Consider the following 115,343-nt stretch of genomic DNA (forward strand, 5'->3'; position numbering starts at 1 on the left):
CTCACGCTGATTGCAACTGTAGTTTTGGTGAAACTATGGCAGCGCATAAAAACGAGAGTTTTTTGAGTTTTTTTTAAATTGTTTCTGGTGAAAAGGGCGTTTTGTAAAAGCGCCCTTTTTTTGGGTCAAATAAAATCTTTAATTTCAGATGTGTATTCACTGGTGTTAATGTGTCCCCTTTATTGCTAAGTTTGAGTTTTATAGAACCTTGTTCTTCCACGATTCTAAAACACAAATATCTTTAATAAAATGGAATAGCTGGTTTTGGGTTAGAAGTTCTTGAAGCTCATTCTCACATTTAATTAAAAAAATCTTAATATTCAGCGTTATTAAGCTACGCTCTGCGGTTATTCAGCGATTATTTTTCAGATACTTTTAGTGTTCTCTTAGTTTTAAAGGGCGTATTATCGTAATTCTAACACTAAGTGTGAATTATTTGTAATGCATTTAAGCATAAACTACAAAAGTCCTATGTATTCTATTTATTTGAAGAAGTTGATTGCCACTGTTGCTGTGCTTGTTTCGGTGGCTCAACTTTGCGCTCAAGATAAAATTCCGGCGAATGCCGATTATAAAAATTCAAAAATTCCTGTAGAACAACGTGTTATTGACTTAATTGGTCGTATGACCGTTGAAGAAAAAGTGGGTCAGTTGACAACGCTTTTAGGTTGGAAGATGTACATTAAAACCGGAAACAAAGTACAAGCAAGTGATGCGTTAAAAGATGCAATTACTACACAGAAAATAGGCGCTCTTTGGGGTGTTTTACGCGCCGATCCTTGGACGCAAAAAACCTTATCTAATGGTCTTAACCCGTCTTTAGCTGCACAAGCAACCAATGCGATTCAGAAAGTAGCCGTTGAAGAAAGCAGATTAGGAATCCCATTATTTTTAGCGGAAGAAGCGATGCACGGTCATATGGCAATAGGTACGACAGAGTTTCCTGCGGCTATCGCTCAGGCAAGTACGTTTAACCCTTCAATGAACGAAAAAATGGGTGTTGCCGTTGCTCAGGAATTGCGAGCTCAGGGTGCGCATATAGGGTATGGTCCTATTCTAGATCTTGCTCGCGAACCCAGATGGTCACGCGTAGAAGAGACCTTTGGTGAAGATCCGTATTTGATTTCAGAAATGGGATTGGGTTTAATAAAAGGTTTTCAGGGAAATGGAATAACTAATCCTGAGAATGTCATTTCAACTTTAAAACATTTTGCTGCTTACGGAGTTTCCGAAGGAGGGCATAATGGTGGAGCGGTTCACATTGGCGAGCGCGAGTTGATGCAAGATTATATGTATCCGTTTAAAAAAGCGATTGATGCCGGTGTGCTTTCAGTAATGACGGCTTACAGCTCGGTTGATGGGATTCCGAGTAGTTCGCATAAAGCTTTATTAACAGGGTTGTTACGCGAGCAATGGGGGTTTAAAGGTTTTGTGGTTTCAGACTTGGGAAGTATAGAAGGTATTAAAAACGATCATCATGCAGCAGCTACTTTAGAAGATGCAGCGGCTTTGGCAATGAACGCCGGCGTAGATGCAGATCTGGGCGGTAATGGTTTTGATGACGCACTTTTGAATGCCTTTCATGCAGGTGATGTTACAGAAGCGCGTTTAGACGAAGCGGTAGCATATGTACTTCGGTTGAAGTTTGAAATGGGTCTTTTTGAAAATCCGTATGTAGACGAAAAGAAGCCGGCTAAAGTGGTTAGAAATGCAGCGCATATCGCACTTGCGAAAGAAATGGCTTTAGAAGGCATTACGCTTTTAAAGAATGAAGGCGACTTGCTTCCGCTTTCAAAAGAACTCAAGAAAATTGCGGTTATAGGGCCTAATGCAGATATGATGTACAATCAGTTAGGCGATTATACAGCTCCTCAGGATCCGGAATTTATCATAACACCATTAGAAGGAATTAAAGCTAAAATGCCTGATGCCGAAATTACTTACGTAAAAGGAACGGCAATTCGTGATACGACGCAAACCGATATTGCAGCAGCTGTTTCCGCAGCAAAAAATGCAGAAGTAGCGATTGTGGTTTTGGGTGGATCAAGCGCACGGGATTTTAAAACCGAATATTTAGAGACGGGAGCCGCGACGATATCCTCAAAAGAAGATGAGATTTTAAGCGATATGGAAAGTGGCGAGGGTTACGACCGTGCTACTTTGGACTTAATGGGCAAACAACTCGAACTTTTACAGGCTGTAGAAGCCACGGGAACTCCTACAATATTAGTGTTGATCACCGGTAGACCCCTTTTGATTAATTGGCCTGCCAAACATATTCCTGCAATTTTAGATACGTGGTATCCCGGTTCTCAGGGAGGTGATGCGTTGGCAGATGTGTTGTTTGGCGATTATAATCCGGCGGGACGTTTGCCGGTTTCTATCCCTAAATCTGTGGGGCAAACACCGGTTTATTACAACCATTGGTGGCCCAATCGCAGAGATTATGTAGAAGAGACATCTGCTCCTTTATATGCGTTTGGTCACGGGTTAAGCTATACCGCATTTGACTATTCAGATTTGAAAATTTCGCAAAGTGGAACTGATGCTGACAAGTTTGTTGAAGTTTCGGTAACTGTAAAAAATACAGGAGCTCAAGCCGGAGACGAAGTGGTGCAATTGTATTTACGCGATTTGGTAAGCAGCGTGGTGACGCCGGTAAAACAATTGCGTGGTTTTGAGCGTATACATTTAGCCAAAGGCGAAAGCAAAACCTTAACGTTTACACTTACGCCAGAAGAACTTGCCCTTTATGATACAGAAATGAAGTGCGTGGCAGAAGCAGGAGCATTTGAAGTGCAATTGGGTGCTTCTTCACAAGATATAAGACTTACAGATAGCTTTAAATTAGCTGAAGATATATTACTCACAACTCAAACAAAATAAGTTATGCGATTCCTTTCATACTCTAAGTTTTTTTATGTTTTGGCTATGCTGCTGGGCTCCCTAGCCTGCAGTACTAGCCTTTTTGCGCAAGGGGGTAATTTGCATGAGCAATCAAAGATTTATCAGGAGCCTACAGATAAACACGTACAAGAAAAGCTTGCAGTTTGGGGTGATAAAAAATTCGGGATGTTGATTCATTGGGGTGTTTATGCAGTTCCCGGAATCATTGAATCATGGCAAATTTGCTCTGAACCTTGGTTAGAGCGGCCGGAGGGAATGTCTTATAACGACTATAAAGAATGGTACTGGAATTTAAGTACTGTATTCAATCCGGTGAATTTTGATCCGGATCAATGGGCAGACGCAGCTGAATCTGCCGGAATGAAGTATGTCGTTTTTACGACGAAGCATCACGACGGTTTCAATATGTTTGATACGCAACAAACCGATTATAAAATCACCAACGGACCTTTCAAGAACCATCCAAAAGCCAATGTCACCAAGTATATATTTGAGGCATTTAGAAAGAAAGATTTTATGATCGGCGCTTATTATTCTAAACCAGACTGGCATTCGCAAGATTTCTGGTGGGATAAATATGCTACCCCAGACCGTAATGTGAATTACGACATTAGAAAATATCCTGAGAAATGGAAGAATTTTCAGGATTTTACCTTCAATCAGATTAGTGAGTTGATGCACGATTATGGGGATATAGACATTCTTTGGTTAGACGGTGGCTGGGTACGTCCTCGCGAAACCGTAACCGATGAAGTACGTGCTTGGGGAGCTCCAATTCCAGAATTCAGTCAGGAGATTGATATGCCACGTATCGCAGAAATGGCACGGGAAGCGCAGCCGGGAATCATCTTTGCAGATCGTACCGTTCACGGACCTTATGAGAACTACCAGACGCCAGAGCGCTCAATACCTGAGACTAAATTAGATCATCCTTGGGAAACCAATATGACTCTAGGGAATAACTGGGGTTATGTTCCTAATGATAATTTCAAAACTTCGGCTAAAGTGATTCACAGTTTAGTAGAAGTAGTTGCTAAAGGCGGGAATATGCTTTTAGGTGTTGGACCACAACCTGATGGTTTGATGCCTCCTGATGCCTTGCCTATTCTTGCTGAAATTGGAAACTGGTTAGACCTTAATTCTGAAGCGATCTACGGTACACGCGCTATAGATAATTACCACAGCGAAGCAACTTATTTTACGGCTAATGATAAAAAAACATTTGCCATAACCTTGTTGGAAGAAGGAGTTGCTACTCCAAAAAGCATTTCTTGGGAAGGAAATTTACCTAAAAAAGGAAGCACACTTAAAGAAGTGAGCAGTGGTAAATCTTTAAAATACAGCATCCGTGGAAATACAGTAACCGTGAGTATTCCTGTTGCTGTGCGTAAGGAAGTAAAAGCAGCTTTGGTATTTTCTTATAAATCAGAATAATAGCAGTTATGAATAAATTCTATACAAGCCTTTTTATAATTTTTGCATTGGTAATCACGGGTTGTGATTCTTCAAATAGTGGCGCTCCGGAGCCTTTTGGTCCCGTTCCTTCAGAAGATCAACTCGCGTGGTATGATATGGAAATGAATGCATTTATTCATTTTACGATAAACACCTTTACCGACAAAGAATGGGGTTATGGTGACGAGTCGCCAGCGCTTTTTAATCCGTCAGAATTGGATACTGATCAATGGATGTCTGTTTTAGAAGAGGCTGGTTTTAGTGGAGCGATTCTTACAGCGAAGCATCACGACGGCTTTGCTTTATGGCCTTCTGAATATACTGAGCACGATATAGCGTCGAGCCCTTATAAAGATGGAAAAGGAGACTTGGTAAAAGAAGTTTCAGAGTCTGCAAAAGCACACGGTTTAGAATTTGGGGTGTATTTATCGCCTTGGGATCGCAATCGCGCTGATTATGGCGAGGAATCCTATATCACCTATTACCGCAATCAGTTAAAAGAATTATTCACGGGTTATGGACCTGTTTTTGAAATGTGGTTTGATGGTGCAAATGGAGGTGACGGATATTATGGGGGTGCCAATGAAGAACGAAAAATTGACCGTCAGAACTATTACGACTGGCCAACGACCTTAAAGATAGTAGACTCTATGCAACCTCCGGTTTTATTTTTTAGCGATGCCGGTCCAGATTTACGCTGGGTAGGAAACGAGCGTGGAATAGGAGGTGAGACGCACTGGAATACGATTTCTACAGATACCATGTATGCCGGTCAGGCGGGGATCGAAGAGGTGTTGCAAACCGGTTCTCCTGACGGGGAAAACTGGGTTCCTGCAGAAGTGAATACTTCAATCAGACCGGGATGGTTTTATCACGCTTCAGAAGATTCGCTGGTGCGTACTCCGGAAAATTTATTTGAATTGTACCTGACTTCTGTAGGTCGTGGTTCTACATTGTTATTGAATATTCCTCCAGATCGTCGCGGGTTATTTCACGAGAATGATGTTGCCGCGCTTCTTGGGTTCAGAAAAATATTAGATAGTGTTTTTGCTGAAAACTTAGCAGAGAATGCTACTGCAGTAGCGAATACTTTACGTGATGAAAATCTGGTTTATGCAGCCGATAAAGTTCTAGATGGAGATGCAGAAACCTACTGGGCGACTAACGACGGGGTAACAACCGGAAGCATTGCGTTAACTTGGGATGCGCCACAGACCTTGAATTATATTTCACTTCAGGAGTATATAAAACTTGGTCAGCGTGTTGCTGCTTTTACGGTTTCGATTTGGGAAGAAGGTAAATGGAGGGAAGTGCAAAATCAGACAACAATAGGTCACAAACGCATTTTAAAACTAAATGGCGTTGAAACTTCAAAATTAAAAATCAACATCACCGAAGCTTTGGCTTGTCCGCTGATTTCAACTGTAGCCGTTTACTAGATAAAAACTTATGCATACCATACGCACAAAATATTTAGTAGTTCTTATTCTTTTTTTCAGTCTGGGTTTTGCTCGTGCGCAAGATTCGCTATTTGAGATTAAGGATGGTTCTTTTTTGTTTAAAGGAAAACCTACGCCCATCTATTCGGGTGAGATGCATTATGAGCGTATTCCTAAGGCATATTGGCGACACCGCATACAGATGATGAAAGCGATGGGACTCAACACCATTGCGACATACGTTTTTTGGAACTACCACAACACGGCTCCCGGGGTTTGGGATTTTAAAACCGGAAATAAAAATATCAGTGAGTTTATCAAGATTGCGCAGGAAGAAGATATGTTTGTCATCTTACGCCCCGGTCCTTATGCCTGTGGGGAATGGGAATTTGGTGGATATCCTTGGTTTCTTCAGAATGTTGAAGGATTGAAAGTACGTGAAAATAATGAAGCCTTTTTAGAGGCTTGTCGCGAGTATATCAATCGTTTGGCAGAAGAAGTGGTTCCGCTGCAGATAAATAATGGTGGAAACATTATTATGACGCAGGTCGAAAATGAGTTTGGTTCTTATGTTTCGCAACGCGAAGATATTGCTGCGGAAGAGCATCAAGCTTATAAAAATAAGATTTTTAAGATGCTAAAAGAAGCCGGATTTCAGGCTCCTTTTTTCACATCAGATGGTACCTGGCTTTTTGAAGGCGGAAGCCTTGAAGGTGTTTTACCAACGGCGAATGGTGAAGGTAATGTAGCCAATCTTAAAAAGGCAGTTGATAAATATCACAATAATGAAGGGCCGTATATGGTTGCTGAATTTTATCCCGGTTGGTTAGATCACTGGGCAGAACCTTTTGTGAAAATCAGTGCTTCAGCTATCGCAAAGCAGACTGAAGTGTATTTGAAAAACGGTATCAACTTCAACTTGTATATGGCGCATGGCGGAACCAATTTTGGTTTCACTTCCGGGGCAAATTATAACGAGGAGCATGACATTCAGCCAGACATCACGAGCTATGATTATGACGCGCCTATTTCTGAAGCAGGCTGGGCAACGCCCAAGTTTGATTCCATTCGTGCGCTGATGCAAAAATATGCACCTTATGAGATTTCAGCGGTGCCAGAACAAATGCCTGTGATTGCCATTCCTGAGATCAGCTTGTCTAAAACTACAGATGCGCTGGCATATATCAAAAAGCAAAAGCCTGTGATCAGCGACCGTCCGTTGACTTTTGAAGAATTAGAACAAGGTCACGGATATGTGTTGTATAAAAAACGCTTTACGCAACCTATTAACGGAATGCTTAAAGTTCCCGGATTGCGGGACTTTGCAACGGTTTATGTAAATGGTAAAAAAGTAGGCGAACTCAATCGTGTATTCAATACCTATGAAATTCCTATTAAGATTCCATTTAATGGAAATCTGGAGATTTTAGTAGAAAATATGGGTCGCATCAATTACGGTTCAGAAATCGTAAATAACCTCAAGGGAATTATTGAGCCGGTAACCCTTAACGATTATGAGATCACCGGCGGTTGGGAGATGTACAAAGCTCCTTTCGCTGAAGTTCCAAATGATCTTGAAGTTGAAGAAGTAAAGACGGGAAGACCTGTTTTATATTCCGGTAATTTTAAGTTGTCTAAAACAGGAGATACATTTCTTGATGTAAGTAGTCTAGGAAAAGGAATTGTCTTTATAAACGGCCATAATTTGGGTCGGTATTGGCAAGTGGGTCCACAACAGACTTTATATGTGCCGGGTTGCTGGTTAAAAGAAAACAACAGCATAACCGTTTTTGAGCAACTTCACGAGACCACGGTAAGCCAACTTTCAGGTCAGATAAAACCTATTTTGGAGACTTTGAACTTATAATAATTCTTCCGCCGTAAGCCTAAGAGCAGTTTTTTTAAACAGAAAGCAGCAACACAAAATAGCAGTGCAAGAATTGAGTGAGTCTTAGCAAAAGACTAAAAAATAAGAAAATACTTCCCCTATATGTCACAAAAATATATCAAAGAAGCATGTGTAGAAACACTAGAACAAGCCGTTATTGCTGAAAAAAAAGGTGCAGACCGTTTGGAGTTATGTGCGTATCTGGCATTTGACGGCTTAACACCGGCACCAGATTTAATCAAAGCGGTGTTGAATGCGGTGAGCATTCCGGTTAGGGTAATGATCAGACCGCGTAATGGTAATTTTTGCTATAATGAGGACGAGTTAGAACATATGGAAAATTGCATCAAGCACTGTAAAAAAGTTGGTGTAGAAGGTGTGGTTTTTGGTGTTTTAGAAGAATCAGGTAAGTTGAATATAGAAGCTCTTGAACAGTTGGTAAAAGTCGCTAAACCGCTAAAAGTAGTCATTCATAAAGCTATTGACGAAACTCCCAACTTGATCGATTCAATAAAAAAATTATTGAAATTAGAAAGTATTGATACGGTTTTGACTTCAGGAGGGAAATCAAATGCTTTTGATGGTAAAGAAAATTTATTACAAATGATGAGGACTGCGGGAGCTAAGCTAGAGATTATGCCTGCTGGGAAAATAACCCAATTTAACCTCACAGAGTTGGATCATATTTTAGGAGCAAAAGCTTATCATGGGCGGTTGATTGTGGGTGAGTTAAAATAAAACTGATGACAAAATTACTATTGCGTTTAGTTCTTGTGCTAAGTGTTTTTTCTTGTCAGAACACTACTTTGCCTAAACTTAAAATTCTTGAAAATGAATTTATTTATGCGGAAGCTTCATTTCCGCAGTGTCACGCCTCAACACTTGTAGAAGCAGGCGATGGTAATATTGTTGCGGCTTGGTTTGGTGGAGAGTATGAGCGGCATCCAGAGGTGAGTATTTACCAAAGTACAAAAACAGATAATGGCTGGTCTGCTCCCAAAAAAGTAGCAGATGGTAAAACCGAAAATGATGCGATAAGTAATCCTACCTGGAATCCTGTTTTATTTAAAAATAAGGTTAATGACTTGCTGCTGTATTACAAAGAAGGTTCTTCTCCTTCAACCTGGTGGGGAATGTGAAAAATGTCTGCAGATGACGGTGAGACCTGGTCTTTGCCAAAACGATTTCCTGATAGTATTTTGGGGCCTATTAAAAATAAACCCATTCAATTAGCATCTGGCATGATTGTAAGTCCGTCTAGTGTAGAGTCTGAAGATGGAGCGATCTGGAAATCACACATAGAACTTTCTAACGATGGTGGATATACTTGGGAGCGTGTTGCAATTCCTTCAGCAGATACGGTTAAAGTGATTCAGCCTACTTTGATTCAGCTTCCTGACGGAAATCTAAAAGCTCTTTTGCGTAGTGATCAAAATTACGTTTTAGAGAGTATAAGCAAGGACGAAGGCAAAACCTGGTCTGAAGTTAAAAATGGAAGGATGCTCAACCCAAATAGTGGGATTGATGCAGTTACTTTAGCTGACGGAACCTTTCTTTTGGTATACAACCCTACTGAAGCCGGATCCGATTGGTCAGATGGCCGTAATAAGCTTAATTTGGCTTACAGTACAGATGGGGAGAACTGGAAAGATGTTTTAAAGCTTGAGGACGAAGCTGAAGGCGAATTCAGTTATCCCGCGATCATACAAGATTCTAAAGGTTTTGTGCACATCAGCTACACGCATAACCGTACAAAAATCAAGTATTTAAAAGTTGATTTGAGAAATTAGACTAAGGTCAATTTAATACCCATTTCACGGATGCGTTCTGCATCAGAAGCAGAGAGCTCTTTATCTGTAATGATTTCACTAATTTCATCTAACTCACAGATTTTAGCAAGACTGCGTTTACCAAATTTTGAAGAGTCGGCTAAAAGAATGGTTTTCTGAGCGGCTTCCATCATTTTTCTATTGAGAATCGCTTCTTCAATATTGGTGGTCGTGCAGCCAAAGTCGAGATCAATCCCGTCAACACCCATAAAAAATTGATGCGAGGAGATGTGGTTTAAAATATGTTCTGCATAATGACCCGTAACAGAGCCGGAGCGATGACGTACATTTCCGCCCAATTGAATAATGTCTATATCCTTATGTTTCATCAATTCTATAGCTACCAGTAACGAAGAAGTGATTACGTTTAGTTTTCCTTTCGGTTTTATAGCCCGACCTAATTGTTGTACAGTGGTTCCGCTTGCGATTATTATAGAGTCATTTTCCTGAACCCGATCAGCAGCAGCTTCGGCAATTAATGATTTTTCAGTAGCAGAAATGGTCGCTTTTTCAACCACATCCCGTTCATTCATATACGGATTTTCTAAAGAAGCGCCACCGTGTGTTCTGAATAGTAAGCCTTTGTCTTCTAATAGTTTAAGGTCTTTTCTGATGGTTACAGCAGATACATCTAGGCGCTCACAAAGAGTTGCTACCTTGATATGTTTTTCTTCTTTTAATTGTTCTAGAATCTGCTGATGTCTTTCCATAGTGACTGTTTAATTTGTTGTGTTGGGAGGTACAAATATAAGATCTAGAAAATCAAATGAAAACACACTTTCATTTAGTTTCACTTTTGATCGAAATGTAATTTAAACGAAATTTTAACTTTCGAACGCAATCGTTTTATTTCAATGTTTATATATTTGTGTCTAATAAGTAATATTTGAAAACCAAATGAAGCAGAATATTTTCAGTCGAGAACATATTATCAGTGAACTTCCACAGGTTAAAAAGTGGGATGTGATCGTGATAGGTGGTGGAGCTACAGGACTTGGTGTTGCGTTAGATAGCGCAACCAGAGGTTATAAAACATTACTACTGGAGCAGGTAGATTATGCTAAAGGTACTTCTAGTCGAAGTACAAAACTAGTGCACGGTGGTGTACGTTATTTAGCTCAAGGTGATATAGACTTAGTTAAAGAAGCACTTCATGAGCGTGGATTATTAGCACGAAACGCGCCGCATTTGGTAAAGAATCAAAACTTTGTTATACCCAATTATCGTTGGTGGGAGGGTATTTATTATACTATAGGTTTAAAAGCCTATGATTTTCTTGCAGGTAAACTGAGTTTAGGGAAATCAAAACACATCAATAAAACTAAAACGGTAGCGCGTCTTTCAACTTTACGTCAAAAAGGACTTTACGGTGGTGTGGTTTATAAAGATGGTCAGTTTGATGATTCAAGATTAGCAACAAACATCGCACAGACTTGTATTGAAAACGGAGCGACACTGCTTAATCATTTTAAAGTGACTGATTTAATACAAGATAATCAGAAACAAATTATAGGTGTAGAAGCGAAAGATATCGAAACTGATGTAAACTATACGTTTTCTAGCGATTTGGTAATTAATGCTACCGGAGTATTTACAGATGAAATTTTGCGTATGGAAAATGCGCAAGCTAAAAAATCAATTGTTCCCAGTCAGGGTGTGCATTTGGTTTTTGACAAAAGCTTTCTGCCAGGTGACGATGCGATTATGATTCCTAAGACAGATGATGGTCGCGTTTTATTTGCTGTGCCTTGGCACGATAAAGTTTTGGTGGGTACCACAGATACGAATCTTGATGATCACAGTCTTGAGCCTCAGGCTCAGGAACAGGAAATAGAATTTATTCTGAAAACCTTCAATAATTACATCAATAAGAAAGTTACACGAGCTGATGTACGAAGCATTTTTGCAGGCTTACGCCCACTTGCTGCGCCTAAGGATTCTTCAGAAAAAACAAAAGAAATATCTCGAAGTCATAAAGTTATAGTTTCAGAAACCGGTTTGATTACCATTACTGGTGGTAAATGGACGACGTACAGACGTATGGCTCAGGATACCATAAATAAAGCTATTTCGCTTAAAAAGCTTCCGAATAAAAAATGCCAGACAGAGCATTTAGAGATTCACGGAGCGATGCCTACTGAGAACAGAGAAAATCATATGTACATCTATGGAACGGATCAAAAAGGCATCGCAAGTCTTATTGAAGAGGATGCTTCTTTAGGTGAGAAATTACACCCAAGACTTCCGTTTTTAAAAGCCGAAGTTATCTGGGCGGTACGTTATGAAATGGCGCGTACGGTAGAAGATGTTTTGGCAAGACGGGTAAGAGCACTCTTTTTAGATGCAGCTGCAGCTCGTGATATGACAGCAGAAGTAGCTAGGCTCATTGCAAGTGAACTCAATCGTGATGAGGTCTGGAAGCTTAATCAAATAGAAGAATTTACAAAGTTGGCAGACCACTATAGCATAGAGGGCAATAGGGTGACCAATTAATAATTAATACAAATTTCATCGCTCCTCAATAATTTTGTTGAGGAGCTTAACCATAAAATTTTATACAAATGGACCAGTTTATATTATCTCTGGATCAGGGAACAACAAGTTCTCGCGCAATCGTTTTCGACAAAAAAGGTGGTATAGTATCTATAGCACAGAAAGAATTTAAGCAATATTTTCCCAAGCCGGGTTGGGTTGAACATGATCCGCAGGAAATATGGTCTACACAAGCAGGAGTAGCTGCAGAAGCTACTGTTTCTAAAGGTTTAAATGGAAAAAATATCGCCGGGATCGGGATTACAAATCAGCGAGAAACTGTTGTGGTTTGGGATAAAAATACGGGTGAGCCTGTTTACAATGCGATCGTTTGGCAAGATAAGCGTACTGCCGATTATTGTGATGAATTGAAAGAAAACGGTCAGGCTGAAATGATTCAACAGAAAACAGGTCTCGTTATAGATTCTTATTTCTCAGGGACTAAAGTTAAATGGATCTTAGATAATGTTGAAGGGGCTCGTGAAAAGGCTGAAGCAGGCGATCTTATTTTAGGAACGATTGATACGTGGTTAATCTGGAAATTTACAAAAGGCGAATTGCACGTAACCGATGTGACTAATGCCTGTAGAACGCTGTTGTATAACATCAATACGATGGATTGGGATCCGGAGCTTTTAGAGCTTTTTGGAATACCGGAAAGTATGTTGCCAGAGGTAAAAGACTCCAGTGAAGTTTACGGGCATACAAAAACCACAGTTTTTGCTTCTAAAATTCCTATTGCAGGTATCGCAGGAGATCAGATGGCAGCGCTTTTTGGACAAATGTGTACCAAAAAAGGTATGGTTAAAAATACCTACGGTACGGGTTGTTTTATGTTGATGAACATAGGAGATAAACCGATTATTTCTAAAAATAACTTGCTGACCACAGTAGCTTGGAGGATAAATGGTAAAACCGAATATGCTTTAGAAGGAAGTATTTTTATTGGTGGCGCAGTAGTACAATGGTTGCGTGACGGATTGGGTATTATCAATAAATCTGAAGATGTAGAGCCGCTTGCAGAATCTGTAGAATCTACAGATGGTGTATACTTTATACCAGCATTTGCCGGTCTGGGCGCTCCTTATTGGAATCAAAAAGCAAAAGGAACCATTTTTGGTGTAACCCGTGGAACCACAGATGCACATATTGCTAGAGCTTCTATCGAAGCCATCGCGTACCAGACTATGGATATTTTAAAATCTATGGAGGCAGATTCTGGAATTGAAATCAAAGAATTGCGTGTAGATGGTGGCGCTTCAGTAAACGAAACGTTGATGCAGTTTCAGGCAGATGTATTGAATTCAATTACAGTTAGACCAAAAATCACCGAAACAACTGCTTTAGGTGCGGCTTACCTTGCGGGTCTTGCTGTAGGTTTTTGGGAAAGTAAAGAAGAAATTCAGGAAATGTGGCAAGAAGATAAACGTTTTGAACCAGAGAAACCAAGGGCAGATGTAGAAGCAGGTATCAAAGGATGGTATCGTGCAGTAAAAGCATTAGAACATTGGACAAAACTTTAAGACCTGAATCATGACTCCATTTATAGCAGAATTATTAGGAACAGCATTATTAATCCTTTTAGGAGGAGGTATCGTTGCAAATGATCTTTTAAGTAAAACTAAGGGTAATGGTGGAGGTTGGATGACCATCACTACAGCCTGGGGGCTTGCAGTATTTGTAGGTGTTGTAGTTGCAGGTCCTTATAGTGGTGCACACCTTAATCCTGCTGTTACGATAGGTTTAGCAGTAAGTGGTTTATTCCCTTGGGCAGATGTGCCTACGTATTTAGCAGCAGAATTTTTAGGAGCGATGATAGGTTCCTCTTTAGTGTATTTGATGTATAAAGATCATTTTGACGCTACAGAAGACGGCGGACTTAAGCGGGCGGTATTTTGTACAGACCCTGCTATCCCTAATAATTTTAGAAATATTGTAAGTGAAATTTTAGGCACATTTGTTTTAGTTATTTGTGTTTTTTACTTCGCTGATGCAGAGATTTCTGACGGGAGCGGGACAAAAGTTGGTCTGGGTTCAATAGGTGCAATTCCGGTTGCATTTGTAGTTTGGGGAATAGGTCTTTCTCTGGGAGGAACTACAGGATATGCAATTAATCCTGCACGGGATTTAGGTCCGCGTATTGTTCATGCATTATTGCCTATAAAAGGTAAGATTGACAGCGGTTGGGGGTACGCCTGGATACCTGTACTTGGTCCTATTCTAGGAGCCATTATTGCTGCATCTCTTTACCTAGTCTTAAACTAATTTATAGCTAAAACACTTTTATGAAATTATTCAAATCTGCCTTGATGCTGATGTGCATATTTGCACTTCAGCAACTACAGGCACAGGAAGACTTACGTTTATCAGATCTTGAAATAGTAGATTCAACATCTTCAAAATACCAGCCTTTTGACTTCAATTTAAAGGTAAAAACCATGCACTTGTGGAAGGGTTTGCGAGTAACCGATGCACCGGTAGTAGATGTTGATCTCAACTATACTTCAAGAAATGGGAAATTTAAAGCCGGTCTTTGGGGTGGTGCTGGAGTAACAGGGTATTACACTGAGTTTGACTACTATGCTTCTTATACTACAAACGGGTTTTCATTGGCAGTTTGGGATATCAATAACTCAAGTGATTACCCAGATGCAAAGATTTTTGATTACGATCGAAGCACAACATCACATTTTATTGATGTGACCTTGGGATATCAATTTAAGCCTATTCCGCTTAAATTATCGTGGAGTACTATCGTGCAGGGTAGAGATACCTATGTAACCAGCTCTGGTAAATTGCGGAATGCTTTTTCTAATTATGTAGAAGCGAGCTACGGTTTGATTCAGAAAAAAGACTGGTCGGTGAACGCATTTGTGGGAGGTGCTTTTTCTTTTGAAAATGAAGCGCACTTTTATGGTGAGCATCCTAATGTGACCAATCTGGGGCTTATTTATGCTAAAGAAGTAACGGTACTTAAAAAGTTTACTTTGCCCTTTACAGCAACTGCAATGTGGAATCCGGAGCAGGAATATGGCGCAATTGAAGTAGCAGTTACGCTGTTTTAAATTACGAGTTTATAAATTTTCTAATGTCTTTATTAGAGCCGTAAAGTACTAAGATGTCGCCTTGCTCAAGTAAAAGCTTGGGTGTGGCGACACTTTGTACATCTATTATTGTTTTCTTTTTACCCATGTTAGTTTCTACGTGAGCATTTTTTAAGGTTGTTAAAACCAATAGGTTATAACGCTCTCTAAACTGAACTTCTTCTACGGTTTTATTTTCATAGTGAGCAGGAAGCTTTACCTCAACAATACTGAAGTAATCATTCAGTTCAAATGAATCGACAACGCCACGCATACAAAGGCGTTTTGCCCAGCGCTCTGCACTCTCTTGCTCAGGATGCACAATCTCGTCAACTCCAATAGCATTTAAGACATTTTCGTGTAGCGTATTTACTGCTCGGCTGATGAGTTTTTTAACTTCTAAGTTTTTAAAAAGTGCCGTTACCATTACATTGGTTCCTTGATTTTCACCAATGGCAACAATTACAATATCGGTGTCTTTCAGTGGGAGTCCGCTAACGGTAGATTCATCAGTGGCATCGAGACAAATGGTGTGTGTTATTTTTTCTTTTAAAGCATCTACACGTGGCATTTTGATATCAATCCCAATCACTTCATTTCCCTGAGCGGTTAGTTTTTCGGCGAGTGATGCGCCAAAACTTCCTAAGCCTATAATGATATATTTCATCTTCTAAATTCTTTTAATTGATCAAAATTTCTTCTGTAGGGTATCGGTATGCTTTGTGTTTAATTTTTCTAAAAAAAGCAATCATAATAGTAAGCATACTTACCCTTCCTATAAACATCACCAGAATTAAAACTCCTTTACTTGCTGCAGAAAGACTTGAAGTGATCCCTAAACTGAGTCCTACAGTACTGTATGCCGAAAAACATTCAAAGGCGATACTGAGTAAGGTTTTATCGGGGTCAAAAGAAGCGATTGCAATAACAGCAAAGCCAATAACAACCAGCGATAAAGAGATAATTGCAAAAGCGCGTCTCACCGAAATATCGGCGATTTCTCTGCGGTAAACTTCTATGCGTTCTTTTCCTTTCGCAAGACTTAAAAAATTTAGAGTAGCAATAGCAAAAGTGCTGGTTTTAATACCTCCACCAGTAGATGCCGGTGAAGCACCAACCCACATTAGCAAGAAGATTAGCATTATGGTTGAAAAATGCAGTTGGTTCATATCAAGTGTATTGAAACCTGCCGTTCTTGGAGTTGTTGCGCCAAAGAAAGCGGTCACAAATTTACCAAACCCACTATGCTCTTCTAGCGTATTGTGGTATTCATTTGCATAAAAAACAAACGTACCTATAAGCGTCAATGCACTTGTAGTGATCAAGGTTATTCTACTGCTTAAACTTAAAATCCAAGGCTTATAAACAATACTTCGATCCGGGTGTTTTAATGGATTTATGATTTTGTATTTTAAATACTTAATGATATTGATAACTATAGGAAACCCTAATCCACCAAATACAAAAAGACCTATTAGCGTAAGCTGAAGCATATAATTATATCTAAAGCTGATATCGTAAATTCCGTTTGAGAGTGTTGAGAATCCGGCGTTACAGAATGCAGAAATAGCATGGAATACGGCAAAAAATACACGATCTGTAAATTCGGGAATATCTTTTATTTTTAAACTGAAAAAGATAATCAGTGCACCAATAGCTTCTATAGAAAAGGTGATAACCAAGATGCGTTTTAGGGTTGAAAATACTTCGCCTATTTTCTGCGAATTATTCATATCACTTAGCACAACCTGATTTTCAAAAGAAGAAACGCCTTTAAAAAAATAGCTGAAATAACTTGCGAACGTAAGAATTCCCAATCCGCCTAACTGTATTAAAAATACAATGATGTTTTGACCTAAAGGCGTAAAATAGCTTCCGGTGTCAACCACTATTAACCCGGTCACACATACGGCACTTGTAGAGGTAAACAATGCGTCTAGAAATGAAATGCCATCGTAAGTTGCTTTGGGTAACATCAATAAGAAGGCGCCAAACAGCACAATGCCTACAAAGCTGGCAATAAAAAGTTGAGCGGGATTTAAATGGCTTTTTCTGTAGTTAAGACGTCGCTCAGCAAATTCACGTATAAAGGTGAGGATGATTGCTGCTTTTAACCAGTTGTCATTGTATAAGAAGCCTAATTTGTCGTGTGCTTCGTGACTAAAAAAATGAATCCCTATGATGTAGAGGATGAGTAAAATACTAGCAGCATCAAAGAAAATAACCTGAGTGCTTAACTTTTTAGACTGAATAAAATACCTGATTAGCGTAGTAGCAATACCTATAAATAGAACGATGAGGTAATATGCATTTAAAAACAATTGAATTTCTTCAGACTGCTCATAGCCAAAATCTAAAATGAATGCAAAAACCCCAATTAAGCTCATAACGAAAGCAGAACGAAATAATGTATTTAACGTCATTATTTTGGAAAATGATTCTTTCAAATTCAGCATATTGAAATTGCAGCGCAAAGTTACGCCAACTTAGGCAGAGGCTAGATTTAAAGTCTTAAACTTTAGATAAACTTTGAGTAAGGTGTTGAATGCTTAAATCTTGTAACTTAAAAGTTTTGAGGCGCTTCTTAAAGCCTTAGTTTTGCAGAAAATTTAGAACCTTATGGAAGCACAAGCAGCAGCACGTTTAGAATTATCTGAGCAAGAAATGCGAGAATATGGTTATCAGGTGGTAGATGCTATTGTTGCGCATCACCTCAATCAACATAAAGAGAAGCCGGTAGCTCAGGCAAGTAGGGAGGAGATGGATTCTTTGTTGAGAGAGGATGTACCTGAAGATGCAACATCTGTAGATGATGTTTTTAATACGGTAATGGAAAAAGTGATGCCTTACACTAACATCATGAGTCATCCTAAATTTTACTCTTTTGTGCCCGGACCTAGCAATTATGTAAGTGCAATGGCTGATGCGTTGGCTACCGGTTTTAATGTGTTCTCTGGTGGATGGGCAGCTTCTCCGGCAGCAGCAGAATTAGAGATTGTGACTATAAACTGGTTACTCAATCTTTATGGTTTTCCTAAAAAGCGTGGTGGAGGTATTTTTACCAGTGGTGGATCTATGGCTAATCTTACAGCGCTAATTACAGCCCGAAATATAAAATGCGGTGATGATTTTTCTAAAGCGGTGATTTACTTATCAGATCAGGCACATTCTTCAAACATCAAGGCGATACGCGTGATGGGTTTTAGAAAGGAACAGATACGTTTGATTCCAACAGATATGGAATTCAAGTTTGCTATAAATAAACTAAAGAATGCAATCAACAAGGACCGGTTAGAAGGGTGGAAGCCATTTTGTTTATTGGCTTCGGCAGGAACAACAAATACCGGTACCGTTGATCAACTTACAGAGTTGTCAGAGATTGCTAAAAAAGAAGATTTATGGTTTCATATTGATGGAGCATATGGTGGTGCAGCAATCCTTTCTAAAAATGGAAAACAACTTTTAAAAGGGGTTGAAAAAGCAGATTCACTTACCGTTGACCCGCATAAATGGTTTTATCAGCCGTATGAAATGGGGTGCTTATTAGTGCGCAATCACAAGTGGTTGAGTGGTACGTTTACTGAAGTTCCTGAGTATCTTAAAGATGTAGAAGGTAATAAGTCTGAAATCAACTTCTACGATCACGGGATACAGCTTACGCGCCGTTTTAGAGCGCTTAAATTTTATATGAGTGTAAAAACCTTTGGTCTCAATGCTTTCCGTCAGGCTGTGCAATACAACTTTGATCTGTGTGAAAAGGTAGAAAGCATTCTGCGTAAAAGCGCTAAGTGGGAAGTGGTGTCACCAGCAACCCTTGCGGTGATTAATTTCAGATACCATCCTATAAATCAGAATCTATCTGAGAAAGAGCTTGATGAACTGAATTCTAAGATATCTGAACGTGTTGTGAATTCGCGAGAAGCAATGCTGGTGACTACGGTTTTAAACGGACAAATTGTTTTACGTATGTGTCTGATAAACCCAAGAACTACTCTTGCGGATGTTGAAGAAACAATTGCATTGTGTGAGAAAATGGCAGAATAATTATTCCGCCATTTTTTCTGATATTTTTTCTTTTGAAATCTTTGCGTTAGCGCCTTTTTTGCCTGCTACCAGCGAGCCTAAAGCACAAGCGAAAGCCAATGATTTTTCAGCGTTGTTTTCAACCATAACTAGTTGATAAATCAAACCGGCAAGAAAAGAGTCTCCTGCACCTACGGTATCTACAACCTCTATTTTATAGCCGGAGTGTTTGTGAATTTTACCGTCTTGATATAAGATAGCTCCCTCACTACCACAAGTTACGCAGATGAGAGAAGTATTTGTATGCTTGCTAATCGCTTCAATTTGCTCAGAAATATTTTGACTTTTGATGTCAAGATGTTGAGCGATTTCTTCCAGCTCTTCATCATTCATTTTGATCATATCAGCCTGCTTCATAAACTGAATAAGATGCTCCATTTTATAATGTGGTGCACGCAGGTTTACATCAAAAATTGCATATTTAGCTTTAGCAAGTAGCTCTTTTAAGGTATTGCGAGAAGTCTCGCTGCGAGCTGCCAAAGAACCGAATATAAAAAGATCAGTTTGTGATACAGCTTTTTTATTGCTTTCTGTAGATGCAATTGCATCCCATGCTACAGGCTCTTTTATGGTGTATGAAGCACTACCACTTGAATCTAAATTCACTAAAACCTGACCGGTTTCTAGGGAATTATCTTCTTGTATCAGGCTTTGATCAAGATCAAACTTTTCAATAGCAGTTCGTGTTTCTTCAGCAAGAGGATCTGATCCTAACCGGCTAATCATTTTCACGGTAAGCCCTAGACTTTTTAGTCTCAGGCATAAATTGAGCGGTGCGCCACCCAGTGCTTTTCCATCAGGGAAAACATCCCATAAAATTTCACCATAAGAAATGGCACTTAACATATCTTTCATTATCCTAAGATTTTTTCTTCTAATTCTTCGAGAGAAATACCTTTGGTTTCCGGCATCATAAACTTGGTAAATAGCAATTGTAAAAACATCATAAATGCAAAGAATGCAAAAATAGGCCAGGGGTTGTCTTTGAAAACCCCGTCTTCACCATCTAAAAATACAGGGGTTAAAAGTGTGATTAAAGCCGCAAAGATCCAATGTGTTCCGGTACCCCAAGATTGCCCGTATGCACGTACTTTATTAGGGAAGACTTCAGAAATAAATACCCAGATAACTGCTCCTTGTCCTATTGCATGAGATGCAATAAAAATTAAAATGAATGTGAGTAATACTGCTGGACTTGAACCATTATAAAAGCACCAGGCAACGGTGACTAAACTGATGATGTAGCCAAAAGAACCGATATACATTAAGGTACGTCTGCCTAAGCGGTCTATTAGACTTACGCCGACAAAGGTGAAAATAAGATTCACAACACCTATAGAAATAGAATTTAAGAGCGAATCTTCTGTTGCCAAACCAGCTTTTACCAGAATCTCTGGTGCGTAATACAGTATAAAGTTTATACCAGAGACCTGATTGAAAAATGCAATTAAAAAGGCTAGAATTAGTGGCTTTTTAAAACGCTTTGTAAAGAGTTTGATGTCGTCAGATGTTTTAGCAAGTTCTGTTTTTATAGCGTCTATTTTTTGCTGAGTTTCAGTTTCATCATAAACCTGATTTAAAACCCCAAAAGCAGCTTTCTCATCTTTTTTCTTATGCAGTAACCAGCGGGGACTTTCGGGAACGGTGAGTACCAATAAAGTGTAAAGTAGCGCAGGAATCGCCTCTACACCCATCATCCAACGCCAGTCGTTTTCACCTTGAAAACCTTCTAAAAGATAGTTTGAGAAAAAAGCAATGAGAATACCCAGAACGAGATTGAATTGATATAAGGCAACTAATTTACCTCGATTTGAAGCGGTTGTGATTTCTGAAATATAAGTAGGTGCTGCAACCGAAGATGCACCAACTCCCACACCACCAATAAATCTAAAGAATGAAAACAGATAAGGGTCTGGGGATAAAGCAGAACCTAAAGCTGATGCGAAATATAAAATACCTATCCAAAACAAGGTTTTTTTACGACCAAATTTATCACAAGGAATACCGCCGGTTAAAGAACCTAATACGGTTCCCCACAAAGCCATAGACATAATGAATAAGCCGTGAAACCAAGGGGAGAGGTTCCATAATTCTTTTACAGGCAGGTTAGCTCCTGAAATAACAACGGTGTCAAAACCAAACAGAAAGCCCGCAAGCGCTACTGTTATTGACCATTTTTGAACTGCTTTCATAAACGTGAATTAATTCGTGTTAGTTTTCTTTCCAAATGGAAGGAATAGGGGTTATTTTAATAGTTTTGGGTTTGTCTTTTGTCTCAATACTGAATTCTGTATAAGGTTTGCTAGAAAAAAACTGTGCGGTCATGGTATTAGCACCACCATCTCCAAAAAACTCGACAGATGAGGCATCAATGTAGATTGAAAAATCTGCGGAATCTCCCTTTTTAAAATTAGCTTGAGCTTTCATAATCGGTAAAGCAAATGCGTCAGAAAAATTGGTATAACCACTCTTGCTTCGGTCTAAGCTATATTCTTTCTTAACTGAATTATAGGTGATTAAAAGTTGTTCACCATTAGTATTGCTTAGTTTTATGTTGAAATCGCTAAGCGGTTTTGGGAGGTCAAACGCTACTTTAGATTGATTCAGTTCAGAGTGAGAAAACGCATAGTTTCCATTTTTTTTATTTATTTCAGGAGTTTCTGTTTTGAGACCTTCAGTTAATGTTTCGATAGGTGGATTAGTCAAGAAATATTCTTCGTTATTATACAACTCTAACTTCCGAGGAAGCGTCATCGCACTACGCCATTTTTCGGTAGGAGTAACTTGACCGTAATCCCAATTGCTCATCCAACCTATAAAAATACGCTCCTCACCCGGGAGGTTGTTGTAAGTGATACCGGCATAATTATCTCTTCCCAGATCAATCCATTTTTCTTCGGTTTGCGAAGTGGTAAAGGTTTCTCCGTCAAATTCACCTATAAAATATTGAGTTCCAGAACCACCGTTAGGAGCACCCGGATTGATACTGATGAGCAAAACCCATTTAGTCTCACCGGTTTCCTCAATCGTTAGCGGGAAAAGATCAGGACATTCCCAAACACCACCGTGTGCGCCAGTGTTTTGACCAAAATCACTGAGGTAGTTCCATTCTTTTAAATTATCTGAATTGTAAATCATAGCACGATCTCCGCCCACAAGAAGTAAAACCCACTTTTGAGAAGCTTCGTGCCAGAAAACTTTAGGATCTCTAAAATCTACAAGGTTATCGCTGTTAGGTACAACAGGATTGTTAGCGTACTTAGTAAATGTCTGACCGTTATCTAGACTGTATGCTATGCCTTGATACTGGTAATTGGTTGTTTTTTGTTCTGCTCTTACAGGATCGTGATAGGTGAACATCGCAACCAAAGCTGGGTTTTCAGAAGTGCCAAAACCAGAAGTGTTGTTATGATCAATAACTGCACTTCCTGAAAATATATAACCTAAACTATCAGGAGCTAAAGCAACAGGCTCGTTGTTCCACTTTTTAAGATCTTTACTGGTAGCGTGTCCCCAGTGCATAGGTCCCCAGACTGTAGAATCAGGGTAAAACTGATAGAATAAATGATAAGTGCCGTCGCTATAAACCAGCCCGTTAGGATCATTCATCCAGTGAGCTTCCGGAGAAAAATGATATTGTGGGCGAAAATTTTCGTAATATGCTTTAACTACCGTATCTTTAGGGGTAGTATTTGTGGTATTTTCTTTTTTGCATGCAGTCATAATCAAAAAGGCTAGTAAAATTGAAGATAAGTATTTCATACTAAATGACTTTAATTAGAAAATAGTTTTTATTTCGGCGGAAATTTAAAACAATTTAACTGAACTTAATCGATTTAGTCTTGTAAATTTGCCACAACAATATTTTTTGAATAGTCTATAAGAATAGACTTTATATTATTAATTCTTTTTCCCAAATTATGAAAAGAAAGCTGACCCTAAAATCAATCGCAAAAGAACTGGGAGTATCAATCTCTACAGTTTCAAAAGCTTTGCGAGACAGCCCAGAAATTAGTGAAGAAACGCGTGAGAAAATAAAGGCTTATGCCAAGCTTTATAATTATAAGCCAAACAACATAGCCCTGAGTTTAAAGAATCGTAAGACCAATACTATAGGTGTTATCATTCCACAAATTGTTCACCATTTCTTTACAACTGTGATACAGGGAATTGAGCATGAGGCACGAGAGAAAAATTATAATGTGATTATCTGTTTGTCAAATAATGATTTTGACAAAGAGGTTCTCAATATGGAATTGCTTGCAAATGGGAGTACAGATGGTTTTATACTTTCGGTATCAAAAGAGACGATGCTTAAAGAAGACTATCACCATTTAAATGAAGTTATAGAACAAGGTATGCCGGTTGTGATGTTTGACCGTGTGGTAGAGGGCATAAAATGTGACCGTGTTCTTATTGACGATAAAGAAGGAGCTAAAAAAGGGGTTACCCACATGATACGCTCGGGTTGTCGTAAAATAGGAATTATTACCAGTGAAGATTATGTAAGTGTAGGACGTTTAAGAACGGAAGGTTACTTGGATGCTTTGGACGATTTTGGTATTGAGCCGGATGATAAGCGTATTCTTAAGCTAGACAATATTGATGATCTTTCTGATAAATCTAAAAAGCGTATTGAAGCGTTTATTATTAAAAATGACCTCGACGGAGTTTTTACAGTAAACGAACTTTTTGCTGTTCACGCTTCACGTGTAATTAGCGGTTTAGGTAAGAAAATTCCAGAAGATATTTCATTAGTATGTTTTACTGACGGTCAATTATCTGAGCATGCCGTACCTAGTCTTACTGCGGTAAGTCAGCACGGTGAAGAAATGGGGCGTAAAGCTGCAGCGATGCTTATAGATAAGTTAGAGCGTCCTGAAGATGAAGAAGAAGAGTACAGTACAGCTTATATAGACACCAGTCTGGTAGAACGTGAGTCTACAAAAGAAGTTATCAAACGCTAATTATGAGCAAGAAGGGATTTATTTTTGATTTAGATGGAGTAATTGTAGATACAGCAGGATTTCATTATCTCGCATGGCGAAATTTAGCAAACGAACTGGGTTTTGAGTTTACTGAAGAACAAAATGAACGTTTTAAAGGGGTAAGCCGCGTTCGTTCTTTGGATATTTTACTCGAAATAGGAGGCGTTAAAGCTACAGAAGAGCAAAAGGAAGGCTGGTTGGTTTCTAAAAATAAAGAGTATCTAAGTTATATTGCTAAGATGACTAAAGATGATATTCTACCCGGAGTACTTAAAGTGCTTACCTATCTTAAAGAAAAAAACATTCCTATGGCGTTGGGATCTGCAAGTAAAAATGCACAGCCTATTTTAAAACGCGTGGGACTTTTTGATCTATTTGACTGCATTGTAGATGGCAATCATGTCCAGAAAGCAAAGCCAGACCCTGAAGTTTTTACCATAGGTGCAGACGAGCTAGAAATAGAATATACAGATGCTATCGTTTTTGAAGATTCTATCGCCGGTATTCAGGCAGCAAATAGCGTTGATATGGTAAGTGTAGGGATTGGTAGTGCCAAGGTTTTACATGAAGCCGATCATAATTTTAATGATTTTACAGAAATTGATATTGCATTTTTAGACCAACTAATCAACGCATAACCATGAATCAAGATTATATAGTACCTGCTCCTTGGGCAGTTATAGAGGAAGGATTTGAGAAAGAACGCGTAAAATCTTCAGAAAGCCTCTTTAGTATAGGTAATGGGGCAATGGGACAACGTGCCAATTTTGAAGAAGAATACAGCGGGAAAACGTTTCAAGGAAGTTATATAGGAGGTGTCTATTATCCTGATAAAACGCGTGTAGGTTGGTGGAAAAATGGTTATCCGGAATATTTTGCAAAAGTACTTAATGCACCGAGTTGGATAGGGATTAAAGTAAAAGTTGATGGGGAATCGCTGGATTTAAACACAGCAAAAAGTGTTTCTAAATTTCGTCGTGAACTCAATATGAAAGAAGGCTGGCTTGGTAGAAGCTTTGAGGCTGAACTCCAAAACGGAACCAAACTTAAAGTGAAATCTAAACGCTTTTTGAGTTTGGAACACGATGAACTGGGAGCTATCAATTATGAAGTTACTCCGCTAAACAAAGATGTGAGTATCAGTTATGAGCCGTATTTAGATAGCGGTATCACCAATGAGGATACAAACTGGGATGATAAATTCTGGAATACCCTCGAAGTAGAAGAAGACGGAAATAAAGCTTTTATTTCTGCCCATACGATGAAAACTTTTTTTTATGTATGTACTGCGATGTCTAACACCTTCACGGTAGATGGAAAAGAAATATCTCTTACATTAAAAACCAGTAAAACAGATACGTATATCGGTCACGTTTATGAGACCGATATACGCGAGGGAGAAACTTTTGCTGTTCAAAAATATGCAGGATACATCACTTCTTTCAATCACGATAAAGATGATTTAAAGAAGGCAGCGACTTCAGTTTTAGAAATTGCGTTAGAAGCAGGTTTTGATAGCTTATTATCCAAACAAAAAGAAGATTGGGCGACAATCTGGTCAATGGCAGATATTGTTATTGAAGGAGATGTAAAAGCCCAGCAGGGAATACGTTTCAATATCTTTCAATTGAATCAAACCTATTTAGGTAAAGACGCTCGTTTAAATATAGGTCCTAAAGGATTTACCGGGGAGAAATATGGCGGATCAACTTATTGGGACACCGAAGCGTATTGTTTGCCATTCTATATGGCTACTAAAGATCAGGAAGTTGCTCGAAATTTACTGACCTATCGCTACAATCACTTAGAAAAAGCGATTGAGAATGCTGAGAAATTAGGTTTTAAAAATGGTGCAGCATTGTATCCTATGGTTACTATGAACGGCGAGGAATGTCACAATGAGTGGGAAATCACTTTTGAAGAAATACATCGTAATGGTGCAATGATTTTCGCCATTAGAGATTATCTCAACTATACAGGTGATTACAGTTACATTCCTGAAAAAGGTTTAGAGGTAATGATCGCCGTAGCTCGTTTCTGGAAACAACGCGCAACCTGGTCTGCTAAAAAAGAACGGTTTGTGATTCTTGGGGTGACCGGGCCTAATGAGTATGAAAATAACGTAAATAATAATTTTTATACCAACTATCTGGCGAAATGGTGCTTGAGCTATGCGGTAGAACATACCAAAAAGGTTGCTAAAGAATTTGGTTCAGATTACAAACGCATTGCAGAAATAACCGGTGTTTCTAATGAAGAATTAAATTCTTGGACAGATGTTTCAGACAAGATATATTTACCTTTTTCTGAAGAAGAAGATGTGTATTTACAGCAAGATGGTTTTTTAGATAAAGAGTTGATCACTGTTGCAGATTTGGATAAAGCAGAGCGTCCTATCAATCAAAAATGGAGTTGGGATAGAATTTTACGCTCCCCCTATATAAAACAAGCAGATACACTTCAGGGATTTTATGTTTTTGAAGATCATTTCACAGAAGAAGAGCTGAAAAAGCATTTCGATTTTTACGAACCATTTACCGTTCACGAGTCTTCTTTGAGTCCGTGTGTGCACGCAATTCAGGCTGCAAAACTGGGACAGATGGATCAAGCTTATGAGTTTTATTTGAGAACATCCCGTTTAGATCTTGATGATTATAATAAAGAGGTACACGAAGGCTTGCATATCACAAGTATGGCAGGTACGTGGATGAGTGTTGTTGAAGGTTTTGGTGGAATGCGAATTAAAGATGACACGTTATCGTTCGCTCCAAAAATGCCAAAAGCATGGGAAGGATTTTCTTTTAAACTGAATTTTAGAAACCAGATTCTAAAAGTAGCAGTACGTAAAGATAAATATACCTTTAGCCTTGACACCGGTGATGATCTGGATATTTTGGTTGATGGTAAACAAATACGAGTAACTTCTGATGCAGCAGTTGAGGTTTAAATTAGAAATTAGTTGAAAAATTAAGCCTTTTCTCAGTTTGTGAGTAAAGGCTTTTTTGTTTTATAGAACTTACTGTGGAATTAAAACAACTTAAAAATCGCTAGGATCTAATACCTTAGAGCAAAGTTTATATGCAGTATGAGAAGCTTACTTACAGAATTGCAATTAAAGAATTTTCCTGATAATGTGACGATTGATTTAAATTTAAAATTGAAGAATTGAATGAGTTTTTCGGGTCTGACAAAGAATTGCTAAAGCAAATTAGAAAATTGCAGTATGCAGTTTTAGCACTATTAGAAAAAGAAACCGGAGCCGTAACCAAAATTTACTATCGAAGAAAATGGGTAGTAATTGAGATCTCAGCTTTTGGAGCAGCATTGGGTAATATGGCTTATTTAGGGATTGGGATGTCTTTTGAATTGCAATTGGAGTAGGTATAGGAACTAAAAAAGATAAGGAAGCAGCTGCGCAAGATAAGGTTCTTGATATTGAGATTTAATTGTATATTTCAATAAATACCCAAATTAAAATTGACGTTTATGGATGATATTCTTACCTATTCAATATCTGTATTTACAGGCTTTTTTGCGATAATGAATCCGTTATCAAACATTCCTATTTTTATATCACTAACCGAAGGCGCGACCCGAGAAGAAAAGCAAAACGTGAATAAGCGAGCCGTTTTGGTTGCGTTTATAATCATTACGATTTTTGTGCTTTTGGGGAAGTTTATTTTCGGACTTTTTGGGATAACAATTCCGGCATTTAAAATCACCGGTGGAATCTTGATTTTCTATGTAGGTTTTGAAATGCTTCAGTCTAAAAAGTCAAATGTAAAGCATTTAAAAGAGCCTAATTTTGATGAGAATATAGCTGTTTCTCCACTAGCAATCCCCATTCTAGCCGGTCCCGGCACAATCGTTACTGCAACTAATTTCGTGTCAAATCCTTCTTATGTAAATATAGGTTTGGTGATATTGATTTTTGGTTTGATGTGTTTACTAACCTATATCGCCTTTAGTCTAAGTGATTTCATCGCCCGTAAAATAGGAGGGAATGTGATTTCAGTTATTGGTAAAATAATGGGATTGATCATAGCCATTATAGGTACAACAATGGTGATACAAGGCATAAAACTAAGCTTTGATTTTTTAGCTTAAAGCTTTTGATTATAAAGGATCATCTTGCTTTAGCGGTAAATAGATATCAGCTTTCCAGTCTAACTCATTGCCACCCATATTGGGGTTGTTGTAAAAAATTTCAATCGGTTGGTTCTCGACGTCGATATTATTCTTTTTGGCATACTCTAACAAAGCATACCAGGCACGATCTGAAGTGATGTAGTTTCCGTTATAAACAGCGTGAATAGCTTCTTTTTCAAAGAGGCGTTTGTATTTGATGTCTTTGGTAATAGGTAGGTTTTCAGAACGTTTTATAGGGAAACAAAAATTATACGCGATACTATCCGTTTTGATATTCCAGTCTGTTACTTCAATAATAGGAGAGCCATTAAGCTCTACATTATTGCTTGATAAGACTTCGTTAATATAGCTGTAATTGCGCATCATCCCCATCGCTTTTTCTACTTGTAATCCTTTTAAAGAAACAAATGCGCAATAAATTGCAGGCGTTTTTTCTATGCCGGTAACTTCGATTTTAATTTGGTCTAAATGCTCGCGTAAAATCTCAAAAAAAGTATCAACGTTGGCAATGCTTCTTGTTTTAAAAAGCGAATTGCTAAACGGAATGGTCAACCTATTAATAAAACTATTGTTGAGATCTTTAACGCCAACGCTTACTTGAGTGATTGAGTCATTAATCATCTTGGCGCTGTAATTATAATTTACAACAGAGTCCCCAAAGTGTCTTTGTTGAACAACTTCAGCTATACCTTTCTGAATGATTTCACTATCCGGCAAATCGTAATTCCATGAGATTACTGATTGCATCACCGTGCCCGGAGTTGTTTTTACTTTAAAATTAATTATGTAATCACTTGGCTTAATGAACAAATACCAGCCTACAGCTACAACTAATATTGCGCCGATAGCAAGACGTGCTTTTTTCATAATTGCAATTAATTAGAAGCTTGAGCGGTGTTGGTTTTCATTTTAAGATTTTGAACCACAAACTGGCCTAATTGGCGGCCTTGCTTGAGCCCTTCGTCAATAGCAGCACGATAATGAATACCACCATAAAGTCTGCTTAAAGCAGCTTCTTCAGAAGCTTTTCTAAAGGAATCAAAGCTACGCACCGGAAGTCCGTAATCGGTTTCAGTATCATCGTCAAACTGAAAATTATCTCCATAGATTTCCGTAAGAACTTCTGCCGCTGCACCAGAAACCACAGAGTGACCACTGCTGTATTCAGGAAACGGCGGAGTTTGCAATACTGGAGCCCAACCATCATCTATGTACTGATTGATGAGCGTTTCAGGACGTATAAGGTTACTTCTGTATTTTTCGTCCCAACAGCTTATAAATCCATCAAAGAGTGCAATAGAAGTCTTGGTGTATGCGTAAACGGTCTCCATCAAGTCTGCGTTGGCTTTTTTTGTAACAATTTTCACAATACCTATCCAGTGACCACCCGGAGTGATCTTTTTAGTAGCAAACATTAAATGTCCTTTATGAGTAGAAACATATGGGTTACAATCCCAAAACTTAGCAATACCCATTTTTTCTGAAGTATCTCCTTCTTCTGTCATCTCGTTACGTACATCGTAAACTTCCATCAATTGCTTGTAAAATTCTGAGCCTTCTTCCATAGAAAATTCTGGAGGAGGAATGGGTTTAAATTGAGATGCAGAGTCAATTACAAAGGTTCGAATTTTCATCCAGTGCGGCTCTATACCGTCCATATAAGCAGGTGGAGTAGGTTGCCATCTTGATGGATTATCAGGATTTACTGAGAATTTTGGCATGGTACGCGTTTGCTTATACATATCACCATCCATCCAGCTTTTAATGTGGTCAGCAACTTTTAAACCGTAGTCCTTAGATGCTGCTAATTCAGTAGGATTTAGCTCTTCCCATTTCATATATAAGCTGTCACGCATTTCTGTTATACGGTCTTCAGAAAAAATAAGACTTTTTGCAATTTCCATTTGTGCAATTAATGCCGCAACATTATAGTTAACTGCTGCACCGGCATCAGGTTTAGGCGCTTCTTTTAAGTCGGTTAATTGACCAGCAAGTGTAACATAGTCAGGATTGTTCTGAGCTAGAATCTCATAAGCTGCAATATTTGAATATGAATAAATACGACTGGCAACCGGCGGTGAGAAAATATCGTGAATAATCACTTCGGTCACTTTATCTACCGCGTTGTTATAATCATCCGGACTTACTGTAAGCGGTGTTTCTTCTTTAGTACAAGAAGTAAATACCAGAGCAATTATAAAAAGGAAGCTTAATTTTTTAAACATAGTCTTGAACTTATTTAAAGAAATGAATTTATGAAAACGATTTCTTATTTTATTACTTTTCACAAGTAAGCCTTGTAAAAGTTGTGTTTAATTTTTCAATTTATAAAGTTGAATAGCAGCGTTATTAGGTGTTGCCAATAAATACTTTTGACCTTTTAACGAAAGAATATTTAAATGACGTATTGATTTTTGTGTAAAATCTAAACCGATTTGATCTCCGGGAATAAACGTATCTGCATTTTTAATTAAAACTCCGCCAAAGCTGTCTAGTCTTCCGTGAAATGGCTGAACACCAAAATAGTTTCCTGCTGCAAGAATCTCATCTTTTCCGTCATTGTCAAAATCAAATTTACAAAAACTTAACACGGGAGCAACCTGAAAATCATAGCCTAAAGGTATAAAAGTGAACCGCCCGTTTTCATTGCGTAAATAGCCCGTTTCTAAGGTGTTTACTTCAAGTTTTTTACTTGTTTTTACTTGCTTTTCCGTAAGAATTTGCTCAATAGTTTGGCCGGCAAAATCTTTATAGCTGTGGTATTTCTTTTTTAAACTAACTACTTGCGAAGCCAGTGCATCAAGCCCCATTAAAGGATAATATTTTCCGTCTTTTGCTGTGGTGACAATGGTTTCGGTTTGTCCATTTTTGTCAAAATCATTATAATACATCAGCATAGGAGCGTCTTCAGAAGCTTTAAACTTGCTGTTTTCGCCCCAGTTTCCTACGATATAATCTGTATCTCCATCTCCATCTATATCAAACGGAATAATGCTTTGCCACAGTCCGTTTAATTCTTCTGTACCAACATCTATTTTTGTAAGTCTTCCATTTTTATTTTTAAGAAAAGTAGGCGCCATCCATTCACCAACTACAATGAGATCTTTTACGCCATCGCCATTGAAGTCGTCCCAAACAGCAGCGGTTACCATGCCAAGATCTTTAAATTCTTGTGCTACGCGGAAAGAACCTTTGTTATTTTCCAAAAGGTAAGAAACCGGTGTTTTACCAAAACTTCCCGTGATAGTTTGAGTGCCTGCAAAGACATCCAAGTCGCCGTCGTTATCATAATCATATGTTGCTAATACCGAAGTATTGTCAAAAAGCTCAGGCATAGTTGACTTCTCAAAACCTTCTGTTTTATTTAAATATAAGCCATCCACTAACGGCTTTGCTCTGTTGAAAAAGTCGCCTCCCGCAGTACCAGTCATTAGGTCGTTTTTTCCATCTTGATTAAAATCTGCTATAAGTGCCGTTACTTCTTCATTGATAGAATCATTGAGAATAGCCGGATAACTAACACGCTGATAGGTAGCCTCTTTTTTTAGGTAAACTTGTGAAGTGATGTATTTAGAACCACCAAAGAACAGGTCTTCTTTGCCGTCACCATCTAAATCACCTTGAGCAACTGCCGGTCCGCGATCACCTATCTGATACGGAATCAATTTCTCCCGGTCAAAGTCTGAATACGCATCTTCTTTATGAACAAAATCAAGGCCTAAGCTATCTGTAACTGCTGTAAAAAGGAGCTCTTTTTTTGGTTTGAGATTAGCATAATTAAAGAGTTGAGTGCCTTCTTGATTAACTTTCAAAGTTTGATTGGCTTTAATGTTAGTCAACTTTTGGCTGGTATTATCTGGCCAGATGATACGAATAGAATCAACAATTTTTTCTTGTCCCAAACCAAAATGAATCAGTGGTTCTGAAGAAGCTTGAAACCCTCTCACGGGATACAATTCTTTAAACTGTTTTATTCCATTTGTATAGGTGTAGACTTTGGCGCCAATAGCAAAGTTATTTTTGCTTTTTGAACTTAGTTTCAGTTTGAGATAGTTTGCTTTTTGATTAATCTGGTTGATGTAAAAGGTAGGAGCAGCATTGATGTTATTGGTCAGTAAATCCAGATCCCCATCATTATCTAAATCAGCATAAGCTGTTGCTCCGGAAACGATTGTGTCATTTGTAATCCATTTACCGGATTGATCTTTAAAGATAAGATTAGAGCTGCCTTCATACACATAATTGTGAGTTGCTCCGCTAGGCATCATATCCAAAGCTTTCTGATCAATGAAGTGTGTATTATTTATTTTACTCTGAATTTGATCACTAGAGACAAATTTGATATAATCCAGATCATTTGGTCGTTTGGGGATCCCATTTGAGATGAATAAATCTTGTTCCATATCTTGATTGTAATCGCCAAAAAGTGCACTCCAACTCCAGTCTGTAGCCGCAACACCACTCAATAATGCCGTCTCTTGATAGTCGCCACCTTCGCGATTAATAAAAAGCATATTGCGGGTGAACTGATAGTGATACCCATAGCGATTGGTTCGCAGACGCTGCGTTTGTATGTTGTCATCACCTTCAGAAGATTTTAAAACTTCTTCATCCTGCGGAAGCATATCTAACGAGATCAAATCTGGCCAGCCGTCATGGTTTAAGTCAGCTACATCGCTACCCATAGAGAATCTGCTGGTGTGGCCAAAATGCTCTTTTAAAGCTTCGGTAAATGTACCATCGCCGTTATTGATGTAATAATAATCATCTTCATGAAAATCATTACCAATGTAGATGTCAGGATAACCATCTAGATTAAAGTCTGATACTGCAATCCCTAATCCATAACTGTTCATTCCGCCATAAATACCCGCTTCTTCGCTCACGTCTGTAAAATGATCTCCATCATTACGCATCAAACGATCACCGGTTTGTGCATTGCGCTTGTACCTTAAATCTGCTTTGCCAAACGAAGTCTGAGTATGTACCGCGTGGTTGAGAATATAAATGTCTAAATCGCCGTCTAAGTCATAATCTAGAAAGGCTGCGGAAGAAGAAAAGGTGTCCAAATCAAGACCATATTCTGCAGCACGTTCTGTAAATGTGCCATCACCATTATTTATAAAAAGTTCGTTGTTACCATCTAAACCATTAAGTCCTACAACAGCACAAACATAAATATCAAGTAGTCCATCGCCATTAATATCTGCCATTACCGCACCAGTATTCCAGTCGCTGTTTCCGGCAACTCCGGCAGTTTCAGTAATGTTTTCAAACTGAAGACCTCCCTTGTTGAGGTAGAGTTGATTTTTAACCTGATTTCCTGAAAAATAAATATCGGGCAATCCGTCGTTATTGATATCGCCAATTGCAAGACCACCTCCGTTATAAAAATAGAGATAATCTAAGATATTCATATCTTCAGTCGCAGTAAGCGTGTTTTGAAAGCTTACTCCGGTTTTTTCAATATCAGGATTGGTGAATAATTCGGACTCTTTCGAACACGAAAAAATCACAAAACCTAATAATATGAGTACAACAGCTTTATTCATTAAGCGCAAATATCTTAGGTTTTTCATTGTTTACAGAAGCGATAAGATAAACCTTTCCGTTTTTATCGGTAAAGGTCGATAAGTGTTTTACTTCACCTTTTATGAAGAATCCACTCTTTTCATAATCCTGCCACTTGTAATTCGCATCACCTTCGTTAAGTAATACGCTACCAAAACTCGCATCCAGTTGAGAATACTGTGGCTTAAATTCAAAATTGTTACCTGCCATGATCAAGTCAGCAAGACCATCTTTATTGATATCTGCCGAAACAATATCACATACACACGAGAGTTGTATCTGGTAGGGAAGTGGTTTTAGACTGAAATTACCATTACCATCATTAATCGCCAGCATAGACTGAGGATATTTCACTGTTTTCTTAATCGCATTTTTCAAGCTTTCTTCAGAAAAGATCTCATCAATATATCTGCTTGCATAATCTGAAGCTTTTAAGTTTTGCTTTTTAAGCGAACTCATCTGCGCTGTGATTTCTTTCTTCTGATGCAACGGATAATCTTTTCCGTTTTTATGCATGGTTGTGATTTGCTCAATAGTCCCGTTATTGTCAAAATCATTGATGTACATCGACATTGGGTTTTCTACCGTTGGTAAATAGTGCAGGTTTTCTCCTTCGTTTCCTAAAACCAAATCTATATCTCCATCATTATCTATGTCAACTGCGGTTATTGTATTCCACCAGCCGGTCTTGTCGCTCAGATTATTTTCTTTTAGAGAAAGTCTTTTACCTGAATTTCTATAAACCAATGGCGCTCCCCATTCTGAAACGGTAATCAGGTCTTTTTTGTCATCACCATCTACATCAAGCCAGATCGCATCGGTAACCATTCCGGCATCTTTAGTATCGTAAGCCAAGCGTTCGGTGGCATCAACAAAAACTCCATTTCCGGTGTTTTCTAAAAATAAGTGTTGCGGGTCAATTCCATAAACACCTACAACGCTGCGCGAACCAATAAAAACGTCTATATCGCCATCGCCATCAAAATCATAAGGGGCAACAACGCTCATATTTTGAAATGCAGAAGGAAGCTCATTGGGTGATCTGCTGAAGTTTCCTTTACCGTCATTGAGATACAATCGTGGTTTGAGCAGTTCTTTTTTACCAACTTCATTACCGCCCGAAGAAACCAGTAAATCCAGATCTCCGTCGCCATCAGCATCAAAAAATGCAGCAGCTGTATCTTCAAAATTAGAATCTTCATCAAAAAGTGCCTGGCTTTTTTTATTCAGTTTTCCATCTCCTTGATGTAGATAAAGTGTTCCTGAGCTTCCGCTGGGACCTCCAACAAAAATATCTTCGTTACCGTCATTATTTACATCGCCTACAGCAATCGCCGGGCCTTCTTGAGAAAGTTTTTTAGCAATTAAACCTTCGTAATCAAAGTCGTTATAGTTATTCTCTTTATTAGGTTTTAGCTTATCGTTATTGAGTTCAGTAAGTAATTGTGGGCCTGTTTTTCGCTTTCGCGGAATAAACACTTCTGTAGCCTCTGCCTGATCAAGATTTAAAGTTTGATTTGTAGCTACTTCTTTTAATATTTGCGTTTTGTCATCAGGCCAAAGCACGCGTAACGAATCTATGGTTTGCGTTTCTCCTAGGCCAATGGTCATCTCATAATCCATTGAGGATTGAAAACCACGCACCGGATATAATTCCTGCAGGATTTCTTCACCATCAAAATATAATCTTACCGAAGCACCTACCGCAAAAGGATTTTGCTCACCTCCTTTAAATTTTAGTTTTATATAACGATTGTCATTCTGCTGCCTACTTTCGTTGCGGTAGATGAACACCGGCATATTTACATTGTTTACAACCAAGTCTAAATCTCCATCATTGTCCAAATCTGCATATGCAGAACCATTAGACATACTAGGCGTATCAAGCCCCCACAGTTTGCCGACATCTTCAAATTTGAGATTCTTTTTATTGCGATACACCGCATTAGGCAAAGGTTTTTTAGGCATTTTATCTATTATAGAATCTATTGCCTGACGCTTGCCGGTTAAAGCCATATTTTGAATAATTTCATTGGCGAAAAAGTCTACAAAGTCTAGGTCTGTTAAATCGTGATTGATACCATTTGTGACATAAATGTCGCGGTAACCGTCATTATCTAAATCAACTAACAAGCCGGCCCAGCTCCAGTCTGTTGCATCTATACCACTGTAATATGCCGTTTCGATAAATGAGCCATTACCGTTATTAACCTGAAGTGTATTTTGAATAAATTGCTGATAAAAATCCTTACTCTGTTTAAGCTTGTATACGTTGTAATTATCAAACTCCATTACCGATTTTACACGCTCTTCGGGTTCGGGGAGCATATCGGTGATAAAAATATCCTGCAGACCGTCGTTGTTGATGTCTGAAATATCAACTCCCATTGCTGAAAGAGAAAGGTGAGACGTCCAGTTTTTTATCTCTTCTTTAAAGGTGCCGTCTTTTTGATTGATATAGAGATAGTCTCGTTCGTAGAAGTCGTTTGAGATATAAATATCAGGCCATAAGTCATTATTGATATCGGTGATCATAACGCCCAGTCCAAAACCTATAAGACTGCCGTAAATACCTGCTTCTTCACTAACGTTTGTAAAGGTGTCACCATCGTTGCGCATCAGTAAATCGCCGACTCCTTTAAAAATGTCCGGAACATTTTCCCAGTTTTCGGCACGGGTATCCCGTTGCTCAGCATAGCCAAGACCACTTACGGGGACGTTGCTATTGTTTAATATATACACATCAAGATCTCCATCTTTGTCATAATCAAAGAAACTGGCCTGAGTTGAAAAGCCAGATTTAGCAAGATTGAATTCCTGAGCTTTCTCGGTGAAGGTCAAATCCCCGTTGTTGATGTAGAGGTCATTGTCGTGATTGTCTCCTTTCATATTGCCGGCATTACTTACGTAGATATCCAGCAAACCGTCTGCATTTACATCAGCCATTACTACTCCTGTAGACCAAGGCTTATCGCCGCCCACCCCGGCTTTTTCGGTAATGTCTTCAAACTTAAAATCGCCTTTATTGAGGTACAGTTTGTTTTGCCCCATATTTGCAGTCATATAAATATCTGCAAGCCCATCATTATTAATATCTCCTATTGCAACCCCTCCGCCATTATAGAAATTGCGGTATTTGAAGATGTTGAAATCCTTTTCGTTTTGAATTTGATTTACAAAGTCGATACCGGTCTGCTCTGCGTTGAGCAGGCTAAATAAAGCAGGTTTATCGGGGGTTGATTTTTCTTCATTTTTTTTATCCTCTTTGGAGGAGCAAGAAGCCAGTACAAGGCCACTTAGTAAAATGATGTTTTTGAAAGAAAAACGCATAGATGAATATGTTTTTATAAAAATACGTGCTTTGATGAACACTTAAGCATTTGCAAAAAAAAAAGTTATTCCGTGACAGTCTAAATTTTTTTAATAAATGAGAGACATTTAGTTTGCAAATCAGGGGTTTTATGAAATTCAAAAAGAGACTGTCTTGACTTGCAGACAGCCTCTTTTATCTTTATAACTACAATTAATTGTTAATAACCGGGGTTTTGCACCAGGTTAGGATTAGATAATAATGCAGTTTCAGGAATTGGAAACAAGTTCTTATCAGGATCTCCTGTAACTTCTTTTAGTCCCCATGGAGCGGTATACTGATCAAAACGTATCAGGTCGTTTCTTCTCCATATTTCAATAAAAAGTTCGCGTCCACGTTCTGCAAGTAATTCAGTTTCTGTAACAGACTGAAGTGCGGGCGTGTTCTCACGATTTCCTCTCAATTCATTCACCAGAGCTGTAGGATCTCCTCCCATACGCATCATAGCTTCGGCTTTCATTAAATGCGCATCAGAATATCTGAAGAAAATGGTGTGTCTTCTAAACGATTCAATAAGTGGTGAAGAGTCATCATCCGGGATAGGATCAAAGGGATGATATTTGATTAAACGCATACCGGTAGCTTCTGTATTACCAACGAGGTTAGGGATTTCTTTAGTAAATACCAGATCCTGACCTTGTCTGTTTTTTAATCTGGAGCCGTCTGCATCATACTGCTGACCTATTAAAAAGCCGTAGCCAATACCCAGATTTTGATCGTTAGCATTGGTGTTATCAAATACAATACCTCTGCGTTCTTCCTGACCATCACCTTCAAAGTTACTGTTAGGAGCACCTTCAAACGAGTCGTAAAACTCTGCAAGGGTAGAAAAACCATTCCAGCCACCACCTGTATTATCAGGAGCATTTTGATTATAATGCAGAGAGTTCCAGATTTTAGCTGCAACCTCACTTCTCAAATAGAAAATGGTTTCTGTATCGTCTGTAGGTTCAAAAATCTGAAAGTAACCGTTACTTTCAATCTCAAATCCTTTAGCATGAATAGCGTCTACTAAATCTATTACACGCTGCATATCTGCGTTGTCAAAAGCATCTTGTCCTTTGTAAACTTTAGCATTAAGATACATTTTTGCAAGCAAGAAATTTGCAGCTTCCTGAGAAGCTCTTACAGTCATGGTAACATCAGGTCCTGTTGTAGGAAGGTCTGGCATAGCTTCCATCAAGTCAGTTTCGATAAAATCGAAAGCTTCTGCACGCGTTAAAACTCTTGGATCAACATCCGGACCTTCATCCAGCTCTCTGAAGGGAACCGAACCAAAAAGATCCATTACAAAAAACATATTGTAGGCTCTCAAGAATTTAGCCTGAGCAGTTATTTCAGCAGAGCCATTACTTTCCATGATTTCAGTCGCTCTGTAAATGTTCTGGTTAAGGGTATTCCAGCTGTTTTTGATAAAATTATGAGCTGAATTCCATGTGTGGTTATGCAATTGTCTCCACAGACCATTATCTCCCCAGTCTGTACCTCTGGTGGGTACTACAAGCTCATCTGTTGTTACTTCAGATAAGGCATACATATTTTCCTGAGTTTGAAAATCCCCACCTACTTTGTTGAACAAATCATTAAGTGAAGACTCTGGATCAGCCAAAGGTGTAAAGGTAAATTCTCCCGTATCCTCGCTTATAATCGAGTCTGTTTCCTCTATTTCTAAATCGGTACACGAGACCATTGCGACTGCAAAAAGAGTCGTCAAGGCAAGCGGTTTGATAAAAGGTATAATTTTCATTTTCATTTTTTTAAAAAGTTAAATTCACTCCTAAACTGTAAATACGAGGTCTAGGGAACGAGGTGTAATCAATTCCTGCGATGGGCAAACCATTCAGTAAATCACCACCACCGGGAATAACACTTACTTCTGGATCAAGCCCACTATAACCTGTGATTACAAATAAGTTTTGACCGGTTAAGCTAAAGCGCATGCTTTTGAAGAATCCGATTGCATCCATAGGTACTGTATAGGCTATTGAAGCGGTTTGAAGACGTACAAAATCACCTTTTTCTAAAAAACGATCAGATACTGATGCTTCAGCAAATCTACTTTCTACACCTGCAAGGTCGACAACATCTGCGATTACATTATTCCCAGTACCGATTGCACCTCCGGTAAAGAAGGCGTTAGCTGTGTTGTTGTAAATGTAGTTACCAAACTGGCCATTAAAGTAAAGGGAAGCACTCCAGTTTTTATAATTTGCAGAGGTTGATAAACCACCGGTCACATCAGGAAGTGCACTTTTATCTAAGAATTTTTGGTTATCGATTCCTCCTTCAAAAGTAGGATTACCGCTGTCGTCAAAGCCGGTGAATTCTCTCAAATAAAAGGAGTATAGGGGTTGACCGTTAGAAAGTCTTTGAGCGAAAGCGTTAGTAAGACCTGCACCTCGAATGGTACCGGCAGCAATCTGACCTTCAAAATCCTGTATCTCATTAGAGTTGTAAGCGGCGTTGATGCCTACCGTCCAGTTAAAGTCCTGTCCTTGTATAACATCATAATTCAAAGCAACCTCGAAACCGGTGTTAAGCACAACAGCGTCTAAATTTTGAAAAAAGAAAGGCTGCGGAGAGGGCTGAGCTGCTTCTACATTTAATAATAAGTCTTGAGTTTCTTTGCGGTACACATCAAAACTACCACTAAAACGATCGTTATTAAATCCAAAATCAATACCGGCAGCATACTGTGTGGTTTCTTCCCATTTTAAATCTGGGTTTGGGAAAGCCACGGTAGTAACCCCTGGAATATTAATCGCACCGTCATCGTTGATTCCGCCACCTGAATAGCGTTGTCTTCTCACAAATTGACCATAACTTAAACCATCCTGGTTACCAGTCACACCATAACTCAAACGAAGTTTTAAGGTAGAAAAAGTGTCTCCGGCAAAATCCTCGTTATTAATCTTCCAGGCAAAGGCCGCAGATGGAAAGATACCGTATTTGTTATTGGACCCAAATTTTGAAGATCCGTCAGCACGTACAGTGGCAGTAAATAAATATTTATCTGCAATGGTGTAATTAATACGTGTGAAGTAAGATTGAAGTTCGTCTGTGTTGTTAAAGGTATCGGCAAATAAAGAACGAATGGGGATTGATGCCTCTCCAAGATTTTCTGAAGAAGGAGTAGGCAGCAATCTGTTTACAAACAGATCAGTACCGTTAGAATAGCCATATTGCTGGTATCCGCCAGATATCATAGATTCTAACATAGCTGCAGATCGATTAAGATCGTCAGACATTTGATCTAAATTTGTGCTGGAGAAACCAAAGCCTTCCACGTTTCTTCCTGATACTTGAAATTCCTGATACGAGAAACCTACCAGTGCATCTAAGGTTGAATTTTCAAAAGCCTTATTGTAGTTTAAAGTGAATTCAAAAAGGCGGTTGTCATTCTCAATGTCGTTTAAGGCTCCTCTACCATTACCGCCTGCACCGCGTGCCACGTTAAACGAATCGGAACTCAGGCTTCCATTACGTGAAGACTCTGCTTTGTCGTAACCTACTGTTGCTTTTGCTGCTAAACTTTCAAAAATATCATATTCAGCAGAAAAATTTAATAAGAAACGATCGGTTTCCGCTATGCTCTGAAAGTTTTGGAGCAGATTTAGTGGGTTGATGCGATCTCCAGGATTAAACGTAGGATCCTGCGGCCAGGTTGGGTTTGCTGAGTAAGAAGCTCCTAAAAGGTCACCTGTAGAACCGGCACTACCACTAAGTGGCGGCGCTTCGTCATTTACACGGGATAACGTACTTTGTAAGGTAAGCTGTAACTTGTCATCAAACAAGCGTTGTGAAGCATTTAAACGTCCTACCATACGTTCTTGAGATGATTTATTAACCACACCTTCCTGATTTCCATAGTTAAGCGTCGCCCTTACGTTTCCACTGCCATAATTTTGAGAATACGCAATATTTGTATTTGTCGAAATAGTATTTCTGGTAACCAGAGATTGCCAGTCTGTATTTGCTCCTAAATCTGTAGCTGTACCTCCAAAGGCAGACACGGCGCTTAAAAATTGCTGACGGTTTAATAAGTCGTATTCATTTGCGGGAGTGGCAACACTTACTTCAGAAGAAACTTCAAAAGTTCCGCCACTTGCTCCACCACGACCACTTTTAGTTGTAATGATAACTACACCGTTTGCGCCCCGGGATCCATAAATGGCTGTAGAAGAGGCATCTTTTAAAATACTGATACTCTCGATATCATTTGGGTTAAGAAAACTCAAAGGGTTTCTGGCCGCACTGGTGCCTACGCCTATGTTAGATCCTTCTGCCGAGGTATCTCCTGAAGGAAGCGGAACACCATCAACCACAAATAAGGGGTTGTTATTAGATCTTACAGAAGAAGTACCTCTAATTCGTATGGCAACTCCAGATCCCGGCTCCCCACTACCTGAGGCTATCTGAACCCCAGCTGTTTTACCTTGAATTAACTGTTCTGGGGAAGAAATGACCCCTTTTTGAAAATCTTCAGAAGTTACAGAGGCAACAGAACCTGTGGCGTCTTTAACTGTAGTAGAACCGTACCCGATTACAACAACTTCTTCAAGTGCTGCAGCATCTTCCTCTAAAGTTACATTTATTGTAGATCTGCCATCAACGGCCACTTCTTTAGGAGCAAAGCCTACGTAGCTAAAAACAAGAGTGCTTCCTGTAGCTACATCGTTTAAGGTATAGTTTCCGTCAAAATCAGTAGTAGTACCATTTGTAGTCCCCTTTACGAGAACGTTTGCGCCCGGAAGCGGACCATTAGGTTCAGATACTGTTCCGGATACTGTTTGTGCTTGCGTCATACCTGCCAGTAAGAGCGAAGCGAAAAACAACATACTTCTAAGTATTACATGCTTCATAAGTTTGAATTTTAATTGAATTATTGGTTTTTCCAAAAGTGTTTCTTGGTATTCAAATTTATATAAATAATTGAATAAACACGAGTAACTATAACGTTTAAGTAACGAAATCGATGTAGTTTTGAAAACTGTAAAAAATACGCTTATCCTCAATTTTTTACCAAATGATTAATAATATTTGAAAATATAGTGAAAAAATTATGAAATATCCACAATGCCTTATTTTTTTACGTAAACAATTCAGTAATGTCTTTAATTTAATTTTTTTGCTTTTTCTGGTTCGAAAAGCCAAAAACCACTGTCAAATAGTACTTTTTTACCTGCATAAAACAATACTTTTTTATACTAAAACGTCAAATCTGTAATTTTTTTGATTAAAAGTATTTTAAACGCTTATTTATCAATATGCTAAATCGATTAATTGATTTTTATTTTTTGATAGTATAGATTTAGAAATAAACCTTGATGGTATCTTTGCGTTATGATTTATGATTCAATAATTATAGGTGGTGGTGCTGCTGGCTTTTTTACAGCAATTAATCTAGCTAAAAATAAACCTGAATCCTCAATTCTTATCTTAGAAAGAGGAGGTCAAGTTCTTGATAAGGTGCGTGTTTCGGGTGGTGGTCGTTGTAATGTTACGCATTCTGTGTTTGAGTCTAGACCGCTTACCGAATTTTATCCAAGAGGAAAACGAGAATTGTTAGGTCCTTTTCATACGTTTATGACTGGTGATACAATGGCGTGGTTTGAAGAATTAGGCGTTCCTCTAAAAATAGAAGAAGACGGAAGAGTTTTTCCGCAAAGTGATAGCTCACAAAGTATTATAGCTTGTTTTGTTGCCCAAGCTTTAAAGTATAATATAGAGGTGAAAACTAAAACTCCGTTAACTTCCTTCAAAAAGGTGGATGATGATTTCTTTGAAATAGAATCTAAAGATTCAACTTATTTATCAAAAACACTTGTTGTTGCGACAGGTAGTAATCCCAAGATGTTGAAATTATTAGAGGAAGTCCAAATAACTGTAACACCTACGGTCCCTTCTTTGTTTACCTTCAATATAAAAGATGTGCGTATAGCAAACCTAGCAGGTTTAGCTACTCAAGCTCGAGTAAAGCTTTTGGATTTGAATAAAAAACCATTGCTCGTAAATGATAGGAACATTGATCAGAACGGAACAGAAGGATCGGTGTTAATAACGCATTGGGGTATGAGCGGACCTGGAATTCTAAAATTATCTGCTTGGGGTGCTCATGTTTTAAAGGCTTCTAATTATGATTTTTATGTAGAGATTTCTTGGTTGCCAGATTATAATACAGAACAATTACAAGAAGCTTTAAGGGACTCGAAATTTAACCTTGCCAAGCAAACCGTAGCGAAGTGGGCTCCTTTTGATTTACCTAAACGCCTTTGGCAAAATTTGGTTAAAGCTTCAGGGGTTTCTGATGTTTTAAAATGGGCAGATATTAATAAAATGATGCTTAATAATCTGGAACAACAATTGCTAGCTTGTCGTTTTCGCGTAAGCGGAAAAAGTACTTTTAAAGAAGAATTTGTAACCGCAGGAGGTGTAGATCTTACCGAAATAGATTTTAAAACCTATCAAAGTAAGAAGATTAAAGGTCTGTATCTGGTAGGAGAGGTACTTAATATAGATGCGCTAACTGGAGGATTTAACTTTCAGAATGCCTGGACGGGTGGGTATATCGCAGCACAAGCTTTAGCCGAAAGCCTTTAATTGAGACGCCAGATTTCAAAATTGAGCGCTGTGGCATAAGCAACCCATATTATATAAGGTATAAATAGATAAGCCGCATTGGGATTCACTACTTTAAACCATTTAAAAGTGAAAAGTAATAGAATAAGCAAAGCCGAAATAATGAGCAATGCCGGTAATATCAATTGAAGTCCGAAAAAAATTATAGACCAACTGGCATTTAAAATGAGTTGAAATCCAAAATGGTACAAAGCTGTTTTTACCCATTTGTGATAAAAACCTTTGTTCCAAACCATACCTGCAGCTACTCCCATAAGTATATAGAGAAGTGTCCAAACGGGTCCAAACAACCAGTTAGGAGGAGTGAAAAATGGTTTTTCTAGATTAGGGTACCAGACATTTACGCTGCTTTGAGTAGCTATAGCACCTAGAAAACCCACGATTAAGCAAATCGTTACAGGTATTAAAATCCGCAAAGCCTTTTGTGTAATCATTAGAACTGTACTTGGGACTAATTTAGAAAATTAATTTGAGTTCTTAATTCATTAAAAATATGAGTTTAGACTTTCATAAGTTTATAGAGACAGTATATTTGCAGTATGACAACTACCAAATTTCACCCTGAGGTTTATACTCAGGCACTCACAAGTAAGTCAGTGAGTTATGCTTCTCCAAGTAATATTGCTCTAATTAAATATTGGGGCAAGCACGGTGTACAAATTCCTAAAAATCCTTCTATTAGTTTTACGCTAGATACGTGTAAGACCACAACTAAATTAAGCTATATAAAGCGTGAAGAAATCAACGATGAATATGAGCTTAAAGTAATTTTAGACGGAAAGCATAAACCTGGTTTTGAACCTAAGATTCATCAGTTTTTTGGGCGTATTGAATCCTATTTAACTTTTGTAAAAGATTATGCGTTTACCATTGAAACATCAAATAGTTTTCCGCACAGTTCTGGTATTGCTTCTTCTGCCAGTGGTTTAAGTGCTCTTGCATTATGCCTTATGGAAATGGAGCGCGAGATGCAACCGGAAATGACCTTTAAACATTTCAATCAAAAGGCTTCTTTTATTGCGCGTTTGGGTTCAGGAAGTGGTTGCAGGTCTTTAGAAGGTCCTTTAGTCGTTTGGGGAGAACACGCAGAAATAAAAGGAAGTAGCGATATGTATGGTGTTCAATATCCTTATGAGGTACATCCCGTATTTGACAACTATCAAGATGCTATTCTTTTAGTAGATAAGGGTGAAAAGCCGGTTAGTAGTACCGTGGGGCATAACCTGATGCATAATCACGCCTATGCCGCCAGTCGTTTTGAACAGGCAGTGGTAAATCTATCTAGCCTAATTTCTATTTTAGAGACCGGGGATTTAGATGCTTTTGTGAGATTGGTAGAAAGTGAGGCGCTTACACTTCACGCAATGATGTTAACCAGTAATCCGTATTTTATATTGATGAAGCCAAACACGCTTCAGATCATAGATGAGATTTGGGAATACAGAAGAGAAACCGGTATTCCTGTGTGTTTTACGCTAGATGCGGGTGCTAATGTGCATGTTTTATTTCCGGATAAAGATAAAGAGCAGGTTCACGAATTTATTAAGAATGATTTAAGTAAATATTGTCAAGATAATAGGTATATTTTTGACAGTGTGGGAAGTGGTGCGATTAAGTTGTAACTTTACAGCGGCCTAATAACAAGTAGATTTATGAAAGGACCTTTATTTTATTCAAAAATTCTTCTTTTTGGTGAGTATGGAATCATCAAGGATTCAAAGGGTTTATCTATACCTTATAATTTTTATAAGGGTGCTTTGAAAGTAGATGAGAATCCAGACGAAACCGCTATTAAATCTAACGAAAGTTTAGGTCGTTTTGCTGAGTATCTTCAGCAATTGCAAGAAGATCAACCCGAATTAGTACAGTTTGATATTGAAACATTGAAAGCCGATATTTCTAAAGGGATGTATTTTGACAGCACTATTCCTCAAGGATATGGAGTAGGAAGTAGTGGAGCGCTTGTAGCTTCGATCTACGATAAATATGCTAGTGATAAGATTACGATTTTAGAAAATCTTACTCGCGAAAAATTATTGACGCTTAAGCAGGTTTTTGCGCAGATGGAGTCTTTTTTCCACGGAAAATCTTCTGGTTTAGATCCTTTAAACAGTTACTTGAGCCTTCCTATATTGATCAACAGCAAAGACGATATAGAGCCTGCTGGAATTCCTTCTCAAACTGTTGACGGTAAAGGAGCGGTTTTTCTTTTAGATAGTGGTATTGTAGGTGAAACAGCGCCGATGATCAATATTTTTATGGAAAGTATGAAGCAGGAAGGTTTCCGTAAAATGTTAAAAAATCAATTTGTAAAGCATACTGATGCGTGTATAGATGACTTTCTAAAAGGTGATGTTAAATCGCTTTTTGGTAATGTTAAGCAACTTTCTAAAACGGTACTTCGTAACTTTAAACCCATGATTCCTGCAAGTTTTCATGACTTATGGAAGCAAGGTATAGATACTAACGACTACTATTTAAAGCTTTGTGGTTCTGGCGGTGGTGGTTATATTCTAGGTTTCACCGAAGATATAGACAAAGCCCGTAAATCGCTTGACGGTCATAAGTTAGAAGTAGTCTACAATTTCTAAGAATCATCTTCTAAATACTCGTTTATGTTTCGCATAAGCCGAAGAAACAAACTATTGCTTCTCAAATTTTTGAGCTTGTTTTCGGTGGTGCGTGGGTATAATATTCTCATTATTATTTTAGCACAATACCTAGCTTCGATATTTATTTTATCGCCAGATAATCTGAGTATGCGAGAGGTAGTATTAGACCTTAATCTCTTTTTAATTGTATTGTCTACTTCATTCGTTATAGCTGGAGGCTATATCATAAATAGCTTTTACGATACTGCAAAAGATCTGATCAACAGGCCTAATAAGACCAAGCTAGACCATATGGTGAGTCAGAAAAAAATACTCACATTGTATTTTGTGCTCAACTTTATATCTATCATCGTTGCAAGCTATGTCTCTTTCTTTGCAGTGTTGTTTTTCTCGGCCTATATCTTTGGAATTTGGTTTTATTCTCATAAGCTTAAAAAAGTACTTTTTTTAGGAAATCTTACATCAGCATCTCTTGCGCTAACTCCCTTTTTTGCGGTATTTATCTATTATCGAAATTTTGAGAAGGTAATTTTTGTGCACGCCTTATTTTTAGGTTTGATTATAATTATGCGCGAACTCATCAAAGATTTAGAAAATATTAGAGGAGATATTGCCTTAGGCTATAATACGTTTCCTGTTATTTACGGCGAGCGTTTTACAAAGGCTTTAATCACATTATTTGTGGGTATTACCGTAATTCCTGCATTTTTGCTGATCAATAAATTTGACGTAGGATTGATGAATTATTATTTTTATTTGAGTACGATTCTGCTTTTGGTTTTTTTATTCTGGCTATGGAAATCTAACGAGAAGTTGCATTACTTGCTTTTGCACAATATTTTAAAATTGATTATTGTGTTGGGTGTCTTCAGTATTTTACTGATTGACACAGATGTTGTGATCAACCGTATTCTATAAAAAAAGTCATCTGGAAGGATGACTTTTTAAGGCTAATTCAAATAATATATTTACTACTTATGCTTTTTTTATGGTATAGGTAAGATTGAAAAATCGATTCCTTAAAACTTTAAGATTAGTCTTTTTGTAATTTAACCTTGACTTGATGTAATTCTCAACAGCTTTATTTTCTGTATCTACATTAAGTACAACAAGATTTCCTTGAGTAGTAACCATAAAATGAATATCACTCTCTAGAATATCCTGTTCTAATTCAATATTAGGACTTCCCAAAAGCGCTACAACCTGAGCGCGTAATTCAACGCTCTTAGATGCTGGTTTGGGGTCGGTGTTTGCAAAAAGGTTTGTTGCGCTGAGTGCAAGAGCTAAGACTAAAACGTGTAACTTTTTCATGTTTTTTTGTTTGTGATTGATATTTTAAAAGTAGTTGAGTAGGTTGCCTTATACAGCATAAATCATATTATGCTAATTTGATGAAATGCCTCCTTTTTCTTTAAAACTTAACGTACTTGACAATTTCTAAACAAATCCATTTTTAATAATTAATAGCTAGAAAACTGTGTGATATCAGAATGTTTTAGGGTGATTTAATACTAACTAATTTGAGATTTATTCTAAGTGTTTCATTTTCAATAACTATTCTGATTATTAATATAAACTAAAGATTAAGGAATGCGATTTTTAAGTATTCAGTATAGGTACTCTGAAGCTTGATTTAGCGTGTTAAATTCGTTTTTTAAATATGTATCTTTGCGCAAAATTAAATTATGAGCAGACATCAAGAAGGCAAGAGAGACGGGAAAGCGTCTGGTCGAGGTACTAATAATATGCGTAGTAAAAGTAACGCAAGAGGAAACTCACCAATAAAGAAAAATACAACCGGTAGCAGTCGCACAGCGACTACCAGTTCTAATAAAGGTGGTATTCGTTTAAATAAATACATTTCTAATAGTGGTATCTGCTCTCGTAGGGAAGCAGATATGTATATCGCCACCGGGCAGGTTACGGTTAATGGTGAGATTATTAATGAGATGGGTTATAAAGTTAATTTAGATGATGATGTGCGTTTTGACGGGCGTCGCATCAATCCTGAGTCTAAAGCTTATGTGCTGCTTAATAAGCCAAAAGGTTTTTCTGTGACTACCAGTAATTCTAAAGGAATGACGGTTATGGATCTTGTTGCAAGTGCTACAAAATCTCGCATTCAGCCGGTAGGAAGGTTAGGTCGTAATGCAACAGGACTTATCTTATTTACAAATGATGAGAAGGTTATGCAGAAATTGACCAATTCAAAATCCGGGTTGCAACGTCTTTTTCATATAGAGCTGGATAAAAACCTTAAAGGAGAGGATCTAGAAAAAATAAAGAAAGGTCTCACTGTAGATGGTAAGAAATATGATGTTGAAGATCTGAAGTATGTAGATGGCGCTCCTAAAAAGGAAGTAGGACTTCGCATAAGAAATATAGGAAGCAGTCTTATACGTACCGTTTTTGAGCATTTAGATTATCAAGTTGTACGTGTAGATTGTGTTACACTTGCCGGTTTGACTAAAAAAGACCTTCCAAGAGGTAAGTACAAACACTTGAGTGAACAGGAGATAAACAATCTTATGATGCTTTAAGGCTATGTTCTGTATTTTATTTTTAGATTTAAAGTGCTGTAAAATTGAAGGTTAGTAATTTTTTACATTACCTTAAGAGTTGATTGCATTGTATATCAAATTCTTTTTTTACATTTCCTACTTTAAATATTTTAATGAATACAAAGTATATAGATCTTATAGATCAATCTTTCTACTTTCCTCAGGAGGAATTCAAACTCGAGGACAATCAATTAAAGTTTCATGATATAGACTTGATGGCTCTTGTAGAGCAGTACGGTGCTCCATTGAAATTCAGTTATTTGCCAAAAATTTCTGAAAATATCAATAGAGCTAAAGGCTGGTTTGCAGATGCTATTGAGAAGCATAATTATAAGGGTTCTTATAATTATTGTTATTGTACAAAAAGTTCGCACTTTAAACATGTACTTGACGAGGCTCTTAAAAATGATATTCATATTGAGACATCTTCTGCTTTTGATATCGATATTGTAAATAAGCTGAAAGAAAACGGCAAGATAACAGATGATACGTTTGTGATTTGCAATGGCTTTAAACGGGACCAATACATACAGAATATCACGAGTCTTATTAATGAAGGACAGAAAAACTGTATTCCTATCATTGATAATTATGAAGAAATCAACCTGCTTACCGAAGGTATTAAAGGTGATTTTAAAATCGGTATTCGTATTGCTTCAGAAGAAGAGCCTAAGTTTGAATTCTATACTTCGCGATTAGGAATTGGGTATAAGAATATTGTTCCGTTTTATGAAGATCAGATTAAAAATAACGATCAGCTAGAGCTTAAGATGCTTCATTTTTTCATCAATACCGGTATTCGCGACAACGCGTATTACTGGAATGAGATGAACAAATGTCTTAAGGTTTACATCAGATTGAAAAAGATTTGCCCTTCATTAGACAGTCTAAATATTGGCGGAGGTTTTCCTATTAAAAATTCATTGGCTTTTGATTACGACTATGCTTATATGGTAGATGAAATCATCAACCAGATCAAGACTACTTGTGAAGAAGCTGAAGTTGCCGTACCTAATATCTTTACTGAATTCGGAAGTTTTACAGTAGGAGAGAGTGGCGGCGCAGTCTATGAAGTATTGTATCAAAAACAGCAAAATGATCGTGAAAAGTGGAATATGATAAATTCATCATTTATAACTACTTTGCCAGATACTTGGGCGATTAGTAAGCGCTTTATTATGCTGCCTGTAAACCGGTGGGATGAAGAATATGAGCGTGTTTTATTAGGCGGCCTTACGTGTGACAGTGATGATTACTACAACAGTGAGCAACACAGTAATGCGATTTATTTACCCAGATATAAAAAAGATAAACCATTATACATCGGGTTTTTTAATACCGGTGCTTATCAGGAAACCATAGGAGGCTATGGTGGTCTGCAACACTGTTTAATCCCTCAACCTAAACATATTCTGATAGATAGGGATGAAAATGGTAACTTAACAACCCGTATATTTAATGAACAACAAAAAGCAGAACAATTGCTTAAGATTTTAGGTTATGAGTACAACTAAAAATTATGCCGGCATCCCTGATGAGTTTGCCAAACTGGAGACTTCAAAAATTGTACTAATCCCGGTGCCTTATGATGGTACCAGTACTTGGGGTAAAGGTGCAGATAAAGGCCCGCAAGCTTTTTTAGATGCTTCAGAAAATATGGAGACTTATGATATTGAAACTGATACCGAAGTGTATCAGCAAGGTATTTATCTCGCTCCTGCAATAACAGAAGCTAGTTCGCCAGAAGCAATGGTAGAAGAAGTGCATAAAACAACTAAAGACTTTATCAAACGAAATAAGTTTGTGACGTTGTTTGGTGGAGAACATTCGGTTTCTATAGGTGCGATACGTGCTTTTAATGAGCTGTATGATAACCTAACAGTTTTACAAATAGATGCACATACAGACTTGCGTCAGGAGTATATGGGTAGTAAATGCAATCACGCATGTGCGATGTATGAAGCAAGCCAGACAACCAACCTTATTCAGGTAGGAATACGCAGTATGGATGCTCTTGAGAAAACCGTAATGGATGAGGATAAAACTTTTTTTGCTCACGAAATGGTACAAGATGAGTATTGGGCAGATAATGTCATAGATTTATGTACAGATCACGTTTTTGTCACATTTGATCTTGACGGATTAGACCCTTCTATTATGCCCTCTACCGGAACTCCTGAGCCGGGCGGCTTATTTTGGTATGAAACAATGGATTTCTTGAAGCGTCTTTTTGCTGAAAAGAATGTGGTAGGTTTTGATATTATGGAACTTTGCCCTAGCGAGCACGATAAATCTTCAGACTTCTTAGCTGCTAAACTTTACTATAAAATGTTGAGTTACAAATTTGAAGGAGAAGATATTGAAGATAATTATGATAATACTTACGTAGCTAAAACCTCTAAAGGTGGCGTAAATAAATTTGATCTAAATGACGATGAAGACTAAGGGAGCAATCTCTCAATTTATAGAAAAATATTATTTGCACTTTAATGCTGCTTCAGTAGTTGATGCTGCAAAAGCCTATGAAGAGCAACTCAATAATGGTGCAAAAATGCTCGTTTCTCTTGCCGGTGCTATGAGTACTGCAGAGTTGGGTAAAATTTTCGCAGAAATGATCCGCCAAGATAAGGTTCAGATTATCTCTTGTACAGGTGCAAACCTTGAGGAAGATATTATGAATCTGGTAGCACATTCGCATTACAAGCGTGTACCTAACTACCGCGATCTAACTCCGCAAGAAGAATGGGATCTTTTAGAAAAAGGTCTCAATCGTGTTACTGATACGTGTATTCCTGAAGAGGAAGCTTTTCGTAGGTTGCAACAACATATTTATAAAATCTGGAAAGATGCAGATGATGCCGGTGAGCGTTACTTACCGCACGAGTTTATGTATAAGATGTTGTTGAGTGGCGTTCTTGAAGAATACTACGAGATAGATCTTAAAGATTCTTGGATGTATGCCGCTGCAGAAAAAAACTTGCCTATTATCTGTCCGGGATGGGAAGATAGTACGATGGGTAACATCTTTGCTTCTTATGTGTTGAAAGGAGCGCTTAAAGCTTCAACAATGAAGTCTGGTATTGAGTATATGACATTTCTTGCAGATTGGTATACCAACAATTCTAAAAACGGAATTGGATTCTTCCAGATAGGTGGTGGTATTGCCGGAGATTTCCCTATTTGTGTGGTGCCTATGCTGTATCAAGATATGGAACGGGAAGACACACCATTTTGGAGTTATTTCTGTCAGATCTCAGATTCTACAACCAGTTACGGTTCATATTCAGGAGCTGTGCCTAATGAGAAAATCACTTGGGGTAAACTCGACATCAATACACCAAAATTTATAATAGAAAGTGATGCAACTATCGTTGCTCCACTTGTATTTGCATATTTATTAGATATGTAAAACAAATTTTAGTCAATTAAAAAGCCTCCGGAATTCTAAATTCGGGAGGCTTTTTTTATGAATCTATTTTCAGGTTAAAAAATAGGTGTTTTATTCTTTTATAGTCTTTGGTGGTGCACTTTCAGTTTTCCATTCTATTAATGGAGAAGGATAATAATTTACATTATTTTTTTCTAAAAACGGAACCTGATTGCCTAGGCGAACTTTATAATTTTCCCAATCTCTGTTTTCAGGTTGTGACCAGTTCAATTCGGCAAAACCAATAGCTCTCGGGAATGCTAGATATTCAAGTTCGCTAATGTTGCTAACGGTCTCAGACCAAAGCGGCGCTTCAATACCTAAAATATTTTCTTGTGGAATATTCTCATACGATTCCGGTTTCCAGATATAGGCTGTGTCTATCGGTACATATCCGGCCCAACTCAGTCCATATTCAGATTCAAGATCGTATTTCATATCCAGATACGCTTTATTTGCGGGAGACATGATAATCTTCAGGTTTTTGGCTACGGCCATTTTTGCATTGTCTGTACTTGACCAAAACTGAGCGATAGAAGTAGTGTCAATATCTGCCGTTACCACTTCATCCCAACCAATCATGATCTTGTTATAGCGCTGAACAATTTTTTCAGCTTTATTTACAAAATAGATATAATCTTCCTTTTTGGTTACGTGACTTTCATCACCACCTATGTGAAAATAAGGTCCGGGTGTTAATGCCGAAATCTCTCGTACCACATCATCTATAAACGTATAAACAGTATCCTTGCGTGTATCAAATGTGCTAAAACCTACGTGCGTACCTCTATATATTTCTGGAGTTTTACCGTTTCCATTTAAAAAAGGATAAGCTACTGAAGCGGCATTGGTATGACCGGGCATATCGACCTCAGGAATTATGGTTATGTGATTTTGAGCAGCGTATTCAACAATGGTTTTGTAATCTTCTTGGGTGTAAAAGCCACCGGGTTCGTCACCTACTTCTGTGGCTCCGCCTATTTCGGTAAGTTTAGGCCACGACTTTATCTCAATGCGCCAACCTTGATCATCTGTAAGGTGTAAATGCAGCATGTTGTACTTATAGTAAGCCAGAAGATCAATGTATTTTTTAACTTCTTCCACAGTGAAGAAATGACGTGCTACATCTAGCATGGCACCGCGATAAGCAAATAATGGCGTGTCATTTATAGTTCCTGAAGCTATAGGCCACACAGGGTAATCAATTATAGAATCGTTAGCCTTTAATGGGATAAGTTGGCGTAAGGTTTGTATTCCTCTAAAGGCTCCTGCAGAGCTTCCTGCACTCAAAACAATAGAATCTTTATTAATTTTTAAGAAATAAGATTCTTGATTGATTTTAGAAAGACTATCTGATTGGTGAATGTAGATAACGCTTTCTTGATTGGGGTATTCTGTATTCACAGGAATATCAAGTTCTACTAAGTCTTTTATTTTAGCAGCTAAAAACAAGCCGACATCATTAAATCCTAACGAATCAGGAGCGGTGTGAATAGCTGTATATTGATCTAAAGGGAAAGCGCTGTATGTAGCTTTTGTAGTTGAAGGTTTTGGGATGAGGTCAGCCTGAGTTAAATCGGTTTTAGGAAGATTTAATATTCGAGGATCTTTTTCTGGTTTACAGGAAAAAAAGAGCATTGCAATACAGCTGAATGCTAAAGCTGAAGATCTAAAATAGTGCATCAATAATTTTTTTAATAGAGTAGGTTTTTTACTGCTATACTTGGCTTTCTAACGAAAAGCTTCCTGCAAATTACGTCATCAAAAATTATAAAAAGAAAAAGCGCTCTGTAAATTAATGCACGTGTCAGAAGTTGTGTGATTAACAAAAACGGGAAAACTTTAGATTTGCTTTAGAAGTATTGCTTATTTTCGCAAACTTATTTATTAGTATGTCTTACAAGTTAACGGTAGTCGTTCCTGTTTATAATGAAGAAGATAACTTGCTTCGTGTGGAGCAGGTTTTTCAGGATTATTTTAAAATAGCTGCGGTACCTACTCAGGTACTTTTTGTAAATGATGGTTCTAAAGATAAAAGTCAAGAACTTATAGAAACCATTTGCGCACGTAGTGAAGGATTTCAGTTTATTTCTTTTGCAAAAAACTACGGACTGAGCGCAGCGATAAAAGCAGGTTTTGATTATACTACTACTCCGTTAGTAGGCTATATAGACAGCGATCTGCAAACCACTCCGGAAGATTTTAATATTCTTATAAAATATGCTGAAGACTATGATTTGGTAACGGGTCACCGTGCTGATCGCAAAGATTCTTTTGTGAAGAATATGTCTAGTACGATTGCCAATACTATTAGGCGAGCTTTTACTCACGATGGGATGGACGATACGGGCTGTCCGCTAAAGGTTATCAAAACAGATTATGCGAAGCGCATTCCTATGTTTAGAGGTTTGCATCGTTTTTTACCTGCTATGATTATGTTACAAAATGGGAAAACCATACAGGTGCCTATCAGACATTTTCCACGTATAGCAGGTACCGCAAAATTCGGTTTATGGAATCGTTTACTGGGGCCTTTGATGGACTGTTTTGCATACCTCTGGATGAAGAAAAAGTATATTAATTATGAGGTAGCCAAAAAATCGAATGGATAGTCCTATCTGGATATATTGTATTGGGTTTTTAGCACAGCTTATGTTTTCGGGCCGGCTTATTATTCAGTGGTTTCTTAGCGAAAAACAAAAGCGTGTTTTAACACCTTCTACCTTCTGGTGGTTGAGTCTGGGTGCTTCTTTCTTATTGTTTGTTTACGGTTATTTGCGAGAAGACTTTGCCATTATGTTGGGACAAACATTGACGTATTTTATATACATCCGTAATTTGCAACTTCAAGGGCAGTGGGTGAAGTCACCTAAAACTTTGCGCTGGTTCTTACTTATTTTTCCGGCTCTGTTAGTTATCTATTCCTATAATAACGGTAACTACGATTTGGATAAGTTATTCAGAAACGAAAGTATTCCACTCTGGCTTTTGATATTAGGTAGCATTGCTCAGCTGATATTTACACTTCGTTTTATTTATCAATGGGTATATTCTGAACGTAAGAAAAAATCAAGTTTACCGTTAGGTTTTTGGCTTCTGAGTCTTGTGGGTGGATTACTTATTCTTACCTACGCGATACTCAGAAAAGATCCGGTTCTTTTTGTGGGGCATTTAATGGGAGTTTTTATCTATTTTAGAAATATGCGACTCTCTATAGGTATTGATAAAGAATGAAAATTTCAGAAAAATATTATCCTTTAATTCTCGTAGCAGCTTGTCTGTTTTTGTTCTTTCCGCATCTCGATGTGTTGTATGCTAATATTATGGAAGCGCGTAACTTCAACACCGCTCGGGAAATGCTGGAGCATAACAACTGGGTGTTGACCACAATGAATGGCGAAGCTCGTTATGAGAAACCACCGCTTCCCACATGGCTTGTAGCTTTTTCAGCTGGAATTTTTGGGATTACAAAACTTTGGGCATTACGTTTGCCTTCAGCCCTTATAAGCACGGTTTTGATCTTGTTTAGTTTTTCGCTTTCGCGGAAGCGTATGCAGCTCAGTGCAAAGCAAAGTTTATATGGAAGTTTCATTTTAGCTACTTCATTTTACATTCTTTTTGCAGGCAGAAACGGAACCTGGGATATTTTTGCGCACGCTTTTATGCTAGGCGGAATTTACTTCCTATTTCAGTTTTTTACCACTGAATCAAAAATTTATCAAAATGCTGCACTTGCTGGTTTGTTTATCGGCTTATCTTTTATGAGTAAAGGACCGGTAAGTCATTTTGCCTTATTACTTCCTTTTCTAATCGCTTATGTAGCGGTTTTTAAGCTGAAAACATCCAGAAGTCGCACAGTTCCGTTTATACTTTTAGTGTCGATTACATTGGTCTTGAGCTCGTGGTGGGCACTAGCAATTTATTTTGGAGACAGTGAGACAGCAACCGCAATTGCTGATAAAGAAACGACGGCTTGGGCAAATAGAAATATGCGAGCGTTTTACTATTACTGGAGCTTTTTTACGCAAAGCGGAATCTGGACGATTCCTGCGTTTGTAAGTCTTTTATATCCCTATTTAAAATCAAGGTGTTCTAATTTAAAGATGTATCGCTTCAGCCTGATCTGGACGTTGGCTGCAGTAGTTCTGTTATCGTGTATCCCTGAGAAAAAGTCGCGCTATTTATTGCCGGTACTTATTCCGTTAGCACTAAACACCAGTTTTTATATCGAGTATTTAGTTCGTGCTTTTAAAGTTTTAAAAGACAAACGAGAGACTGTTCCGGTTTATTTTAATTTCGGAATCATTGGTCTGGTTTGTTTCCTGACGCCTATAGCAGGTTATTTGGTTTTGAGTTCCAATTTAGACGGACTTTACTTTTGGTATATTTCTTTGAGCCTGGTGTTGCTGATAACTGGTGTTTTTATCTTTAAATATTTAGCAAAGCGAAAAATAGAACGCGTTTTTTTCTTAGTGATTGGCTTCACTTGCGCGGTGATTACTTTTGGATTTCCACTTGTGCGTGCAAGTTATACGAATGAAGATTACGCGCAGTTGGCGCCTAAAGTTCAGCAGTTACTGTCTGAGGAAAAACAATTGTATTTATTTGAGAATTCTTCTCCGGAACTAATTTGGGATTTAGGGCAACGTGTACCCGTGCTCAATACTCGTGAAGGCTTGCATTTACCTACTCAAACTCCGTTTTATTTAATTTTAGAAGAAGAACGTCAAGAAGAATTGAAAGAGCTGCTGGATGGCTTTAATATGACATTAGAAGGCTGCTATGATGGAAACATAACGACAAAAGCAGATCGTAATTATAAAACCCGAAGAGTTGGTTGCTTATATCTGGTTTCTAAAGCCAATTAAGAAAATAACTTCAGGGCTTTGTTGTTTATCAATTCCCAAATCAAATAGCTAGCAACAGCGCTATATTCTAGCGCTACCAATACTAAATTTTCGTGTACGTTATCTGCTTGATACGCGGCATAACTCAGTATCACAGCCGCACTCCAAATTAAAGCATATCTATATTTTGTAAAAACCGAAAGCAAAAGAGGTGTAGCAATATACCACGGGTGAACGGTTGTAGAAAACGCAAAGTAAATCGAAGCGCTAAATAGCAAGACACAGAGTAGGCGGTTAGGCGAATTATTCTTTCGAAGAAATGTGAAGAGCAGTAAAATTGCAATCACAATAACCGGAAGCATCTTCCCTGCAGAACCTATGATGTTATAGCCTTTAACCTGAAAACCAATCCAGCGAACTATGTAGTAAATACTGGCGTTAAATTCAAATTTCTGAAACCAAAGTGCAATCGTATCTGTAAAATGATTCAGGAGTTCTGCATTTAAAAATGGAGCAAAACTGACAGCAAAAATAAGCAGAGCGACAGAGTAGTATCGAATCAAAAACCAAATGGATTGGAGTGGTTTCTTCAAAAAAGGATTATAGATTTTTGAAATTCGATTTTCTGAACTACTGCTTTTAATCAAATACTGAAACAATACAGGAAGCAGCAGCAGCGGCAATAATTTAACCGAAATAGAACATCCCATTAAGACCGCAGACCAGAGCCAGTTTCCGCGTATTAAAAGGTAGATTGATGCGATTAAGAAAAAGAGCATCACCCCTTCAAAATGTAGATTACCGGTGAGCTCGATGATGATAAATGGGTTGAGAAAATACCAAAAAATCTGATGTTCGGGGAGCTTTAGCTTTTCAAGCAGTTTTCTTCCAATCCAGAGAATTCCAAGATCTGCAGCGATGATACAAAGTCTCAAAACCAAAACACCGCCCAAAATCGAAGAGCCACTCAAAATACCCGAAAGCCAAAAGAAAAACTGATTGACCGGTGGATAGTTAGAGAAATGCTGACGGCTTAAACCACTCATTCCGTCCAATAATACCTGGCTTTGGTTTATGGGAATTTCTCCGGAAGTAACCCACTGATTGGGTGTCAACAAATACGGACTTAAGCCTTTTGCGAGTAGCCTGCCATCCCACAAAAATCTGAAGTAGTCTTGTGATAAATTAGGCAAGGCGATTATAAAAATCAGACGAGCTAAAACACCCAAAATTACTAATGTTTTAAAATTGAATCGTAACAGTTGTATGAGTTTAAAGCTGAGGTAAAACGACCCGGCAAAAAGGGTGATGAGTCGTACAAAATCTGAACGCTCCAGATCGTATGCAAACGCAGCATAAAGTACAAGCACTGTAAGTGCCATTATGATTTGTATTTTATAGGTTTTGAGCGTTTGAAGCAAGAATTCGGGTTTTTAAAATCGATTAAAAATAAGGAATATACTCACGGACTAGCGATTGTAACGGCATCCTTTTTAATCAAGTTTTTGTGATTTAAAACGATATAGTGGAAAGCGCGGTATTGCTGAAGCTATAGGGGAAGAATAAGATCCTAAAACTAAGCTCTTGAAAAAATAGATTTAAAAGCCACAAAACCAAAACCACAAAAAAGCATGAGGTGAAAAAGAATTAAACCAAAATCGTTAATGCGAAATGCACTATAAATCGCAAAACCAAAATAGAGAAAAAGTAAGCTTTCTAAAATCATATTTACTGAGAGCTTTTTCTTGAGGTAGATATTAGTTTTTAAGTTTTTGGTTTTGCTGAGATTGAATTTTGGTGTGCGAATAAATTCTGACTTTTTACCAAAATGCCCTTCTAAAACCGCGAGCGAATTATGAACGCTAAAGCCCATCGCTATAGAAAAAAAGGTAAAAAACATCCCAATATATTTTAGAAAATTCTTGAAGCCGCCACCGTGAATACGTTTGTAAGTGACCCAATAACAACCAAAAAAGATGATTGTACTAATGGCAAAAAAAGCAATCACATTAAAATACCAGCTATACGTGAGATTGTTATTTTTGATATATAAAATAGGCACGCTGAGAATGGCTACCAGTAAAACCAGCAGAAACATACTGCTGTTTAATAAATGGAAAAAACTATGGAATTTAGTTTTAAAAGAAACCGTAGGATCTTTCAATAAGCGACCGTATAATTTTTGAAAGTTCTCTGCTGCACCTTTATTCCATCTGAATTGTTGAGAGCGCGCGGCGCTAATTGCAACGGGTAATTCTGCAGGAGTTTCTACTTCTTCTAAATATTTAAAATCCCATTTGTTGAGTTGGGCGCGATAGCTGAGATCCAGATCTTCGGTTAGGGTGTCGCCTTGCCAGTTACCGGCATCCAGAATACAAGTCTTACGCCAGATACCAGCTGTGCCGTTAAAGTTGATAAAATGATGCCCAAAGTTGCGACCTACCTGCTCCAGTACAAAATGGAAATCTAAAGCAAATGCCTGAATTTTGGTAAGCAATGAGTAATCGCGGTTGAGGTGCGCCCAGCGGGTTTGTACCACGCCTATTTTTTCATCTTTAAAATACGGTACAGTTTTGTACAGCCAGTCAGCATGGGGTACAAAGTCTGAGTCAAAAATAGCGATAAATTCTCCTTTTGCAATCGCAAGTCCTTCTTTTAAAGCACCGGCTTTAAAGCCTGTTCGGTTTGTGCGGGTGATGTGTTTTATAGGGATTCCGGCAGCTTGAAGTATTTCAATCTTTTGACGGGTAGCTGTTAAGCTTTCGTCTGTAGAATCATCTAAAACCTGAATTTCTAATTTATCTTTTGGGTAGTCTAATTGTGCAATATTTTCAAGAAGTCGCTCTACCACGTACAGTTCGTTATATAATGGCAACTGTATGGTCACAACAGGAATTTCTTTAGGATTTGAAAAGTCAAAAACCGGTACGTTTTCGGTATTTTTCTTAGCCTTAAAATAGTTAAGAAGCAGGTTCAATTGTGCCAGACTATACAGAAAAATTACTGTTAGCGCCAGAGTGTATATGATGACAATTGCTGTTTGCATTACTTAAAACTATACTTGAAAATCCATCCTAGAATTTTTACACCGGCAAATATAGCACCTTTAACGGTTCCTGAAACTTTAGAGACACCTATACGGTTTCTATACATCATCGGTATTTCTACATAGGTAAGTCTTTGCTTTAAGGCTTTGAGCTGCATCTCTACCGTCCATCCGTAGGTTTTGTCTTCCATATCCAGAGCGAGTAATTTATCATACTTTATGGCTCTAAATGGACCCAGATCTGTAAATTTTGAATTGAAAAACCAGCGCATCAAGCTAGTTGCTAACCAATTCCCAAAACGCTGTGGAAAGGTCATACTTCCATTTTCTCGTAATTCTTTTACGCGTGCACCTATTACAAAGTCAATATCATCGTTTATAATAGGGGCGACCAAGTCGTCAAGTTGCTCCGGGTAGTCGCTGTAATCACCGTCCAGAAAAACTATAACATCTGGTTTTTCTTTTTGAGATGCTACATAACTCATCCCTTTTAAACAGGCATACCCATAACCCGGTCTGTCTTCAGTCAGTACGGTTGCACCAGCATTTTTAGCGCGTAATTGAGTCTGATCTTTAGAATTGTTGTTGACTACGATTATTTCGTCAACAATATTAGGAATGTCAGCTACAACAAGGCCTATGGAGTCTTCTTCATTAAAAGCCGGGATGATTACTTTAATTTTTTGCATTAAAAGCGGGCGTTAGGGTTGTCTTTTTTAAACTGAGATATGTTCGTCCAGCTTCCGGAGAGTTGATCTTGATCATATCTATTAGCTTTTATAAGTTTTTCATTTTTATAAAGCAGGCCGTAACCTTCCTTTACATTATTTTGATACTGAATTTTTTCTTTTTGTTTTTTTGATAAATAGACAATCCACCAACTTATTTTTTGATCTTGATCATAATGACCTTCTCTTGTAAGTCTAGCATCACTATCATAATAAAACCAATATCCATTTTTCTGATTATTATGATATGAGCCTTTAGCCTTAATCGATCCTGAAGGGTAATAATAATACCAATATGCTTCTTTTGCAGCACCTTTTTGCCATCCTTCAGCAATTAAATTTCCATTGTCATCAAATTCCCGCAAGTAGATTTTGCTTTCCTGAGAAAAGTAAATGAAACCAATTAAACACAGTAAGGTTTTAAATAGCATGGAATTGTTATTGTAAGACGAAAAAGATTGAGTGAACTAACATTTAGCTTTCAAGGATTGTATACGCAAAATTTACTGTTTAGGTTTTTAACAAAAAATTAAGAAAACTAAATTGTGAATTACAGCGTAAGTGTCGTGTAACTAAAAAACAATTACTATGAACGTAAATTTACGATTTCTTGCTGGTGCTCTTTTTATGCTACCGGTTATGATGATTGCTCAAAGCCCGGTAAGTGGTTTTATGAAAGCTAAAGGATATGGTAGTATTACTGCCTCATTCTCTTCTGAAAAATACGATGAAGTATTTCTGGTGCCAACTAAGGTAGATGGAGTGCCAGTATTTAATGAAGTGCAGACGACCAGTTATTCACTCTATGCTGAATATGGTATTTCAGACAACTTCAACCTGGTATTCAACCTTCCTTACATTAAGTCTGAAGGCGAAGCCACTCCTGAAACCCTTGCTAATAACGGTTTTGAAAATGAGCGCAAAGGGGTGCAGGATGTGAGTCTTTACGGGAAATACCGCTTTGCTTCAAAAGCTACGCCTAACGGAATGATCAATTTTATCGCTGCTGCGGGTATTGAGACGCCTTTAGGAGATTATAGAGTTGATGAAGAGTTACAGTCTATTATCGCGATAGGTAACCGTTCTACAGATATTACCGGTCTTGCCATTGCTACATACAAACACAATGGTGGCTTTTTTGCAACCGGACAAATCGGGTACAGCTTGCGCAGTAACAGCGTGCCTAATGCGTTGTTGAGTGAAGTAAAATTAGGCTATGCAGCTTCAAAATTCTATTTAGACGCGTACGTGGCTAACCAACTATCTGACGATAGTGGTGTAGATATTTTAGGGGAAGGCTTTACGGGCTTTTTCCCGGCAACCCGGGTGAACTATACCCGTATCGGCTTCAATGCGTATGTGCCTGTTTATAAAGGAATAGGTGTTTCTGGCGGATATTCAAACTATATCGAAGGACGTAACCTGGGTGATGCAGATGGCTTTAACTGGGGTGTAACTTATTCGTTTTAAGTAACAGCGATTTAAAATTTTCAATTAACTATTTAAAATATATTATGAAAAATCTATATACATATACCGGGATTGCACTAGCCTGTTTAGGTATCGTTTTAACCACATCTTGCGAGGCTGACTCTGCCTATGAAGATGAGCAACCCTCAATTGCGGGTATTGCTGTAGCCAATGCCGATTTTAGCACGCTGGAAGCAGCAGCAGTTCTAGGCGAAGTTGCAGTTACTCTAAGCAACAGTAATGGGAATGATCCTTCAGGAGACTTCACCGTTTTTGCACCTACAGACGATGCTTTTGCTCGTTTGGGTTTAAAAGAAACAACCTTGGGGGTTCTGCAACAACCTTTTTTAAAGAACACTTTGCTGTATCATGTTTCTGACGGAAATTTGGTAAATGCCGGGTTCGAGGCAGGCGGTAGTGCTCCTTCATTATTGGGTCCCCCACGCCGATTTATAAACCGCGACGGGGCTATGTATATCAATGGTTCAGAAATTTTGGCTACCGATATTTCGGCATCAAATGGAACCGTTCACGTGATCGATAAAGTGATGATCGCTTCAGGTGCAGATGTTGTACAGACAGCTATAGCACTTAATGATGGTAACGTTTTTAAAAACCCTGAACTTACTTTTTTAGTAGCTGCTGTTGTTTATGCTGATTTAGCAGGTGCTTTGAGCAATACTGATGCTAGTTTTACTGTTTTTGCCCCAAACGATGCAGCGTTTAAAGCTGTTTTAGCAGCAGTACTTGGTGATGATTATACCGGTACAACTGATGATATTGCAAAATTAGATACGGCTTTAGGTGCCGGTACAGTACAAGCTATTTTATTGAATCACGTTTTTGCTGATGTTAATGCAGGTCAGTTTACCTCAGAATTAAACGCAGGCACTTATGATGCTTTAGGTTCTGATGATATAACCCTTGGAGCTTTTACTGATGGTGTTCTAACAGTTAGCGGATCTGGTAATACAGCTCCCGCAAATATGGTAATCCCCGATGTACAAACCACAAACGGAATCGTACATGTAATTGATCAGGTTTTATTGCCAGTATTATAAAAATTCCATTATTAAAAAAACGCAGTGTTGCCCATTTCGTAAAAAATGAAAATAATGTTTGATTATTAGATTTGTTATAAGAGGTGTAGGTGGAGATCTGCAGCTTTTTTATGGATAAATGAGTTTGAATTGCAATAATGACGATTAAAGGATTAGCTATTATTCTTAAAATAACGATATCTGGTAATTCGGTTTAAAGAGGTTATACTGGTGCTATTATTTTAGGTTAGGTTAGTTTAAAATTTGAAAATCAAATGTTTAACATTTTGTCTTAAAACCTAATAAGAGAAAGCTTCGTATGTATAGGTTATTAATGCATTAAGAAGTGTACCAATCAAAGTGATCTTAAAAAAATATTCATGTTGTATTGATTAGCCTTAATACCAAAAGATAAAGATCGTTTGTTTGTTATATGATTTGTTTAAAGACGGGAGTTGAGACTTCCGTCTTTTGTTTTTTTTGGAGTTTAAGTCTCTAGCTTTGATTTAAATAATCCATCAGGTCTAAATCATTTCCAAGAAGTATTTCGCGGCTGTTGATGCGATTATCTGTAGCAGCATTTTCCAATTTCAAAACCCCACGCGGGCAAACCGCTGAACAAATACCACATCCCACACAACTGGCTCGAACGATGTTTTCACCCTTCTGAGCATAAGCACGCACGTCAATTCCCATCTCACAATACGAAGAACAGTTACCGCACGAAATGCATTGACCGCCATTTGTGGTAATCCTGAATTTTGAAAATAATCTTTGCTGAAGTCCTAGAATTGCAGCCATTGGGCAACCAAATCGGCACCATACGCGATTCCCAAAAATAGGGTAGAAGCCGGTGCCTATGACTCCACTGAAAATACTCCCTATTAGAAAACCATAGGTTGTGCGCAATGTTTCTGCCGGAATTAAAAACAGCGTGCTTCCGCTGGCATAGTGAATACCTATCAATGCTAAAACGATTACTAAATAACCAATAGCACCATAACGCGCATCTTGTTTTAATTCTTCCTTCTTAAAGATCCATATTACAGCAAAAAGCAGTGTTAGAAAAAAACCTACTCCAATCAGAAAAATATCTTTAGTAAGCCAATATTTGTCAGGATCGTAACCCAAATAGGTAGAAATTACAGCTGTGGTCATCACTATCACAAAAACCAAAACACTGTGTACAACCCAGCGTTCCACCTTCCATGCAAATTCGCTTTTGTCACTGAGATGTCTAAAGGAATCCCCGGCAGTCTCCGCAAGTCCACCACAGCCACAAACCCAACTGCAATACCAGCGTTTGCCGTATTTGTAGGTAAGAATAGGCGTAATCACAAATATTGAAGCAATACCAAAAATCAATAGTGCAAGCCCAATATCACCCGCAGAGATAAAATCATCTACGCGGTACTGCTCAAAATTATAATAGTTGAGCGGCCACACATTTTTTATGTCGTAATACGGCAGACTGAAATCATCAGCGTTAAGCCGCGCCATAAACTCCGGAATTAAAAAAGCAAAAGCCGTTTGAAAAAACATAACGCTTATAGTTCGCAAGCGTTCATAGCGATTGTGGCGGTATTTCCAAAGGAATTTAATACCAAAACCTAAAATAGCAATGGTGTATAAAGTTCCGTAAACAAACCACTGGCTGGCAGGATTTCCACTTAAAATTTTACTTAAAGGATCAAAGATTGCGATGAGACCGGTGTTTTCACCTTTTGCATTAAGGCCTAAAAGATCAGCTTTAAAATAAAGTACAATATAAAACCCGGTAAGGGCAAGGCCGGCAACCCAAGCCAGAAAACCACGACTGGAAATAGATTTAAACCAAACGCCGTCATTTTTTATACCAGCATGTTTATCTGCATAAGCTCCGTATGAAAAGAGAAGAATTCCACCGAAAATTGCAGCCAAAGAAAGTGTCAGCCATAACGCTTTATTAGGCAAATTAATATTAAATAAAGCCAAAAGCAGTATAATTAAACCACCCAAGCCAATTACAGTCCCCACCTTTTGAATGCTGTTTAAAGAAGCCGGCGGCTGTCCGGTAAGCGATAGATCACGTTGTATGCTGCTCATAGTTATGCGGTTTGCTTTGAAGCCTTGTAAGTAGCTTGTATGTATGACTCGTATTTTTTGTAAAACTCTGGATCAAAATTAGCCTGACTCAAATGCTGCAGTACATAATCAATAGACTTACGCTCATTGAGCCAGCGGTCTAAAACTTCGTGACGCATTCTGATTCCAAAGGTATTGATGCCCAGAAATTGCAATGATTTTTTATGAAAGGCGATGGTAATGCATTTTGTATTATCAGGGTGTTTCCAATGAAAATGCTGCTCGTAGTCTTTTTTATTGCGGGAGCTAAAGACCCAGCCGTAAGTTTGATATTCAATGTCAAAAAATTTAGCGCTGTTAAACCAGTTTCCAGGGTTGTATTCAAAGGGTGTTCCGCAGATAGTTTGTGCTACCGTTTCTCCCATCATTCTACCTGTATACCAGACCGCTTCAACTGGTTTGCGTAAGTCTATCGCTTCGCGCTGTTGCGCACAATCGCCAATGGCATAAACATTTTGAATATTGGTTTCTAGTAATTTATTTACCAGAATTCCTTTATCGGTTTCTATGCCGCTGCCTTCTAGAAAGTCGATTTTAGGTTTAACACCGGTGGTGATACCCACTAAATTACACGGAATTTCTTCGCCTTTTTTTGTGATAATGGCTTTAACTTTTCCGTTTCCATCGGCTATAATTTTATCGAGTTCTTCTTCGTGACGCAGGTCAATGCCATGGCTCTGAATATGTTCAGAAATCAATTGAGCTTCGGCATCAGGCAAAATACCAGACCAAAACCCTTTTTCCCGCACCAAAATGGTAACGTCAATTTTACGCGTATAAAGCATTTCAGCCAACTCAACACCAATGAGTCCGCCACCAACTATCACAGCTTTTGGGCAAACCTCATTATTAGGAGCATTTTTCTCTAATAATTCCAGATCTTGTTTAGAGACTAAACCTTGAACGCCTTCGAGATCCTGACCTTCCCAGCCGTACTTTGCAGGTACAGACCCGGTAGCTAGAATAAGCGTGTCGTAGTTTAAAGTCTGGCCATCTGCCATGTGAAGTATTTGATCTTGAGAATCTATTTTTTCAACATAAGCTTGTACTAAATCTATTCGGTTTTTATCCCAAAATTTATCTTCGTAGGGTTTTAGATCTTGCCAGCGCATATGGCCCATATAGACATACATCAATGCCGTACGAGAGAAAAAATGCTCACTTTCGGCAGAAATGATGGTTATTTTTTTATCAGAATTTTTGCGGATGTGACGCGCAGCCGTAACACCGGCGATACCATTACCCACAATAACCACGTGCTCCATATCTATTTTTCGCTGTTAAAATAGTTACAAGATAAGAACTTCATAAGCTCTTAAAAATCTTTTTAACTGCATTTTTAGACGAAAGAAAATACAAGAGCTATCTAAAATTTCCAGTATTTTTAGTGCGATGAGAATATGTATTCGTTTTTTACTTGTGGTGCTCATAGCCATTAGCATTGCAGGCTGCTCTGCAACTCCTGTGACCGAGCAAAAGATAAATGGGGTTAGTTTTGTTTCTTCAAAAGATACATTAATGCAATCGCATATAGATCCCATTCTTAATGTTGGCGTAAGTCACGCTGCGGTTATGCCGTTTGCTTTTGTACGAGATAAAAACCATCCTGAGCTTCAATTCAATTCAGAGCGGCAATGGTTTGGAGAGCGATACACCGGTGTAAAGCAATACATCGAAGCCTTACATCAAAATAACATTATGGTGATGGTAAAACCGCATATCTGGATTTGGCGCGGCGTTTTTACCGGCGATATGCAGATGGATTCTGAAGCAGACTGGGAGCTTTTTGAGAAAAGTTATGAAGACTATATTTTGCTATACGCGGCATTAGCCGAAGAAACCCATGCCGAATTATTTTGTTTAGGAACTGAACTTTATAATTTCACTAAAGAACGACCGGAGTTCTGGGTTTCTTTAATTCAAAAAGTACGTCAAGTTTATTCCGGGAATTTGACTTATGCAGAAAACTGGGATAAGGTTGATAAAGTGACTTTTTGGGGTGCGTTAGATTTTATAGGTGTTGATGCGTATTTCCCGGTTACTGATGAGGCTACACCAACAGTTGTTAAAGCGAAGGAGGGCTGGGAACCGCATAAAAATTTGCTGATATCACTTTCGCGGAAGCATAACAGACCGGTTCTGTTTACAGAATTTGGGTATCGAAGCGCAGATTATGCAGGGAAAGAACCCTGGGTAAGCGACCGCCATAATGGGAAAATGAATGCTAAAGCTCAGGCGAATTTATACGAAGCAGTATTTGAAACGTTTTGGGGCGAAGATTGGTTTGCCGGTGGTTTTGTCTGGAAATGGTTTCACAATCACGAGCGCACCATACAAGAAGAAAACAACCGCTTTACCCCGCAAGGAAAAGAAGCAGAACAGGTTTTGAAAAAGTGGTCTAAACAAGATGTTAAATAAAGGTTTTAAGTGTCAAATTCTTGCCAATTGATATTTGTTTAAGACCTTGATTTTGTGATTAGTTCTAGTTTAGCAACACTAACTAAAAATTTAAATCATGTCAATTCTTACAATACTAATTTCTATTCTATTACCACCTTTAGGTGTTGCAATGGCAAAAGGAATTGGAAAAGATTTTGTTATCAATGTGATACTTACTTTATTAGGTTGGTTGCCGGGAGTAATTCACGCATTTTATGTGAATAGCAGAGGTTAAGCTATAAAATAATATTAGCATTGGGTTTTATAAGTCTATTTATGAAACCCTTTTTTTATGCGTATTCTTTTTTTGGGTTTAGTATTTTTTACACTTTCGGTACAGGTGTTGTGTGCGCAAACAAACTTCAAATCTGAAGCTTTAACGGCTGTCATTATTTCTAGCGATAGTGAACAAACACTGCATTTCTATAAAGATATTCTAGGACTGAAAGATGCCGGAGGGTTTACAATTGATGCAGATTTTGCCAAACGTTTAGGTTTGTCAGATGGAGTATCTTTTCATGTTACCTTATTAAAATTTTCTGATTTACCAGATTCTGCATCAGCTTGAATTTCTAATTCTTTCTTCAATTGTTCCCAAAGCAGTTTACGGTCTTTACTTTATCCGGAAGTAACGGTTACAAGCTCATAAAGCTGTCGCTATTTTTCGTGATCTTTACGAATGGCTTTGAAAATATTCATGGTATAGTTTTTTAGATTTGTATTGAAAATGCACCGAAGTTTTACAGAAGATTGTTAATGAATCATCAGTTTTTTAAAATTATTGATAATGTTTAATTCTTATAAATTGTATTCAAGCTATTTTTTAAGATGCTTGCAATAGTATTCCAGTAATTCTTCTGCGGAGGAACCAAACCATTTTTTGATATAAATATTTAAGAAGTGATACTGCACATACCACACGCCATACTTGTCATACATACGTGCAGAAGATTTAATAGGGTGCTGAATAACTACAAAAGAATTGCGAGCGTACAATTCATTAATGAGAATGTTGTCTTCATAAATAATGTAACTCTCATCAAAGCCACCTATTTCATCAAAAAGTTTACGAGTTATGAACTGACTTTGATCGCCTCCACGACATGCTCTCCAACTGAATTTTGTTAACCAACTAGCTAAACGCAACCACCAGTGATTGCTGTCAAAACGCATTTTAAAACAACCGGCAGGATTGCCTTTAGCAACTTTGTCTGCTATGTATTGGTCAAAGTTTTTAGGAGGGAAAGAATCTGCGTGTAGAAAATACAATATAGAACCGGTAGCGTTATTAGCGCCGATATTCATCTGCTTAGCACGACCACGCTCTGAAGAAACGATGTGAATTTTAAGTGGACTTTCAGTCTGAATACGTTTAGCTACATTCCAAGTTTCATCTGTGCTGCCACCATCTACTATAAGTATTTCCAGCGAATTTGTAAGTGTTGCATTATCAGTAAGATGTTTTAAAAGAAAAGGTAAGTTTTCCGCTTCGTTAAGAACCGGGATGACAATACTAATCATAAAATAAAGTTCGATAAATCAATGGTATAGCGTAGGAGGTCTTTCAAAACTATATTAATTCTAACGCATAAGCATAAAAAATCCCGGATAGATTTTCGGGATTTTAAATTAATTAATCTGTTGGGCTACTGCTCATTCAAATTCCAGTCATAATCTTTGTAAGAGATAGTTGCGCCAGAATTTATTTTCGTTTTACTGTATTGATTAATATAATCTGCAACAGTAGGAGTTTTATCAGTTATAAAATCTTTTTTGTACCAGTCAAAAATTGATGAAACTTTAGGGCTGTTTACGCTAATATCGTTCTTGTCAGAATTTACAAATTCTTTTGTAGCACGCTCTAATTGCTCATTTATTTTTCCGGCTGTATAAGCTTCGTTTAGTAATTTAGGGCAAGAAACAGAAGCACAATTTATAGCGAAATGTATACGAGGTTCGTTCATTTTACGCAGTACGCCATTTTCAATTCCACCTAAAGAAAGCTCTTTGTTACCAACAGGAACAATACCTTTTGTCCAAGCTCCATTAATAGCTTTTATACTTTTTACCGGGTAATTATTTAAGATAAGAGCTACAGTGTAAGCATTGTATAAATTGATATAATACGCTAGTAACTCTTGTACAGACCAGTCATTAGAAGGTTTGTATCCAGATAATTGCTTTAGATATGCATCTAGTTTAGAACGATCGGTTTTAAAACCTTTATAATTTACCATTCCATTTGCATCAACGTGCTTTTTAAGTAAAGCATCCCACGCACTGTGATCTATATTTTCTGCAGAGTTAGCCGTTGTAGAAGTTAACTTTTCTGGAGCCTCTTTAGTAGGCTGTCCTCCACTGGTAAGACCTGCTGCAGAAAGTAAGTTGCAACTGTTTAATGTGAAAGCCAGTGTAAGACATATAAATATTCTTTTCATAAGGAAATACATAATCTGTTTGTTTGGTAATACATACGCAAGATAACAGGATGTAGATTTGAGATGTTTAATATTAACAGCATTCTTAACAGATTTGAGGGGTAATTTAGTCTTTTGTAATCTTTTATTCAGGTATTGATTTGATTTACTGATTATTAGCTAAATAAATCATTGTTGATTTCTGTGCCGTTAATTATCGTAATTTTGCAGCGCAAAAACTTCCTTCAGATAAAATACTTGAGGGAACAATTTGAAAACAAAATTGTTTGATTTAAGCGATTGCGTTATCAAATCTCGATTATCGGGAAAAGCACAAAGAAAGATTTATGAGTATTGTAGCTATTGTAGGGAGACCTAATGTGGGAAAATCCACTTTTTTTAACCGCCTCATTCAACGTAGGGAAGCTATTGTTGATTCGGTAAGTGGTGTTACGCGTGATCGTCACTATGGAAAGACCGACTGGAACGGAAAGGAATTTTCTGTTATTGATACCGGTGGGTATGTAAAAGGAAGTGATGATGTATTTGAAGAGCAAATAGATAAGCAGGTTGAACTTGCAATTGACGAAGCAGATGCCATAATTTTTATGGTTGATGTAGAAAGCGGAGTTACCGGGATGGATGAGGATGTGGCTACGCTGCTAAGACGTCAATCAAAGCCGGTTTTTCTGGCGATCAATAAAGTTGACAATGCGATGCGTGAAGAAAACGCAGTAGAGTTCTACAGCTTAGGTCTGGGTGATTATTATACCATTGCTAGTATAAGCGGTAGTGGTACCGGTGATTTGCTTGACGCTCTTGTTGAGGCATTACCTGAAAAAGAAGAAGTAGAAGAACGCATCTTGCCTCGTTTTGCTGTGGTAGGGAGGCCTAATGCCGGTAAATCATCTTTTATCAATGCGTTGATTGGTGAAGAGCGTTATATTGTTACAGATATTGCAGGGACTACGAGAGATTCAATTGATACAAAATACAATCGTTTTGGTTTTGAATTCAATCTGGTAGATACTGCCGGAATACGTCGTAAGGCTAAAGTAAAAGAAGATCTTGAGTTTTACTCAGTGATGCGATCTGTGCGTGCCATAGAACATTGTGATGTATGTCTGGTTGTTCTTGATGCAACAAGAGGTTTTGACGGGCAGGTTCAAAATATTTTTTGGCTCGCAGAGCGAAATAAAAAAGGGATTGTTATTCTTGTGAATAAATGGGACTTGGTAGAAAAGGAAAACAAAACCATGCGTGAGTATGAGAAAATGATTCGTCAGGAGATGGAACCGTTTACAGATGTGCCTATCGTTTTTATTTCAGCATTAACTAAGCAACGTGTTTTCAAAGCGATTGAAACAGCTGTCAAAGTTTTTGAAAACCGTACTAAGCGTATTAAAACAAGTGTGCTTAACGATTATATGTTACCGGTGATTGAAGCGACACCGCCACCAGCAACTAAAGGGAAATACATCAAAATCAAATACTGTATGCAGTTGCCTACACCGCATCCGCAGTTTGCATTTTTCTGTAACCTTCCACAGTATGTTAAAGATCCGTATAGACGTTTTATTGAAAATAAATTACGGGAAGAGTTTGACTTTGAAGGTGTACCGGTAGCGGTATATTTCCGTAAGAAATAACACTTCTTTTTTTATATAAATCATAAAAGCCCATTTTTTTTATAAAAAGTGGGCTTTTGCATTAAACCTTTTGCATTTTCTTCAGTCTTAGAATAAACGTATAATGTACATCTATTAGGTTTATGAAGCATTTCTTACTTCTTCTTTTTGGGATTTTATTAGGTCAATCTCTGTTTGCGCAAAACTTTGAACTTTCAGGAAAAATTTTAGATAACAATGGCGTTCCGTTAGAATCTGCTACGGTTTATGTAGAAAAAGCAAGTGATACTACCTTGGTAACCTATGGTATTACAAATCGGGAAGGTTTTTTTGAGATGGAAGGTAATACAGATCAAAAAAAGTTAAACCTTTTTGTGTCTTATGCCGGTTTTAAACCGATGCGTAAAGAAGTCAGCATAGAGCCTAAAATAGAGATGGGTAATCTTAAACTGGAAATACAAGATAATTTGTTAGATGAGGTTGTGGTGGTTGCTAACCGGGCGCCGGTAACAGTCAAAAAAGATACGCTTGAGTTTAATGCGGCCTCCTTTGACACCAGACCCGATGCGAATCTTGAAGAGTTACTTAAAAAACTTCCGGGTGCAGAAGTAAATTCAGATGGTGAGATAACCATAAATGGTAAACCGGTTTCTAGAATTCTGGTAAACGGAAAAGAGTTCTTTGGTGACGACCCTAAAATCGCAACTAAAAACCTTCCGAAGGAAATTATTGAAAAGCTACAGGTAGTTGATACCAAGACTAAGTCTGAAGAATTTACCGGGAAGTCCGGAGATTCTGAAAACAAGACCATCAACATCACGATTAAGAAGGATAAAAACAAAGGATATTTTGCCCGTGCTACAGTTGGCGGTGGGACAAACGAGCGCTATGAAATGAGCGGTATAGGTAACGTCTTTAAAGATAATATGCGTTTGACGGCTCTTGCAGGATCTAATAATATCAATAGTTCAGGTTTTGATTTTGATGATGTTTACGGAATGATGGGGCGTAGCGGTGCACGTGCTGTAGCTTCGGGAAATCGAAGTGGAGGGATCACTAAATCTGAAACAGCCGGTCTGAACTATAGTAACGAATGGAATGATAAATACGAATTCAACGGTGATTATTTCTTTGATCGTTCTGATACAGATACCCGCTCTAGAACTGAACGTGAAAATATTTTACCCGATACAACTTATTACTCGAACTCAGAAAATAGTAGTAACGCTTTAAACGACAGGCATCGTGCTAATGCACGTTTTGAAGTAGAATTTGATACGCTGACGCGTCTTTCTTTTTCTCCAAGATTCAATACTAATAAAACCAAATCTATTCGCAGTTCGATGGCAAATTCTTTAGACGGAAATCGCGATCTGGTAAACAATACTGAAACTGCAAATCAGGGAGATGGTTCTAGCATGAGTTTTAATAATAATCTTGATTTTATAAAACGTTTTGGAAGCCGTGGAGCTTATTTAAGATTAGAGCTTTCTCAGGATTATAGCGATCAGGAGAACGATGACTTTTACTTTTCGCGTAGTGAATTCTTTGGAGATGATGCCCGTACCGAAGTTCAGGATCAATATATAGATGAAGATGAGAAACAGTATGAGTATGGCTTTGAGGTAGAGCAGCGACTGGTTCTGGCAACAGACTTTTTTATGGATCTGTCTTATGATTTTTCTTCTGTAAAGTCTACTAACTCGAGATACATTTTTGAAGCAGATGATACCGGGAATTATACGGTACAAAATGATACGTTGAGCAGTGATTTTGAGGTAAACACCTTTCGTAATACGCCAAGTATAGGCTTAAACTATGACCACGAGGCATGGCGCATCAATACAAACTTTGGGTTGCTAAATACGATACTTAAAAATGAAAATTTGCTCAATCCGGTAAGTTTTGATAATACCTATAACAATTTGTATTTACAGGCACGAGTAAATTATGAATTGCAGCGTTCTAAGAGTATTTATTTAAATTACCGAACCAACGCAAACACACCTTCAATCCGTCAGTTACAACCAGTTCCTGATAGAACAAACCCGTTAAATATTGTTATCGGTAATCCAGAATTACGTCCTGCTTATAGTCATAATATAGATGGAGGTTTTAGAAGTTTTAATTTTGGAGCCGGTGGCGGTAGCGGTATTTTTAGTTCGTTCTCTTTAAATTTTACCGAAAACCAGGTAGTTTCTGTAAGTACGATAGGAGATGATTTAAGACGTACTACAAGCTATGCAAATGTAGATGGCGCAATGGCTGCAGGAGTACGCCTTTTTTATACTAAAAGTACCCGTAAAGAGGAAAAGGAGTTTAGATACCGGTTGAGTCTTACCGGGAATTACAACAAGAATGTAGGTTTTACAAACGGAACTTTATTCAATTCAAAACGGTTTAGTTTCAGTCCGGGGATACGGCTTACCTATGCGATTCAAGAATTTTTTGAGTTGAATCCAAGCTATAGCCTGACTTACAATGATACACAGTATTCTATAAATACTGGACGAAACGAAGATTTTGTCAATCATACTGTTGGTTTTGAAGCGACAACTTTCTGGCCAAAAAGTGTGATTTTTGGTAATGATATCACATATAACTACAACGGTAATGTATCTCCTGGTTTTCAAAATTCTTCAATTCTTTGGAATAGCAGTTTAGGATATCAATTTTTAGATGAAAAGGCTACGTTAAAACTCAAGGTTTATGATTTGCTGGATCAGGTGGTAGATACTCGTAGAATAATAGGAGACGATTATATTCAAGATACAAACAGTTTGATTTTAACTCAATATGCGATGCTGAGTTTCACGTATAAACTCAGCAATTTTGGAGGTCAATCTGGAAGTGGGAATAGAAGAGGAGGTCCTAGAAGAAGATAGATTGTTAGTATAAAGTGATTGAGCAAGAAATAGTTAAAGTTATCTTAAAGATAATAACTAATTTTTTAGTTTTATAAGAAATACATTTCTTCGTGTATCAATCAAAAAACAATCATGATCAATCGTTACTTACTGTGCCTCGTACTAGGCCTATTCTCCATTAGTGCATTCTCCCAAGATTTTAAAATTACCGGTAGTTTGATCGATAATGAACAGCAGACACCCATAGAAGCGGCAACTGTTGTTCTCGAAACGTTAAAAGACAGTACTATGATTACTTATACGATAAGTGATCGCAATGGTAATTTTGAATTGAGTGGTAAAAACTCGCTGGCCAAGGCAAATCTTTTTGTCACTTTTGTGGGGTATCAATCTTTTGAAAAGGAGATAGATTTTACTCAAAACAGCACGATTGATTTGGGATCTATTCCGTTAGAATTTCAAGTAGAATCTTTAGGAGATGTAGTGGTAAAAGGAAGAGCTGCTCCAGTGGTTATAAAAAAGGATACCTTAGAATTTAATGCAGCTTCTTTTAAAACAAATCCAGATGCAACACTAGAGGATTTACTTAAGGAACTTCCCGGAGCAGAAGTTGATGCAGATGGTAAGATACGTATAAACGGAAAACCGGTTAGTAATATATTGGTAAACGGGAAACCCTTTTTTAGCGATGACCCTACTATTGCAACCCGTAACCTTACTAAAGAACTCATTAATAAAATTCAGGTAGTTGACACTAAAACAGAGTCACAGGAATTTGCAGGAGAGGAAGGAGATAGCGAGAATAAAACGATCAATATAACTATTGACGAGGATAAAAATAAAGGGCTCTTTGGTCGTGTTGCTGCTGGTGGAGGAACCGATGATCGTTTTGAATATGCCGGGATAGGTAATTATTTTGACAACGATTTGCGAATAAGTGTTTTGGGAAGTGGAAATAATATCAATTCTCCGGGTTTTAGTTTTGGAGAGATTCAGAAAATGTTTGGTAATGCAAATTCAATCTCTATTAGTAGCAATGGCGGTTTTAATATAAGCGGTAGAAGCTTTGGTATGGGAAGTGGTATTGTAAATTCACGTAACGCAGGAATGAATTTTGCCAATGATTTTGGTGAAAAAATAGAAACTTCTGCAGATTACTTTTATTCCGGCTCCAATAGTTTTGAAGAAACCCAGCGTAATCGAGAGAATATTTTACCTCAAAACCGTTTTACATCGGTAAGTGCTTCAAGAACAGATTCTAATGTTGATGATCATTCGGCAAACCTTAGATTTCAGGCTAAAATTGACTCTACACTAATGATTGAGGTTTTGCCTAGGTTTTCTTATTCTGAAGGGCAAAATACCGGTAGTGGTAACTCAGAAGTAACTAACGTTGACGGAAGCTTAGTGAATGAGAGCGATTATGAAAATAGTAACTTTAGAACGACTCGTAACTTTGGTAATCGCCTAACAGCAACTAAAAGATATGGGGATAAAGGAGGGTTTATTAGAATTAATGGAAACCTTCAGTTAGACAATACTCAAAGCGACGATTTTACAAATTCGCAAACAAATGTCTATGGAGATAATCCCAGTCAAATTCTGCGTAATCAATTTACTGATGGGGATAATGTAAACAATGGTATTACAACTAATGTAAACTGGCGAATTCCCATTATAGCTAAAAAACTATTTGTAGAGACTGAATATGAATACAATTCTCAAAATCGAACCAATACACAACTCGTGTACGGTTTTGATAATGTCAGCCAAAGTTTTGATGATATCATTTTACCTCAAAGTACCGATTTTGAAAGTAGAAACCGAACCCATAAACCGCAACTGGGAATCACGTATAACGATAAAAAAATAAGAGCAGGTATTAGTGCAGCTTATGTAGCCCGAAAGTTAACCGGTGAAGATTTGTTAACTGACAACACAGGAAACAGAGTACGAGATATTGACTTTGAAAATAAATTTAATGCTCTTGAGGCTTCAGCACGGTTGAATTATAACTTCAGTCAGAAATTCAGCCTTTGGTCATCTTACCGTTTGAACAATAACGCTCCAGATGTAAGGCAGCTGTCACCATATCTTGATGTTTCAGACCCAATTAACACCTTACAGGGAAATCCCAACCTGAACCCAACAAACAGCCATTCATTTAATTTAGGATTAAACAATTATGATTGGGAATCCAGAACAGGATTTTATGCTTACATAGGAGCAAACTTTACTAATGATCAAGTAGTGAATCTTACAAGAGTTGATGATAATTTTGTTAGAGAAACTACATTTACAAATGTTGATGGGGTTTATAATGCTAATGCAAGTGTTAGTTATAACAAAGATATCAAGTTAGATAGTCTTAGAACTTTAAAAATTGAAACTGGGTTATACGGTAGTACTAACCGCTTTGTGAACTTTTTTAATGAAGATCAGTATGCTAGTTTGACTAAAAGAGTAGAACCTCGCTTAGGTCTGCGCTTTACTTGGAATAAATGGTTTGAGTTACGACCAGAATATAGTATTGAATTTAACAACACAAGTTTTAATCGTGACTTTTTTGACGGGCGTGAGTTTACACAACATTCTGCACGTTTGCGTACCACCACGTTTTTCCCAGAATGGCTTACTTGGGAAAATGATATACGCTACATCTATAATCCTAATGTAGGTTCTGGTTTTCAGAAAGATGCTGTTTTTTGGAATAGTTCTTTAGCCTATTCCTTCTTGCAGAATAAAGCATTGGCAACATTCAAAGTTTATGATTTGCTCAATCAGAATACAAACTCGCGCCGTAATGCAACGCAATCTTATGTAGAAGATGTACAGAGTACTGTGTTGCAGCAATACTTTATGTTGAGTTTTAGTTATAAATTCAATACGCTTGGGAAAAAAGGTGAGGTTAGAGAGAATAATTGGTTTGATTAAATTGCTGAAAACTTTCGGGTTAGTTATTATTGTTTTGTACAATGCAGCCCAAAACTGCGTTCGTCAATTATAAATTCTCAGCCTTCTCTGGTTGAAGAAACTGAGATTGTTGTACTTCCTGTGGAAGATAATCAGGATTTAAATGGAATTGAAGTAGGAGAGTTGAGAGCCTCTGATAACGGACTATCAAAAGATTGTACCTATCCCCAAATGATAGCCCTGCTGAAAGAAATTGCCCGAAAAAATGGCGCAAACCTTATTAAGCTGGTCAAAAATAAAGAGCCAGATTTATGGAGCACTTGCGCCAGGATTAGTGCTGTAGCGTACCGTGTTAATAATCCTCAAAAATATCAGTTAGAAATAAGCTGGTCAGAAAACAGAAAACTAAGTTGGGATGATTTTAAAGGTGAGGTTTCAGAAAAATCTTCTTTTGATACAGAGAGTTACTGTTCTATAATTTATCAAACGAGTTTATTTAGCGTATTTACAAAAGCCAAGCTTGTTGTTACAAATACATTTGACTGTACCAAAAGTTGGGTGCGAGCCGATAAAAAGACTGATTCGATTTTAAATCACGAGCAGCGTCACTTTGATTTGTGTGAAGTCTATACTCGTAAACTCAAAGCTGAATTGACTAAGCAAAATATTCATGCAAGTTCCGGAAAAGCAATAGATGAAGTATTTTTAGAATTTGAAAAGCAATATAATGAAGCACAGCGCAAATATGACGAGGAAACCCATCACGGGACAGAAGTTATAGCTCAGTCTGGTTGGGATAGTTATATAGATTTACAGCTAGGGCTCTAAAGCTTTTAAATACGTTAATAAATTGAGTAGATGTGCTTCAGAATGAATCTTCATCAACGTATTGAAGTACCACAGCCCATCATTAAGACTTGTATTTTCTAAACGCCACGCAACTTCGCTTAGATCAATAATAAGGTCTGTAAGATCATCTAAAGCGTCCCCGGTAACAACCTCTGGTGAATGTTCAAGTTTTAATAGTTCTGAAATTTGGTTATAATAACCAAATTCCGGGAAATTCACTTTTACGTGCGCATAAACTTCAGCATAATCCAGACGTTGCACTTCTTCGTAAAGTTGCTCATCAAAATTTGAATTCAGATTGACGTAGAGCGCATAGAGGTCTCCCAGAGATTTTTTTAGAGAAACTATAGTGTTCGTTTGCACAACTGGTGTTGTTCCGTATTGGGTGATCTGATGTATGAGTTTTAGAAAAGATTCCAAATCAATTGCCTTTTAAAATTGGGGTATTAACTGATGGTTATTGCGGTGTGAAATGAACAACACAACTTTAGCAGGCGTGTTACCACCCACCGGAAGCACCGCCTCCGCCAAAGCCTCCGCCTCCGAAGCCACCACCAAAGCCTCCGCCGCCGCCAAAACCACCTCCAGAAGATCCTCCTCCAAAGCCACCTCCTCCAAGGCCGCCACGACCCAAACTGCTCAAGATAATAACATCAAGTAAGCTGCCGGCTCCACTGCGTCTACCACCATTTCTACCTCCGCCACCTCCACGAGATCGACTGAGAATAAAAATGATAACAAAGAAGATTATAATAACTGGCAAAAAGTTTTTGAAACCGGGCTGGTTATTCTGTGGTCTTGCACCTTCATATTCTCCTTGCAACATTTGGAAAATAGCATCAGACCCTTGATCTAAACCAGCGTAATAATCTCCTTTTTTAAACTGCGGAATGATAACGCGGTTGATCACCTGTTCTGCCATACGATCTGTTATGATTGTCTCAATACCATAACCGGTATTGATGTCAACCTTACGATCTTTAGTGGCTAATGTGATGAGAATACCGTTGTCTTTACCTTTTTGACCAATTCCCCATTTCTGTCCCCATTTTGCTCCTAGAAAACTAATGTCTTCTCCTTTGGTACTTGGAATAATAACAACTACAATTTGAGTTGAAGTTGTATCGCTGTATTTAACCAGTTTATTTTCTAAAGCAGATTTTTGACCGGAATTTAAGAGTCCGGCATAGTCGTAAACACTGGTTTGCTCACTGGGAACTTCAGGAATGTCATACTGTGCAAAACTTGTTGCGGTAAGGCAAAAAAGAAAAGCAATGAGCACTGCATTTCTAAAAGTATATAATTTGGATAAATAAATCAAGAGGTTGATATTTCGTCTGAAAGTTCATTTATGTCGTCTTCATCCCAAGGAAAAAAGTGTGCAAGTTGCTCACCCGCAGAAATAATTCCTTTTACTAAACCACTTTTAAACTTTCGATTTTTAAATTCAGTTTGCATCAAGTCTTTGGTGCTTTGCCAAAATCCTTCAGGAACAACTTTATTAATACCGCGATCCCCACAAATAGCAAACTTTTTAGCGTCTATTGCCACATAGATTAGAACACCATTTTCTGCTTTGGTATTGTCCATTTTCAGTTGGTGAAAAAGCAGTTTTGCTCGCTCTAGCGCTTCACCTTCACATTGGCGTTCCAGATGCACTCGAATCTCACCAGATGTTTTGAGTTCGGCTTGACGTATGGCTTCTACAACGTCCTGTTCTTCCTCGGTATTTAAAAAGTCTTCAACTATAGATGCCATTATGCTGCGTCGTTATTGAAGTCAAAATTGACCTCAGGAGCACTTTCAGCACCTTCATCCGCTTTAAAATATCCCATCTCTTCAAAGTTACCAATGAAGTTATTTACGATATTATTAGGGAAAGTCTTGATGTGCTTGTTATAAGGAGCGATAGCCTCGTTGTAACGGTTACGCTCTACATTGATGCGGTTTTCGGTACGCTCCAATTCGTTGATGAGTTCTTTGAAGTTTTCATTAGCCTTTAGGTCAGGATAACGTTCTACCGTTACTAAAAGTCTAGATAAAGCAGAGCTCACACCACTTTGAGCTTGTTGAAACTGCGCCAGTTGCTCTGGAGTAACATTAGATGGGTCTATGTTCACGCCGGTAGCTTTAGAACGAGCTTCAATAACGTCTGTAAGCGTTTTTTGCTCAAATTCTGCATAACCTTTAGCCGTGTTTACAATATTAGGAATCAGATCAGATCTACGCTGATAGCTGCTTTCTACGTTGCCCCATTGTTTTGTTGCGTCTTCTTTTAATGTTATTGCGTTATTGTAAAAGCCTTTAAAAAATGAATAGCCAATAATTCCCAAAATAACGATTACGATGAGTGCAATGAGTCCTTTTTTCATGTTTGATGATTGATTTAGAGTTGATCTTTTAATTCTTGAAGTTGTGCTTTTATGCCTTCCAATTTTCTAATAAGATCAAATTTATTGAGTGTTTGTTGTTTATTTTCTTTTAAATGCGTTTTAGCTCCTTCTAGAGTAAAGCCACGTTCTTTTACTAAGTGATAGATCAGTTCCAGATTTTTAATGTCTTCCGGAGTGAATTTACGATTGCCCTTAGCATTTTTCTTAGGTTTAAGTGCGTCAAACTCTTTCTCCCAAAAACGTATCAATGACGTGTTTACGCCAAAGGCTTCAGCGACTTCGCCGATGCTATAATATAATTTTTCGGGCAGTTGTACGTGCATTAATCCAGAGATTGGTTTTCTAGCTGAGCTTTCTGTAAAATTACATCAAACTCTTCAGGGGAAAGATTTCCGTAGTAGAAATTAATAGGGTTAATGCGTTGCCCATCTTTAAAGATTTCATAGTGCACATGTGGTGCTTCAGAGCGACCTGTACTTCCCACGAAACCTATTAAATCTCCACGTTCAACTTTTTGTCCTTTTTTTATATTGTATTTATACAAATGTGCATAAAGACTCACATAACCATAACCGTGATCAATACGTATGTGATTTCCGTATCCGGTAGCGTTGTTATCTGCACGCTCTACAACACCATTACCGGTAGCATAGATAGGTGTTCCGCGAGGAGCGGTAAAATCCATTCCCCAGTGCATTTTACGCTCTTTTGTAAAAGGGTCTGTACGTAAACCGTATCCAGAAGCTATTCGAGTAAGGTCTTTATTGGCGACAGGCTGTATAGCCGGTATTGCATCAAGAAATTTTTCTTTTTCTTCTGCTAAGACAGCAATTTCATCGAGTGATTTGCTTTGAACCACAAGCTGTTTAGTTAGAATGTCAAGCCGTTTGTTAGTTTCTATAATCAATTTAGAATTGTCATATCCTTCAAGATCTTTATAGCGGTTTACACCTCCAAAACCCGCTTTACGCTGCTCATCAGGTATAGGGTTTGCTTCAAAATACAGTCTGTAAATACTGTTGTCGCGCTCTTCAATCTCACCAAGAACATGCTGTACTTGATCTAATTTTTTGTTGAGCACGCCATATTGAACTTTCATATTCTGAAGTTCGCGAGTAAGTGCTTTTTCGCGAGGAGTTTCCAGATCCGGAATATTGAGGTAAATAAGCAGGAGAATAAAACCAGCTAAAAAAGATGCCACAATAGAAAGCAATCCGTAGCCAAGTTTACGACCTTTACGCTTCTCTATTTTTTTATAGGAAAGCGTCTCTTTATCGTAATAATATTTAACCTTAGACATTATTTAAATTATTCTATTTTTGCGTTAAAATTCAGGTCTCTAACCTTTAATTAAATAAAGGGAAACGAACAAATATAAAAAATAGTTTGCCGCTAATGCTATATTGGCAAAATCTACTCTAAAATTCACTCATGAAATCCCAAGAAATACGCGATCAGTTTTTATCATTCTTTACGTCCAAAAACCATTCCATCGTGGCTTCTGCGCCAATGGTGATTAAAAATGATCCTACATTGATGTTTACCAATGCAGGAATGAATCAATTTAAGGAATTTTTTCTTGGTAATGGGATTCCAAAAGATACGCGGGTTACTGATACCCAGAAATGTCTGCGCGTAAGTGGAAAACATAACGATCTTGAAGAGGTAGGTAAAGATACCTATCACCATACAATGTTTGAGATGCTGGGTAACTGGAGTTTTGGGGATTACTTTAAACAAGAAGCGATAGACTGGTCTTGGGAGTTGCTTACCGAAGTCTTTAATATTGATAAAGACAAGTTGTATGTGACCATATTTGAGGGAGATAGCAGTGAAGACCTGGAGCGAGATACCGAAGCTTTTGATATGTGGAGCAAACACATTGCAAAAGATAGAATCTTAAACGGAAATAAAAAAGATAACTTTTGGGAAATGGGCGATCAGGGACCTTGTGGACCGTGTTCTGAGATCCACGTTGACCTGCGTTCTGAAGAAGAAAAAGCAAAAATACCGGGAGCTGATTTAGTGAATGCAGATCACCCGCAAGTAGTAGAAATCTGGAACCTGGTTTTTATTCAATTTAACAGAAAAGCAAACGGTTCTCTTGAAAACCTTCCGGCACGACATATTGACACCGGGATGGGTTTTGAAAGATTGTGTATGGTGCTTCAGAATAAAACATCAAACTACGATACTGATGTTTTTACACCGCTTATTCGAGAGATAGAAACCATCACCAATTCAAAATACGCTTTAAAAGAAGAAACAGATATCGCGATTCGTGTAATTGCAGATCACGTGCGTGCTGTTGCATTTTCAATAGCAGACGGGCAATTGCCTAGTAATACCGGAGCGGGTTATGTGATACGTCGCATCTTGCGTCGTGCCGTGCGTTACGGTTTTACCTTTTTAGACACTAAAGAGCCTTTTATATACAAATTGGTTAGCGTTCTTGTTGATGAAATGGGAAAAGCTTTCCCGGAATTGAAAAAGCAACAGAATCTTATTTTCAATGTAATTAAAGAGGAAGAGCAAAGCTTTTTAAGAACACTCGATCAAGGCTTGGTTCTTTTAGATTCAATAATAGCAGACACAACCGGAAAAGAAGTTTCGGGAATGAAAGCTTTTGAACTGTATGATACGTATGGTTTTCCTATAGATTTAACTGCATTAATTCTTTCTGAAAAAGGCTACAGTCTAGATGAGAAAGGTTTTCAGACAGAATTACAAAAGCAAAAAGAACGTTCTCGTGCTGCCGGAAAAATTGAAGCAGGTGACTGGACAGTTATAGAAGATGATGCTGAAGAGGAATTTGTGGGTTATGATACGCTAGAAACTCCTGTGCGTATTACCCGCTACCGAAAAATCACCACAAAAAAGGAAGGCGATCAATACCAACTGGTCTTCAATCTAACGCCTTTTTATGCACAGGGCGGAGGTCAGGTAGGTGATAAAGGTTATTTAGAAACGGCAAATGGCGATGTGATTTATATCACTGATACCAAGAAAGAAAATAATCTGATTATTCATCTTTCTAAAAACCTTCCGAAGAATTTAAACGAAATCTTTACTGCGGTTGTTGATGCGAAGCAACGTAACCGAACACAAGCCAATCATACTGCAACGCACTTATTGCATCAAGCATTGCGAGCAGTTTTAGGAACCCACGTAGAGCAAAAAGGTTCTATGGTGCACAGTGGTTATTTACGATTTGACTTTTCGCACTATTCAAAAGTTACTTCAGAAGAATTGAAAGATGTTGAGCAGTTTGTAAACGCGCGTATTCAGGAGCAATTACCTTTAGAAGAAAAACGCAGTATCCCATACGATCAGGCAATTTCTGAAGGAGCTATTGCACTTTTTGGTGAGAAATATGGTGATGCTGTACGTACAATTCGTTTTGGTAAATCTATGGAATTGTGTGGGGGAACTCATGCAGCAAATACTGGAGATATCTGGTATTTTAAAATCAAGTCAGAAGGAGCGGTAGCATCGGGAATTCGTCGTATTGAAGCGATTACAGGTGATGCTGTAATGCAGTATTTTGAAGATCAGGACGAGACTTTAGAAGCGGTACGAGGCTTGCTGAATAACACCAAAGAACCTGCAAAAGTAATTGAAGGTTTACAGGAAGAAAATAACGAACTCAAAAAGCAGTTAGATTCTTTATTAGCCGAAAAAGCGAAGAATCTTAAGGGTGAATTGAAAAACGAACTAGAATCAGTTGGTGCTGTTCAGTTCTTAGCTAGGGAAGTTGATCTGGATGCTAACGGAATTAAAGATTTGGCATTTCAACTGGGTGGTGAAGTAGATAACTTATTTTTGTTGTTAGCTTCACGTCAAGGCGGAAGAGCCTTGTTGAGCTGTTATGTTGATAAAGATTTAGCCAAAGCAAAAGACTTAAACGCGGGAACCATCGTACGTGAATTGGGTAAATTTATTCAAGGTGGCGGTGGCGGTCAGCCATTTTTTGCAACTGCAGGAGGGAGAAATCCTGAAGGTATCGCGCAAGCACTTGCTGAGGTCAAAAAGTATTTGAGCTAAATTATTTTGAAACTACAAACTACCATACCATTAAAACCTTCAAAGAATCAGTTTGATTACGATTCAGAGATTCTCTTGGTTGGTAGTTGTTTTGTTGAAAATATAGCAGCAAAACTCGAATATTATAAGTTTAAAAATCAGGTAAATCCTTTTGGAATTTTATTTCATCCTGAAGCTATTGCCCGGTTTTTTGAGTATGTAGTTTCGGGTAAAATATTTACAGAAGTAGAGCTGTTAGAAGTTCAAGAACGTTTTGTGTGTCTGGATGCGCATTCAGATTTGAGTGGAGCTTCAGTTTCTGAGACTTTAAAGCTTTTAAATGCTGCTATCGCACAAGCTCGCATACAATTAGAAGCAGCTTCTCATGTTATTATAACCTTAGGTACAGCCTGGGGATATAGGCATAAAACTCAAGATAAAATAGTAGTCAATTGTCATAAGATTCCACAGCGAGAATTTGATAAAGAGTTGGCTACTGTAAGTGATATCGAAGATGCTTTACGTCGTACTTTAAATTCAATACAGAATCTAAATTCAAAGCTAAACGTCCTTTTTACGATTTCGCCTGTACGTCATATCAAAGATGGCTTTATAGAAAACCAGCGCAGTAAGGCACATTTATTAACAGCAGTACATTCGGTTATTGATAAAACAGAGCAAACCGAATATTTTCCTTCCTACGAGATTGTAATGGATGAACTCCGGGATTATCGCTTTTACAAGCGGGATTTAATACATCCTAATGAGTTGGCCGTAGCTTATATTTGGGAATGTTTTATTTCGGTTTATGTTTCCGAAGAGACTCACAAAACAATGCAACAGGTAGAAGAAATTCAGCGAGGTTTAGCGCACAAACCTTTCAATGCTAATTCTGAACAACATCAAAAATTCCTTAAAAAACTGGAGGTTAAAAAGAGTACTCTTCAGGCTCAATATCCTCAAATACGGTTTTAAATACGGCAAATGCCTTATGGATTACGGTTTTGATTTACAAGAAATTTGTTTTGTAAATCAAAAATAAAACCATGAAAACAAGTACAAAAATTAGTTCAACCTTAATTTTAAGTCTCACACTTTTAACCGCCTGTTCAAAAGATGATGATGGAGGCGATAGTGCAACTGCCAATGGCGAACTTACCGCAAGTGTTGACGGTAAAATTTATGAGTCTATGCCCGAGGCTACAATCGCTGAAGAAAATTCATCAACAGGTTTTGAAGTAATTACAATTTCAGGTGGTTCAGTAGATTCTGAAAATATACAAATAAGTATTATAGGTTTTGAAGGTGAGGGTGCCTATGATCTAAATGGCGTTAATATTGCTACCTATACTTTTCTAGGAGATAAAACTGATTTTATGAGTGCTCAGATTTTTTCAACTTCAAACGGTTCGGCTTCAAACGGCGAGATCAAAATTGCCGAATATAGAAAGGGTGAACGCGTTAAAGGCACTTTTAGCTTTACCGGTTACCTAACTAGCGACACCTCTCAAAAAGTAGTAGTTAGTAACGGAACATTTAATGTTTCCATACGAGATTAGCTTAAAAAATCTCAAGTGTTGAGGTTTTTACGTGAAGCCGGGAGTGGGTTTTAAAACCTTTCTTTTCGGCTTCTTTTTTGCCGAAAACCAACATTTTTATAAAAATAAATAGGGCAATTGCCGTATTGATTGATGCTTGGTTTTCAGTGACTTTTGGACTGTAAAAACTTTAAAACTTTATAGATTATGAAAACAAATTATTTTTATGTGTTAATGTTATTGCTGTTTTTTTTAGGTAGCTCTGCTCAGTCGCAAACCTTAACAGCAGTTAATGCAAAATTGGATCACTGGGGGCAAAAGCCTAATAAAAAAATGACTAAGAAGGCCTATATATCAGATTTTCAGGTTTTGGTAGAAGTTTACCGGGAAGATTTAGATTATAAAGAAAAGCGTGAGTTTAGAGGTAAGGGAAGAGGTGAAGCTACTGCAGAAGCCGCTTTGGGTCTTCAAGGTGTAGATGCTCAATTACTTCAGGAAGAAGTAGATAAACTTTATGCAGAATTTGTGGCAGACCTTAAAGCTAAAGGATATGAACTTGTAGATGTAGATAGGGCGGCAAAAACCGATTATTACAAAAATGCAGAACGTATGAATGGCCCTAATGTACGGGAGAGTGCTAACCCTGGCTATTTGGAGATATTACCAAGTGGGGCTAGTTTTATGGTCACTAAAAGAGAAGCTGAGGGCAAAGCCAATAATAAAGACGGATTTTTAAATAGATTTAAGGCAGTGGGGGCGGCAATTTCTGGGCCTAACCAACTATCAAAAGATCTTGATGATGCTCTGGTAATAGATGTGAAATTAGCTCTTAATTTTAGTGAGTCTGGCTCTAACTGGTTTAAAAGTCTATCTGGCGCAAACGCGCAGGTGAAAACTAATCTTATGATGGGGACACATACAGTACAGGCACCTAAGAAAAAAGGGTTAAGAATGAATGGTCGAGAAGAGGCATATACGATACCTACGTCGATTGAATTTTATCAGGGATCTGGATTGAAAAAAATTCAATCTAAAGGCTATCTAAAAAAACCAATTTACATCTCTGGTGTAATAGACGACACTAAATCTAGTGCTTTTGATAAAGGAGCTGTCACAACCTATACAAACATCGGAGATTTATACATCGTGAAGAATACCTACAGTACTATAAGTTCAAATGCAAAATTTGCAGAAACTGACGGGAAGAAAATGGCCGATGCTCTTTATAAAGCAGGCAGTGCATTTATAGATGAAGAGCTAAAAGAGTTTTTTGATTAAAAGATTTGAATGAAATCACTTTAAATTATTATTCATACTTAAAGCTGCTTTACCGGGCAGCTTTTTGTTTAATTGCAGCCTGATGTATTATTTGTTGATTTTGTTTTTTGTAAATCTTGCTATAGTTTTCAGCTCTTTAGTGTTTCTGTTTGTTGGAGTATGTTTTCAATTGATGAGCATTATAAGTAAGAAAAAAGCCAGAGCGCGTATGACTCTTTTAGAGCGCAGCATTCAGCTTAATCAAAGTCAGATAAAAAAAAGAGAAATCCATCTGAATAGGTATCACTTTTTGGAATATAACTTGAGTGAAGCCTTAATCATTCAGCTTGAAATCAATATTTACTAAAATTTTGAGGCTATATAAATCAACATCAACATATCGCCGTATTTGTCTATATTAGACTTTAAACCATAAGTATTCAGATTTTTATGAAACACCATTACTATTGGGCTTTTATTATTTTTCTTAGTATTCAAACAATTTCGGCACAGAAAATTCAAACAATAGATTCCCTAAATGCTATTCTGGTTCAGAACAGCTCTCTAAAAACAGATTCATTAATTATAATATTTGAAAACAACCTAAAAGATGCTCAAAAAATTGATTATAAAAAGGGTATTGGTGAAGCTTATAAAAATATAGCAACTATATATGGATATGAGGCCAATGGTGAAAAACGGGTTGAATATAATTTAAAAGCCATTCGTGTTTTTGAAGAAAACGACTTGAAACCACAGGCTGCAAACCTCTATGGGGAAATGGGGTATGGAATGAAACGCGATAATATGGAAAAAGCCCAATATTATATGAATAAGGGGCTGAAAATAGCTGAAGCGGGAAATTATAAAGAAGTTTTAGACCGAACGTATAATAATTATGGAGTGCTTAAAGAAATGCAAGGCCAGCTTGACAGTGCTCTTTATTTTTATAAAAAAGGACTTGCTATTGTAGAAAATCGCAATTATACTGAGGGTTTGCCTTATAGTTACAGCAATCTTGCCGGAGTATATAGTCAGCTGGGTAATTACAAGCTGTCGCGGGAATATTTTTATAAAGCTAAATCCATACGTGAGGAAATTAAGGATCGCAAAGGTATCGCAGAAAATTACACACAAATAGGAGAGGTGTATTTGACAGAAGGTAAACCTAAAACAGCTATTTCGTTTTTTAAAAAATCGTTACCCATAGCTCGTAATGAGGATTATAGGTTTCTAATGCAATATACATATCAACAAATTTCAGAAGCATTTAAAAGATTAAACCAGACCGACTCCGCTTTGTATTATTTTGAACGTTATTCAGTTTTTAAAGACAGTATCAACAGTCTTGAAACTTCAAAAAAGATAGCGGCACTTGAAGTAGAATATGATACAGAACAAAAAGAAAATCAAATTTTACAACAACGGGCTGAAATAATCGAAAAGGATCTACAAGTACGCCGAAAGAATTTATACATCTACGGCAGTTTAGGCTTTGCTTTTTTACTGGGACTTTTAGGGTATTTGGTTTACAGCCGTCAAAAATTGAAGAATGATCAATTAAAAAAAGAGAGTGAACTGCAGGTAGCTTTAGCAAAAATTGAAACGCAAAACCGTTTGGAAGAGCAGCGGCTACGTATTTCACAGGACTTACACGATAATATAGGTTCGCAACTTACTTTTATCATATCAAGCCTAGACAGCCTCAAATTTAAACTGCAAAATAAAGATCATAAGGTTACAGATAAGCTTACGGAAATTAGTCTTTTTACAGCCATGACTATAAACGAATTGCGCGATACCATATGGGCCATGAATAAAAACGTAATAACAGCAGAAGACTTGCAAACGCGTATTTCCAATTTCATTGGGCGGGCTCAAAATAGTAAAGACTCAATTCAATTCAATTTTGAGTATGAAAATGCCGGTATCCCAGAATTTGTATTTACTTCAGTAGAAGGTGTGACTATTTACCGCATTATTCAAGAGGCTGTAAACAACGCAGTAAAATATGCCGGAGCCAAAAAAATAGCAATATCCCTCTTAACTGGACAAAAAAGTAGTTTTAAAGTTGAAATCACAGATGATGGGAACGGGTTTGATCTCAATAATTATGATTCAGGTTTTGGTATTTCTAACATGAAAAAACGGGCTAATGACATTAACGCGCTTTTAGAAATAAAATCAACTCAAGACAGCGGGACAAGTATCTTTCTTCAATCAAAAGTTTAATAGCATACAATTCATAATCTGGAAATATCAATTACTTTTTTCGTCAAAAAAACGTATTTTGTAAATTTAAAAGTAATTTTTCATGGCTCTAAGTTCTGCGAGTATAGCAAACAATTCTAATAATGATTTTTATGCTGATCACGAAAAACTATATGTCGCTACAGACTGCATAGTTTTTGGTTTTGATGAAGGAGATTTAAAACTGCTGATTTTTAAAAGGAGGGTAGAGCCCGATTCTGGAATTTGGTCTTTGATAGGAAGTTTTGTACAGCTGGATGAAGATGTAAATGATGCCGCACGCAGGGTTCTTAAAGAGATAACCGGTCTTGACGAAATCTTTTTAGAGCAATCTAAAGCCTACGGTAAAACAGATCGTGATCCGGGCTACCGCTGTCTTTCTGTAGCGCATTATGCGTTAATACGTATTGATGATTATGATAAAGAATTAGTAGAAAGTCACGGGGCATATTGGTATACGTTAAAAGATTTACCAAAACTAGCTCTAGACCATGATCAGATGGTAGCAGATGCTTTAAGTAAATTAAGGCGTAAAGCCAGGCACCAGCCCATAGGTTTTGAGTTACTTCCAGAGAAATTTACCATACCCCAACTGCAGCAGCTTTATGAAGGTATATATCAGCGAGAATTAGATCCCCGTAATTTTAGAAAAAAAGTGTTATCACTTAAGGTTTTGGTAAAACTTGATGAGAAAGATAAATCAGGTTCTAAACGAGGAGCTTTTTTATATCGCTTTGATTTCGAAAAATATCAGGAGCTTTTAGAAAGTGGTTACAATTTCGAAATTTAAAAGAAAAATAGGGTATTTGCCCTGTAGTAAGCATAAGTAGCTTATGCTACTTTAGTGCGCTCAATTTCAGTACTGTTTTTGAAATTTAGTGATTTGGGAAAGAGCTTAGAGACTTTTCCGGATTTTTTAATCTACAAACTTTAAGTATGCTGGCAAAAATTGCAATTGCAGACGATAAACCATTTCTCGCTCGGGCATTGGCAGAAAAACTCTCTTTTTTTAAAGAATTCAGTTTGAAGTTTAGTGCAGTAAATGGTGCAGAGTTAATGACCTGCCTTGAAGAGGATTCAAATATCGACCTGATTTTGATGGATGTTGAAATGCCAGTTCTCAATGGTATTGAAGCAACGGCACTTGTAAAGCAAAAATTTCCGCAGATAAAAATCATTATGCTTACGGTATTTGATAATGATGAGCATATTTTTAATGCCATTAAAGCTGGTGCAGATGGTTATTTGCTAAAAGAAACCACTCCAGATGTTTTAGAGAAAGCAATTAAAGAAACCCTATCTGGTGGGGCAGCAATGAATCCATCAATCGCAATGCGAACACTTAAATTACTTCGCAATCCAGATTCTATGCGTAACTGGAAAGCGCGTGAAGAGATTTCTTTGTCCAAGCGCGAAATTGAAGTTTTAGAGCAGTTGAGTAAAGGGTTGAGCTACACCCGTATTGCAGAGAACCTTTTTCTCTCTCCCAGTACAATACGTAAACACATAGAAAATATATATAAGAAGCTTCAGGTACATAGTAAAATTGAAGCTATAGAGAAAGCGCGTCAAAATAATATTATATAATATGCTGTTAAGTTTAGCAGCTTATCGTTTCCTTTTCAGAATTAATAGATAAATTGAAGCAGATTCTATTATCAATTCATTTATGCGTAAAATCCTTATTGTAATTCTGATTTTTATTCTCGGGTATTTTACCTATAAATATTTTGAAGCAAAAAATGAAAGCCGCAATCAATTGCTTGAAGCGACTTCGCTTATTGAAAAAGAAATAAAAAATGTAGGAAAGCTGGTTGTTACTGAAGGTTCTTTTGCGCAGGTTTTTGCCTATAAAGATTCTAAGCAAATCTTCAATCTTGTAGCAGCTAATAAAAAGGCGCTTGTGGTGATCAATGCTAAAGTCACGATTTCTTACGATTTAAGAGCTTTGGAAACAGAAGTAGATGCCGAAGCTAAAACGATTACCATAACTAAAATCCCAAAGCCTGAAATCAACATCAATCCAGATATTGAATATTATGATGTGTCTCAGGATTACTTGAATCAGTTTGAAGCTTCAGATTACAATACAATCAAAAAACGCGTAATGCGTAGCATTAGAAAAAAGGTAGAGGCTTCAGAATTGCCGGCTAATGCGCAAAATAGACTAGTTGCAGAATTGTCAAATATTTATGTCGTGACCAATACATTGGGCTGGACATTAAAATACAACACCACGCCAATAGAAAACAGTCAAAGCTTACAGCGGATTTTAGACTAAAGCAATACCATCTTCTATAAGATGTTTGATTTTAGTATTTTTTAGTTTCAGGTCTTCCAAATGTTCTTTTATTTCATTTAAAAAGCCTTCCCTATTATCTTCTTTAGCTAACTCATAAAGCTCTACGGAAAGTAGCCAGTCGTTCTCGTGTTTTTTCTTTAAAATATCGAAAACAGCCTGCGGAGAAAATAGAGTGTCTTTACCTTCCCTGTAATTACGAACTGCCAGATATAACGATTCTAATTCTTGGCGCTTTGCATTTGTTGAAGCCTTTGCCGTAGTTGATGAAATTTGATGCTGCAATAAATTGAAAGATTTAAAATCAGCGGGCCCAGCAAATGCCGATGAGATTTTTTTGCCCACAGCTAAATGGTAGATGCCAAATTCGGGTCTAAATAGTAAACGATCGTTGTGCTTAACGGTACAGTTCTCAAAACTGATGAGAATAATTTTTCCTTTTAGATTTCGAGTGCCGGTAATTATTTTGCCACTTACGCTAATGCCACCTTCAAATTCTAGAGTTACAAGATTTCCTTCAGAAATTTTATAAGCTTGCAAATCTTTTGGACTCATATCTTCAATAGCGAGATTGATACCTTTAAGCTTGCCGAGTGCTGTGCCGTAACCGTCCTTGTGAATATTAGTACCGTGACCTACCAGTTCTTTTTCATGATGACTTAGAGCGCTTTTACCCGTAGTCTGTACATAAGAGACTTTGTCTTTATGCAAAATCATTTCAGAAAACACACCAGAAACCTGCAAGCCGGTGCTTAGTTCAATTGTGCCCAGATTCTTACTATCAATGAGTTTTTGTAAACCTTCCGGACCACCGGTTCTCAATGCCATGGTATTTGCAAATTCTTCTAAAACTTCGCTGAGATAGGCAAAATCTGGAGTTACATAAAGTTGAGGTTGAGGTTTAGTAATATCAAATTCCTGATGTGCCGCTTCAATAGAATAAGGGATTTTTTTTACTTTTTCAGTCATACACCATGCGCTTTCGCCTATTGATGAGAGTAAACCAGCACCATAGATCTTAGGCTTTTCAGGAGTTCCTATAAGTCCGTATTCTACCGTCCACCAGTGCAAATTGCGTATAAGCGCCATCTCGCTGGGAGTTCCCATATTATTCTGTAAATAAGCAACCAGCTCTTCAATCTCCTCGATTTCTTGTTGAGGTGTGTCTTCAGCTTCTTTTAAGATAGAAAGCTTTCTTACGGCTTCATATAACTCATAGTCTTTAGCAGATGAGATCGCTTTGCATCCTATTTCGCCAAAACGACGCAAGTATTCTGCATATTCAGGATTAGCAATAATTGGTGCGTGACCTGCACCTTCGTGAATAATATCTGGAGCGGGAGTATATTCTAAATGTTCGAGCTGTCTGATGTCTGAAGCGATAACCAAAACATTATAAGCTTGAAATTCCATAAAAGCGGCCGGAGGAATAAAGCCATCAACTGCTACTGCAGCCCAGCCAATTTCCTTCAGAATGCGATTCATTCCATACATATTGGGTATATGATCTATCGAAATTCCGGTTTGTTTCAGGCCATCTAAATACGACTTATGAGCAACCGTACTTAGATAGTTCACGTTCTTGCGCATCACATAACGCCAGACCGCTTGATTGACCGCTGTATACTCCTCATAATTTTGAGGTTTTATAAACTGCTTTAAATGCACGGGTAGCCGCTCAATAAGTGGATTAGTTTCTATATTTTTATCTAAAACAGGGCTCATAAAATCAATTATATTTCAACTAGAAAAATAAGAATCTGTTTATAATTATCGTAATTATATCTATAAATTTGAGAAATATTTAATAATAACTTCTGTTTGTTAAAAAATAATATGTCAAAGTCATTTGTAAAGCTTGATGTTGAAGGAGCGGTAGGTACGCTTACATTTTATACGCCAGAACATAATGCATTGCCTATAGCAATCTTAACCGATTTGGAACAACAAATAATAAAAGCAGATGCTCATGCTGATCTTAAAGTGCTTGTGATTAAAAGTGGTGGGGATAGAACGTTTTGTGCCGGTGCAAGTTTTAAAGAGCTTATTGCTATTGAGAATGAAACTCAAGGTAAAGGTTTTTTTATGGGTTTTGCTAAAGTGATTTTGGCAATGCGCGCAAGTAGGTTACTCACTATTGTGCGAGTGCAAGGTAAAGCTGTGGGAGGTGGAGTGGGTCTTGCTGCTGCTGCCGATTATTGTCTGGCTTCTCAATATGCAGCGATAAAACTGAGTGAGATAAGCATCGGTATAGGTCCGTTTGTGATTGGTCCGGCGGTAACTCGTAAAATTGGGGTTTCAGCATTTTCTCAAATGACTATAAATGCACAAGAGTTTTATTCAGCTGAATGGGCGAAAGAAAAAGGATTGTATGCCGAAGTTTTAAATTCAGCAGAAGACCTCGATGCAGCTGTTGATAAATTAGCTAATGAATTAGCAACGTATAATCCCGAAGCATTGATGGAATGTAAAAAGATGTTTTGGTCAGGCAGTGAAGGTTGGAAAGAACTTTTAGAAGATCGGGCAACGACAAGTGGTAAATTGGTCTTGTCAGAATTTACAAGAAATAAACTGAAATCATATGCATAAAAAAGCCCTCAAATTGAGAGCTTTTCTATTGTCTACCTTTAATTAGAAGCCATTTGCTTTGGTGGATATTCTTGCATAATCTCACCTACAATTTCGCTAATACGTTCTTGTTTGCGGTCAACATCGCGAGCTAAATAACCAGTACCTTGACCTTGCCAAACCAATTCTTTTTTAGAAGCATCAATAAGGTCTATATATAAAGTTCCTTCAGTAGTTCTGGATACAGTGTTTCCAAAACCGCCGCCCCACGGTCCCCATGGCCCCCAAGGACCCCAGGCTCCCCAGCCCCAACCGTAGTTGTTGTAAACATCAACGCGTTGTTGAGCAGTAGTGAAAATACTAACCAGCATAGAAGGGTCTTCAGATTTTACAAAACCTTTGGCGAGCATTTCGGTTTCAATCGCACGTAAAATTCGTTTTTTATCCAAATCAGAAATTTCGGCTTCATCTATACCAGGCTTAAAGAAAGCAAAGGTTTTATAGTTTGTAAAGTCTGCACTCTGATCGTAGTCAGAAGCAACACGTACTGAGCTGCACGCTGAGAAGAATGCAATAACAGCAATAAGGACTAAAGGTTTTAAATTTTTCATAAGGATATTATTTAGTGTTTTTGAATAAGCCGAGATTCTAATGAATTACTAAAATAGTCTCAACAATTATACCATAATCAGTGATTTAGTCTCTGTTTTTATCAAAACCGTACGGGCAATGCCTGCAGCCACTTTTGCAACAATATCCTCTTTTCAAATGATACTGTTCTGTGAAACACCTGTAGCCTTCTGGTGTTAAATAATAATCGCCGTCTTCTAACGGTATGGGTTTTTTAAAAGAACTCACTAAAATAAAGTTATAAAAACAATTGCTTCTCTTGCATTAAAGAATGTTTAAAATATAGGTTATGATTGTATATTTGATACAATTATAAGTTACTTATGGCGATTTATATATGCACGAAGCATTTGTTTACTAAATTTTCGGGTTGTGCGGTCTGGCCATTCATCTTTTTAAAGACTGAAACTCTAAAAAATGACAAGGTTTTTTTGAATCACGAAAAGATTCATCTTAGGCAACAACTAGAATTGCTGATTGTGCCTTTTTATAGTTGGTATGCACTAGAATTTTGTATTCATCTCATTCGCCTGAAATCAAAAGATAAAGCCTACCGAGCCATCAGTTTTGAACGGGAAGCTTATGCAAATGAAAACAACCTAAGCTATTTAAAGCAAAGGTCGTTTTGGGCTTTTTTAAGGTTTTAACTTAGAATTCATTTTTAAACTATTGTTAAATCACCCTATTGTGCACCAGAAACTCATTACAATCTGCGTATATTGAATTCTTCTGCCAAAATAACATTTGCATTATAAGTAGCTTATTTATGGTATTCTATTTTATTTGATAATAAGTATTTTAGGATTGAATCTGTTGTTTTGGCTATGGTGTATGCTAGTTGATTCTAAATCATTTATTAGTGTGTTTCTATCCACGAGTTTACTTTTGCATTACAGAAACGTAAAATGATAGATGTAAGTTTTTTTGAAAATGATTTTAACTTATTGCAAGTTCAAGAATTAGCGGGGTTTAGTAGAGGAGGTCGTACTATCGAATTAGCTGTAAAACGAGAGGAGCTTATTCATAATGTGGTTTCCGGGAATAAATTTAGAAAGCTTAAATACAATTTGATAGCGGCAAAAAATCAAAAGCAAGAAACCTTATTGACTTTTGGAGGAGCTTATTCCAATCATATTGCAGCAGTGGCTAAAGCTGGTGAATTGTGTGGTTTTAAAACATTAGGTGTTATTCGTGGCGAAGAGTTAGGTGAGAATTTATTACAAACCCTTCAGCAGAATGGAACTTTAAAGTTTGCTTATGAATGTGGAATGCACTTTCATTTTGTGACTCGGTCTGAATACCGCAATAAGCAGACGGCTTCTTTTCGCGAAAGCTTAAAAACTAAATTTGGTGATTTCTATGAAATTCCTGAAGGTGGCACAAATGATTTAGCTGTTAAAGGCTGCACCGAAATATTAAATTCAGATACCTCGAGTTACGATGTTATTGCTTGCGCTGTAGGAACGGGAGGAACGATTGCAGGAATTATAGAAGGTAGTCTTCCGCATCAAAAAATTATCGGTTTTCCTGCTTTAAAAGGTGATTTCCTTACTGATGAGATCAAAAAATATACTTCAAAAACCAACTGGCAGTTGATAAGTGATTATCATTTTGGAGGATATGCAAAGATGAATTCTGCACTAATTAGCTTTATAAACTCCTTTAAAGAAAAGCACGGTATTCAACTAGACCCAGTCTATACAGGTAAAATGATGTATGGTCTTACAGAACTAATTGAGAGTGGGTTTTTCTCTGAAAATACCCGTATTTTAGCGGTTCATACAGGAGGCTTGCAAGGAATTGCCGGTATGAATGAAAAACTGAAAAGAAAAGGTCAATCTCTTATTGTCTAAAAATTATGATTAAAAAAATAGGTGCTGTTCTGTTAATAAGTGCATTCCTGGTAGGGTGTGGCGGAAGTAAACGTGCGGCAAAGCGAAAGGTAAGTGTACGCTCATCGAGAGCTACAGAAACACCGCGCTCTGATAGAAGCACGCCTCCTGCAGAGACTTCAAGAGAGACTGAGAAAGCTTATGAGTATGCTCCCTTTGATAAAGTAGAAGATTATATTGAGCATTTTGTTCCGATAGCTAAAGAAGAGATGCGTCTGTATAAAATACCGGCGAGTATAACTATGGCACAGGCTGTTTTAGAAAGTGGAGCCGGTAATGGTAATTTGACAAAAAAGGCGAATAATCACTTTGGGATTAAATGTCATAATTGGACGGGAGCTGTAGTCTACCACGACGACGATGAAAAAGGAGAGTGTTTCAGAAAATACCGCGATCCTAAATATTCGTTTAGAGATCACTCGTTGTTTTTAACTGGTAGAAGCAGATATGCAGATCTTTTTGATCTGGATCCTGATGATTATAAAGGCTGGGCAAAAGGCTTGCGCAAAGCGGGCTATGCTACAGATAGAAAATATCCTGAAAAACTGATTTCAATCATAGAACGTTATGCGATGTATAATTATGATGCTGAAGTTTTAGGAAATAAAGTAAAAGAATACAAACCAGAACCTAAGGATAAGGTGGTTTTGCACACAGTAAAAAAGGGAGAAACACTTTATAGTATTTCTAGGATGTATAATCTTACTGTAGATGAATTGAAAAAGAATAATGGCTTACGTGACAATACGATAAGCATAGGGCAGCAGTTGAATGTGACCCCACAGTATAATGGATTTTAATGATGATTTATAAAAGAAGCAGTGCTTTATTTGCCGAAGCACAAAAAGTAATTCCCGGCGGAGTTAACTCACCGGTACGAGCGTTTAAAGCAGTAGGTGGAGATCCTATTTTTGTAAAAGAAGCTAAGGGAGCTTATTTATACGATGAAGATGGAAACCGACTGATTGATTATATCAACTCTTGGGGACCTATGATTTTGGGACATGCATATCAACCGGTTGTTGATGCGGTGGTCGAAAAAGCACAACAAGGAACTTCCTTTGGAATGCCTACTGAGATCGAAACGAAAATTGCAGAACTGGCGGTTAAAATGGTGCCGGGGATTGATAAAATTCGATTTGTAAATAGCGGAACGGAAGCGTGTATGAGCGCAGTGCGTCTCGCTCGTGGATTTACCCAAAGAGACAAAATCATAAAATTTGCGGGTTGCTATCATGGCCATTCTGATTCGTTTTTGATTCAGGCGGGTAGTGGTGCGGTAACTTTTGGTTCGCCTAATAGCCCGGGTGTAACTCAGGGGACTGCAAAAGATACGTTGCTTGCTGAATACAATAATTTAGAGCAGGTAAAAACACTATTTGAAGCAAATACAGATGAAATCGCAACGGTTATTTTAGAACCTGTCGCCGGGAATATGGGCTGTATTCCTCCTGCTGAAGGCTTCCTACAAGGATTACGCGAGTTGTGTGATGCCCACGGTGCATTACTCATTTTTGACGAAGTGATGACCGGTTTTAGATTGGCACCGGGAGGCGTCCAAGAGTTGATGGACGTTCGCGCAGATATCGTGACTTTTGGTAAAGTTATTGGCGGAGGCCTGCCTGTGGGAGCTTTTGCTGCTAGAAATGAAATTATGGATTATCTCGCTCCGGTAGGACCGGTTTATCAGGCGGGTACTTTAAGTGGAAATCCCCTTGCAATGGCTGCTGGTCTGGCAATGCTTACTACGCTTGATAACGATAAAAAAATCTTTAATCGACTTTCAGAAAAAACGGAATATCTGCATAAAGGAATTGCTGAAGCATTAAATAAGCATAATGTGGTGCATACCATCAACAGATTGGGCTCTATGATTTCTGTACATTTTGCAGCTGAACCGGTGACCGATTTTGCTTCGGCATCTAAGGGCGCTAATGAAACCTTTAAAAAGTTCTTTCACGGTTTATTGAATGAAGGGATTTATATTGCTCCAAGTGCTTATGAGACTTGGTTTATTACCGACGCGCTCTCCTACGAAGATCTTGATGCAACGATTGCTGCTGTTGCAAAGGTTGCTCCGGACTTGAAATAGAAGTGAGTATATTAAAAAACAGTAATCCCCGGTTAAAACCGGGGATTACTGTTTTCTATAAATATTCGTTGAACAAGCCAAAAAGGCTTTAAAAGAAAAATACTTTTAATCTTGAGGCAAGTCTCGGGAGTAGTTAATCTCGATTATCGAGTAAAACAGGTATTATTTACGACCTTCTCCTGAGTCTCTATGACGTTGAGGTCTGTCGCCTCTTTTACCATCGCGATTTGCCATACGGTTGTGACGTTTCATTTTTAGTTTACGCCATTGGTCAAACTGCTCTTCATTTAAGATTTTCTGCATTTTTTCCTGATGTGCGATTTGCTTATCTAGCATTGCAACGTACTTTTCTTTGCGATCTTTACGCATAGCTTCACGCTCTTCTTCAGAAGGTTTTTCTCCAGCACGCGCTTTCATTTTTGCAGCACGTTGTTCCCAGTTCACTTTGCGTTCTTTTGCAGCAACAAGCTCTAGGCCATAAATATCCTTTTGTTGTTTATCATCTAAAACTAAAGCAAGAGTCAAGCGTTTGGTTTGCATTTCGGCCATTTCTTCTGGAGTAGCATCCATCATTTTTTTAAAGCGCTGCCCACGATTTCCTTGTTGTGCTAAAGCCGTCACCGAAACGAATAAAGCAACAATTACAATTAAATTTTTCATATATTTTAATTTTTATGTTATATAGCTATGACTATGATAATGACAAAAGGTTTAAAAGATATTAATTTTTTTCTCTGGTATGAGTACTAAAGATTTTTACTCTCTGGAAGATATACGCAATTCAATTGAAGTTTTAATACCTATTGACAAAGCTAGAGAAATGACTTATATTAGTAGTACTTCTTTGCATCGATGGCTTTGCAGAAATTGACGCTATTGTTGATCGTCATTCTCGTTATCACTTAAGCTATTTCTGAACAACAATGAACTTTTTAAATCAGGCGATTACGACAAGCATGTTTAAGGTTTACCCGTAGTTCACTCGAGGTTCACCCGAGGTTCATCCGAGGTCTACCCGTGGCAAAGCTATAGATACTCCATATATACTTCAGGTCAAGTGCAGGTATTGACCTCAAAATAGCTAGTACCTGTTTCAACTTATAATAATAGTGCTTTCCTAAGATTGTGAAAGAAATTAAAATAGAGTACGATAACTTGTTTATTAAATTTGAGTCTCCCGGATGTACGTTTTTTGAGATGAAGGTATTGACAATAGTAGCCTGTTAAATCCTGTTCTCTTTTTTCCTTTAATACAAGGAGATTGTTGCTAAACGATATGCTAACGCTTAATTCAATATATAAAAATTAAAAGCCCGATTCTCAATTAGAATCGGGCTTTACTAAGTTTAAATATTGGGTCTTAATCGACTAAAGAAACGCGAAGGGCATCTCCGTCTTTTTCTACTTTAGCGAGTTTTTGCTTGGTAATACCTTTAATACCTTTATCCCATTTTTTATTACTCAAACCGCTTGCATTTTTAAGTGCGTCAAGAGTCATTTCTTTTTCTTTTTTAAGAATACTGAAAATGGTTTTTTCTTCTTCAGTCAACTCTACTCTTTTACGCTCCGGTTTCATTTGTGGGAAGAACAATACCTCTTGAATAGAAGGAGTGTTTGTTAAAAACATAATCAGACGATCCATCCCGATTCCTAATCCTGAAGTAGGAGGCATTCCGTATTCTAATGCTCTCAAGAAATCCTGATCTATAAATTCGGTTGCTTCGTCGTCACCTTTTTGAGATAACCTCAATTGTTCTTCAAAGCGTTCGCGCTGATCTATAGGATCATTCAATTCTGAATAGGCATTTGCGATCTCTTTCCCGCAAACCATGAGTTCAAAACGTTCAGTAAGTTCCGGGTTGTCACGGTGTTCCTTACACAACGGACTCATTTCTTTGGGATAGTCTGTAATAAACGTAGGCTGAATAAAATTACCTTCACATTTCTCGCCAAAGATCTCGTCAATGAGTTTTCCTTTACCCATTGTTTCATCAACGTCAAGCCCCATTTTCAGAGCAGCTTCGCGTAATTCGGTTTCAGATTTTCCGGTGATATCAAATCCTGTAAATTGTTTGATCGCATCGGTCATTGTTACCCTGTTGAAAGGCGCTTTAAAATTCACTTTTTGTTCTCCAAAAGTAGCTTCAGTAGTTCCATTTACAGCAGTGGCACAGTGCTCTAGCAATTTTTCGGTAAACTCCATCATCCAGTTGTAGTCTTTGTAGGCTACATAAATTTCCATTACAGTGAATTCAGGGTTATGGGTTCTGTCCATTCCTTCATTTCTAAAGTTTTTAGAGAACTCATAAACTCCGTCAAAACCACCTACGATCAATCTTTTAAGATATAATTCGTTTGCAATTCTCAAGTATAAAGGAATATCCAACGCATTGTGATGCGTGATAAAGGGTCGTGCAGCAGCACCACCGGGAATTGATTGTAAGATTGGAGTTTCAACCTCAAAATAGCCTTTATCGTTAAAAAAGTTACGCATCGCTGTAAAAAGTTTGGTGCGCTTTACAAAAACTTCTTTTACTTTGGGATTAACTACAAGATCTGCATACCGCTGACGGTAACGCATCTCCGGGTCGTTAAACTTGTCAAATTCGTTTCCTTCTTTATCAACTTTAGGCAATGGTAACGGGCGTAAGGCTTTGCTTAAAACCGTAAACTTTTTTACCATAACGGTTTTCTCACCTACCTGAGTGGTAAACAATTCACCTTCAATACCAATGAAGTCACCTATGTCTAAGAGCTTTTTGTAAACCTCGTTGTACTGCGTTTTATCTTCATCAAGGCAAATTTCATCACGGTTAAAATACACCTGAATACGGCCGGTAGCGTCCTGCAATTCTGCAAAAGAGGCTTTACCTTGTATTCTTCTAGACATCAATCTACCGGCGATGATTACACTTTTTCCTTCTTCAAACTCCTGTTTGACTTTAGCTGAAGTATGATTAACGGGATATAAATCTGCTGGATACGGATTTATATTCAATTTGCGTAAACCTGCCAGTTTCTCACGTCTGATAATTTCCTGTTCTGAAAGTTGCATATGCTGTCTTTAATCCACCGTGTGGAGTTACTTTTTATAAGGTTGCCCTTCAATTAAAATGTACCGCTAAAGAATTTGATTAGCGGCTTTTTATTTAGCCCGCAAATATAGCAACTCGCAAGCGAGAAATCAATAACTGTAACGAAAGCTTATAAATTATGACGTATAGATACATCAATCATCATAAATCAAATCAAAAAATGAGTTTTCTAAGAGCTATCATAGCTATTTTTTTACCTCCACTAGCCGTGCTTGATAAAGGTTGCGGCTCTGTTTTAATTGTAACATTACTCTGGTTCTGTGGCTGGATTCCAGGGATTATTGCTGCATTAATTATTGTAAACAAGCGCTAATTTTAATTTCTACACAAGTATTTTTGGTTTTAAATCTAAGGGACAGCCTAAAATGAATTGTATCTTTGCGGTATGAATAAGAAGATTGTTTTAGAAGATCTGGGAAATCGCGATTACAAAGAAGTCTGGGACTATCAGGAAGCGCTTTTTAAAACGGTACTTGATCTGAAAATTAAGAACAGGAGAGAGCAAACCAACCTAGCTACACCTAATCATTTTCTATTTGTAGAGCATCCGCACGTTTATACGTTAGGTAAAAGTGGCGATATAAGCAATCTTTTAATTTCTGAAGAGCAGCTTAAAGCTAAAGAGGCCACATTTTATAAAATAAATAGAGGTGGTGACATCACGTATCACGGCCCAGGACAAGTTGTGGGGTATCCCATTCTGGACCTTGAAAATTTCTTTACAGACATTCATAAATACCTGCGGTTTCTTGAAGAAACTATTATTCTAACTATGGCAGAATACGGTCTAAAAGCTGAACGCTCGCCTGGTGAGACTGGTGTATGGCTTGATGTGGGTACTCCGTTTGCACGTAAGATTTGTGCAATGGGTGTGCGTGCCAGCAGATGGGTTACTATGCACGGTTTTGCCTTTAATGTAAATGCAAATCTGGGTTATTTTGATAATATTGTTCCCTGCGGAATTAAAGAAAAGGCGGTTACTTCTTTAAATGTTGAGTTAGGCAAAGCCGAAGTTGACGAGGAAGAACTAAAACAAAAACTTCTGAAACATTTCAGTGCATTGTTTGAAGCCGAATTCATTCAGTAATTATTCTCTTTCAACTTTTGAATCATTCTGAATACTCCCGGTTTTTAAATCTGTAAGCAGGTTTACACTGGTTACTTTTCCCCAAGCATTATAATCAATTTGTTTAACGAGGCCAATTTGAGGTGCAAACCATTGTTTCACTTTTCCGGTGTTTTTGTTTTTTGGTTTCATGCTAGAATCTGCTTCTACTACAAAACACTCAAATGTTCCTGCGGGCGTATTGATTGTCTCTTGAGATTTAACCACCCTGTCGGTTAAAAAATAGCTCAGTTTATGGGTAATAGGAGCGACTAAGATTTCTACAGAAAAACTGATGTCATCTAACTTTTGACCCATTTCAGGATTAGCAGGAATGCTGATGCTGCTTTCAGAGGCATTAAATTCCATATTACTGTATTCTTCAAAAATAAATGCAGGGATTACATTTTTATGATTAATACGTATTACCGAAGAATTACACTCCATCTCATAATAGGTTTGCTTGGTGTCAGAAATACTGTCTTCTTCCGGAAATATCGCTTTTAAAATTAATCGGGTCCCGTCTTGTGTTGCAAATACAGAAGAGACTTCGTACTCAGTTATTGCGATTAGATTGTTTGCTGTTCCATACGAAGTAAACACTATTGAAGTGGATTTATTCAAACTTTTAAAACCGGAACATAAATTCTGGCTATAAATAATAGTGCAGGTACATAAGGTTAAAAGATAAAAAGAGGCCAGAGCTTTCATAATTGCTGTTTTTAATGCTTACTAATTCGATTAGAAAGGGGAAACAGCTTGATGAAGTGTATATGTAATCACACTTCATAGAGGAGCCATTTAATAAGTTAAAAATAACTTATTGTTTTAAATAATCGGTCGTGCAGGTGTAAGTTTAACAGTTTGATTTTTAATGAATTAAAACCTAGTTTATTTGATAGATTATAACGCTATCTGACTCACCTTGTGTGGAGAAGCCTAAGTCTTTAGATCCTTTTAAAGAACCAAAATCAATTTCTGAAGCTCCATAAACCGGGAAATTAGGAAGCAAATTACCCTTAGCATCATAAACAAACACTCTTTTTTCCTGCAGATCAGTAACGCAGATGTAATATTTATTTGCAGCTTGTACAATTTTTAATCCGGTATAGATGCCTAGTTCAATCTCTTGACTTTTTTTGTTGATGGTCAACTTATTTTCAACTAATGAAGCTTCAGTTTTGTTAAGTTTAGAAAATTGAAAATCAGCCCCCAGTTTAGTTTTTTGTCGGGTAGTTTTTCCGCTTTGCGAAATAGTTACTGGTGTCCCATCTGCTTCTAGAACTAAAAAGCTATTTGAATCTTCAAAAACAGGGCTTTTAGAAAATTTAAATTGATCCTTTAAAGGAATTCGGGTTTCACCACGTCTATTTAACAGTTCAAGCTTGCCGGAGTTTAATTGAATTAAAATGTAGTCTTTATTACCAAGTCTAATGTGTTGTGGCTTTTGAAGGATTTCAGCAGGTGCTTTGTTGTATAAAAACCCATCTACTGTTTTTGCTTCACGATCGTACATGATGATTTTATCATTTTGAACGATTAGAAAACGATAATCACGGCTTCCGTCATAGTCGAAGACAGCGAGAGGTTGCGTTATTTTGTCGGTATACTCAATGTCAAAAGGTTTTACAATATCGCCGTCGCTGGCTATAATATAAAAATGAGAAGGCGTCGTGAAGGCATACTGTAACCTTCCATTTTTATAAAGATCTACTTGCTCAACTTTTCCGAGAATCGGTCCGTCTAACTCTTTTTTCCATTCAATTTTACCACTGCTATTTATGCGATATAAGATGTTTGAAATATCTTGAACCAAAATATCTTGACCCTTTGTTCTATAATTTTTGAGCATTTGAGGAGGAGAAAGTAAATCAGTATCAAGCTTAACGCTGGCAACCTGAACAATTTGGGTTGACTTCTGCTTTTGAGCAATTTTATGAACAGCTGCATTTAAATAGGTGAAATCATCAGCCTGTATAAGCTGCATAAAACTCTCAGGATAATTTTTAAAATTGATGTCTTTTAAAGTTTTAATGTGTTTTTTATCAACTTTAGCACTTAAATAGTCTGCTAAAGATTTCGTGTTTCCGTAGAAAGAAAGTGTACTTTCATCGCTCATTTTACCTGAAAATGCACTAAACGAAGCTGTATTTACTAAAACGGCTTCGTTCTGATAATTCGCTATAAGGTCTTTTATTTGTGTTGGGTTTTTAGCAAAAACAAAATAAGAATCTACGGCACTATAAAAATGAACGCTTGGAGGATCTAGCAATTCACCAAAAGCTTTTTGTAAAAAAGTTGAGTCTGAAACCGCGTATATGGGTGTGCCTCTAAACTTCTCTTTTTCGGTGGAAATAGATGCTAAACTGATTTTTGAAGCCTCGACATCAGAGCTTGTAGAGACAATGAGTTGCTCATTTTCTTTATAAATAACACCGGTTTCTGTAGTTGACTGAAAATATTCAGTAAATGGAATTTTAAACGCTTTAGGAGCTGCATTTTGGTAAACAGCGAGATTTGTACGGTACGTCTCCCAATCAGAATAGTTAAAACTTATAAATCCTCGGCTTGTAGATGGCGTGATACCAGCAATCTTGGCTTGTCCCGGATTCAGGTTTTTTAGTAAATCTAATGCTTGCTTGCCTTCATTTAAAGTCATAGCAACTCCATTTAGCTGCAACGACTCGACTTGCTCAAGATCTATATCCACCGCAAGCCACTCAAAAGGAGTTGCGTTAGAACTGAATTTGAATTTTGGTAGTATAGTTCTAAAAAGTTTTTTAAATCTAGAACCTTTCAAATACAGGTTAGCGCGTTGTGCGTTACTGGTCTTGATCATTTTCTCTAAAGAAGCATCTATAGGATCGCGACCCGTGTTATTTTGAAGGATAGCATTTTCTAAAATTAATTTAGATGTACTGGCTATAAAAATGGAATTATACTCCAGATAATGAAGTGGAGTTTCATTAATGGTAATGGTATTTATTGAAACACCTTCATAGTCGTATGTGGAAACCGCGTTTATAAATACAGAAAATACAGAATCTTTAGAGACAAGGTTTGGGTTAGATTCTGTGATTAAAGCCAGATCGTAGTCGTTATCTCCCAAAGCAACGAATGATAAATAAGTCTCATCAACCGGTTTAAAGTTTTTAAAAAGGGCGCTGTATTTAATTAATGTCTGACTGAAATTGGTTTCAGAAAGAAGATTGGCAGGATCATTCGCTTTTAAGCTTTCGCTGAAGTCTTCCCAGTATGGTATTCTAATGATTGCTGCAGACTTTTGAGGGATAAGGTGCAATAAGCTGGTACCTGTAGTGGGTGCTTTTTCACATTTAATAAGAACAGTTAGTAAACAAAAAAGTAATGCTAGTTTCCTCATTTAAGTTGCAGTTTTAAGTTGGACAAAGATAGGAACTCTAGGTAAGGCTTTGCTGTTGAAAAACTCTTAAATATCCAGACTTAATTGATCTGGTAGTTGTTTGAAACTTTTACGATGATGTGGGGTTAAACCATGCGCTCTAATAGCTTCTCTATGCTCTTTAGTAGGGTAGCCTTTATTTTTTTTCCAATTGTAATAAGGGAATTTCATATGCAAAGCCGTCATGTAGCGATCACGTTCTGTTTTTGCTAATATAGAAGCAGCAGCTATAGGAAGAAATTTACTGTCACCCTTAATGATACATTCGTGCGAAATATTTGTAATTGGTTTAAACCTGTTACCGTCTACAAGAATGTGCTCAGGTATTGTTTTTAATTTTTCAATTGCTAGGTGCATCGCTTTTATTGAGGCATTAAGAATATTGAGTTCGTCAATTTCTTTAGGAAAAACGTGTGCAATTGCGTAGGCCACAGCTTGTTGTTCAATAAGCGGTCTAAGAGATTCTCTGGATTTATGGGTTAAAAGTTTAGAGTCTGTAAGTATTAAATTTTTAAAATCTTTCGGTAAAATTACAGCCGCAGCAGTTACAGGACCGGCAAGGCAACCTCTACCGGCTTCATCTGTACCGCATTCAATAAGATTGTATTTGGATTGGAGTTTTAGGGTCATTAAGTATAATGTCTTTTAATTGAAATATCAGAATAAAATAAAATAATAAGTTATTTTGCTCTAATTCAGACTGTTCGATGATTTAACATACCTCTTAAAATATTGTTAATAAATTATTGAATTGATTGTCTTTTCAATAAAATCACAAGCAAAATTAGAGTGTGTATTGCATATTTGATATGTTAAATTAAGAGGGTATTAAGAATTTTATTGCAATTCTAAGAAACTTTTAAGATGTTTGCGATGGCTAATTCAAATAAATAAATTTATGAAATCAAAAATTACGTGGTGCTTTGCGCTGGGTTTACTGTTTTTAACACAGCTTACCTTCGCTCAGCAAAAAACAATTACGGGTACAGTTACCGACGGTAAAAATTTGCCTCTCCCGGGGGTTAATATTGTTGTTCAGGGAACTAGTGTAGGGACTCAAACGGATTTTGATGGTAATTATTCCATCAGTGCCCAGCAAGGACAAACCTTGGTTTTTACTTATGTTGGTTTTGAAGAGCAACAAAAAGCAATAGGAGTTGCATCAACAGTAAATGTTGAGATGACTGCAGGAGAGGCTCTTGATGAAGTTGTGGTCGTTGCTTACGGTACCCAAACAAAGAAATCTTTGGTAGGGTCTGTAACTTCTTTAAGTGCAGAAAATTTAGAGAAACAACAATTAACTACGGTGACTGGGGCAATTCAAGGTACGGTTGCAGGGGTTAATGTAATTACTTCAGGGGGGCAACCTGGAAATAATCCTACGATTAGGATTAGGGGAATAGGTTCAATAAATGCAAGTGCTGACCCATTAATAGTTGTTGACGGTGTTCCTTTTAATGGTAATATCAATACCATTAGTGCAGATCAGATTGAATCGATGAACGTTTTAAAAGACGCTTCTTCAACCGCTTTATACGGTTCACGTGCGGCTAATGGTGTTATTTTAATAACCACTAAAAAAGGATCTTATAATAGTGCTCCAAAAATTACGTTAACAGCAGTTACCGGTTTTTCTTCTCCAGCGGTAGATTTACACGAAGTTATTGGTAATAATGATTTTATGCGCTATTCTTGGGAAGCTCAAAGAAATGCAAATCAATATGTATCCGGTCAAACTGCAGCATTAGCGGGTCAGAACGCATCAAATGAATTAATACCTCTTTTGGGCTATAATCCTTATAATGTTGCTCAACCTATTGATGCTAATGGTAATCTTGTTCCTGGCGCTAACTCGTTATGGCAAACCAATTGGCAAGATGCTATATTAAGAGATACTTCACTTCGTAATGAATACACTTTAGGTATCTCTGGTGGAGGGGACCGATCTAGATACTTCCTTTCAGCTAATTACTTGGACCAGCAAGGTTCGGTTAGAACATCAGATTTTAAGAGAATCACGACACGGCTTAACTTGGAATCAAAAGTTACTGATTGGTTAACTGTAGGATTGAATACTTCGCTTTCAAACTCAACTCAAAATGTGCCTATCCAATCAGGAAGTACTTTTGGAAGTTCAATACAATGGATTTACAGCACTTCTTCTATATATCCTTTATATCGTAGAGCTGAAGATGGTTCGCTTATAAGAGATAATTTTGGAAATCCTATTTATGATTATGGTTCTAATACAGGTCAGGATGTAAACGGAACAAGACCTTTGCTAGGTAATGAGAATGCTGCCGGAGCATTGTATAATAATGAAACACGCAATAAAAGAACTAATGTAATTGCAAATGGATTTGCGCAAGTAGATTTTACCGATTATTTATCTTTCAAAACTAATATTTCCTATGAGAATTATTTGAATGATGGGTTTGGTTATGATAATTATGCAGTGGGTGCAGCGGCAAGTGTTGGTGGTCGCGTAGATCAGGATAGAGATATAACAACAACCCTTAACATTAATAATGCTTTAAACTTTAATAAAAGGTTTGGAGATCACCAAGTAGGTGCTACTGCTTTATTTGAAACGTATCAATATAAGTTTGATGCTTTAGGAGCTCAAGGTACCGGTTATTTGCCTGGGGTTAAAGTTTTGAATGGTGCTACAACGCCTGAAGGTATTACAGGATATGTTAATGAGGAAAGAATAACATCCTATTTAGGTCGGTTATCTTACAGTTTTAAAGATAGATACTTTTTGGAAGGTTCTTTTCGTAGAGATGGTTCTACGCGCTTCTCAACAGATACACGATGGGGTAACTTTTATTCAATAGGTGGTTCTTGGGTAGTATCTGATGAGAATTTCTTGGCTAATAGTGATGTTTTAAGTTTGTTTAAATTGAGAGCTTCATACGGGGAGCTAGGGAATAATCAAGGTATAGGTTATTTTCCGTATTTGCAGTTGTTTGATACAGGATGGAACGAGCTTGATAATACAGGAGTGTTGCTAGGAGGTGTTACAGATCCTAGATTAACCTGGGAAACAACCGCGATTTTAGACTTGGGGGTTGATTTTGGTTTTTTCAAGAATAGAATTGAAGGTACAGTAGCTTATTTTACAAAAGAGGCGATAGATTTACTTTACGACCGACCCCTGCCAATATCTACAGGAAATAGCAGTATAACTACAAATACTGGATCTATTAAAAATTCAGGTGTTGAGGTGAATGTAACCGGGCATATTATCAGGACTGCAAATGTTCAATGGAGTGCAGGTGTTAATTTTGCATTTGTTAAAAATGAAATTACAGAGCTTACTCAGGATGGTTTTATCAACGGAACGAAGCGTTATGAGGTAGGGAAATCAATCTATGATTTCTACATACAGGAATGGGCCGGAGTTGACCCAGAGGATGGTTACGGAATGTGGTACATGGACGAGATGGATGCTGATGGTAATCCTACTGGAGAAAAAGTTACAACCAAAAATTATTCTGAAGCAGGACGTTATTATCAAGATTCAGCATTGCCAGACGTTACCGGTGGTTTTAATACCGATTTGAGAGTTGGTAATTTTGACTTTAGCGCCTTGTTTAATTTTGCTTTTGGAGGGACTTTTTACGATAGTTCTTACGCAAGTCTTATGGATGGGTTTTCAAGACCGGGATATCAGGCGTCTCCAAATATCAGTGCACGATGGCAGCAACCTGGAGATGTAACAGATGTGCCTTTATTGTTAAACGCCAATAATGATTTTAATGGTACTTCTACACGCTTTTTATATGATAATGATTTTGTGAGGTTACGAGCGCTAACACTGGGTTATACGTTGCCTTCATCGGTTGCAGAATCAATTTATGTTGATAAACTTAGGTTTTATCTACGTGGAGATAATTTATTTACTTGGCAGAGCCACACAGGTATTGATCCTGAACAAAATCTTGCAGGTACCACAGACAGTAGATCTTCAATACTTAAAACCGTAAGTCTTGGTGTAAATCTTAATTTTTAAAAAAAAAGAAATGAAAAATATAGTTAATTATAAAATGATACTTCTTGTGTTGCTATTGGCATTCACAAGTTGTGCGGACGATTTTCTAGAAGAGCCGGCTCCAACCGAAGGTGTTTCCGAAGATGTTGTTTTTGGTTCACGAGAAGGAGTGGAGGCTTATATATCGGGAATCAATAGAAGGGCAAGAGGGCAATTTACCTCTGTAGATGCTTCTGGTTTAAATTCTTTGTTTTTTGCTCGAACCATCAAAGGGAATGATCTTATTCATGGGAGCTCTTGGTGGAGTTTTGATTATGCGAATGATAATAGAGAACCTACTTATAGACGCACTGTGTTTAACTGGGAGTTTCCATATTTTATGATAAATCAAGCAAATACTTTGATTAACGGTATTGAGGATTCAGATCTTTCGGAGGTTGATAAACGTGAGTTATCCGGTCAAGGTCAGGCTTTAAGAGCTTTTTATTATTTTCAGTTGGCTATGGAGTATCAACATACGTATAGTTATGATAGCTCCTTACCAGCTCCACCAATTTATACTGAGCTTTCTCTGGAAGGTAATCCTATGTCAAGCTTAGAGGAATTGTATGCGTTTATAGTGGATGACCTAACGGAAGCAGTAGATAAATTGAGTTCGGATCGTTTGGGTAAATCTTATATCAACAAGCAAGTTGCCAGCGGGATTTTAGCTAATGTATACCTTGTTATGGGGAATTGGGCAGGTGCTGAGCGTGCAGCAAACCTTGCCTATGATGGTGATTTGGCAGGTTCTTTAGATCCATCTTCTTATGGGGACGGTTTTGCTGATATCAATAATCCTGAATGGTTATGGGGGAATCCACAAACAGGTGATCAAAGTGCTTACTATTATGTAGCGCCATCTGCATTTATGGATCCTATTACACCTGCTTACAACAATATTTTTGTCAATGAAAACTTTTATAATCTATTTTCTGAAACTGATGCTAGGAATACATTTAGGGTGAGCAGTACGTTGACTGACTATAGAAAAGTTACGAGTACAAAGTTTGTATTTGCATTTGATAGTGATATTGTGGTGATGAGAAAGCCAGAGATGATACTTGTAGAGGCTGAAGCAAAATTTAGACAGGGTGATGAAAATGGGGCTAGGACATTGTTGTATGCTTTGCAAAAAAACAGAGATCCAGAGGCTGTAGCTTCAAATAATACGGGTGTGGCTCTTGAGGAAGAGATATTGATAGAAAGAAGAAAAGAACTCTATGGTGAATGTGGTGTTGAATGGTTTGATGCAAAGCGTTTACAACGTGGAATGCCTAGAACTTCAAATCATCGTATTACACTTTCTAATAATCCTATTGTACCAAACGACAAGCGTTTTTTCTTAAAAATCCCGCTTACAGAGATTGATGCTAATGACAATATTGATCTATCTGTAAATGCAAATAGATAATTAGTTCATTTAAATTAAATGAAATTAAAACCACCCGCAACAGGGTGGTTTTTTTATGCTACAATTTTCACCTGTATCTTTACGTTTAAATACCCTATTTTTGGCACAAATTTCATTAATGCGAAATCTTCTAATATTTTTATTTTTCGGTTTACTGGTATTGCCGCTGCAAGCGCAAACTTTAAAGAGGCTTTCCTCAGGTACTGATACAACACGTGACACTACAAACACGCGTAACTCGGTAAGACCACCTAAACAAGAAAAGCAGGAGCGGCCACCTATAGATTTATACAAAATTATTTCGGTGGAGAATGATACTACGATAGTAGACACTTCTTTAACTATTAAAAAGCTTTATAAATACAATTATCTCAGAAAAGATAACTTTGATTTGTTGCCTTTTTCTAACGAGGGGCAAACGTATAATACATTGGTTCATGATTTTTCAGAAGAAGGGGTGAGGCCGGTTTTTGGTGCACGAGCAAGGCATTTCAATTATATGGAAGTTGAAGATATTTATTATTATAACGTTCCTACTCCCTTAACCGAGTTGTATTATAAAAGTGTTTTTTCGCAGGGCCAAAACTTGGATGCCTTTTTTACGATGAATAAGTCAGAGCGATTCAACTTTTCGATTGCTTATAAAGGATTGCGAAGTTTGGGTAAATATCAAAACATGCTTACCAGTACCGGTAATTTTAGGTTTGCATTTAATTATCAGTCTAAAAACGGCAGGTATGATTTGAAAGCACATTATGTAGCTCAAGACCTTTTAAATCAAGAAAACGGTGGTTTAACCGATCAGGCTTTAATAAACTTCGCCAGTAACGATTCTCAATTTAGCGATAGAGCCAGACTTTCGGTGAATTTTGAGGATGCGGAAAGTATATTAGATGGTCAGCGATTTTATATCAATCAGTGTTATGATCTGATTCCGCAAAATGATAGTATAAATAATAACCGAATTCAAGTGGGGCATATTCTTAACTACGAAGATAAGTTCTATGAATACCGCCAGAATTCGCCTGCAACAGGCTTATTTGGAGAATCATTTGTTACTTCTAATTTGACAGATCGTACAGATCTTAATGAATTTAATAATAAAGTGTTTGTTGAGTATTCTAATAATCTTTTAGGTACTCTAAATTTTCAGGTCAATCATACTTATTATAAGTACGGATACAATTCTGTACTGATTCAGGAGAATAGCAGGATCCCCAATCTCTTACAAGGTAATTTAATTGCGGCAGGAGCTTCTTATAAGAAGTATTATAAAGGTTTTCAGTTGAAAGGGCAGGCGCAGGCTAATGTGACAGGAGATTTTTCAGGTTTTGATTTTGATGCCGAAGCGAGTTATCAATTAAAAGATAAAGCGTTTTTCTCCGGAGGAATCCATATCAATTCCGGTGCTGCTAATTATAATCATTTATTGTATCAAAGCAGTTATGAGAATTATAATTGGTACAATGCTGAAGATTATAAGAATGTAAAAACGAGTTCGATTGATTTCAATATGAAATCATCAAAATGGCTAAATGCAGCTGCTAGTTTCGTGAACATTACAGATTATGCTTATTTCGCCCTGGATACAGATGGTTTTGTCAATTCATATCAGACAGGTGATAATGTGACGTATTTAAAAGTGAAAGTCAATAAAGACTTTCATTTTGGTAAGTTTGGTTTAGATAATACAGTTGCGTATCAAACGGTGAGTTCAGGTGGTTCTTATTTAAATGTCCCGGAAGTTGTTACGCGTAATACATTATATTATACAGACGAGTGGTTCAAGAGGTCTTTATTCGTTCAAACCGGTCTAAGGTTTAATTATTTTACAAAGTATGCGATGAATGCATATGATCCTGTGTTAGCAGAATTCTATGTTCAGAATGATCAGCAAATAGGTGAGTTCCCATTGTTAGATATATTCTTTAATATGAAAGTTCGTCAAACACGTATTTTCTTCATTGCTGAACATGTAAACTCTTTAGTGTCTCCTAATGAGTACTACAGTGCTCCGGGTTACCCTTATCGTGATTTCACATTGCGATTTGGATTGGTATGGAATTTCTTTTTGTAGATTTTACTGTTTTAGAAAGGATTCAGGTTTTCGTTCCTCTAAACCTTCTGATGTTTAAAAAGCATTTAAACACGTCGATGAATTCCTAAAGCATCTATTCTTGAGTTTTACCTAAATCTCATTTTGTGCATTTCATCGAGTAAAGTGTTTGTGAGACTTTGGTTTCCCTGTTTTTTATGGAAATTCTACCAGTGGTAGTCGCGTAAAACAAGTCCTTTTTAAGGATATATTATAAAACGTGTTAGTTGTAAGTCTTTGGTTTTAAGGTTTTGGGGAATAAATTTCAAATAAGTTCAAAAAATCCCTTGTCGGGTTAGTTATTGGTTCTATATTTGCGCCTCCAAAATCGGGTATA

The 115,343-nt window shown here is 37.5% G+C and carries 90 protein-coding genes and 1 pseudogene; 54 read left to right on the top strand and 37 right to left on the bottom strand.

Going from position 1 to position 115,343, the window contains the following annotated elements:
* Nucleotides 1-471: 471 nt before the first annotated feature.
* The 6 genes and pseudogenes from BUB91_RS15695 (at nucleotide 472) to BUB91_RS21370 (ending at nucleotide 9,479) form a co-directional block, all read left to right on the top strand.
* Nucleotides 472-2,886 carry a glycoside hydrolase family 3 N-terminal domain-containing protein gene (locus BUB91_RS15695; protein WP_073100230.1) on the top strand — a complete coding sequence of 805 codons (2,415 nt, stop codon included), beginning with the start codon at nucleotides 472-474 and terminating at the stop codon, nucleotides 2,884-2,886.
* Nucleotides 2,887-2,889: 3 nt separating this feature from the next.
* A complete protein-coding gene (locus BUB91_RS15700; protein ID WP_083557979.1) occupies nucleotides 2,890-4,341 on the top strand; it encodes an alpha-L-fucosidase in 1,452 nt (483 codons plus the stop codon).
* Between the two features lie 8 nt (nucleotides 4,342-4,349).
* Nucleotides 4,350-5,801, top strand: a complete 1,452-nt coding sequence (locus BUB91_RS15705) for an alpha-L-fucosidase (protein WP_073100231.1) — start codon at nucleotides 4,350-4,352, stop codon at nucleotides 5,799-5,801.
* Between the two features lie 10 nt (nucleotides 5,802-5,811).
* The gene (locus BUB91_RS15710; protein ID WP_083557980.1) at nucleotides 5,812-7,668 is read left to right on the top strand and encodes a beta-galactosidase; all 1,857 of its coding nucleotides are present in this window, start codon (nucleotides 5,812-5,814) and stop codon (nucleotides 7,666-7,668) included.
* 123 nt (nucleotides 7,669-7,791) lie between these two features.
* Nucleotides 7,792-8,427 carry a copper homeostasis protein CutC gene (locus BUB91_RS15715; protein WP_073100232.1) on the top strand — a complete coding sequence of 212 codons (636 nt, stop codon included), beginning with the start codon at nucleotides 7,792-7,794 and terminating at the stop codon, nucleotides 8,425-8,427.
* Between the two features lie 5 nt (nucleotides 8,428-8,432).
* A pseudogene (locus BUB91_RS21370) lies at nucleotides 8,433-9,479 on the top strand (sialidase family protein).
* Here BUB91_RS21370 and BUB91_RS15725 read toward each other — a convergent pair.
* Entirely contained in the window at nucleotides 9,476-10,228 is a 753-nt protein-coding gene (locus BUB91_RS15725; RefSeq protein ID WP_073100233.1) for a DeoR/GlpR family DNA-binding transcription regulator, read from the bottom strand. The pseudogene BUB91_RS21370 and the gene BUB91_RS15725 sit on opposite strands and share 4 nt — an antisense overlap.
* A gap of 187 nt (nucleotides 10,229-10,415) precedes the next feature.
* On the opposite strand from BUB91_RS15725, the gene BUB91_RS15730 reads away from it, so the two are divergent.
* The 4 genes from BUB91_RS15730 to BUB91_RS15745 all read left to right on the top strand — a co-directional run bounded on the left by BUB91_RS15730 (nucleotide 10,416) and on the right by BUB91_RS15745 (nucleotide 15,115).
* Nucleotides 10,416-12,011: a glycerol-3-phosphate dehydrogenase/oxidase gene (locus BUB91_RS15730; protein WP_073100234.1), complete on the top strand. Its 1,596-nt coding sequence runs from the start codon at nucleotides 10,416-10,418 to the stop codon at nucleotides 12,009-12,011.
* Nucleotides 12,012-12,079: 68 nt separating this feature from the next.
* On the top strand, nucleotides 12,080-13,573 hold the full coding sequence (gene glpK / locus BUB91_RS15735) for a glycerol kinase GlpK (protein ID WP_073100235.1): 1,494 nt from the start codon (nucleotides 12,080-12,082) through the stop codon (nucleotides 13,571-13,573).
* Between the two features lie 10 nt (nucleotides 13,574-13,583).
* Nucleotides 13,584-14,315 carry an MIP/aquaporin family protein gene (locus tag BUB91_RS15740; protein ID WP_073100236.1) on the top strand — a complete coding sequence of 244 codons (732 nt, stop codon included), beginning with the start codon at nucleotides 13,584-13,586 and terminating at the stop codon, nucleotides 14,313-14,315.
* A gap of 20 nt (nucleotides 14,316-14,335) precedes the next feature.
* Nucleotides 14,336-15,115: a hypothetical protein gene (locus BUB91_RS15745; protein ID WP_073100237.1), complete on the top strand. Its 780-nt coding sequence runs from the start codon at nucleotides 14,336-14,338 to the stop codon at nucleotides 15,113-15,115.
* Nucleotide 15,116: 1 nt separating this feature from the next.
* Here BUB91_RS15745 and BUB91_RS15750 read toward each other — a convergent pair whose 3' ends face one another.
* Together BUB91_RS15750 and BUB91_RS15755 are read right to left on the bottom strand one after the other, a co-directional pair.
* A complete protein-coding gene (locus tag BUB91_RS15750; RefSeq protein ID WP_073100238.1) occupies nucleotides 15,117-15,800 on the bottom strand; it encodes a potassium channel family protein in 684 nt (227 codons plus the stop codon).
* Between the two features lie 13 nt (nucleotides 15,801-15,813).
* Nucleotides 15,814-17,556: a TrkH family potassium uptake protein gene (locus BUB91_RS15755; protein WP_073100239.1), complete on the bottom strand. Its 1,743-nt coding sequence runs from the start codon at nucleotides 17,554-17,556 to the stop codon at nucleotides 15,814-15,816.
* 196 nt (nucleotides 17,557-17,752) lie between these two features.
* Here BUB91_RS15755 and BUB91_RS15760 point away from each other — a divergent pair, with 196 nt between their 5' ends.
* Nucleotides 17,753-19,177, top strand: a complete 1,425-nt coding sequence (locus BUB91_RS15760; protein WP_073100240.1) for a pyridoxal phosphate-dependent decarboxylase family protein — start codon at nucleotides 17,753-17,755, stop codon at nucleotides 19,175-19,177.
* Here the strand turns inward: BUB91_RS15760 and BUB91_RS15765 are convergent, their stop codons facing one another.
* The 3 genes from BUB91_RS15765 to BUB91_RS15775 are packed head-to-tail and all read right to left on the bottom strand — an operon-like array spanning nucleotide 19,178 to nucleotide 22,978.
* Nucleotides 19,178-20,071 (bottom strand): carbohydrate kinase family protein, encoded by an 894-nt coding sequence (locus BUB91_RS15765; protein ID WP_241652641.1) that lies wholly within the window; start codon nucleotides 20,069-20,071, stop codon nucleotides 19,178-19,180.
* The gene (locus BUB91_RS15770; protein WP_073100241.1) at nucleotides 20,071-21,408 is read right to left on the bottom strand and encodes a sugar porter family MFS transporter; all 1,338 of its coding nucleotides are present in this window, start codon (nucleotides 21,406-21,408) and stop codon (nucleotides 20,071-20,073) included. The genes BUB91_RS15765 and BUB91_RS15770 overlap by 1 nt, the downstream gene beginning before the upstream one ends.
* A 19-nt stretch (nucleotides 21,409-21,427) precedes the next feature.
* Nucleotides 21,428-22,978 (bottom strand): glycoside hydrolase family 32 protein, encoded by a 1,551-nt coding sequence (locus BUB91_RS15775; protein ID WP_073100242.1) that lies wholly within the window; start codon nucleotides 22,976-22,978, stop codon nucleotides 21,428-21,430.
* A gap of 158 nt (nucleotides 22,979-23,136) precedes the next feature.
* Here BUB91_RS15775 and BUB91_RS15780 point away from each other — a divergent pair, with 158 nt between their 5' ends.
* The 5 genes from BUB91_RS15780 (at nucleotide 23,137) to BUB91_RS15800 (ending at nucleotide 28,311) form a co-directional block, all read left to right on the top strand.
* Nucleotides 23,137-24,183, top strand: coding sequence for a LacI family DNA-binding transcriptional regulator (locus BUB91_RS15780; protein ID WP_073100243.1), 1,047 nt, complete (start codon nucleotides 23,137-23,139; stop codon nucleotides 24,181-24,183).
* Nucleotides 24,184-24,185: 2 nt separating this feature from the next.
* Entirely contained in the window at nucleotides 24,186-24,842 is a 657-nt protein-coding gene (gene pgmB / locus BUB91_RS15785; RefSeq protein WP_073100244.1) for a beta-phosphoglucomutase, read from the top strand.
* A gap of 2 nt (nucleotides 24,843-24,844) precedes the next feature.
* Complete coding sequence (locus BUB91_RS15790) at nucleotides 24,845-27,151, top strand: glycoside hydrolase family 65 protein (RefSeq protein WP_073100245.1); 2,307 nt, start codon at nucleotides 24,845-24,847, stop codon at nucleotides 27,149-27,151.
* A 218-nt stretch (nucleotides 27,152-27,369) separates the two neighbouring features.
* Nucleotides 27,370-27,585, top strand: coding sequence for a hypothetical protein (locus BUB91_RS15795; protein WP_073100246.1), 216 nt, complete (start codon nucleotides 27,370-27,372; stop codon nucleotides 27,583-27,585).
* A gap of 105 nt (nucleotides 27,586-27,690) precedes the next feature.
* The gene (locus BUB91_RS15800; protein WP_073100247.1) at nucleotides 27,691-28,311 is read left to right on the top strand and encodes a MarC family protein; all 621 of its coding nucleotides are present in this window, start codon (nucleotides 27,691-27,693) and stop codon (nucleotides 28,309-28,311) included.
* Between the two features lie 9 nt (nucleotides 28,312-28,320).
* Here BUB91_RS15800 and BUB91_RS15805 read toward each other — a convergent pair whose 3' ends face one another.
* From BUB91_RS15805 to BUB91_RS15830, 6 genes are all read right to left on the bottom strand, one after another.
* Nucleotides 28,321-29,220, bottom strand: a complete 900-nt coding sequence (locus BUB91_RS15805; protein WP_073100248.1) for a GyrI-like domain-containing protein — start codon at nucleotides 29,218-29,220, stop codon at nucleotides 28,321-28,323.
* An 8-nt stretch (nucleotides 29,221-29,228) separates the two neighbouring features.
* On the bottom strand, nucleotides 29,229-30,578 hold the full coding sequence (locus BUB91_RS15810) for a vanadium-dependent haloperoxidase (RefSeq protein WP_073100249.1): 1,350 nt from the start codon (nucleotides 30,576-30,578) through the stop codon (nucleotides 29,229-29,231).
* Nucleotides 30,579-30,665: 87 nt separating this feature from the next.
* The gene (locus BUB91_RS15815) at nucleotides 30,666-33,905 is read right to left on the bottom strand and encodes a VCBS repeat-containing protein (RefSeq protein ID WP_073100312.1); all 3,240 of its coding nucleotides are present in this window, start codon (nucleotides 33,903-33,905) and stop codon (nucleotides 30,666-30,668) included.
* A complete protein-coding gene (locus tag BUB91_RS15820; RefSeq protein WP_073100250.1) occupies nucleotides 33,898-37,254 on the bottom strand; it encodes a CRTAC1 family protein in 3,357 nt (1,118 codons plus the stop codon). Before BUB91_RS15820 ends, BUB91_RS15815 begins: the two co-directional genes overlap by 8 nt.
* 200 nt (nucleotides 37,255-37,454) lie before the next feature.
* On the bottom strand, nucleotides 37,455-39,041 hold the full coding sequence (locus BUB91_RS15825; RefSeq protein WP_317041353.1) for a RagB/SusD family nutrient uptake outer membrane protein: 1,587 nt from the start codon (nucleotides 39,039-39,041) through the stop codon (nucleotides 37,455-37,457).
* Nucleotides 39,042-39,051: 10 nt separating this feature from the next.
* Nucleotides 39,052-42,156 (bottom strand): SusC/RagA family TonB-linked outer membrane protein, encoded by a 3,105-nt coding sequence (locus tag BUB91_RS15830; RefSeq protein ID WP_073100252.1) that lies wholly within the window; start codon nucleotides 42,154-42,156, stop codon nucleotides 39,052-39,054.
* Between the two features lie 481 nt (nucleotides 42,157-42,637).
* Here BUB91_RS15830 and BUB91_RS15835 point away from each other — a divergent pair, with 481 nt between their 5' ends.
* Nucleotides 42,638-43,894, top strand: a complete 1,257-nt coding sequence (locus BUB91_RS15835) for a BaiN/RdsA family NAD(P)/FAD-dependent oxidoreductase (protein WP_073100253.1) — start codon at nucleotides 42,638-42,640, stop codon at nucleotides 43,892-43,894.
* On the opposite strand, the gene BUB91_RS15840 is transcribed toward BUB91_RS15835, so the two are convergent.
* The gene (locus BUB91_RS15840) at nucleotides 43,891-44,367 is read right to left on the bottom strand and encodes a TspO/MBR family protein (RefSeq protein ID WP_175551011.1); all 477 of its coding nucleotides are present in this window, start codon (nucleotides 44,365-44,367) and stop codon (nucleotides 43,891-43,893) included. The genes BUB91_RS15835 and BUB91_RS15840 overlap by 4 nt on opposite strands.
* Nucleotides 44,368-44,472: 105 nt before the next feature.
* On the opposite strand from BUB91_RS15840, the gene BUB91_RS15845 reads away from it, so the two are divergent.
* From BUB91_RS15845 to BUB91_RS15855, 3 genes are read left to right on the top strand one after another with little or no spacing between them, the layout of a single operon-like run.
* Nucleotides 44,473-45,555: a diphosphomevalonate decarboxylase gene (locus tag BUB91_RS15845; protein ID WP_073100254.1), complete on the top strand. Its 1,083-nt coding sequence runs from the start codon at nucleotides 44,473-44,475 to the stop codon at nucleotides 45,553-45,555.
* 30 nt (nucleotides 45,556-45,585) lie between these two features.
* Nucleotides 45,586-46,524 carry a mevalonate kinase family protein gene (locus BUB91_RS15850; protein ID WP_073100255.1) on the top strand — a complete coding sequence of 313 codons (939 nt, stop codon included), beginning with the start codon at nucleotides 45,586-45,588 and terminating at the stop codon, nucleotides 46,522-46,524.
* Nucleotides 46,525-46,548: 24 nt separating this feature from the next.
* Nucleotides 46,549-47,463, top strand: a complete 915-nt coding sequence (locus tag BUB91_RS15855; RefSeq protein ID WP_073100256.1) for a geranylgeranylglycerol-phosphate geranylgeranyltransferase — start codon at nucleotides 46,549-46,551, stop codon at nucleotides 47,461-47,463.
* Between the two features lie 57 nt (nucleotides 47,464-47,520).
* Here the strand turns inward: BUB91_RS15855 and BUB91_RS15860 are convergent, their stop codons facing one another.
* Entirely contained in the window at nucleotides 47,521-47,856 is a 336-nt protein-coding gene (locus BUB91_RS15860; protein ID WP_073100257.1) for a hypothetical protein, read from the bottom strand.
* Between the two features lie 374 nt (nucleotides 47,857-48,230).
* Between BUB91_RS15860 and BUB91_RS15865 the strand changes: the two genes are divergently transcribed.
* The 4 genes from BUB91_RS15865 to BUB91_RS15880 all read left to right on the top strand — a co-directional run bounded on the left by BUB91_RS15865 (nucleotide 48,231) and on the right by BUB91_RS15880 (nucleotide 52,515).
* Nucleotides 48,231-49,085, top strand: coding sequence for a pseudouridine synthase (locus BUB91_RS15865; protein ID WP_073100258.1), 855 nt, complete (start codon nucleotides 48,231-48,233; stop codon nucleotides 49,083-49,085).
* A gap of 134 nt (nucleotides 49,086-49,219) precedes the next feature.
* Complete coding sequence (locus BUB91_RS15870; protein ID WP_073100259.1) at nucleotides 49,220-50,620, top strand: arginine decarboxylase; 1,401 nt, start codon at nucleotides 49,220-49,222, stop codon at nucleotides 50,618-50,620.
* Complete coding sequence (gene speB / locus BUB91_RS15875) at nucleotides 50,607-51,551, top strand: agmatinase (RefSeq protein ID WP_073100260.1); 945 nt, start codon at nucleotides 50,607-50,609, stop codon at nucleotides 51,549-51,551. The genes BUB91_RS15870 and speB overlap by 14 nt, the downstream gene beginning before the upstream one ends.
* Nucleotides 51,541-52,515: a deoxyhypusine synthase family protein gene (locus BUB91_RS15880; protein WP_073100314.1), complete on the top strand. Its 975-nt coding sequence runs from the start codon at nucleotides 51,541-51,543 to the stop codon at nucleotides 52,513-52,515. The genes speB and BUB91_RS15880 overlap by 11 nt, the downstream gene beginning before the upstream one ends.
* A gap of 90 nt (nucleotides 52,516-52,605) precedes the next feature.
* On the opposite strand, the gene BUB91_RS15885 is transcribed toward BUB91_RS15880, so the two are convergent.
* Nucleotides 52,606-54,216 carry a family 20 glycosylhydrolase gene (locus BUB91_RS15885; RefSeq protein WP_073100261.1) on the bottom strand — a complete coding sequence of 537 codons (1,611 nt, stop codon included), beginning with the start codon at nucleotides 54,214-54,216 and terminating at the stop codon, nucleotides 52,606-52,608.
* Nucleotides 54,217-54,425: 209 nt separating this feature from the next.
* Between BUB91_RS15885 and BUB91_RS15890 the strand changes: the two genes are divergently transcribed.
* The 3 genes from BUB91_RS15890 to BUB91_RS15900 are packed head-to-tail and all read left to right on the top strand — an operon-like array spanning nucleotide 54,426 to nucleotide 57,401.
* Nucleotides 54,426-55,145, top strand: a complete 720-nt coding sequence (locus BUB91_RS15890) for a glycosyltransferase (RefSeq protein WP_073100262.1) — start codon at nucleotides 54,426-54,428, stop codon at nucleotides 55,143-55,145.
* Nucleotides 55,138-55,767 (top strand): lipid-A-disaccharide synthase N-terminal domain-containing protein, encoded by a 630-nt coding sequence (locus tag BUB91_RS15895; protein WP_073100263.1) that lies wholly within the window; start codon nucleotides 55,138-55,140, stop codon nucleotides 55,765-55,767. The genes BUB91_RS15890 and BUB91_RS15895 overlap by 8 nt, the downstream gene beginning before the upstream one ends.
* Nucleotides 55,764-57,401, top strand: a complete 1,638-nt coding sequence (locus BUB91_RS15900) for an ArnT family glycosyltransferase (protein WP_073100264.1) — start codon at nucleotides 55,764-55,766, stop codon at nucleotides 57,399-57,401. Before BUB91_RS15895 ends, BUB91_RS15900 begins: the two co-directional genes overlap by 4 nt.
* Here the strand turns inward: BUB91_RS15900 and BUB91_RS15905 are convergent.
* From BUB91_RS15905 to BUB91_RS15920, 4 genes are all read right to left on the bottom strand, one after another.
* Nucleotides 57,398-58,801: an MptA/MptB family glycosyltransferase gene (locus BUB91_RS15905; RefSeq protein ID WP_083557984.1), complete on the bottom strand. Its 1,404-nt coding sequence runs from the start codon at nucleotides 58,799-58,801 to the stop codon at nucleotides 57,398-57,400. The two genes, BUB91_RS15900 and BUB91_RS15905, sit on opposite strands and share 4 nt — an antisense overlap.
* Before the next feature lie 155 nt (nucleotides 58,802-58,956).
* A complete protein-coding gene (locus BUB91_RS15910) occupies nucleotides 58,957-60,426 on the bottom strand; it encodes a cellulose synthase family protein (RefSeq protein WP_073100265.1) in 1,470 nt (489 codons plus the stop codon).
* Nucleotides 60,426-61,115, bottom strand: a complete 690-nt coding sequence (locus BUB91_RS15915; protein ID WP_073100266.1) for a glycosyltransferase family 2 protein — start codon at nucleotides 61,113-61,115, stop codon at nucleotides 60,426-60,428. Before BUB91_RS15915 ends, BUB91_RS15910 begins: the two co-directional genes overlap by 1 nt.
* The gene (locus BUB91_RS15920) at nucleotides 61,115-61,585 is read right to left on the bottom strand and encodes a toxin-antitoxin system YwqK family antitoxin (RefSeq protein ID WP_073100267.1); all 471 of its coding nucleotides are present in this window, start codon (nucleotides 61,583-61,585) and stop codon (nucleotides 61,115-61,117) included. Before BUB91_RS15920 ends, BUB91_RS15915 begins: the two co-directional genes overlap by 1 nt.
* A gap of 157 nt (nucleotides 61,586-61,742) precedes the next feature.
* Between BUB91_RS15920 and BUB91_RS15925 the strand changes: the two genes are divergently transcribed.
* Together BUB91_RS15925 and BUB91_RS15930 are read left to right on the top strand one after the other, a co-directional pair.
* The gene (locus BUB91_RS15925) at nucleotides 61,743-62,624 is read left to right on the top strand and encodes a hypothetical protein (RefSeq protein ID WP_241652640.1); all 882 of its coding nucleotides are present in this window, start codon (nucleotides 61,743-61,745) and stop codon (nucleotides 62,622-62,624) included.
* 44 nt (nucleotides 62,625-62,668) lie between these two features.
* Nucleotides 62,669-63,685, top strand: a complete 1,017-nt coding sequence (locus tag BUB91_RS15930; RefSeq protein WP_073100268.1) for a fasciclin domain-containing protein — start codon at nucleotides 62,669-62,671, stop codon at nucleotides 63,683-63,685.
* 474 nt (nucleotides 63,686-64,159) lie between these two features.
* Here BUB91_RS15930 and BUB91_RS15935 read toward each other — a convergent pair whose 3' ends face one another.
* Nucleotides 64,160-65,749: a 4Fe-4S binding protein gene (locus BUB91_RS15935; protein ID WP_073100269.1), complete on the bottom strand. Its 1,590-nt coding sequence runs from the start codon at nucleotides 65,747-65,749 to the stop codon at nucleotides 64,160-64,162.
* A gap of 2 nt (nucleotides 65,750-65,751) precedes the next feature.
* A complete protein-coding gene (locus BUB91_RS15940; protein WP_073100270.1) occupies nucleotides 65,752-67,053 on the bottom strand; it encodes an NAD(P)/FAD-dependent oxidoreductase in 1,302 nt (433 codons plus the stop codon).
* Between the two features lie 127 nt (nucleotides 67,054-67,180).
* Between BUB91_RS15940 and BUB91_RS15945 the strand changes: the two genes are divergently transcribed.
* The 3 genes from BUB91_RS15945 (at nucleotide 67,181) to BUB91_RS15955 (ending at nucleotide 68,795) form a co-directional block, all read left to right on the top strand.
* The gene (locus BUB91_RS15945; protein WP_073100271.1) at nucleotides 67,181-68,206 is read left to right on the top strand and encodes a glycoside hydrolase family 113; all 1,026 of its coding nucleotides are present in this window, start codon (nucleotides 67,181-67,183) and stop codon (nucleotides 68,204-68,206) included.
* A 97-nt stretch (nucleotides 68,207-68,303) separates the two neighbouring features.
* Nucleotides 68,304-68,462 (top strand): YqaE/Pmp3 family membrane protein, encoded by a 159-nt coding sequence (locus BUB91_RS15950; protein WP_073100272.1) that lies wholly within the window; start codon nucleotides 68,304-68,306, stop codon nucleotides 68,460-68,462.
* Nucleotides 68,463-68,519: 57 nt separating this feature from the next.
* Complete coding sequence (locus tag BUB91_RS15955; RefSeq protein ID WP_073100273.1) at nucleotides 68,520-68,795, top strand: VOC family protein; 276 nt, start codon at nucleotides 68,520-68,522, stop codon at nucleotides 68,793-68,795.
* 248 nt (nucleotides 68,796-69,043) lie between these two features.
* On the opposite strand, the gene BUB91_RS15960 is transcribed toward BUB91_RS15955, so the two are convergent.
* Both BUB91_RS15960 and BUB91_RS15965 read right to left on the bottom strand, forming a co-directional pair.
* The gene (locus tag BUB91_RS15960) at nucleotides 69,044-69,748 is read right to left on the bottom strand and encodes a TIGR04283 family arsenosugar biosynthesis glycosyltransferase (RefSeq protein ID WP_073100274.1); all 705 of its coding nucleotides are present in this window, start codon (nucleotides 69,746-69,748) and stop codon (nucleotides 69,044-69,046) included.
* 125 nt (nucleotides 69,749-69,873) lie between these two features.
* The gene (locus BUB91_RS15965) at nucleotides 69,874-70,665 is read right to left on the bottom strand and encodes a DUF547 domain-containing protein (protein WP_073100317.1); all 792 of its coding nucleotides are present in this window, start codon (nucleotides 70,663-70,665) and stop codon (nucleotides 69,874-69,876) included.
* Between the two features lie 326 nt (nucleotides 70,666-70,991).
* Here BUB91_RS15965 and der point away from each other — a divergent pair, with 326 nt between their 5' ends.
* From der to BUB91_RS15985, 4 genes are all read left to right on the top strand, one after another.
* Entirely contained in the window at nucleotides 70,992-72,293 is a 1,302-nt protein-coding gene (gene der, locus BUB91_RS15970) for a ribosome biogenesis GTPase Der (RefSeq protein ID WP_073100275.1), read from the top strand.
* A gap of 122 nt (nucleotides 72,294-72,415) precedes the next feature.
* Nucleotides 72,416-75,157, top strand: coding sequence for an outer membrane beta-barrel protein (locus BUB91_RS15975; RefSeq protein ID WP_073100276.1), 2,742 nt, complete (start codon nucleotides 72,416-72,418; stop codon nucleotides 75,155-75,157).
* 114 nt (nucleotides 75,158-75,271) lie between these two features.
* Nucleotides 75,272-78,073, top strand: coding sequence for an outer membrane beta-barrel protein (locus BUB91_RS15980; RefSeq protein ID WP_073100277.1), 2,802 nt, complete (start codon nucleotides 75,272-75,274; stop codon nucleotides 78,071-78,073).
* Nucleotides 78,074-78,193: 120 nt separating this feature from the next.
* Nucleotides 78,194-78,880 carry a DUF922 domain-containing protein gene (locus BUB91_RS15985; RefSeq protein WP_073100278.1) on the top strand — a complete coding sequence of 229 codons (687 nt, stop codon included), beginning with the start codon at nucleotides 78,194-78,196 and terminating at the stop codon, nucleotides 78,878-78,880.
* Here the strand turns inward: BUB91_RS15985 and BUB91_RS15990 are convergent.
* From BUB91_RS15990 to BUB91_RS16015, 6 genes are all read right to left on the bottom strand, one after another.
* Nucleotides 78,869-79,321: a hypothetical protein gene (locus tag BUB91_RS15990; protein WP_073100279.1), complete on the bottom strand. Its 453-nt coding sequence runs from the start codon at nucleotides 79,319-79,321 to the stop codon at nucleotides 78,869-78,871. The genes BUB91_RS15985 and BUB91_RS15990 overlap by 12 nt on opposite strands.
* A gap of 79 nt (nucleotides 79,322-79,400) precedes the next feature.
* On the bottom strand, nucleotides 79,401-80,231 hold the full coding sequence (locus BUB91_RS15995) for a TPM domain-containing protein (RefSeq protein ID WP_394342921.1): 831 nt from the start codon (nucleotides 80,229-80,231) through the stop codon (nucleotides 79,401-79,403).
* Nucleotides 80,219-80,659: a TPM domain-containing protein gene (locus BUB91_RS16000; protein ID WP_073100280.1), complete on the bottom strand. Its 441-nt coding sequence runs from the start codon at nucleotides 80,657-80,659 to the stop codon at nucleotides 80,219-80,221. The genes BUB91_RS15995 and BUB91_RS16000 overlap by 13 nt, the downstream gene beginning before the upstream one ends.
* Nucleotides 80,659-81,273 carry a LemA family protein gene (locus tag BUB91_RS16005; RefSeq protein ID WP_073100281.1) on the bottom strand — a complete coding sequence of 205 codons (615 nt, stop codon included), beginning with the start codon at nucleotides 81,271-81,273 and terminating at the stop codon, nucleotides 80,659-80,661. The genes BUB91_RS16000 and BUB91_RS16005 overlap by 1 nt, the downstream gene beginning before the upstream one ends.
* 14 nt (nucleotides 81,274-81,287) lie before the next feature.
* Nucleotides 81,288-81,617 (bottom strand): MerR family transcriptional regulator, encoded by a 330-nt coding sequence (locus BUB91_RS16010; RefSeq protein WP_073100282.1) that lies wholly within the window; start codon nucleotides 81,615-81,617, stop codon nucleotides 81,288-81,290.
* Complete coding sequence (locus BUB91_RS16015) at nucleotides 81,617-82,594, bottom strand: M23 family metallopeptidase (protein ID WP_073100283.1); 978 nt, start codon at nucleotides 82,592-82,594, stop codon at nucleotides 81,617-81,619. The genes BUB91_RS16010 and BUB91_RS16015 overlap by 1 nt, the downstream gene beginning before the upstream one ends.
* A 131-nt stretch (nucleotides 82,595-82,725) precedes the next feature.
* On the opposite strand from BUB91_RS16015, the gene alaS reads away from it, so the two are divergent.
* The 9 genes from alaS (at nucleotide 82,726) to BUB91_RS16060 (ending at nucleotide 92,643) form a co-directional block, all read left to right on the top strand.
* Nucleotides 82,726-85,338 (top strand): alanine--tRNA ligase, encoded by a 2,613-nt coding sequence (gene alaS / locus BUB91_RS16020; protein WP_073100284.1) that lies wholly within the window; start codon nucleotides 82,726-82,728, stop codon nucleotides 85,336-85,338.
* A 6-nt stretch (nucleotides 85,339-85,344) separates the two neighbouring features.
* Complete coding sequence (locus tag BUB91_RS16025) at nucleotides 85,345-86,292, top strand: GSCFA domain-containing protein (RefSeq protein ID WP_073100285.1); 948 nt, start codon at nucleotides 85,345-85,347, stop codon at nucleotides 86,290-86,292.
* A 71-nt stretch (nucleotides 86,293-86,363) separates the two neighbouring features.
* A complete protein-coding gene (locus BUB91_RS16030) occupies nucleotides 86,364-86,876 on the top strand; it encodes a DUF6252 domain-containing protein (RefSeq protein WP_073100286.1) in 513 nt (170 codons plus the stop codon).
* 186 nt (nucleotides 86,877-87,062) lie between these two features.
* Nucleotides 87,063-88,133, top strand: a complete 1,071-nt coding sequence (locus BUB91_RS16035) for a hypothetical protein (RefSeq protein WP_073100287.1) — start codon at nucleotides 87,063-87,065, stop codon at nucleotides 88,131-88,133.
* Nucleotides 88,134-88,305: 172 nt separating this feature from the next.
* On the top strand, nucleotides 88,306-88,479 hold the full coding sequence (locus BUB91_RS21070; protein WP_164917871.1) for a hypothetical protein: 174 nt from the start codon (nucleotides 88,306-88,308) through the stop codon (nucleotides 88,477-88,479).
* A gap of 83 nt (nucleotides 88,480-88,562) precedes the next feature.
* Nucleotides 88,563-90,344: a tetratricopeptide repeat-containing sensor histidine kinase gene (locus BUB91_RS16045; protein ID WP_073100289.1), complete on the top strand. Its 1,782-nt coding sequence runs from the start codon at nucleotides 88,563-88,565 to the stop codon at nucleotides 90,342-90,344.
* Nucleotides 90,345-90,426: 82 nt separating this feature from the next.
* Complete coding sequence (locus BUB91_RS16050; protein ID WP_073100290.1) at nucleotides 90,427-91,152, top strand: NUDIX hydrolase; 726 nt, start codon at nucleotides 90,427-90,429, stop codon at nucleotides 91,150-91,152.
* Nucleotides 91,153-91,298: 146 nt separating this feature from the next.
* On the top strand, nucleotides 91,299-91,949 hold the full coding sequence (locus BUB91_RS16055; protein ID WP_073100291.1) for a response regulator: 651 nt from the start codon (nucleotides 91,299-91,301) through the stop codon (nucleotides 91,947-91,949).
* A gap of 82 nt (nucleotides 91,950-92,031) precedes the next feature.
* A complete protein-coding gene (locus tag BUB91_RS16060) occupies nucleotides 92,032-92,643 on the top strand; it encodes a DUF4230 domain-containing protein (protein ID WP_073100292.1) in 612 nt (203 codons plus the stop codon).
* Here BUB91_RS16060 and BUB91_RS16065 read toward each other — a convergent pair.
* Nucleotides 92,635-94,386, bottom strand: coding sequence for an aromatic amino acid hydroxylase (locus BUB91_RS16065; protein WP_073100293.1), 1,752 nt, complete (start codon nucleotides 94,384-94,386; stop codon nucleotides 92,635-92,637). The genes BUB91_RS16060 and BUB91_RS16065 overlap by 9 nt on opposite strands.
* Nucleotides 94,387-94,497: 111 nt before the next feature.
* On the opposite strand from BUB91_RS16065, the gene BUB91_RS16070 reads away from it, so the two are divergent.
* Entirely contained in the window at nucleotides 94,498-95,250 is a 753-nt protein-coding gene (locus BUB91_RS16070; protein WP_073100294.1) for an enoyl-CoA hydratase/isomerase family protein, read from the top strand.
* A 38-nt stretch (nucleotides 95,251-95,288) separates the two neighbouring features.
* Here BUB91_RS16070 and BUB91_RS16075 read toward each other — a convergent pair whose 3' ends face one another.
* Complete coding sequence (locus BUB91_RS16075) at nucleotides 95,289-95,840, bottom strand: DUF4136 domain-containing protein (RefSeq protein ID WP_073100295.1); 552 nt, start codon at nucleotides 95,838-95,840, stop codon at nucleotides 95,289-95,291.
* A gap of 85 nt (nucleotides 95,841-95,925) precedes the next feature.
* The gene (locus BUB91_RS21075) at nucleotides 95,926-96,087 is read right to left on the bottom strand and encodes a C1orf53 family protein (protein ID WP_164917870.1); all 162 of its coding nucleotides are present in this window, start codon (nucleotides 96,085-96,087) and stop codon (nucleotides 95,926-95,928) included.
* Nucleotides 96,088-96,764: 677 nt separating this feature from the next.
* Between BUB91_RS21075 and BUB91_RS16085 the strand changes: the two genes are divergently transcribed.
* The 3 genes from BUB91_RS16085 to hemL are packed head-to-tail and all read left to right on the top strand — an operon-like array spanning nucleotide 96,765 to nucleotide 99,843.
* On the top strand, nucleotides 96,765-97,712 hold the full coding sequence (locus BUB91_RS16085; protein WP_083557988.1) for a 1-aminocyclopropane-1-carboxylate deaminase/D-cysteine desulfhydrase: 948 nt from the start codon (nucleotides 96,765-96,767) through the stop codon (nucleotides 97,710-97,712).
* Nucleotides 97,713-97,717: 5 nt separating this feature from the next.
* On the top strand, nucleotides 97,718-98,551 hold the full coding sequence (locus BUB91_RS16090; RefSeq protein ID WP_073100297.1) for a glucosaminidase domain-containing protein: 834 nt from the start codon (nucleotides 97,718-97,720) through the stop codon (nucleotides 98,549-98,551).
* A 2-nt stretch (nucleotides 98,552-98,553) separates the two neighbouring features.
* A complete protein-coding gene (hemL, locus tag BUB91_RS16095) occupies nucleotides 98,554-99,843 on the top strand; it encodes a glutamate-1-semialdehyde 2,1-aminomutase (protein ID WP_073100320.1) in 1,290 nt (429 codons plus the stop codon).
* A 162-nt stretch (nucleotides 99,844-100,005) separates the two neighbouring features.
* Here the strand turns inward: hemL and BUB91_RS16100 are convergent, their stop codons facing one another.
* Complete coding sequence (locus tag BUB91_RS16100) at nucleotides 100,006-100,503, bottom strand: hypothetical protein (RefSeq protein ID WP_073100298.1); 498 nt, start codon at nucleotides 100,501-100,503, stop codon at nucleotides 100,006-100,008.
* 700 nt (nucleotides 100,504-101,203) lie between these two features.
* Nucleotides 101,204-102,898 carry a lysine--tRNA ligase gene (lysS, locus tag BUB91_RS16105; protein ID WP_073100299.1) on the bottom strand — a complete coding sequence of 565 codons (1,695 nt, stop codon included), beginning with the start codon at nucleotides 102,896-102,898 and terminating at the stop codon, nucleotides 101,204-101,206.
* A 200-nt stretch (nucleotides 102,899-103,098) separates the two neighbouring features.
* Here lysS and BUB91_RS16110 point away from each other — a divergent pair, with 200 nt between their 5' ends.
* Together BUB91_RS16110 and lipB are read left to right on the top strand one after the other, a co-directional pair.
* A complete protein-coding gene (locus tag BUB91_RS16110; RefSeq protein WP_073100300.1) occupies nucleotides 103,099-103,251 on the top strand; it encodes a YqaE/Pmp3 family membrane protein in 153 nt (50 codons plus the stop codon).
* A gap of 72 nt (nucleotides 103,252-103,323) precedes the next feature.
* On the top strand, nucleotides 103,324-104,025 hold the full coding sequence (gene lipB, locus BUB91_RS16115) for a lipoyl(octanoyl) transferase LipB (RefSeq protein WP_073100301.1): 702 nt from the start codon (nucleotides 103,324-103,326) through the stop codon (nucleotides 104,023-104,025).
* On the opposite strand, the gene BUB91_RS16120 is transcribed toward lipB, so the two are convergent.
* From BUB91_RS16120 to BUB91_RS16130, 3 genes are all read right to left on the bottom strand, one after another.
* Nucleotides 104,026-104,667 carry a TapB family protein gene (locus tag BUB91_RS16120; RefSeq protein ID WP_128759375.1) on the bottom strand — a complete coding sequence of 214 codons (642 nt, stop codon included), beginning with the start codon at nucleotides 104,665-104,667 and terminating at the stop codon, nucleotides 104,026-104,028.
* Nucleotides 104,668-104,929: 262 nt separating this feature from the next.
* Entirely contained in the window at nucleotides 104,930-107,425 is a 2,496-nt protein-coding gene (locus BUB91_RS16125) for a hypothetical protein (protein ID WP_073100303.1), read from the bottom strand.
* A 66-nt stretch (nucleotides 107,426-107,491) separates the two neighbouring features.
* Nucleotides 107,492-108,094, bottom strand: coding sequence for a ribonuclease HII (locus BUB91_RS16130; protein WP_073100304.1), 603 nt, complete (start codon nucleotides 108,092-108,094; stop codon nucleotides 107,492-107,494).
* A gap of 268 nt (nucleotides 108,095-108,362) precedes the next feature.
* Between BUB91_RS16130 and BUB91_RS16135 the strand changes: the two genes are divergently transcribed.
* From BUB91_RS16135 to BUB91_RS16145, 3 genes are all read left to right on the top strand, one after another.
* Entirely contained in the window at nucleotides 108,363-111,479 is a 3,117-nt protein-coding gene (locus tag BUB91_RS16135; RefSeq protein WP_073100305.1) for a SusC/RagA family TonB-linked outer membrane protein, read from the top strand.
* A gap of 10 nt (nucleotides 111,480-111,489) precedes the next feature.
* Nucleotides 111,490-112,911, top strand: coding sequence for a RagB/SusD family nutrient uptake outer membrane protein (locus tag BUB91_RS16140; RefSeq protein WP_073100306.1), 1,422 nt, complete (start codon nucleotides 111,490-111,492; stop codon nucleotides 112,909-112,911).
* 118 nt (nucleotides 112,912-113,029) lie between these two features.
* Entirely contained in the window at nucleotides 113,030-114,988 is a 1,959-nt protein-coding gene (locus tag BUB91_RS16145; protein ID WP_241652634.1) for a putative porin, read from the top strand.
* Nucleotides 114,989-115,343 lie beyond the last annotated feature (355 nt).

Source organism: Leeuwenhoekiella marinoflava DSM 3653 (genome assembly GCF_900129005.1).
GTDB classification, from domain to species: Bacteria; Bacteroidota; Bacteroidia; order Flavobacteriales; family Flavobacteriaceae; genus Leeuwenhoekiella; species Leeuwenhoekiella marinoflava.

Coding starts and splice junctions, on each gene's coding strand:
- BUB91_RS15815 (WP_073100312.1), bottom strand. CDS start 33,905: ATGAATAAAGCTGTTGTACTCATATTATTAGGTTTTGTGATTTTTTCG.
- BUB91_RS15810 (WP_073100249.1), bottom strand. CDS start 30,578: ATGTTTAAAAAATTAAGCTTCCTTTTTATAATTGCTCTGGTATTTACT.
- BUB91_RS15900 (WP_073100264.1), top strand. CDS start 55,764: ATGAAAATTTCAGAAAAATATTATCCTTTAATTCTCGTAGCAGCTTGT.
- BUB91_RS15750 (WP_073100238.1), bottom strand. CDS start 15,800: ATGAAATATATCATTATAGGCTTAGGAAGTTTTGGCGCATCACTCGCC.
- BUB91_RS15920 (WP_073100267.1), bottom strand. CDS start 61,585: ATGCTATTTAAAACCTTACTGTGTTTAATTGGTTTCATTTACTTTTCT.
- BUB91_RS15965 (WP_073100317.1), bottom strand. CDS start 70,665: ATGAAAAGAATATTTATATGTCTTACACTGGCTTTCACATTAAACAGT.
- BUB91_RS16010 (WP_073100282.1), bottom strand. CDS start 81,617: ATGCACGTACAACTGCCCGAAAAATTATATTATAGCATCGGCGAAGTC.
- BUB91_RS16145 (WP_241652634.1), top strand. CDS start 113,030: ATGCGAAATCTTCTAATATTTTTATTTTTCGGTTTACTGGTATTGCCG.
- BUB91_RS16015 (WP_073100283.1), bottom strand. CDS start 82,594: ATGTCTAAGGTTAAATATTATTACGATAAAGAGACGCTTTCCTATAAA.
- BUB91_RS15835 (WP_073100253.1), top strand. CDS start 42,638: ATGATTTATGATTCAATAATTATAGGTGGTGGTGCTGCTGGCTTTTTT.
- BUB91_RS16075 (WP_073100295.1), bottom strand. CDS start 95,840: ATGAAAAATTTAAAACCTTTAGTCCTTATTGCTGTTATTGCATTCTTC.
- BUB91_RS15950 (WP_073100272.1), top strand. CDS start 68,304: ATGTCAATTCTTACAATACTAATTTCTATTCTATTACCACCTTTAGGT.
- BUB91_RS15800 (WP_073100247.1), top strand. CDS start 27,691: ATGGATGATATTCTTACCTATTCAATATCTGTATTTACAGGCTTTTTT.
- BUB91_RS15790 (WP_073100245.1), top strand. CDS start 24,845: ATGAATCAAGATTATATAGTACCTGCTCCTTGGGCAGTTATAGAGGAA.
- speB (WP_073100260.1), top strand. CDS start 50,607: ATGAGTACAACTAAAAATTATGCCGGCATCCCTGATGAGTTTGCCAAA.
- BUB91_RS15960 (WP_073100274.1), bottom strand. CDS start 69,748: ATGATTAGTATTGTCATCCCGGTTCTTAACGAAGCGGAAAACTTACCT.
- BUB91_RS15725 (WP_073100233.1), bottom strand. CDS start 10,228: ATGGAAAGACATCAGCAGATTCTAGAACAATTAAAAGAAGAAAAACAT.
- BUB91_RS15955 (WP_073100273.1), top strand. CDS start 68,520: ATGCGTATTCTTTTTTTGGGTTTAGTATTTTTTACACTTTCGGTACAG.
- BUB91_RS16055 (WP_073100291.1), top strand. CDS start 91,299: ATGCTGGCAAAAATTGCAATTGCAGACGATAAACCATTTCTCGCTCGG.
- pgmB (WP_073100244.1), top strand. CDS start 24,186: ATGAGCAAGAAGGGATTTATTTTTGATTTAGATGGAGTAATTGTAGAT.
- BUB91_RS15890 (WP_073100262.1), top strand. CDS start 54,426: ATGTCTTACAAGTTAACGGTAGTCGTTCCTGTTTATAATGAAGAAGAT.
- BUB91_RS15695 (WP_073100230.1), top strand. CDS start 472: ATGTATTCTATTTATTTGAAGAAGTTGATTGCCACTGTTGCTGTGCTT.
- lysS (WP_073100299.1), bottom strand. CDS start 102,898: ATGCAACTTTCAGAACAGGAAATTATCAGACGTGAGAAACTGGCAGGT.
- BUB91_RS15845 (WP_073100254.1), top strand. CDS start 44,473: ATGACAACTACCAAATTTCACCCTGAGGTTTATACTCAGGCACTCACA.
- BUB91_RS16045 (WP_073100289.1), top strand. CDS start 88,563: ATGAAACACCATTACTATTGGGCTTTTATTATTTTTCTTAGTATTCAA.
- BUB91_RS15715 (WP_073100232.1), top strand. CDS start 7,792: ATGTCACAAAAATATATCAAAGAAGCATGTGTAGAAACACTAGAACAA.
- BUB91_RS15770 (WP_073100241.1), bottom strand. CDS start 21,408: ATGAAAGCAGTTCAAAAATGGTCAATAACAGTAGCGCTTGCGGGCTTT.
- BUB91_RS16005 (WP_073100281.1), bottom strand. CDS start 81,273: ATGAAAAAAGGACTCATTGCACTCATCGTAATCGTTATTTTGGGAATT.
- der (WP_073100275.1), top strand. CDS start 70,992: ATGAGTATTGTAGCTATTGTAGGGAGACCTAATGTGGGAAAATCCACT.
- BUB91_RS15805 (WP_073100248.1), bottom strand. CDS start 29,220: ATGAAAAAAGCACGTCTTGCTATCGGCGCAATATTAGTTGTAGCTGTA.
- BUB91_RS15935 (WP_073100269.1), bottom strand. CDS start 65,749: ATGAGCAGCATACAACGTGATCTATCGCTTACCGGACAGCCGCCGGCT.
- BUB91_RS15825 (WP_317041353.1), bottom strand. CDS start 39,041: ATGAAAATTATACCTTTTATCAAACCGCTTGCCTTGACGACTCTTTTT.
- BUB91_RS15730 (WP_073100234.1), top strand. CDS start 10,416: ATGAAGCAGAATATTTTCAGTCGAGAACATATTATCAGTGAACTTCCA.
- BUB91_RS21070 (WP_164917871.1), top strand. CDS start 88,306: ATGAGCATTATAAGTAAGAAAAAAGCCAGAGCGCGTATGACTCTTTTA.
- BUB91_RS15930 (WP_073100268.1), top strand. CDS start 62,669: ATGAAAAATCTATATACATATACCGGGATTGCACTAGCCTGTTTAGGT.
- BUB91_RS15925 (WP_241652640.1), top strand. CDS start 61,743: ATGAACGTAAATTTACGATTTCTTGCTGGTGCTCTTTTTATGCTACCG.
- BUB91_RS15870 (WP_073100259.1), top strand. CDS start 49,220: ATGAATACAAAGTATATAGATCTTATAGATCAATCTTTCTACTTTCCT.
- BUB91_RS15910 (WP_073100265.1), bottom strand. CDS start 60,426: ATGCAAACAGCAATTGTCATCATATACACTCTGGCGCTAACAGTAATT.
- BUB91_RS15765 (WP_241652641.1), bottom strand. CDS start 20,071: ATGAAAGATATGTTAAGTGCCATTTCTTATGGTGAAATTTTATGGGAT.
- glpK (WP_073100235.1), top strand. CDS start 12,080: ATGGACCAGTTTATATTATCTCTGGATCAGGGAACAACAAGTTCTCGC.
- BUB91_RS15705 (WP_073100231.1), top strand. CDS start 4,350: ATGAATAAATTCTATACAAGCCTTTTTATAATTTTTGCATTGGTAATC.
- BUB91_RS15780 (WP_073100243.1), top strand. CDS start 23,137: ATGAAAAGAAAGCTGACCCTAAAATCAATCGCAAAAGAACTGGGAGTA.
- BUB91_RS16125 (WP_073100303.1), bottom strand. CDS start 107,425: ATGAGGAAACTAGCATTACTTTTTTGTTTACTAACTGTTCTTATTAAA.
- BUB91_RS15830 (WP_073100252.1), bottom strand. CDS start 42,156: ATGAAGCATGTAATACTTAGAAGTATGTTGTTTTTCGCTTCGCTCTTA.
- BUB91_RS15880 (WP_073100314.1), top strand. CDS start 51,541: ATGAAGACTAAGGGAGCAATCTCTCAATTTATAGAAAAATATTATTTG.
- hemL (WP_073100320.1), top strand. CDS start 98,554: ATGATTTATAAAAGAAGCAGTGCTTTATTTGCCGAAGCACAAAAAGTA.
- BUB91_RS15855 (WP_073100256.1), top strand. CDS start 46,549: ATGTTTCGCATAAGCCGAAGAAACAAACTATTGCTTCTCAAATTTTTG.
- BUB91_RS15915 (WP_073100266.1), bottom strand. CDS start 61,115: ATGCAAAAAATTAAAGTAATCATCCCGGCTTTTAATGAAGAAGACTCC.
- BUB91_RS16090 (WP_073100297.1), top strand. CDS start 97,718: ATGATTAAAAAAATAGGTGCTGTTCTGTTAATAAGTGCATTCCTGGTA.
- BUB91_RS15760 (WP_073100240.1), top strand. CDS start 17,753: ATGGAAGCACAAGCAGCAGCACGTTTAGAATTATCTGAGCAAGAAATG.
- BUB91_RS16030 (WP_073100286.1), top strand. CDS start 86,364: ATGAAAACAAGTACAAAAATTAGTTCAACCTTAATTTTAAGTCTCACA.
- BUB91_RS15940 (WP_073100270.1), bottom strand. CDS start 67,053: ATGGAGCACGTGGTTATTGTGGGTAATGGTATCGCCGGTGTTACGGCT.
- BUB91_RS16065 (WP_073100293.1), bottom strand. CDS start 94,386: ATGAGCCCTGTTTTAGATAAAAATATAGAAACTAATCCACTTATTGAG.
- BUB91_RS16140 (WP_073100306.1), top strand. CDS start 111,490: ATGAAAAATATAGTTAATTATAAAATGATACTTCTTGTGTTGCTATTG.
- BUB91_RS16060 (WP_073100292.1), top strand. CDS start 92,032: ATGCGTAAAATCCTTATTGTAATTCTGATTTTTATTCTCGGGTATTTT.
- BUB91_RS16050 (WP_073100290.1), top strand. CDS start 90,427: ATGGCTCTAAGTTCTGCGAGTATAGCAAACAATTCTAATAATGATTTT.
- BUB91_RS16110 (WP_073100300.1), top strand. CDS start 103,099: ATGAGTTTTCTAAGAGCTATCATAGCTATTTTTTTACCTCCACTAGCC.
- BUB91_RS15700 (WP_083557979.1), top strand. CDS start 2,890: ATGCGATTCCTTTCATACTCTAAGTTTTTTTATGTTTTGGCTATGCTG.
- BUB91_RS15980 (WP_073100277.1), top strand. CDS start 75,272: ATGATCAATCGTTACTTACTGTGCCTCGTACTAGGCCTATTCTCCATT.
- lipB (WP_073100301.1), top strand. CDS start 103,324: ATGAATAAGAAGATTGTTTTAGAAGATCTGGGAAATCGCGATTACAAA.
- BUB91_RS15710 (WP_083557980.1), top strand. CDS start 5,812: ATGCATACCATACGCACAAAATATTTAGTAGTTCTTATTCTTTTTTTC.
- BUB91_RS15865 (WP_073100258.1), top strand. CDS start 48,231: ATGAGCAGACATCAAGAAGGCAAGAGAGACGGGAAAGCGTCTGGTCGA.
- BUB91_RS15820 (WP_073100250.1), bottom strand. CDS start 37,254: ATGCGTTTTTCTTTCAAAAACATCATTTTACTAAGTGGCCTTGTACTG.
- BUB91_RS15775 (WP_073100242.1), bottom strand. CDS start 22,978: ATGAAATACTTATCTTCAATTTTACTAGCCTTTTTGATTATGACTGCA.
- BUB91_RS16085 (WP_083557988.1), top strand. CDS start 96,765: ATGATAGATGTAAGTTTTTTTGAAAATGATTTTAACTTATTGCAAGTT.
- BUB91_RS15745 (WP_073100237.1), top strand. CDS start 14,336: ATGAAATTATTCAAATCTGCCTTGATGCTGATGTGCATATTTGCACTT.
- BUB91_RS16035 (WP_073100287.1), top strand. CDS start 87,063: ATGAAAACAAATTATTTTTATGTGTTAATGTTATTGCTGTTTTTTTTA.
- BUB91_RS16135 (WP_073100305.1), top strand. CDS start 108,363: ATGAAATCAAAAATTACGTGGTGCTTTGCGCTGGGTTTACTGTTTTTA.
- BUB91_RS16130 (WP_073100304.1), bottom strand. CDS start 108,094: ATGACCCTAAAACTCCAATCCAAATACAATCTTATTGAATGCGGTACA.
- BUB91_RS15740 (WP_073100236.1), top strand. CDS start 13,584: ATGACTCCATTTATAGCAGAATTATTAGGAACAGCATTATTAATCCTT.
- BUB91_RS16070 (WP_073100294.1), top strand. CDS start 94,498: ATGTCAAAGTCATTTGTAAAGCTTGATGTTGAAGGAGCGGTAGGTACG.
- BUB91_RS15885 (WP_073100261.1), bottom strand. CDS start 54,216: ATGCACTATTTTAGATCTTCAGCTTTAGCATTCAGCTGTATTGCAATG.
- BUB91_RS15860 (WP_073100257.1), bottom strand. CDS start 47,856: ATGAAAAAGTTACACGTTTTAGTCTTAGCTCTTGCACTCAGCGCAACA.
- BUB91_RS16100 (WP_073100298.1), bottom strand. CDS start 100,503: ATGAAAAATTTAATTGTAATTGTTGCTTTATTCGTTTCGGTGACGGCT.
- BUB91_RS15945 (WP_073100271.1), top strand. CDS start 67,181: ATGAGAATATGTATTCGTTTTTTACTTGTGGTGCTCATAGCCATTAGC.
- BUB91_RS15895 (WP_073100263.1), top strand. CDS start 55,138: ATGGATAGTCCTATCTGGATATATTGTATTGGGTTTTTAGCACAGCTT.
- BUB91_RS15850 (WP_073100255.1), top strand. CDS start 45,586: ATGAAAGGACCTTTATTTTATTCAAAAATTCTTCTTTTTGGTGAGTAT.
- BUB91_RS16000 (WP_073100280.1), bottom strand. CDS start 80,659: ATGGCATCTATAGTTGAAGACTTTTTAAATACCGAGGAAGAACAGGAC.
- BUB91_RS15755 (WP_073100239.1), bottom strand. CDS start 17,556: ATGACGTTAAATACATTATTTCGTTCTGCTTTCGTTATGAGCTTAATT.
- alaS (WP_073100284.1), top strand. CDS start 82,726: ATGAAATCCCAAGAAATACGCGATCAGTTTTTATCATTCTTTACGTCC.
- BUB91_RS15975 (WP_073100276.1), top strand. CDS start 72,416: ATGAAGCATTTCTTACTTCTTCTTTTTGGGATTTTATTAGGTCAATCT.
- BUB91_RS15840 (WP_175551011.1), bottom strand. CDS start 44,367: ATGATTACACAAAAGGCTTTGCGGATTTTAATACCTGTAACGATTTGC.